The 115,343-nt window shown below is 69.4% G+C and carries 97 protein-coding genes, 2 tRNA genes, 1 pseudogene and 1 riboswitch (2 of these 101 running past the window's edge); of the genes and pseudogenes, 48 read left to right on the forward strand and 52 right to left on the reverse strand.

The annotated features are described in order from the left end of the window. Positions 1-1,053, forward strand: the 3' portion of a protein-coding gene (locus ACF088_RS17000; protein ID WP_392376544.1) for a MerR family transcriptional regulator. Its footprint begins 135 nt before the window's first position; the window shows 1,053 of its 1,188 coding nt (coding positions 136-1,188); the start codon falls outside the window, past its left edge; its stop codon occupies positions 1,051-1,053. Between the two features lie 257 nt (positions 1,054-1,310). Here the strand turns inward: ACF088_RS17000 and ACF088_RS17005 are convergent, their stop codons facing one another. Together ACF088_RS17005 and ACF088_RS17010 are read right to left on the reverse strand one after the other, a co-directional pair. Beyond that, complete coding sequence (locus ACF088_RS17005) at positions 1,311-2,657, reverse strand: carotenoid oxygenase family protein (RefSeq protein ID WP_392376545.1); 1,347 nt, start codon at positions 2,655-2,657, stop codon at positions 1,311-1,313. Continuing rightward, on the reverse strand, positions 2,654-3,244 hold the full coding sequence (locus tag ACF088_RS17010; protein ID WP_392376546.1) for a hypothetical protein: 591 nt from the start codon (positions 3,242-3,244) through the stop codon (positions 2,654-2,656). The genes ACF088_RS17005 and ACF088_RS17010 overlap by 4 nt, the downstream gene beginning before the upstream one ends. A gap of 138 nt (positions 3,245-3,382) precedes the next feature. On the opposite strand from ACF088_RS17010, the gene ACF088_RS17015 reads away from it, so the two are divergent. Beyond that, positions 3,383-3,967, forward strand: coding sequence for a PadR family transcriptional regulator (locus ACF088_RS17015; RefSeq protein WP_392376547.1), 585 nt, complete (start codon positions 3,383-3,385; stop codon positions 3,965-3,967). Positions 3,968-4,139: 172 nt separating this feature from the next. Next, positions 4,140-4,697 carry an RNA 2'-phosphotransferase gene (locus tag ACF088_RS17020; RefSeq protein WP_392376548.1) on the forward strand — a complete coding sequence of 186 codons (558 nt, stop codon included), beginning with the start codon at positions 4,140-4,142 and terminating at the stop codon, positions 4,695-4,697. Positions 4,698-4,779: 82 nt separating this feature from the next. On the opposite strand, the gene ACF088_RS17025 is transcribed toward ACF088_RS17020, so the two are convergent. The 3 genes from ACF088_RS17025 to ACF088_RS17035 form a co-directional block, all read right to left on the reverse strand. Further along, on the reverse strand, positions 4,780-5,343 hold the full coding sequence (locus tag ACF088_RS17025; protein WP_392376549.1) for a hypothetical protein: 564 nt from the start codon (positions 5,341-5,343) through the stop codon (positions 4,780-4,782). 191 nt (positions 5,344-5,534) lie between these two features. Continuing rightward, positions 5,535-6,434 carry a zinc metalloprotease HtpX gene (gene htpX / locus ACF088_RS17030; protein WP_392376550.1) on the reverse strand — a complete coding sequence of 300 codons (900 nt, stop codon included), beginning with the start codon at positions 6,432-6,434 and terminating at the stop codon, positions 5,535-5,537. 325 nt (positions 6,435-6,759) lie between these two features. Continuing rightward, a complete protein-coding gene (locus tag ACF088_RS17035; protein WP_392376551.1) occupies positions 6,760-7,659 on the reverse strand; it encodes an LLM class flavin-dependent oxidoreductase in 900 nt (299 codons plus the stop codon). 161 nt (positions 7,660-7,820) lie between these two features. On the opposite strand from ACF088_RS17035, the gene ACF088_RS17040 reads away from it, so the two are divergent. After that, positions 7,821-8,831 carry an HAD hydrolase family protein gene (locus tag ACF088_RS17040; protein ID WP_392376552.1) on the forward strand — a complete coding sequence of 337 codons (1,011 nt, stop codon included), beginning with the start codon at positions 7,821-7,823 and terminating at the stop codon, positions 8,829-8,831. An 85-nt stretch (positions 8,832-8,916) separates the two neighbouring features. On the opposite strand, the gene ACF088_RS17045 is transcribed toward ACF088_RS17040, so the two are convergent. From ACF088_RS17045 to hisC, 5 genes are all read right to left on the reverse strand, one after another. Further along, positions 8,917-10,596 carry a GAF domain-containing protein gene (locus ACF088_RS17045; RefSeq protein WP_392376640.1) on the reverse strand — a complete coding sequence of 560 codons (1,680 nt, stop codon included), beginning with the start codon at positions 10,594-10,596 and terminating at the stop codon, positions 8,917-8,919. 399 nt (positions 10,597-10,995) lie between these two features. Continuing rightward, complete coding sequence (cydD, locus tag ACF088_RS17050) at positions 10,996-14,790, reverse strand: thiol reductant ABC exporter subunit CydD (RefSeq protein WP_392376553.1); 3,795 nt, start codon at positions 14,788-14,790, stop codon at positions 10,996-10,998. A 38-nt stretch (positions 14,791-14,828) separates the two neighbouring features. Next, complete coding sequence (gene cydB, locus ACF088_RS17055; RefSeq protein WP_392376554.1) at positions 14,829-15,830, reverse strand: cytochrome d ubiquinol oxidase subunit II; 1,002 nt, start codon at positions 15,828-15,830, stop codon at positions 14,829-14,831. Positions 15,831-15,839: 9 nt separating this feature from the next. Then, on the reverse strand, positions 15,840-17,348 hold the full coding sequence (locus ACF088_RS17060) for a cytochrome ubiquinol oxidase subunit I (RefSeq protein WP_392376555.1): 1,509 nt from the start codon (positions 17,346-17,348) through the stop codon (positions 15,840-15,842). 323 nt (positions 17,349-17,671) lie between these two features. Next, the gene (hisC, locus tag ACF088_RS17065) at positions 17,672-18,751 is read right to left on the reverse strand and encodes a histidinol-phosphate transaminase (RefSeq protein ID WP_392376556.1); all 1,080 of its coding nucleotides are present in this window, start codon (positions 18,749-18,751) and stop codon (positions 17,672-17,674) included. A 405-nt stretch (positions 18,752-19,156) separates the two neighbouring features. Here hisC and ACF088_RS17070 point away from each other — a divergent pair, with 405 nt between their 5' ends. The 3 genes from ACF088_RS17070 to ACF088_RS17080 all read left to right on the forward strand — a co-directional run bounded on the left by ACF088_RS17070 (position 19,157) and on the right by ACF088_RS17080 (position 22,762). After that, positions 19,157-20,257: a LacI family DNA-binding transcriptional regulator gene (locus ACF088_RS17070; protein WP_381648167.1), complete on the forward strand. Its 1,101-nt coding sequence runs from the start codon at positions 19,157-19,159 to the stop codon at positions 20,255-20,257. 251 nt (positions 20,258-20,508) lie between these two features. Continuing rightward, on the forward strand, positions 20,509-21,648 hold the full coding sequence (locus ACF088_RS17075; RefSeq protein ID WP_392376641.1) for a metallophosphoesterase: 1,140 nt from the start codon (positions 20,509-20,511) through the stop codon (positions 21,646-21,648). Positions 21,649-21,877: 229 nt separating this feature from the next. After that, positions 21,878-22,762 (forward strand): hypothetical protein, encoded by an 885-nt coding sequence (locus tag ACF088_RS17080; RefSeq protein ID WP_392376557.1) that lies wholly within the window; start codon positions 21,878-21,880, stop codon positions 22,760-22,762. Between the two features lie 131 nt (positions 22,763-22,893). On the opposite strand, the gene thiC is transcribed toward ACF088_RS17080, so the two are convergent. Beyond that, entirely contained in the window at positions 22,894-24,678 is a 1,785-nt protein-coding gene (gene thiC / locus ACF088_RS17085) for a phosphomethylpyrimidine synthase ThiC (RefSeq protein WP_392376558.1), read from the reverse strand. Next, a riboswitch (TPP riboswitch) is annotated at positions 24,672-24,828 on the reverse strand. Its footprint overlaps the gene before it by 7 nt. 67 nt (positions 24,829-24,895) lie before the next feature. Here thiC and ACF088_RS17090 point away from each other — a divergent pair. Beyond that, positions 24,896-26,323 (forward strand): YibE/F family protein, encoded by a 1,428-nt coding sequence (locus ACF088_RS17090; protein WP_392376559.1) that lies wholly within the window; start codon positions 24,896-24,898, stop codon positions 26,321-26,323. A gap of 174 nt (positions 26,324-26,497) precedes the next feature. Here the strand turns inward: ACF088_RS17090 and ACF088_RS17095 are convergent, their stop codons facing one another. From ACF088_RS17095 to ACF088_RS17105, 3 genes are all read right to left on the reverse strand, one after another. Then, positions 26,498-26,920, reverse strand: coding sequence for an SsgA family sporulation/cell division regulator (locus ACF088_RS17095; RefSeq protein ID WP_328385666.1), 423 nt, complete (start codon positions 26,918-26,920; stop codon positions 26,498-26,500). A 765-nt stretch (positions 26,921-27,685) separates the two neighbouring features. Then, complete coding sequence (locus ACF088_RS17100) at positions 27,686-27,910, reverse strand: DUF5326 family protein (protein ID WP_392376560.1); 225 nt, start codon at positions 27,908-27,910, stop codon at positions 27,686-27,688. Between the two features lie 225 nt (positions 27,911-28,135). Continuing rightward, a complete protein-coding gene (locus ACF088_RS17105; RefSeq protein WP_392376561.1) occupies positions 28,136-28,453 on the reverse strand; it encodes a cupin domain-containing protein in 318 nt (105 codons plus the stop codon). Between the two features lie 49 nt (positions 28,454-28,502). On the opposite strand from ACF088_RS17105, the gene ACF088_RS17110 reads away from it, so the two are divergent. The 5 genes from ACF088_RS17110 (at position 28,503) to ACF088_RS17130 (ending at position 32,361) form a co-directional block, all read left to right on the forward strand. Then, positions 28,503-28,880, forward strand: coding sequence for a phage holin family protein (locus ACF088_RS17110; protein ID WP_159481941.1), 378 nt, complete (start codon positions 28,503-28,505; stop codon positions 28,878-28,880). 3 nt (positions 28,881-28,883) lie between these two features. Then, positions 28,884-29,504 (forward strand): low molecular weight protein-tyrosine-phosphatase, encoded by a 621-nt coding sequence (locus tag ACF088_RS17115; RefSeq protein ID WP_392376562.1) that lies wholly within the window; start codon positions 28,884-28,886, stop codon positions 29,502-29,504. Further along, positions 29,501-30,628 carry a cystathionine gamma-lyase gene (locus tag ACF088_RS17120; protein WP_392376563.1) on the forward strand — a complete coding sequence of 376 codons (1,128 nt, stop codon included), beginning with the start codon at positions 29,501-29,503 and terminating at the stop codon, positions 30,626-30,628. The genes ACF088_RS17115 and ACF088_RS17120 overlap by 4 nt, the downstream gene beginning before the upstream one ends. Positions 30,629-30,936: 308 nt before the next feature. Beyond that, complete coding sequence (locus tag ACF088_RS17125) at positions 30,937-31,833, forward strand: LysR family transcriptional regulator (RefSeq protein ID WP_392376564.1); 897 nt, start codon at positions 30,937-30,939, stop codon at positions 31,831-31,833. Between the two features lie 48 nt (positions 31,834-31,881). Further along, positions 31,882-32,361, forward strand: coding sequence for an NUDIX domain-containing protein (locus ACF088_RS17130; RefSeq protein ID WP_086719042.1), 480 nt, complete (start codon positions 31,882-31,884; stop codon positions 32,359-32,361). Between the two features lie 36 nt (positions 32,362-32,397). Here the strand turns inward: ACF088_RS17130 and ACF088_RS17135 are convergent, their stop codons facing one another. From ACF088_RS17135 to ACF088_RS17145, 3 genes are all read right to left on the reverse strand, one after another. Beyond that, positions 32,398-33,339, reverse strand: coding sequence for a pyridoxamine 5'-phosphate oxidase family protein (locus tag ACF088_RS17135; protein ID WP_392376565.1), 942 nt, complete (start codon positions 33,337-33,339; stop codon positions 32,398-32,400). Positions 33,340-33,388: 49 nt separating this feature from the next. Further along, complete coding sequence (locus ACF088_RS17140; protein ID WP_392376566.1) at positions 33,389-34,786, reverse strand: globin domain-containing protein; 1,398 nt, start codon at positions 34,784-34,786, stop codon at positions 33,389-33,391. 1,174 nt (positions 34,787-35,960) lie between these two features. Further along, positions 35,961-36,596: an HAD family hydrolase gene (locus ACF088_RS17145; protein WP_392376567.1), complete on the reverse strand. Its 636-nt coding sequence runs from the start codon at positions 36,594-36,596 to the stop codon at positions 35,961-35,963. A 256-nt stretch (positions 36,597-36,852) separates the two neighbouring features. Between ACF088_RS17145 and ACF088_RS17150 the strand changes: the two genes are divergently transcribed. After that, on the forward strand, positions 36,853-37,419 hold the full coding sequence (locus ACF088_RS17150) for a DUF2269 domain-containing protein (RefSeq protein WP_392376568.1): 567 nt from the start codon (positions 36,853-36,855) through the stop codon (positions 37,417-37,419). Positions 37,420-37,472: 53 nt separating this feature from the next. Here the strand turns inward: ACF088_RS17150 and ACF088_RS17155 are convergent, their stop codons facing one another. Next, on the reverse strand, positions 37,473-37,919 hold the full coding sequence (locus tag ACF088_RS17155) for a heme-binding protein (protein WP_392376569.1): 447 nt from the start codon (positions 37,917-37,919) through the stop codon (positions 37,473-37,475). A 119-nt stretch (positions 37,920-38,038) separates the two neighbouring features. Next, on the reverse strand, positions 38,039-39,259 hold the full coding sequence (locus ACF088_RS17160) for an MFS transporter (protein WP_392376570.1): 1,221 nt from the start codon (positions 39,257-39,259) through the stop codon (positions 38,039-38,041). Between the two features lie 144 nt (positions 39,260-39,403). Between ACF088_RS17160 and ACF088_RS17165 the strand changes: the two genes are divergently transcribed. Both ACF088_RS17165 and ACF088_RS17170 read left to right on the forward strand, forming a co-directional pair. Beyond that, a complete protein-coding gene (locus ACF088_RS17165; RefSeq protein WP_392376571.1) occupies positions 39,404-39,934 on the forward strand; it encodes a MarR family winged helix-turn-helix transcriptional regulator in 531 nt (176 codons plus the stop codon). Between the two features lie 103 nt (positions 39,935-40,037). Further along, the gene (locus ACF088_RS17170) at positions 40,038-40,490 is read left to right on the forward strand and encodes a GNAT family N-acetyltransferase (protein ID WP_392376572.1); all 453 of its coding nucleotides are present in this window, start codon (positions 40,038-40,040) and stop codon (positions 40,488-40,490) included. Positions 40,491-40,523: 33 nt separating this feature from the next. Here the strand turns inward: ACF088_RS17170 and ACF088_RS17175 are convergent, their stop codons facing one another. The 6 genes from ACF088_RS17175 to ACF088_RS17200 all read right to left on the reverse strand — a co-directional run bounded on the left by ACF088_RS17175 (position 40,524) and on the right by ACF088_RS17200 (position 47,655). Further along, positions 40,524-41,270, reverse strand: coding sequence for a TetR/AcrR family transcriptional regulator (locus ACF088_RS17175; protein ID WP_392376573.1), 747 nt, complete (start codon positions 41,268-41,270; stop codon positions 40,524-40,526). A 550-nt stretch (positions 41,271-41,820) separates the two neighbouring features. Next, positions 41,821-42,957, reverse strand: coding sequence for a pyridoxal-phosphate-dependent aminotransferase family protein (locus ACF088_RS17180; RefSeq protein ID WP_392376642.1), 1,137 nt, complete (start codon positions 42,955-42,957; stop codon positions 41,821-41,823). Between the two features lie 101 nt (positions 42,958-43,058). Then, positions 43,059-44,507 carry a serine hydrolase domain-containing protein gene (locus ACF088_RS17185; RefSeq protein ID WP_392376574.1) on the reverse strand — a complete coding sequence of 483 codons (1,449 nt, stop codon included), beginning with the start codon at positions 44,505-44,507 and terminating at the stop codon, positions 43,059-43,061. A 50-nt stretch (positions 44,508-44,557) separates the two neighbouring features. Next, positions 44,558-45,268 (reverse strand): hypothetical protein, encoded by a 711-nt coding sequence (locus tag ACF088_RS17190; protein WP_392376575.1) that lies wholly within the window; start codon positions 45,266-45,268, stop codon positions 44,558-44,560. Between the two features lie 69 nt (positions 45,269-45,337). Then, positions 45,338-46,567 (reverse strand): MerR family transcriptional regulator, encoded by a 1,230-nt coding sequence (locus ACF088_RS17195; RefSeq protein ID WP_392376576.1) that lies wholly within the window; start codon positions 46,565-46,567, stop codon positions 45,338-45,340. Between the two features lie 113 nt (positions 46,568-46,680). Further along, positions 46,681-47,655, reverse strand: a complete 975-nt coding sequence (locus tag ACF088_RS17200; RefSeq protein ID WP_392376577.1) for a GlxA family transcriptional regulator — start codon at positions 47,653-47,655, stop codon at positions 46,681-46,683. 145 nt (positions 47,656-47,800) lie between these two features. On the opposite strand from ACF088_RS17200, the gene ACF088_RS17205 reads away from it, so the two are divergent. Continuing rightward, on the forward strand, positions 47,801-48,766 hold the full coding sequence (locus tag ACF088_RS17205; protein ID WP_392376578.1) for an NADP-dependent oxidoreductase: 966 nt from the start codon (positions 47,801-47,803) through the stop codon (positions 48,764-48,766). A 52-nt stretch (positions 48,767-48,818) separates the two neighbouring features. On the opposite strand, the gene dnaB is transcribed toward ACF088_RS17205, so the two are convergent. Beyond that, the gene (gene dnaB, locus ACF088_RS17210) at positions 48,819-50,276 is read right to left on the reverse strand and encodes a replicative DNA helicase (RefSeq protein ID WP_359004881.1); all 1,458 of its coding nucleotides are present in this window, start codon (positions 50,274-50,276) and stop codon (positions 48,819-48,821) included. Positions 50,277-50,752: 476 nt separating this feature from the next. Here dnaB and ACF088_RS17215 point away from each other — a divergent pair, with 476 nt between their 5' ends. Both ACF088_RS17215 and ACF088_RS17220 read left to right on the forward strand, forming a co-directional pair. Continuing rightward, positions 50,753-52,090, forward strand: a complete 1,338-nt coding sequence (locus tag ACF088_RS17215; protein WP_392376579.1) for an MATE family efflux transporter — start codon at positions 50,753-50,755, stop codon at positions 52,088-52,090. A 41-nt stretch (positions 52,091-52,131) separates the two neighbouring features. Then, the gene (locus ACF088_RS17220; RefSeq protein ID WP_392376580.1) at positions 52,132-53,004 is read left to right on the forward strand and encodes a trypsin-like serine peptidase; all 873 of its coding nucleotides are present in this window, start codon (positions 52,132-52,134) and stop codon (positions 53,002-53,004) included. A gap of 83 nt (positions 53,005-53,087) precedes the next feature. Here ACF088_RS17220 and rplI read toward each other — a convergent pair whose 3' ends face one another. From rplI to rpsF, 4 genes are all read right to left on the reverse strand, one after another. Continuing rightward, positions 53,088-53,534 (reverse strand): 50S ribosomal protein L9, encoded by a 447-nt coding sequence (rplI, locus tag ACF088_RS17225; RefSeq protein ID WP_392376581.1) that lies wholly within the window; start codon positions 53,532-53,534, stop codon positions 53,088-53,090. 18 nt (positions 53,535-53,552) lie between these two features. Further along, positions 53,553-53,789 carry a 30S ribosomal protein S18 gene (gene rpsR, locus ACF088_RS17230; RefSeq protein ID WP_003978893.1) on the reverse strand — a complete coding sequence of 79 codons (237 nt, stop codon included), beginning with the start codon at positions 53,787-53,789 and terminating at the stop codon, positions 53,553-53,555. Between the two features lie 111 nt (positions 53,790-53,900). Continuing rightward, positions 53,901-54,491, reverse strand: coding sequence for a single-stranded DNA-binding protein (locus ACF088_RS17235; protein WP_088798859.1), 591 nt, complete (start codon positions 54,489-54,491; stop codon positions 53,901-53,903). An 82-nt stretch (positions 54,492-54,573) separates the two neighbouring features. Further along, the gene (gene rpsF, locus ACF088_RS17240; protein ID WP_006604399.1) at positions 54,574-54,864 is read right to left on the reverse strand and encodes a 30S ribosomal protein S6; all 291 of its coding nucleotides are present in this window, start codon (positions 54,862-54,864) and stop codon (positions 54,574-54,576) included. 228 nt (positions 54,865-55,092) lie between these two features. On the opposite strand from rpsF, the gene ACF088_RS17245 reads away from it, so the two are divergent. From ACF088_RS17245 to ACF088_RS17255, 3 genes are all read left to right on the forward strand, one after another. Then, positions 55,093-55,410: a hypothetical protein gene (locus ACF088_RS17245; RefSeq protein ID WP_392376582.1), complete on the forward strand. Its 318-nt coding sequence runs from the start codon at positions 55,093-55,095 to the stop codon at positions 55,408-55,410. Positions 55,411-55,532: 122 nt separating this feature from the next. Continuing rightward, a complete protein-coding gene (locus ACF088_RS17250) occupies positions 55,533-56,651 on the forward strand; it encodes a lipid II:glycine glycyltransferase FemX (RefSeq protein WP_392376583.1) in 1,119 nt (372 codons plus the stop codon). Positions 56,652-56,716: 65 nt separating this feature from the next. Next, positions 56,717-57,748, forward strand: coding sequence for an alanine racemase (locus ACF088_RS17255; RefSeq protein WP_129295304.1), 1,032 nt, complete (start codon positions 56,717-56,719; stop codon positions 57,746-57,748). Positions 57,749-57,843: 95 nt separating this feature from the next. On the opposite strand, the gene ACF088_RS17260 is transcribed toward ACF088_RS17255, so the two are convergent. Both ACF088_RS17260 and ACF088_RS17265 read right to left on the reverse strand, forming a co-directional pair. Beyond that, positions 57,844-59,325: a glycosyltransferase family 87 protein gene (locus tag ACF088_RS17260; protein ID WP_392376584.1), complete on the reverse strand. Its 1,482-nt coding sequence runs from the start codon at positions 59,323-59,325 to the stop codon at positions 57,844-57,846. Between the two features lie 121 nt (positions 59,326-59,446). Further along, positions 59,447-62,107, reverse strand: coding sequence for a transglycosylase domain-containing protein (locus ACF088_RS17265; protein WP_392376585.1), 2,661 nt, complete (start codon positions 62,105-62,107; stop codon positions 59,447-59,449). A gap of 361 nt (positions 62,108-62,468) precedes the next feature. Between ACF088_RS17265 and ACF088_RS17270 the strand changes: the two genes are divergently transcribed. The 4 genes from ACF088_RS17270 (at position 62,469) to ACF088_RS17285 (ending at position 66,341) form a co-directional block, all read left to right on the forward strand. Further along, on the forward strand, positions 62,469-63,149 hold the full coding sequence (locus ACF088_RS17270; protein ID WP_392376586.1) for a PadR family transcriptional regulator: 681 nt from the start codon (positions 62,469-62,471) through the stop codon (positions 63,147-63,149). Between the two features lie 46 nt (positions 63,150-63,195). Continuing rightward, positions 63,196-64,278 carry an inositol-3-phosphate synthase gene (locus ACF088_RS17275; protein WP_392376587.1) on the forward strand — a complete coding sequence of 361 codons (1,083 nt, stop codon included), beginning with the start codon at positions 63,196-63,198 and terminating at the stop codon, positions 64,276-64,278. A gap of 78 nt (positions 64,279-64,356) precedes the next feature. Then, complete coding sequence (locus ACF088_RS17280; RefSeq protein WP_392376588.1) at positions 64,357-65,616, forward strand: MFS transporter; 1,260 nt, start codon at positions 64,357-64,359, stop codon at positions 65,614-65,616. Positions 65,617-65,741: 125 nt separating this feature from the next. Further along, positions 65,742-66,341 carry a hypothetical protein gene (locus ACF088_RS17285; RefSeq protein WP_392376589.1) on the forward strand — a complete coding sequence of 200 codons (600 nt, stop codon included), beginning with the start codon at positions 65,742-65,744 and terminating at the stop codon, positions 66,339-66,341. Positions 66,342-66,449: 108 nt separating this feature from the next. Here the strand turns inward: ACF088_RS17285 and ACF088_RS17290 are convergent, their stop codons facing one another. Continuing rightward, positions 66,450-67,925, reverse strand: a complete 1,476-nt coding sequence (locus tag ACF088_RS17290) for a CCA tRNA nucleotidyltransferase (RefSeq protein WP_392376590.1) — start codon at positions 67,923-67,925, stop codon at positions 66,450-66,452. A 272-nt stretch (positions 67,926-68,197) separates the two neighbouring features. Between ACF088_RS17290 and ACF088_RS17295 the strand changes: the two genes are divergently transcribed. The 7 genes from ACF088_RS17295 to trxA all read left to right on the forward strand — a co-directional run bounded on the left by ACF088_RS17295 (position 68,198) and on the right by trxA (position 77,848). Next, positions 68,198-70,453: a DUF6049 family protein gene (locus ACF088_RS17295; protein WP_392376591.1), complete on the forward strand. Its 2,256-nt coding sequence runs from the start codon at positions 68,198-68,200 to the stop codon at positions 70,451-70,453. A 46-nt stretch (positions 70,454-70,499) separates the two neighbouring features. Next, positions 70,500-72,701: a murein biosynthesis integral membrane protein MurJ gene (murJ, locus tag ACF088_RS17300; protein ID WP_392376592.1), complete on the forward strand. Its 2,202-nt coding sequence runs from the start codon at positions 70,500-70,502 to the stop codon at positions 72,699-72,701. Positions 72,702-72,808: 107 nt separating this feature from the next. Continuing rightward, positions 72,809-74,530, forward strand: a complete 1,722-nt coding sequence (locus tag ACF088_RS17305) for a serine/threonine protein kinase (RefSeq protein ID WP_392376593.1) — start codon at positions 72,809-72,811, stop codon at positions 74,528-74,530. Between the two features lie 222 nt (positions 74,531-74,752). Further along, positions 74,753-75,448, forward strand: coding sequence for an RNA polymerase sigma factor SigM (gene sigM / locus ACF088_RS17310; RefSeq protein ID WP_392376594.1), 696 nt, complete (start codon positions 74,753-74,755; stop codon positions 75,446-75,448). Positions 75,449-75,453: 5 nt separating this feature from the next. Beyond that, positions 75,454-76,389, forward strand: a complete 936-nt coding sequence (locus tag ACF088_RS17315) for an anti-sigma factor family protein (RefSeq protein WP_392376595.1) — start codon at positions 75,454-75,456, stop codon at positions 76,387-76,389. A gap of 114 nt (positions 76,390-76,503) precedes the next feature. Further along, entirely contained in the window at positions 76,504-77,475 is a 972-nt protein-coding gene (gene trxB / locus ACF088_RS17320) for a thioredoxin-disulfide reductase (RefSeq protein WP_392376596.1), read from the forward strand. A gap of 46 nt (positions 77,476-77,521) precedes the next feature. Continuing rightward, complete coding sequence (trxA, locus tag ACF088_RS17325; RefSeq protein ID WP_030075727.1) at positions 77,522-77,848, forward strand: thioredoxin; 327 nt, start codon at positions 77,522-77,524, stop codon at positions 77,846-77,848. Positions 77,849-77,931: 83 nt separating this feature from the next. Here trxA and ACF088_RS17330 read toward each other — a convergent pair whose 3' ends face one another. The 9 genes and pseudogenes from ACF088_RS17330 to rpmH form a co-directional block, all read right to left on the reverse strand. After that, a complete protein-coding gene (locus tag ACF088_RS17330) occupies positions 77,932-78,549 on the reverse strand; it encodes a GNAT family N-acetyltransferase (RefSeq protein ID WP_392376597.1) in 618 nt (205 codons plus the stop codon). Positions 78,550-78,857: 308 nt separating this feature from the next. Then, positions 78,858-79,955, reverse strand: coding sequence for a ParB/RepB/Spo0J family partition protein (locus ACF088_RS17335; RefSeq protein ID WP_392376598.1), 1,098 nt, complete (start codon positions 79,953-79,955; stop codon positions 78,858-78,860). After that, complete coding sequence (locus ACF088_RS17340; RefSeq protein WP_392376599.1) at positions 79,952-81,022, reverse strand: AAA family ATPase; 1,071 nt, start codon at positions 81,020-81,022, stop codon at positions 79,952-79,954. Before ACF088_RS17340 ends, ACF088_RS17335 begins: the two co-directional genes overlap by 4 nt. A 305-nt stretch (positions 81,023-81,327) precedes the next feature. Next, the gene (gene rsmG, locus ACF088_RS17345; protein WP_392376600.1) at positions 81,328-82,053 is read right to left on the reverse strand and encodes a 16S rRNA (guanine(527)-N(7))-methyltransferase RsmG; all 726 of its coding nucleotides are present in this window, start codon (positions 82,051-82,053) and stop codon (positions 81,328-81,330) included. 135 nt (positions 82,054-82,188) lie between these two features. Then, entirely contained in the window at positions 82,189-82,695 is a 507-nt protein-coding gene (locus ACF088_RS17350; protein ID WP_392376601.1) for a protein jag, read from the reverse strand. A gap of 14 nt (positions 82,696-82,709) precedes the next feature. After that, on the reverse strand, positions 82,710-83,852 hold the full coding sequence (gene yidC / locus ACF088_RS17355) for a membrane protein insertase YidC (RefSeq protein WP_392376602.1): 1,143 nt from the start codon (positions 83,850-83,852) through the stop codon (positions 82,710-82,712). 3 nt (positions 83,853-83,855) lie between these two features. Next, positions 83,856-84,173, reverse strand: a complete 318-nt coding sequence (yidD, locus tag ACF088_RS17360) for a membrane protein insertion efficiency factor YidD (protein WP_006604423.1) — start codon at positions 84,171-84,173, stop codon at positions 83,856-83,858. A gap of 86 nt (positions 84,174-84,259) precedes the next feature. Continuing rightward, positions 84,260-84,628: pseudogene (gene rnpA, locus ACF088_RS17365) on the reverse strand (ribonuclease P protein component); the annotation flags it as partial. A 25-nt stretch (positions 84,629-84,653) separates the two neighbouring features. After that, positions 84,654-84,791 carry a 50S ribosomal protein L34 gene (rpmH, locus tag ACF088_RS17370; protein ID WP_003949374.1) on the reverse strand — a complete coding sequence of 46 codons (138 nt, stop codon included), beginning with the start codon at positions 84,789-84,791 and terminating at the stop codon, positions 84,654-84,656. A 379-nt stretch (positions 84,792-85,170) separates the two neighbouring features. On the opposite strand from rpmH, the gene dnaA reads away from it, so the two are divergent. The 12 genes from dnaA to ACF088_RS17430 all read left to right on the forward strand — a co-directional run bounded on the left by dnaA (position 85,171) and on the right by ACF088_RS17430 (position 101,045). Continuing rightward, on the forward strand, positions 85,171-87,129 hold the full coding sequence (dnaA, locus tag ACF088_RS17375; protein ID WP_392376603.1) for a chromosomal replication initiator protein DnaA: 1,959 nt from the start codon (positions 85,171-85,173) through the stop codon (positions 87,127-87,129). A gap of 1,137 nt (positions 87,130-88,266) precedes the next feature. Further along, entirely contained in the window at positions 88,267-89,397 is a 1,131-nt protein-coding gene (gene dnaN, locus ACF088_RS17380) for a DNA polymerase III subunit beta (protein ID WP_088798837.1), read from the forward strand. 183 nt (positions 89,398-89,580) lie between these two features. Continuing rightward, positions 89,581-90,459 (forward strand): phosphogluconate dehydrogenase (NAD(+)-dependent, decarboxylating), encoded by an 879-nt coding sequence (gene gnd / locus ACF088_RS17385; RefSeq protein WP_392376604.1) that lies wholly within the window; start codon positions 89,581-89,583, stop codon positions 90,457-90,459. Positions 90,460-90,520: 61 nt separating this feature from the next. Beyond that, a complete protein-coding gene (gene recF, locus ACF088_RS17390) occupies positions 90,521-91,657 on the forward strand; it encodes a DNA replication/repair protein RecF (protein WP_392376605.1) in 1,137 nt (378 codons plus the stop codon). Next, positions 91,654-92,190, forward strand: coding sequence for a DUF721 domain-containing protein (locus ACF088_RS17395; protein ID WP_392376606.1), 537 nt, complete (start codon positions 91,654-91,656; stop codon positions 92,188-92,190). Before recF ends, ACF088_RS17395 begins: the two co-directional genes overlap by 4 nt. 322 nt (positions 92,191-92,512) lie before the next feature. Then, on the forward strand, positions 92,513-94,543 hold the full coding sequence (gene gyrB, locus ACF088_RS17400) for a DNA topoisomerase (ATP-hydrolyzing) subunit B (protein ID WP_392376607.1): 2,031 nt from the start codon (positions 92,513-92,515) through the stop codon (positions 94,541-94,543). A gap of 50 nt (positions 94,544-94,593) precedes the next feature. Further along, entirely contained in the window at positions 94,594-97,218 is a 2,625-nt protein-coding gene (gyrA, locus tag ACF088_RS17405) for a DNA gyrase subunit A (protein ID WP_392376608.1), read from the forward strand. Between the two features lie 15 nt (positions 97,219-97,233). Further along, positions 97,234-97,914: a DUF3566 domain-containing protein gene (locus tag ACF088_RS17410; RefSeq protein ID WP_392376609.1), complete on the forward strand. Its 681-nt coding sequence runs from the start codon at positions 97,234-97,236 to the stop codon at positions 97,912-97,914. Between the two features lie 88 nt (positions 97,915-98,002). Then, positions 98,003-98,076, forward strand: a tRNA-Ile gene (locus ACF088_RS17415). Positions 98,077-98,266: 190 nt separating this feature from the next. Then, positions 98,267-98,401, forward strand: a complete 135-nt coding sequence (locus tag ACF088_RS17420; RefSeq protein ID WP_003958712.1) for a DLW-39 family protein — start codon at positions 98,267-98,269, stop codon at positions 98,399-98,401. 302 nt (positions 98,402-98,703) lie between these two features. Continuing rightward, a complete protein-coding gene (locus ACF088_RS17425) occupies positions 98,704-99,534 on the forward strand; it encodes a hypothetical protein (protein ID WP_392376610.1) in 831 nt (276 codons plus the stop codon). Continuing rightward, the gene (locus tag ACF088_RS17430; RefSeq protein ID WP_392376611.1) at positions 99,528-101,045 is read left to right on the forward strand and encodes a hypothetical protein; all 1,518 of its coding nucleotides are present in this window, start codon (positions 99,528-99,530) and stop codon (positions 101,043-101,045) included. The genes ACF088_RS17425 and ACF088_RS17430 overlap by 7 nt, the downstream gene beginning before the upstream one ends. 58 nt (positions 101,046-101,103) lie before the next feature. Here ACF088_RS17430 and ACF088_RS17435 read toward each other — a convergent pair whose 3' ends face one another. Next, on the reverse strand, positions 101,104-102,693 hold the full coding sequence (locus tag ACF088_RS17435; protein WP_392376612.1) for a serine/threonine-protein kinase: 1,590 nt from the start codon (positions 102,691-102,693) through the stop codon (positions 101,104-101,106). Between the two features lie 47 nt (positions 102,694-102,740). Next, positions 102,741-103,289 carry a helix-turn-helix domain-containing protein gene (locus ACF088_RS17440; protein WP_392376613.1) on the reverse strand — a complete coding sequence of 183 codons (549 nt, stop codon included), beginning with the start codon at positions 103,287-103,289 and terminating at the stop codon, positions 102,741-102,743. A 127-nt stretch (positions 103,290-103,416) separates the two neighbouring features. On the opposite strand from ACF088_RS17440, the gene ACF088_RS17445 reads away from it, so the two are divergent. Then, positions 103,417-103,489, forward strand: a tRNA-Ala gene (locus ACF088_RS17445). A gap of 222 nt (positions 103,490-103,711) precedes the next feature. Here the strand turns inward: ACF088_RS17445 and ACF088_RS17450 are convergent. From ACF088_RS17450 to ACF088_RS17485, 8 genes are all read right to left on the reverse strand, one after another. Continuing rightward, positions 103,712-105,244: an MDR family MFS transporter gene (locus ACF088_RS17450; protein ID WP_392376614.1), complete on the reverse strand. Its 1,533-nt coding sequence runs from the start codon at positions 105,242-105,244 to the stop codon at positions 103,712-103,714. After that, the gene (locus ACF088_RS17455) at positions 105,241-106,548 is read right to left on the reverse strand and encodes an acetyl-CoA carboxylase biotin carboxylase subunit family protein (RefSeq protein WP_392376615.1); all 1,308 of its coding nucleotides are present in this window, start codon (positions 106,546-106,548) and stop codon (positions 105,241-105,243) included. The genes ACF088_RS17450 and ACF088_RS17455 overlap by 4 nt, the downstream gene beginning before the upstream one ends. 41 nt (positions 106,549-106,589) lie before the next feature. Beyond that, on the reverse strand, positions 106,590-107,351 hold the full coding sequence (locus ACF088_RS17460; protein WP_392376616.1) for a PIG-L deacetylase family protein: 762 nt from the start codon (positions 107,349-107,351) through the stop codon (positions 106,590-106,592). Next, positions 107,348-108,457 (reverse strand): aminotransferase class I/II-fold pyridoxal phosphate-dependent enzyme, encoded by a 1,110-nt coding sequence (locus ACF088_RS17465; RefSeq protein WP_392376617.1) that lies wholly within the window; start codon positions 108,455-108,457, stop codon positions 107,348-107,350. The genes ACF088_RS17460 and ACF088_RS17465 overlap by 4 nt, the downstream gene beginning before the upstream one ends. After that, positions 108,454-109,404 (reverse strand): diaminopimelate epimerase, encoded by a 951-nt coding sequence (gene dapF / locus ACF088_RS17470; RefSeq protein WP_392376618.1) that lies wholly within the window; start codon positions 109,402-109,404, stop codon positions 108,454-108,456. Before dapF ends, ACF088_RS17465 begins: the two co-directional genes overlap by 4 nt. A gap of 10 nt (positions 109,405-109,414) precedes the next feature. Further along, entirely contained in the window at positions 109,415-110,485 is a 1,071-nt protein-coding gene (locus tag ACF088_RS17475) for an iron-containing redox enzyme family protein (RefSeq protein ID WP_392376619.1), read from the reverse strand. A gap of 54 nt (positions 110,486-110,539) precedes the next feature. After that, positions 110,540-111,232, reverse strand: a complete 693-nt coding sequence (locus ACF088_RS17480; protein WP_392376620.1) for a 2OG-Fe dioxygenase family protein — start codon at positions 111,230-111,232, stop codon at positions 110,540-110,542. A gap of 136 nt (positions 111,233-111,368) precedes the next feature. Beyond that, complete coding sequence (locus tag ACF088_RS17485; protein ID WP_392376621.1) at positions 111,369-112,079, reverse strand: HAD family hydrolase; 711 nt, start codon at positions 112,077-112,079, stop codon at positions 111,369-111,371. 803 nt (positions 112,080-112,882) lie between these two features. Here ACF088_RS17485 and asnB point away from each other — a divergent pair. Together asnB and ACF088_RS17495 are read left to right on the forward strand one after the other, a co-directional pair. Further along, positions 112,883-115,081, forward strand: coding sequence for an asparagine synthase (glutamine-hydrolyzing) (asnB, locus tag ACF088_RS17490; RefSeq protein WP_392376622.1), 2,199 nt, complete (start codon positions 112,883-112,885; stop codon positions 115,079-115,081). After that, on the forward strand, positions 115,078-115,343 hold the 5' portion of the coding sequence (locus ACF088_RS17495) for a type II CAAX prenyl endopeptidase Rce1 family protein (protein WP_392376623.1). It continues 532 nt past the right edge of the window; 266 of the gene's 798 nt are visible here — the first part of the coding sequence; the start codon lies at positions 115,078-115,080; its stop codon lies beyond the right edge, outside the window. Before asnB ends, ACF088_RS17495 begins: the two co-directional genes overlap by 4 nt.

Here is a 115,343-nt window from a genome sequence, read left to right on the forward strand (position 1 = left end):
GTCTACGGCGACCCCCATCTTGCCCGGCTACGCCAGATCGCCGATCTGCTCGACCGCGGATACTCCCTCGCCAGCATCAAGGAACTCCTCGAGGCCTGGGACGCAGGCCTCGACCTCGGCGGGGTCCTGGGCCTGGTCGCCGAGATCGACGGGCCGTGGACCGACGAGGAGGCGTCCCGCGTCAGCCGCCCGGACCTGGACGCCGCCTTCGGGGGCTCCCCCGACGAGGAGGCGATCGCCGAGGCGGTCGAACTCGGCGTCCTGGAAAGGATCCCCGGCGAGGACGACGCTTTCCTCGTCCCCAGCCCGCAGGAACTCGCCGTCGCCGCCGAACTGCACTCCGCCGGCGTCCCGCTTCTGGCGATCACCGGTCATCTGCGGGAGGTGCGCGGCGAGGTCGAGCACATCGCCTCCCGCTTCCTGGACTTCACCACCGAGCATGTCTTCCAGCCCTTCCTGGATCACCCGCCGACCGAGGCCGAGGCTGCGGAAGCCGCCGCCCTCGTACGCCGGCTGCGCCCTCTGGCCCAGCAGACGATTGACGCCGAACTCGCCCGCGCCATGCGCACCCTGGCCACCCGCTACCTGCGCCATCACCTCAGCGAGGCACTCCCGGCAGAGGCGCTCGGGTCCGACGAGGCGCGGGCCCTGGCGTCGGCAGCGGCAGCCGGCGCCGGGCGGGCGCCCGCCGGGGCGCCGCCCTCCGAAGCGGGCTCCGGAAGCGTGCCCGGGCCCCGGTCCGTGCCCGGACCGCCGCCGTCCGTCCCGACGGCCGCACCCGGGCCGGTCACGGACCCCCGTACCGCGCCCGGCCCCGGCACGGTGCCGGAAACGGTGCTGCTCCCCGCCGAAGCCGTGCAGGCCGTGCGGGCTCTGGTGGGCGCGGAGCACACGGCCGCCTTCATCGCCGCCGCCGCACACCGGGAGGTGCAGGCCCGCACCATGGATGCCCTGGCGTCGGGCGGAAGCGGGACCGTGCCGAGGGACGGCGCGGCCGGCGCCCACCCGGAGCACCGGACCGGCACCGGGCACCGGACCGTCAACGAGCTCTAGTCCGCCCTCCACGCCGATGCCGAGCCCGGCCGCACCGGGCACGCCCCGTGCTCCCCTGAGCACCACCCGAGCACGACCCGACACCCCCCGGAGCTCCGCCCCTGGGGCGCCGGGACAGGCCCTGTCCCGCATGCGGCACGGCCCCCGCCGTGAGCCTCCGCCGCCCTGCCGGCAACTCCAACCGGCTTCGCCCCACCCAGTCTTGAGTTGTCAAGGATCGGATCGTGCGCAGCCCCCTCACCACGCCCTTCAGCACCTCAACTGACCGGATCGGGAAGCCAGTTGCCGTGGAAGCCGTACGGCACCCGCTGCGGGAGATGGACCGTGGCGACCGGGTCGGCCGAGATGTCCTCCGCGTCGAGTACGACGAGATCGCTGGTGTCCGTGGAGGCGTCGTAGACATACGTGATCAGCCAGCCCGGACCTCCCGGACGGCCGTCCGCCGGGGCGAAGACGGCCTCGGCCGGAGTGCGCCCCGGGCCGAAGTCATGCCGAACGACCGCACCGGTCTGCAGGTCGTAGCGGAGCAGGGCACCGGGTATCGGGCCGCTGCCCGGCAGCTCGCCGGTGATGGCATGGCCGAACCGGGCCGGCAGCCCGGCGAGCCGGTCGTCCACCCTGGGGAACTCGCAGAACCGGTCGTCGAGTTGCTCCTCGGCGACCGTGCCCGTGGCGAGGTCGATGGTCCAGCGCCAGAGGTGGGCCGGGGTCATGCCGCCGAATTCGGCATAGCGGGACACATACAGAACGATCCGCTGGTCACCCTCGTCGTGGGCATTCAGCGCGTGGAAGACATAGCAAGGGTCGATGGACAGCCAGCGGACCTCGCCATAGGGGGCGTCACGCCGCAGCACCCCGAGCCGGGCGCCGTACTCCGGATTCCAGTGGAACGGCATGCCGGGGCGACTGCGGTCGAAGACGACCGGGAGGTCCATGAAGATGACATGGCCGGCGGTCAGATGGAAGTCGTGCATCATCGTGTGCCCCGGAACATCGATGGGGCGGCTGATCACCAGCTCCCCTGACACGTCGGCACGGTGGTAGGTGAGATAGGGCGGGGTGGGGCCGCCGTATCCGAAGAAATGCAGCTCGCCGGTGGTGGGGCAGGTTTTGGGATGTGCGGTCATGGCGGTGGTGAGCCGGCCCCCGAAGTCATGGGCGCCGAGAGTCTCCAGCTCATGGCCGGGACGGCAGTCGATCTCATAGGGCAAGGACGACTCGACCAGTGCGAGGGTGCGTCCGGCATGCCGGACGATATGAGTGTTGGCCACGCCCGCCGCCAGATTGCGGCGGCCCTGCGCGTCCACCGTGGGCTCGCCTTCGAAAGTGGCGGTGCGGACCCAGCGGTTGCGGTAGGAGACGGCCCGGCCGCCCTCCAGGCGCAGACCGTGGACCATGCCGTCGCCGAAGAACCAGTGCGCAGTGGCGGCATCCCGCGGGTTGGGGCCGTTCCGCAGGAACCAGCCGCAGAGCTCGGGCGGGATCGTGCCCGTGACCGGAAGGTCGTAGGCGGTCACTTCGTCCTTCACCGGGGCGAAGTTGCCGGCCATGTGGGGTACGGGGGCGTGCGAAGCGGTTGCGGTGGTCGGGGGTGTGGTGGTCATACGGCCAGGCCTCCTTGAGCGTCGGCCCGCACGCCGGAGTTCTCCATGAAGCGGGCGCGGGCCCGCTCCGGGTAGGCGGCGGTGAAGCGGATGGGAAGGACGAATCCGGCGATCTGGATGGCGATCGAGAAGATGACGTTCCAGGCCTGCACGGAGGCGACGGTCTGGGCGATCGCGGTGAGAGTGAAGGACAGCGCCCACGCAGCGGTGAGTACGACGTTGATGCGGCGGAACAGCGGGGTGTGCCAGACCTCGGGCGGGGCCATCCGCCGCGCAATCCCCATCGTGAAGGGCCGCCGCACGGCGATCGACACCCAGGCGATGAGCGCCAGCCAGCCCTGCGACAAGGCACTGCCGTACATCTTGAGCCCGCTGTCGGGGCGGGCGAAGGCCAGCACACTGAGGGCGGCGAAGAACAGGATCGTGCCGTACTCCAGCAGCCGGTGGTCGAGCGAAAGACCCGCGGCACGGTCGGCGATGAGCAGCGCCACGGCTATCAGCAGGCCGGCGAGCGCCCCCCACTGCCAGCCGGCGGAGGCCACCCCCGCAAAGACCAGCCACGGAATGAAGCTCCGCAGGTAGTTCATGATTCCCCCTCTTCCTGCACGGCCGCGCGCCTCAACGCCGGGACGAGTCGCCGCACTTGGCACACATTCCAACTTCGACATGTCGAATGTAGAACCTCCACCTTTGACATGTCAACAGTGGAAGGTAAAGTGCCGGTCATGAGCCTGAGACATGCAGTGCTGGGCCTGCTGGCCGAATCCCCGGCGAGCGGATACGACCTGATGAAGCTGTTCAACGCCTCGCTGTCGAGCGTCTGGCCGGCCACACAGAGTCAGGTGTACGGCGAGCTCGCCAAGCTCACGACCGCCGGACTCGTCGAGGTCGCCGCCCACGGCCCCCGCGGCCGCAAGGAATACGCGATCACCGAGGACGGCCTGGCGGAGCTGCGCCGCTGGCTCACCGACGTCGAACCCAGTGGCCCCCATCGCGATGACGGCCTGCTGCGCGTCTTCTTCCTCGGCATCGTGACGCCCCTTGAGGCACAGACATTTCTCCTGCATCAGGCCGAACGTGCCGCTCGTCTCCGGGCCACGCTCGAGCACATCGAAGAGACCGCCGTGTGGGACGAGGAAATGATTTCGGTCTACGGACGGATTGCGCTGGAGTACGGCCTGCGGATGTCGGCGACCCAGGAGGAATGGGCCCGTTGGGCAGCCGATGAGGTGACCAGCGCAAAGGCGAGAAGGGCCAGCGAACTCGCGAGGAAGCAGCACACGGAAGGCCGGCCGGACGAAGCGGAGTAGCGGGCCGGACTGCGGCTGCGGCTGCCGATGCCGCTGCTCTCGGCCACCCACAGGTCCGCGGGACGACAGCGGCCCGTGGGACGACAGCGGTCACAGCACCCCGGCACGTCCCACCGCCTCCCCGGACCGCAATTCAGGTGCCGTCGCATGCCGCGCGCGGCACCCTGGAGCCATGGACAGCCAGCGCTCCGTGCGCATCTCGAAGTACCTGGCAAAGCATCTGCGCCATGAACCGGAGCGGATCGGCATCACCCTCGACGCCCAGGGCTGGGTGCCCGTGGAAGAACTCATTTCAGCGGCCACACGGCATGGATTCCGCTTCTCCCGGGCGGAGTTGGCGGCGGTGGTAGCCGACAACGACAAGCAGCGCTACGCCATGGAGAACGACCGGATCCGTGCCCGGCAAGGCCACTCGGTGCATGTCGACCTCGATCTGCCGCCTGCCGAACCCCCCGCCCGTCTCTTCCACGGCACGGTGGCCCGCAGTGTGGCCGCCATCCGGGAGGAGGGGCTACGGCCGATGTCGCGGCATGCCGTCCATCTCTCGCCCGACCGCGAGACCGCGACCCGAGTGGGCGCACGGCGCGGCAGGCCCGTGGTCCTGACCGTGGACGCGGAGGCGATGCACCGCGCCGGCCATGTCTTCCGGGTCAGCGCGAACGGCGTCTGGCTCACCAGCCGTGTACCGGCCCCGTTCCTGCGTTTCCCGGGTGAGCCATCGCTCCCGTAGGACCGCGCGGAAAGCGGTGTGCCCAGACGGCCGGGGGGCCCAACCCCCTGCCTCCCACACCCCGGCCCGGCAGGCCGCTCCCTCAGAGGCCCGGCGCCCCCCACACCGGGAACCACCGCGCCAGATCCTGCTCGATGGTCAGGTCGTCCCCGAGCATCGCCCGCACCTCCAGTTCGAGCGGGTTGTCGCGCTTCTCGCCGCCGCCCTCCTTGGGGGAGAAGGGGTAGAACGTGCCGCGCTTGTAGAGGTAGACCAGCGCCAGCGACCGCTGCCGTTCGTCACGGAAGCCGACCAGCGAACACAGCAGCTGTGGGCCGAACCCCGCCTCCTCCAGCGACGTATTGACCGCGTGCAGGTCGTTGACCAGGCCCGCTACGTCCTCGGGCGGATGCCGTGCGAGCAGCCAGGTATAGCCGTACGCGTCCTGTGTGAACTCCACCGAACCGTCCAGCAGGGACCGGGCCTCCTCCTGGATGCGCGCGAACGTCCCGCCCTCGACGCTGGCGAAACACACCGACCCCAGGCCGGTGGGTTCGAATCCGGCCGCGGCCTGAAGGGTGACCGCGGCGGACGGCAGCGCGAAGAGCCGGTCGAGATCGGGCCGCACCGGTTTGCTGCGGCCGAGGATGGCGTCAAGAAATCCCATGCGTGACGTACTCCCTGCTCGATACATCCGGCCCCATTGCGCCGGTCGTCACCTCTGCGCCGGTCATCACATCCGGCCCAGCCGCGCCGGTCGTCACACCCACACCCGACACCCCGGCCATCACATCCGCCCCACCTCGCCGGTCACCGCAACCACGCCGGTCACCGCATCCGCCCCGACCACGCCGTTCATCACGCCCGCCCCAGCTGCGCCGAGATCCTGGCCAGTTGGTCCAGCCGCTGTTCCAGCGTCGGGTGCGACGACAGCAGCCGGCTGAAGCTCTCCTTGTTGAACGCCGGGGCGAAATAGAAGGCGTTGAACGGCTGGGCCTTGCGCAGATCCTCGGTCGGGATCCTTGCGATCTGGCCGGTGACCTTGGTCAGCGCGGCGGCCAGTGCCGAGGGGCGGCCGGTCAGCAGCGCGGCGGCCCGGTCGGCGGACAGCTCACGGTAACGGGACAGCAGCCGGGTCAGGAGGAAGCTGATCGCGTAGACGACCACGCTCACGGCGGTCACGATGAGCACCGCGATGGCCGCGTTCTGATCCCGGTTGTTGCGCCCGATGCCGCTCCACAGGGCGGCCCGGGTGATGATCCCGGCCAGCACGCCGAGGAATGAGGCGATGGTCATCACCGCGACATCGCGGTGCGCGACATGCGAGAGCTCGTGGGCCAGCACCCCCTCCAGTTCCTCCGGCTCCAGCCGCCTGAGCAGGCCGGTGGTGGCACACACCAGGGAGTTTTTCTGGCTACGGCCGGTGGCGAAGGCATTCGGCACATCCGACTCGGCGATCGCCACCCGCGGCTTGGGCATATCGGCCAGCGCACACAGCCGGTCGACGGCGCCGTGCAGCTCGGGCGCCTGCTCCGGCGTGACCTCGCGCGCGCCCATGCTGAACGCCGCGATCCGGTCGCTGAACCAGAACTGCGCGATGAACAGGGCGCCCGCGATCAGCAGCACCACCACCCACGCGCCCTTGAGCAGCACCACCAGCACGCCGACGACCACGACGTACAGCAGCCCGATGAAGAACATCGTGGTGACCATGCGTGTGGTCAGCCCGCGATCCGGGGCGAATCGGGTCTGTGCCATGGCTCCTCCGAAAGCACCGCAGTTCGCGCAATGCGCCGACCGCTCGCGTGCCGTCCGCACACCGCGCGCCGCGGGACGCACACCGCGCCCCGCTGCCCCAATTCTCCCTCTTCGGAGCTATATGCGGGGTAAAGCCCAGGCCAGGGGAGTGCCGGGCGCGTCGGGCCGCGGGGCACCTCGATACCGGGGCGCCGCCGGGCACCTCGATGCCGGGACCGCCGGACACCTTCCGTGCCGGGGCCGCCGGGGTGCCATGCCGGGGCTGCCGGGACGTCCTGCGGCCGCGGAGACGACTCTCCGGAAGACTCCGGAGTCGTCTCCCGCTCTACCGGGTCGCCAGCTGTGCCGGCGCCTCCGCCACGATCCGTTCGAAGACCGCGACGTCGGCCTCGAAGACCGAATCGGCGATCGGCCAGTGGAGGACGAGCTCGTCGATGCCCAGCTCGGCGTGGCGGCCGGCGAAGTCGACAAAGGCGTCCACGGAGTCCAGCGGACGGTCCGGAGTGAAGCCGGTCAGCATGATTTTCTGCAGGTCGGCGAGGTCCCGGCCCTCCTCGGCGCAGGCCTTGCCCAGCCGCTCGAGCTGTCCCCGGATCGCCGCACGCGACTCGTCCGGCGTACCGCCCCCATTGGAGACCTTGGGATCCCCGGTCGTCACCCAGGCCTGGCCGTACTGGGCGGCCAGCTTCAGCCCGCGCGGCCCGGTGGCCGCCACCGCGAACGGCAGCCGCGGCCGCTGCACACAACCGGGGATGTTGCGGACCTCGTGCGCGGAGTAGTGGTCGCCGGCGTAGGAGACGACATCCTGGGTCAGCAGCCGGTCCAGCAGGGCGACGAACTCGGCGAAGCGGTCGGCCCGTTCCCGCGGCTCCCAGGGGACCTGGCCGAGCGCGGTGGCGTCGAAGCCGTTGCCGCCGGCACCGATGCCCAGGGTGATCCGGCCGTCGCTGATGTCGTCGAGCGAGATCAGTTCCTTGGCGAGGGTGACCGGGTGCCGGAAGTTCGGCGAGGTGACGAGGGTGCCCAGCCGCAGACGGGAGGTCGCGGCCGCAGCCGCGGTCAGCGTCGGAAGAGCACCGAACCAGGCCTGGTCGCGAAAGCTCCGCCACGAGAGGTGGTCGTAGGTGTACGCGGCGTGGAAGCCCAGCTCCTCGGCGCGCTGCCATGCCTCCCGTCCGCCTTCGGACCAACGGCGGACGGGGAGTATCACGGTGCTCAGTCGCATACCCCCGAGCGTACGGCCGTCCGCACGGTGCGGACGATTCGCCTCGGTGCCGTGGACGGGCTCCGCCATTGCCCGTCCTGCACGCCATCCGCCCGGACGCCACGGGCTCATGCGCGCAACCCACCGCAGTCCTGTGCACGGCGGTACGGGAAGATGGCCCCGTGACTGATCCCCCCGCCACACCACCACGGGCGCCCGAAACGGCCGTTGCGCCCCGGCTGATCGCCACCGATCTCGACGGCACACTGCTGCACGACGACAAGACGGTCTCCGACCGGACGATCGCCGCGCTGGCCGCCGCGGAGCGGGCCGGCATCGAGGTGTTCTTCGTCACCGGGCGCCCGGCCCGCTGGATGGGCGTGGTCAGCGACCATGTGCACGGTCACGGCCTGGCGATCTGCGCGAACGGCGCGGCCGTCGTCGACCTGCACCGCGGCGGCCGGATCGTCGAGGTCAGCCCCCTGGAGCGCTCCGTCGCGCTCACCGTCGTGGACGCGCTGCGCAGTGCCGCACCCGGCACCTCGTTCGCGGTCGAGCGCACCGGCGGCATCCACTACGAGCCGCAGTACCCGCCGCTCCTCCTGGACCCGGCCGCGGTCGTCGCGCCGGCCGAGAAGCTGCTGGCCGAGGACTTCGTCTCGACGCTGTGTCCGCACGCGGCGGCGCACGACGAGGCCCAGGGGCCGGGCGACGCCCCCTCCGGTGGTGCCTCTTCCAGTGACGCCCCCTACGGTGACGCCGGCGGACCCACCGATCCCAGGGGCCCCGCTTTCCCCGAGCAGCCCGTGATCAAGCTGCTGGCGCACCACCCCGAGCTGGACCCCGACGCGTTCCTCACGCTGGCCCGTACGACCGCCGGCGATCTCGCGTCCTTCACCCGGTCCAGCCCCACCGCCCTCCTGGAGATCAGCGGTCCCGGTGTCAGCAAGGCCGGCACCCTCGCCCACTGCTGTGCGGAGCGCGGCATCTCCCCGGAGGAAGTGGTCGCCTTCGGGGACATGCCGAACGACATAGAGATGCTGACCTGGGCCGGCACCTCGTACGCCATGGCCAACGCGCATCCTGACGTGCTGGCCGCCACGACGGGCCGTACCGCGTCCAACAACGACGACGGCGTCGCAGCCGTCATCGAGCGGATCCTGCACCACGACCTCCCACGGGGCGACCGGTAGCACCGAGGGCGACGGCACCGCCTGGCCTCGCCCGGCCCCGCCCGGCACCGCCTCTACGCCCGCGCCGCCCTGCCCCGCCCTGCCCTCACAGCGGCGCCTCCCACCTCAGCGTCGTCCCCGTACCCTCCTCGCCCAGCCCGGGGCCGTACGAGCTGGAGCCGCCCAGCGACTCCGCGCGCTTGGCGAGGTTCTTGAGGCCGCTGCGGCGGCCGCCGTCCGAGATGCCGACGCCGTCGTCGGCGACGGTCAGGCGGACGCCGTCGGCGCCGTCCGGGAGCCGGATCGTGGCGTCCACGACGACCTCGATCCGGGAGGCCTGGGCGTGCCGGAAGGCGTTCGAGAGCGCCTCACGCAGCGCGGCAATCAGGTTCTTGCCGGTCAGCTCGCCGACCCGGGAGTCGACCGGGCCGATGAAGCCGGCCGACGGCTGGAAGCCGAGTGGTACGGCTGCGGTGCCGATTTCGCGCAGGACCCGGGTCCGCAGCCCGGACGGTGCCTCGGCCGGGCCCTGCTGCAGGGCGAAGATCGCGGTTCTGATCTCCTGGATGGTGACGTCCAGCTCGTCGACGGCCTTGCCGACCCCCTGTGCCACCTCGGGCACGACGGATCTGCGCTGTGCGCTCTCCAGGATCATGCCCGTCGCGAAAAGCCGTTGAATGACGAGATCGTGCAGGTCACGGGCGATCCGGTCGCGGTCCTCGTAGACGGCGAGCCGCTCGCGGTCGCGCTGCGCGTCGGCCAGCACCAGCGCCAGTGCGGCCTGCGCCGCGAACTGGGTGGCCAGCGTCCGCTCGGCGGCGGTGAACGGGCGGGCACCCCTGGCCCGCGGGACCGCAAGGGTGCCGAGCACCCGTCCGCCGCTTTTGAGCGGAAGCATCATGCTGGGGCCGAAGCGGGCCGCGATATCCGTGATCATCCGCGGGTCGGTGGCCGAGTCGTGCACGAACACCGGCTCCCCGGCGAGGAGTTGTTCGACCACCGGGCTGTCGGGCGGAATCTGCGTCCCCATGATCCCGGTGGGGTCGTCCGCCGACACCGCGACGATCTCCAGGCCGCCCTCCTCGTCGGGCAGCAGCACAATGCCGGCCGCCGACTCCGCCAGCTTGCGGGCCTGCTCGGCGACCACCGCGAGCGCATCGTCGACATCGCTGCCGGCTAGGAGTTCGGTGGTCACCGCCACGGAGCCGTCGATCCACCGCTCCCGCTGCCGGGTTGCGGCATGCAGCCGGGCGTTGCCGATCGCGATACCGGCCTCGGTGGCCAGCACCCGCACCATGTGCAGGTCTTCCTCGCTGAAGTCCCTGCCCGCGCGTTTCTCCGTCAGATAGAGGTTGCCGAAGATCTCGCCCTGGACACGGATCGGCACCCCGAGAAACGTCCGCATCGGCGGATGCCCGGCCGGGAAGCCCGCCGAGCGGGAGTCCTTCATGAGGTCGCCGAGGCGCAGTGGCTTGGGATCGTGGATGAGCGCCCCGAGCAGGCCCTTGTGGCCGTCGGGCAGCGCGCCGATCCGTTCGCGCTGCTCCCTGGTCACCCCATACGTCACAAAGTCCGACAGCCCCTCGCGGGCGTCGTCGATGATCCCGATCGCGGCGTAGCGGGCGTCGGCCAGCTCGGCGGCCGTCTCCACGATCCGGTCCAGGGTGAGGTGCAGATCCAGACCCGCGCCGACCGTGCGCATCGCTTCCAGCAGCTGCGGTACCCGGGCGGTCAGCTCGGACGACAGTCCCTGCAGGCTGCGGGTCGCCTCGGTGGCGGCGTCCATGGGGTCGGGGGCCGCACTCGCGCCGTCGCTCCCGGTGTCCCCGGGGCCCGCGGGTGGGGGTTCTGCCGTGGCTGCCATGCCATGAGCCTAATAAGGGCTGTTTTCCGGGGAAAGTTCGGTTATGGGCGACGGCCGGGCGCGGCGGGGGACGGGCCCGGTACGGGGCGGGACGGGGCCCGGCGCGGGCCCTGGACGGTACGCCGTCCCGGGCCACCGGCAGCGCGTCGCCCTCCGCACGAGGTGCGCATCCCTCACGCCCCGGCAGCGCGTCGCCCACCGCACGAGGTGTGCATCCCTCACGCCCCGGCAGCGCGTCGCCCTCCGCACGAGGTGCGCATCCCTCACGCCCCGGCAGCGCGTCGCCCTCCGCACAAGGTGCCGCCCCGGCAGCGCGTCGCCCTACGCCACCGGCTGCGCCTCCCCGTACGCCGTATCCACCGCCCGCTCGCGCTCCAGCATCCGCCGGAACGGGCCGTCGGCCGCGGCCAGCTCCGCGTACGGCCCGCTCTGCGCGACCCGCCCCTGATCCAGGACCAGCACCTCGTCGACCTCCTCCAGGCCGGTGAGCCGGTGGGTGATCAGGACCGTCGTACGGCCCTCGGTCGCGGCCAGCAGATCGGCGGTCAGCGCATCGGCGGTGGTCAGATCGAGGTGCTCGGCGGGCTCGTCCAGAACGAGCACCGGGAAGTCCGCGAGCAGCGCACGCGCCAGGGCCAGGCGCTGCCGCTGACCACCGGACAGCCGGGCGCCGTGCTCCCCGATCATGGTGTCCAGGCCGTCGGGCAGCCCCCGCACCCAGTCCGCGAGCCGCGCCCGCCCGAGCGCCTCCCACAGGTCCTGGTCGGCATCGTCCGAGGTGCCGCGCCGGTCCCGGCGGGCGAGCTTGAGGTTCTCCCGCAGCGAGCTGTCGAAAAGGTGCGCGTCCTGCGCACAGAGCCCCACCAGCCGCCGGACCGCGTCACCGTCCAGCGTCCGGGCATCCGTTCCGCCCAGCAGGTACGTCCCCGATTCCCGGTCCACAAAGCGCAGCAGCACCTGCGCCAGGGTGGTCTTCCCGGAACCGGACGGACCGACGACGGCGAGCCTGCGGCCGGCGGTCAGGGTGAAGCCCACGCCGTCCAGCGCCGGGCGGTCCGCTCCCGGGTGGCGCGCGGTCAGATCCCGTGCGACCAGCGGGAACGGCGCCTCGGGCGCGTCGGCCGGCTCGGTCGGCTCCTGCACCGGGACCGGCGCGTCCAGCACCTCGAAGACCCGCTCGGCGGCGTGCCGGGTGCGCCGGCGGTACTGCACGGCGAGCGGCAGCCCGGTCACCGCCTCGAAGGCGGCGAGCGGGGTGAGCACGACCACGGCCAGCGCCACGCCCGACAACCGGCCCGCATGTACGGCCTGGACGCCGGCCACCGCCGCCGCGGCGACCGTCAGTCCGCACAGCAGCGCCGACAGCCCGGCGCCGGTCCCGGACACGGTGGCCGAACGGGAGGCGATCCGGGTCAGCTCCCGGTCGGCGCCCCGTACCGATTCCGTGCGGGCAGGGAGGGCACCGGCCACCGTCAACTCGGCGGTACCGGTGAGCACATCGACGACGCGGGTCGCGAGCCGCCCGCGCGCGGGCGCCAGCTGACGCTCCGCCCGCCGGGCCAGAGCACCCGAGAGCATCGGCACCCCCACGCCCGCGAAAAGCAGTCCGACGGCGAGAATCGCACCGGCCTCCGGCAACAGCCAGCCGGTGAAACCGACCGCGCCTGCGCCGACCAGCACCGCCGCCCCGACGGGCAGCAGCCAGCGCAGGAAGTAGTCCTGCCCCGCATCGACATCGGCCACCAGCCGCGACAGCAGATCGCCGCGACTGCGCTCCTTGAGTCCGGCCGGCGCCAGCCGCTCCAGCCGCCGGAAGACGGCGACGCGTGCCTCGGCGAGCATCCGGAACACCGCGTCATGGGCGACCAGCCGCTCGGCGTATCTGAAGACCGCACGGCCGATGCCGAACGCCCTGGTCGCGGTCACCGCCACCATCAGATACAGCACCGGCGGCTGCTGCGCCGCCCGCGAGATCAGCCACCCCGAGGTCGCCATCAGCCCCACCGCGCTGCCCAGCGCCAGGCTCCCCAGGAGCAGCGCCAGCGCGAACCGCGCCCGATGGGACCGGGCCGTTTGCCGCAGCCGGGTGAGCGCCGAGTGCCGGGCGGAGCCGGGAAGGGAGTCGGGCCCGGTGTCCTCCTCCGGAGCCGGCGCCCCGGCCGCCGCCTCGGCGAACCCCCGGTCCGCTCCGGCGAAGCCCCGGTCCCCGTCGACGGAGCCCCGGTCCGCCCCGGCGGGACCCCGGTCCCGGTCTGCCGGGTCGACGACCGGCTCCTGGCACGACTGACGGGAAGACGCACTCACGACCGCACCGGCGCGCGGCCCCGCACCCAGTGGATCCCCCGCGCCCTCCGCGCCCAGAGGACCGGCCGTGTCCGCGGGTCCCGCCAACCCCGGCAACCGCACCACCCGGTCCGCCACCGCCAGCAACGCCGGCCGGTGGACGACGAGCAGAACCGTACGGCCGACGGCGAGCCTGCCGATCGCGGCCACCATCGCTTCCTCGGTCGCGCCGTCGAGGTTGGCGGTGGGCTCGTCCAGGAGCAGGATCGGGCGGTCGGCGAGGAAGGCGCGGGCGAGCGCGAGGCGCTGGCGCTGTCCGGCCGAGAGCCCGGCACCGGACTCGCCGAGCCGGGTCGCCATGCCGTCCGGGAGCGCGTCGATGAAATCGAGCGCGCCCGCGTCGCCCAGGGCGTTGCGCACCGCGGCGTCCTCCGCATCCGGCCGCGCCAGCCGTACGTTCTCGGCGATGGAGCCGGCAAACAGCTGCGGGTGCTGCGGCACCCACGCGATTCGCTGCCGCCAGCTCTCGGGGGAGAGCGACGCGATGTCCCGGCCGTCGACGAGGGCCCGGCCCCCGTACGGTTCGGTGAAGCCGAGCAGCACGCTCAGCAAGGTGGACTTGCCGGCGCCGGAGGGGCCGACCAGTGCGACGGTCTCGCCGGGCCGGACCTCGAACGACGTCGCCGGGAGCGAGTCGGCGGTCCGCCCGGGGTGGCGGACCACCAGCTCCTCCACGGCCAGTGCGGTGCCCTCGGGCGCGGGTGCGGTGCCGGCGGTGCGCAGCGGTGTCTCCAGCACCGCGAAGATCTCCTCCGCGGCCGAGAGCCCCTCGGCCGCGGCGTGGTACTGCGCGCCGACCTGCCGCAGCGGCAGATACGCCTCGGGCGCCAGCACCAGCACCATCAGGCCGGTGGAGAGGTCGAGTTCACCGTGCACCAGCCGCATACCGACACCGACCGCGACCAGCGCGACGGAGATGGTGGCGAGGAGTTCGAGCGCGAAGGAGGAGAGAAAGGCGATGCGCAGGGTGCGCATCGTCGCCCGGCGGTATGCGCCGGTGATGGCCCGGATGGAGGCGGCCTGGGCCTTGGCCCGGCCGAAGACCTTGAGGGTCGGCAGGCCCTCGACGACATCGAGGAAGTGGCCCGACAGCCGGGCGAGCAGCCGCCATTGGCGGTCCATCCGCGCCTGGGTGGCCCAGCCGATCAAGATCATGAACAGCGGGATCAACGGGAGGGTGACGACGATGGTGAGCGCCGAGATCCAGTCACCGGTGACGATCCGGGCCAGCACGGCGAGAGGGACGACGACCGCCAGCCCCAACTGCGGCAGATAGCGGGCGAAGTAGTCGTCCAGTGCGTCGATGCCGCGGGTGGCGAGGGTGGTGAGTTCGCCGGTTCGCCTCTCCAGGGTGCCCGTGCCGTCGAGCGTGCCCGCGTCGGCCGCCCCCGGGCCGTACGGAGCCGGGGCCGGGGCGCCGCCGTCCGTGCGCCCGATCACCGCGCCGGGCCCCAGCCGCGCCGCCCGCTCGATGAGCCGCATGCGCAGCTCGGACTTGACCGCCGCGCCGGCGCGATGCGCGGCCAGCTCGGTGAGCCAGGAGACCAGACCGCGCCCGACGGAGATCGCGGCGAGCAACGCCAGCGGTGTGACCAGGGCGCCGGGACCGAGATGGTGCTGGAACGCCCCGACGACGATCTCGGCAATCAGCATCGCCTGGCCGATGACCAGGCCCGCTCCGGCCAGCCCGAGCACCACCACCGCGACCAGGAAGCCGCGGGTGGCCTGGGCGTAGCGGAGCAGACGTGGGTCAACCGGTTTCACGTGAAACATCCGTCCTGCTGGGCCGCCCCGGGAGGGCGGCCGCTCAGCTAGTGGGCATCGGCGATGTGCTGGGTACCGATGCGCTTACGGAACACCCAGTACGTCCACCCTTGGTAGAGCATCACCAGTGGTGTGGCGAAACCGGCGCACCACGTGATGATCTTCAGGGTGTAAGGGCTGGACGAGGCATTGCTGACGGTGAGGCTCCAGCTCTCGTTCAGCGTCGAGGGCATGGCGTTAGGGAAGAGCGTCAGGAACAGCATCGCGACCGCGGCCACGATGGCGAGACCGGAAAAGGCGAACGCCCAGCCCTCGCGCCCGAGCCTGTTGGCCCCGAGCGCCGCGAGCAGCGCGACCACCACCACGATCATGGCAACCAGGCTGGTGGCATCGCCCTTGTCGGCCTGGGTCCAGCCGAGGAAACCGACCACCGGCACCACGGTGAGCAGTCCGAGGAGGGTCGCCAGTCTGCGCGCCCGCTCCCGGATGTCACCCGTCGTCTTGAGCGAGGCGAACACCGCACCGTGGAAGGTGAACAGCATCAGCGTGACCAGCCCGCCCAGGATCGCGTACGGGTTCAGCAGGTCGAGAACGCTCCCCACATATTCCTTGTGAGCGTCGATCTTGACGCCGTGCACGAGGTTGCCGAACACGACGCCCCACAGCACTGCGGGCAGCAGTGAGGCCCAGAAAATCGCGTTTTCCCAGTTCCGCTGCCAGTGCTCCTCGGTCCGCTTGTGGCGGTACTCGAAGGCGACCCCGCGCACGATCAGGCACACCAGGATCAGCAGCAGCGGCAGATAGAAGCCGGAGAAGAGGGTCGCGTACCAGTCGGGGAAGGCGGCGAAGGTCGCACCGGCCGCGCTGATCAGCCAGACCTCGTTGCCGTCCCAGACCGGCCCGATGGTGTTGATCAGTACGCGCTTCTCCCGCCGGTCGCGGGCGAGGAGCTTGGTGTGGATGCCGATCCCGAAGTCGAACCCTTCGAGGAAGAAGTACCCGGTCCAGAGGACGGCGATAAGGACGAACCAGACGTCGTGGAGTTGCACAGTCGCCTCCTAGTACGAGAAGGCCATCGGCCGGTCGGCGTCGGTGCTGTCGCCGCCGATCTTGGTGGGCGGGTTGAGGTCGGAGTCAGTGAGCTCCTGCGGTCCGGCCTTGATGTACTTCACCAGCAGCTTGACCTCGACCACCGCGAGGATCGCGTAGAGCGTGGTGAAGACGATCATCGAGGTGAGCACCTCGCCCTGCGAGACGCCCGGGGACACCGCGTCCGAGGTGCGCAGCACGCCGTAGACGGCCCAGGGCTGGCGGCCCATCTCGGTAAAGATCCAGCCCCACGAGTTCGCGATGAGCGGGAAGCCGAGGGTGACAAAGGCGAGCGACCAGTACCACTTGCTCAGACGGGCACCGAGCAGCTTGTTCTTGGTGAGCGCGAGATGCGGTGGCTCCTCGTCCCCCGTACGCAGCCCCGGAGCCAGCCAGAACTTCTTACGGGTGAGCCAGAGCCCGGCGAGTCCGATGGCGAAGGACGACATACCGAAGCCGATCATCCAGCGGAAGCCCCAGTAGGCGACCGGGATGTTGGGCCGGTAGTCGCCGGGCCCGAACTTCTGCTGCTCGGACTTGTTGACGTCGTTGATGCCGGGAACCGGCGAGCTGAAGTCGTTGTGCGCGAGGAAGGACAGCAGGCCGGGTATCTCGATGGCGACCGTGTTGTGCCCCTTGTCGACATCGCCGTAGGCGAAGACCGAGAACGGCGCAGGCTGTTCCTTGTCCCACAGCGCCTCGGCCGCGGCCATCTTCATCGGCTGCTGCTTGAACATGACCTTGCCGAGCGAGTCACCGCTGACCGCGGTGAGGATGCCCGAGATGACCAGCGTGATCAGCCCGAGCCGCAGCGACGTCCGCATCACCTTGATGTGCTTCTTGCGCATCAGATGGAAGGCGGCGATACCGACCATGAACGCGGCGCCGGTGAGGAAGGCCGCGGTCAGCGTGTGGAAGGCGACGACCAGGGTGGTGTCCTGGGTCAGCACCTTCCAGAAGTCCGTCAGCTCGGCACGGCCGTTCGCGGCGTTGTACTTGTAGCCAACCGGGTGCTGCATCCAGGAGTTCGCCGCGAGGATGAAGTACGCCGACAGGAGCGTGCCGATCGAGACCATCCACATGCAGAAGCAGTGGATCTTCTTGGGCAGCTTGTCCCAGCCGAAGATCCACAGGCCGATGAAGGTCGACTCGAAGAAGAACGCGATGAGCGCCTCGAAGGCCAGCGGAGCGCCGAAGACGTCCCCGACGAACCGCGAGTAGGCGGACCAGTTCATACCGAACTGGAACTCCTGGACGATGCCGGTGACGACACCCATCGCGATGTTGATCAGAAACAGCTTGCCCCAGAACTTGGTGGCCTTGAGGTACTTCTCCTTGCCCGTGCGTACCCATGCGGTCTCGAGTCCGGCCACCAGAGCGGCGAGGGAGATCGTCAAGGGGACGAACAGGAAGTGGTAGACGGTGGTGATGCCGAATTGCCATCGCGCCAGAGTCTCTGGCGCCAACGCCAGTTCCATGCCGTGCTCCTTACGTCGCCGTTGCACTACGGCAATGCCCTGTATGCGCCACATAAAGTGGCCCATACAGGACGCGCTTGTGAACGCGTTCACATTCACAAGCAATTATCTCCTACGGGTCTCAGCCATTTCTGCCGGGGGGTACGTGACTGCGGTCACGCCCGATTCCCGGGCGCCAAAACGCCCTCCACCTGCCACAACCCGGGCCGCGCCCACGGCGGACGGCGCACCCCGGCACCCGTCCGCAGCGGCGAGATAGCGCGGATACGCGCGAGGCCGCAGGTCAGCAGACCCACGGCCTCGACACCCCACCCGACGACGGGTTACAACGCCTTGCGGAACTCCTCCGCGGCCTGCAGGAACAGGTCCATCGCCGGACCCTCGCCGATCGTCACCCGTACGCCCTCGCCGGCGAACGGCCGCACGACCACGCCGGCCCGCTCGCAGGCCGCCGCGAAGTCGGTCGTGCGGTCCCCCAGCCGCAGCCAGACGAAATTCGCCTGCGACTCGGGCACCGTCCAGCCCTGCCCCAGCAGACCGTCCACCACCCGCGCCCGCTCGGTCACCAGCGCATCGACCCGCTCCAGCAGCGCCGCCTCGCTGCGCAGCGACGCCACCGCCGCCTCCTGCGCCAGCTGGCTCACACCGAACGGCACCGCCGTCTTGCGCAGCGCCGCGGCCACCGGCTCATGGGCCACCGCAAAGCCGACCCGCAGTCCCGCCAGGCCGTACGCCTTGGAAAAGGTGCGCAGCACACACACATTGGGGCGGTCGCGGTAGAGCTCGATGCCGTCCGGCACCTGGGGATCGCGCACGAACTCGCAGTACGCCTCGTCCAGCACCACCAGCACATCGCTCGGCACCCGGTCCAGGAAGGACTCCAGCTCCGCACGGCGGACGACGGTGCCGGTGGGGTTGTTGGGGTTGCAGACGAAGATCAACCGGGTCCGGTCGGTGATCGCGGCGAGCATGGCGTCCAGATCGTGCACCTCACCGGAGGTCAGCGGAATCTGCACGGAGGTGGCGCCGGAGACCTGGGTGACGATCGGGTAGGCCTCGAACGACCGCCAGGCATAGATCACTTCATCGCCGGGCCCGGCCGTCGACTGGACCAGCTGCTGGGCCACACCGACCGAACCGGTGCCGGTCGCCAGATGCTCCAGGGGTACCGAGAACCGCTCGGACAGCTCCGCCATCAGGCCCGTGCAGGCCATGTCCGGGTAGCGGTTGAAGGAGCCGGCGGCGGTCACCGCGCTCTCCAGGACGCCCGGCAGCGGCGGATAGGGGTTCTCGTTGGAGGACAGCTTGTACGTGACGGGGCCGCCGGCCGCCGCCGGCCGGCCCGGCTTGTAGGTGGGGATGCCGTCCAGCGCAGCACGCAGCTTCGGGGTCTTCTCGTTCACCGCAGGTCCTCCTCGACCGTCCTGCCTCTTCTCCAATACTGCACACCTTATGAGGATTGACCCGTTCGGCGGCAGCCCCCGGCCCGCCACCGGGCTCGGCCACCTACCTCGGCCCGGCACCGGGGAGCCCCGCGCGGAGCCTCCAGGGGGCGCCGTCCAGTCCGGCGTGCGCCGGTGGCTCACTCCGTGGCGCGCGTCCCCCGTCAAGGTGACTTGAGGCCACTTCGAGACCTGAACCGATCGACAGGCAAAGGCGCCACATCTCCCACATAATGATCACTGATGGGGCCAACTCCCTTTACTTTCATGAGAATTGAGTGCTGACCGCCATGCAGAAACGTACCTCTCCACAGCCGTCGGCCAAGCCCCGCGAATGGCCCTAATGAGCCCTACTATCGGCTCGCCATGACAGCAGCAGGGAAGCATCAGGTGAGCCGGTCGACCGGTCGCCGGCTGGGGCGGGCGGGCATCCGGGACGTGGCCGCCGCAGCCGGGGTGTCGATCACGACTGTCTCCGACGCGCTCAACGGCAAGGGCCGGCTTCCGGACGCCACCCGTAGCCATGTCCGCGAGGTGGCCGACCGGCTGGGCTATCGCCCGTCCGCAGCCGCCCGCACCCTCCGTACCGGCAAGTCAGGGCTCCTCGGCCTGACCGTGACCACGTACGGGGACGAACCTTTCACCTTCACCGAATTCGCGTACTTCGCCGAGATGGCCAGAGCGGCCACCTCGGCGGCCCTGGCCCGCGGCTATGCGCTGGTCATCCTCCCCGCGACCTCCCGGCACGACGTGTGGTCCAACGTCGCCCTGGACGGCACCGTCGTCATCGACCCCGCCGACGGCGACCCCGTCGTCACCGAGCTCGTCCGGCACGGCATCCCCGTCGTCTCCGACGGCCGCCCCGGCGGCGCGCTGCCCGTCACCGGCTGGGTCGACAACGATCACGAGGCGGCCGTCCTCGGCCTGCTCGACCATCTCGCCGACGCCGGCGCCCGTCGCATCGGCCTGCTCACGGGCAACACCACCGACACCTACACCCGCCTGTCGACCACCGCCTATCTGCACTGGTGCGAGCGGGTCGGCCAGGACCCGGTGTACGAGTCCTACCCGGCACATGACCCGTGTGCGGGGGCCGTCGCCGCCGACCGGCTGCTGGCCCGCCCGGACCGCCCGGACGCCGTCTACGGGCTCTTCGACCCCAACGGCACGGACCTGCTGGCCGCCGCCCGGCGCTACGGCCTGAGAGTGCCGGAGGACCTGCTGCTGGTCTGCTGCAGCGAGTCCACCCTCTACGCCGCCACCGAGCCGCCCGTCACCACGCTGTCCCTCAAACCGCGCCGCATCGGCACCGCCGTCGTGCAGATCCTCATCGACGCCATCGAGGGGCTCGACAACGGCCGGCCCGTCGAACAGGTGATACCGACCGATCTGATCGTCCGGGCCTCGTCCCAGCGGCGTCCCCCGAGAACGACCATCAGCCCACCGCGAGGACCCACCGGCGACTGAGCCTGCTCCCACATACGAGCGACGGTGTGATCACTTCTACAAGGAAAAAACAGGGCGATCCCGGGATGAATCCGCCGCGAATGCCGGGCTTCGGCGGATTGACCACCCCCGGGTGCGTCACAACCCGCGATCGGCATTCCTATGATGGGCGCACGACACCGCGGACCGCCGTCGACCAGGCAAAGGTCCGAGAGGTGCACGGCGGCGCGACGGTGGAGGGGTCGATGACTCAGGGGGCCAGTCAGGGACCCATGGTGTGGACCATGGCGGGAGCAACTCCGGCGTCTGTTCCGCCACCCGGAGTGCCCTCCGGCGCGTCCGCCGGGTCCCCCGTGCCGCCTGCCGGCCCGCCGCTCCACCTGCCCGCCGGCACCCCGGCCGCTCCTCCTGCCGCGCCTCCCGCTGCGCCCCCCGTGGCGCCGCCCGCCGCCCCGCCCGCGGAGCTGCCCGAGGAGTACACCCCGACCGCGCGCGACCTCCCGGTCATCGCGCCCGAGCGCACGGACACCCTCATCGACCGCCCCGCCGTCGTCCCGGTGCCCGAACCCGCCCAGGATCCCGACGCGCCCGAGGGCATGGGTCCGCTGTACGTCGTCGGCGATGTGCACGGCTACTACGACGAGCTGCGCGAGGCGCTGGCCACCGAAGGCCTGGTCGACGCCGACGGCAACTGGGCGGCCGGCAATGCCCGGCTCTGGTTCCTCGGCGACTTCACCGACCGCGGCCCGGACGGCATCGGCGTCATCGAACTCGTCATGCAGCTCTCCGCAGAGGCCGCGGCGGCCGGCGGCTACTGCAAGGCCCTGATGGGCAACCACGAACTTCTGCTGCTGGGTGCCAAGCGGTTCGGTGACACCCCCGTACAGTCCGGCGCCGGCACCGCCTCCTTCCAGGCCGCCTGGCTCCTCAACGGCGGCCAGAAGACCGATATGGACCGCTTGGAGGACCACCACCTCCAGTGGATGGCCCGCCTGGACGCCGTGATGGAGGAGGACGGGCATCTGCTCGTGCACTCCGACACCACTGCCTACCTCGAATACGGCGACTCCATCGAGGCCGTCAACGACACCGTCCACGACGTGCTCACCCGCAGCGACGCGGACGAAGTCTGGGATCTGTTCCGCAAGTTCACCAAACGCTTCGCCTTCCGCGACGAGGCCGGCTCGGACGCCGTACGCGAACTCCTCGACGCCTACGGTGGCGATCGCGTCGTACACGGCCACAGCCCGATCCCCTATCTGCTGGGCGAGGTCGGCACCGAGGAAAGCGAGAGCGAGAGCGTGGCGGTCGACGGTCCGCATGTCTACGCAGACGGTCTGGCCATCGCCATGGACGGCGGTATCACCATGGCCGGAAAGCTATTGGTCGTTCAACTTCCGCTGGCCGGCTGAACGTTATCGAGGCAGGCGCGCCGAAGGGCGGACGGCGGACAGGCGGCCCACCGTCGGGGACGGCACGGGCGGAAACCGGTCGTGGCATTACTCAAATTCCGTAAACTCTCTGTCACCCCGCGCCGCAGTCGCTCTACCATCGGACTATCCGTAGCAGGCTCTCCTCCGTTTCCGCCCACTGCCCGGCCAACGCCGGCCGTACGGCCCTACGGAGCATCGGGGGATCCACATGAACAGCGCTCCGCACCTGCTGAACGAGGACCGCGCGGAATTTGCGCGGATCCTTGATGAGGCGCTGCGCACCGCCGAATACCGCCCGGACGACTTCACCGCCGTCGCGGGAAACCACCTCAACAACGAGCAGTTGCGCACGATGGCGCTCAGTGCGACCACCGCCATCGCCGCATGCGCCACGGCCGAATACCAACGCTATGTACAGCTCCGCGCCGAGTGGCGCGCGCCGACGCCCGCGCTGTCCCACGTCGCAGCGGACGACGAGGAGCAGAGCCCGGAGGCCGACGGGAGCCCAGGACCGGCCACCGCCACGGCCCTGGGCGAGGCCGAAACCACCGGCGCCGGGCTCACCGCCATGGTCGCCGTCCTCGCGCCCGTCCTCGCCGGCATCGCCGCGGTTCTCTTCCTCCTCATCGGTTATGTGCTGCGCGCCATCAGCCCCGACAAGTCCTTGGCGCAGCCACTGATCAACGTCGGCTGGATCTTCGCGGCACTGACCGCCGCGGGAACGCTTGTCGCGATGGCCGGACTGCTCGTCACGGCGCTGCGCAACGGCTCGTCGCCCCAGGTCGCCAGAACCGACGAACTGGGCGAGGCACTGGACCACGCCCGTGAGGTGTGGCGCGGTGCCCTCCTGGAGCGCGGTGTGCTGCCATTTCTCCGTGAGGCCCTCGCCGACCCCACCGCCACTCCGGGCGACGACCCGGCCCGCTACGTCCCCCGCCGCACTCCGCCGCCCGAAAGCCGGATCCCCACCCTCGGCTACACCCGCCCCGAGTTCACCAGCCCCGACAGCGGCTCCTCGGGGTCCCGCCCGCGCTACTCCAGCCCGGACTTCACCAGCCCGGATTACGGGGGATCCGACCACCAGCCGGATTAGCGCGGGGCAGCCCGGCGCCGTGAGAGTCGCCGGGAGGCGCCCACGCCGCAGGAAGGGCAAGCGGAAGGCCCCCGCCTTTCGGTGGGGGCCTTCCTGCCGAGGTGCCCGAAGGCGCGACGTCCGAAGGCGGGCTACTCCGCGAGCGGCAGATACACGCGGTTGCCCGCAGCCGCGAACTCCTTCGACTTCTCGGCCATTCCGGCCTCGGGGTCGATCGCCAGATCACCCCCGTGTTCGCGGCGGATGTCCTGGCTGATCTTCATCGAGCAGAACTTCGGGCCGCACATCGAGCAGAAGTGGGCCGTCTTCGCCGGCTCGGCAGGCAGCGTCGCGTCATGGAAGGCGCGGGCCGTGTCCGGGTCGAGGGCCAGGTTGAACTGGTCCTCCCAGCGGAACTCGAAGCGGGCGTCGGAGAGCGCGTCATCCCATCCCTGGGCGCCCGGATGCCCCTTGGCCAGGTCTGCCGCATGAGCCGCGATCTTGTACGTGATGACGCCGGTCTTGACGTCGTCGCGGTCCGGGAGGCCCAGATGCTCCTTGGGCGTGACGTAGCAGAGCATGGCGGTGCCCCACCAAGCGATCATCGCCGCGCCGATACCAGAGGTGATGTGGTCGTAGGCGGGTGCGATATCGGTGGTCAGCGGCCCGAGCGTATAGAACGGGGCCTCCTCGCAGATCTCCTGCTGGAGGTCGATGTTCTCCTTGATCTTGTGCATCGGGACATGTCCCGGGCCCTCGATCATCGTCTGGACGCCGTGCCGCTTGGCGATGGTGTTCAGCTCACCGAGTGTCCGCAGCTCCGCGAACTGGGCCTCGTCATTGGCGTCCGCGATGGATCCGGGGCGCAGGCCGTCTCCGAGCGAGTAGGTGACGTCGTACGAGGCGAGGATCTCGCAGAGCTCCTCGAAGTGCGTATAGAGGAACGACTCCTTGTGATGCGCCAGGCACCAGGCCGCCATGATCGAACCACCGCGGGAGACGATGCCGGTCTTACGGCGGGCCGTCAGGGGGACATAACGGAGCAGCACCCCGGCGTGCACCGTCATGTAGTCGACGCCCTGTTCGGCCTGCTCGATGACGGTGTCCTTGTAGATCTCCCAGGTCAGCTCCTCGGCCTTGCCGTCGACCTTCTCCAGTGCCTGGTAGAGGGGGACGGTGCCGATGGGGACGGGGGAGTTGCGCAGCACCCATTCGCGGGTGGTGTGGATATTGCGGCCGGTGGAGAGGTCCATGACCGTGTCGGCGCCCCAGCGAGTCGCCCAGGTCATCTTCTCCACCTCCTCCTCGATGGAGGAAGTGACCGCCGAATTGCCGATGTTGGCGTTCACCTTCACCAGGAAGTTCTTGCCGATGATCATCGGCTCGATCTCCGGGTGGTTGATGTTCGACGGCAGCACCGCGCGTCCCGCCGCGATCTCGTCGCGGACGAACTCGGGGGTGACGTTCTCGCGGAGGGCGACATACTCCATCTCCGCGGTGATCTCGCCGCGCTGGGCGTAGGCGAGCTGGGTGACCGCGGCGCCGTCACGGCCGCGGCGGGGCTGGCGGGGGCGGCCCGGGAAGACCGCGTCGAGGTTCTTGAGACCGCCGCGCGGCGAGGTGTGCTTGAGGCCGTCGTCCTCGGGCCGCAGGGGGCGGCCCGTGTACTCCTCGGTGTCGCCGCGAGTGATGATCCAGTTCTCCCGCAGCGGCGCCAGACCACGGCGGACGTCGGTATCGATGTGCGGGTCGGTGTACGGCCCTGACGTGTCGTAAAGCGTCACGTCCTTGCCGTTGGTGAGGTGCACCCGCCGGACCGGGACCCGAAGATCCGGGCGCGATCCGGAGACATAGCCCTTGTGCCAGCCGATCTGCGGCTCACTGCTGCCGCCGGCACCGTTTCCGTTTTCGGGCGTGCGTGCATCCTGCAGAGTCATGAGACCCAACTCCCTACGCCGGCATTACCCGGTAACAGGTTCAGCGGTCGACGCAGCGGCTTGCGTCCATGGGCGTTTCACGTGAAACGCCGCTGGGACGAAGGTCAGCGCCCTCTCAGCCCGGTGCTCCGAGCTCCCGCGATTGCAAAGGTGGCACCACGGTAGCGGCCGATGTGGCGGAGTGAACAGGGGGCCCCGGAGTTCTTGCAATGATCGGGTGGTGAGCCCTCACGAGTCCCACCACCATTCCGCCGTGCACTCACACGCGCACGGCCATGGCCCTGCCGCGCCCGTCTCCCGGCATCTGCGCAAGGTCATCGCGGCAGTGTTGATCCCTTTTGCAGCCGCGGTGGCGGTCGGCCTGGTCGTGCTCTGGCCGGGAGGTGCGCCTCCCCATAAGCCGTCCGGCGTCGGCTTCGACCAGCCCACGGAGCAGGCCAGAGTCATCAAGGTGGCGGAGGTGAACTGCGCGGATGTCCATGCCGAGCAGCAGCCCCAGCCACCGTCCCCGACAGGACAACCACCGGCCGGGGGCCGGGCCAAAGGCGAGCCCTGTCAGCAGGCGACGATCAAAGTCACCACGGGAGAGAACGCGGGACGCACCTTCCAGGCGGTAGTGACGCCGGACGCCCTGCGTCACTACACCACCGGCCAGGACGTGGTGGTGGCGTACTCCCCCAAGGCGCCGAAGGATCTGCAGTATTCGGTCAGCGATGTCGACCGGACCCTCCCGATGTGGGTACTGGCCGCCCTCTTCGCGTTCGCGGTGGTAATCGTCGGCCGACTGCGTGGAGTACTGGCGCTGGTGGCACTGGCGGCCAGCTTTGTGGTCCTGACGCTGTTCATCCTCCCGGCGATCCTTCAGGGTTCCAACCCGCTGGTGGTGGCAGTGGTCGGGGGAAGCGCGATCATGCTGATCGCGCTGTACCTGTGCCATGGGCTGACGGCCCGTACGTCGGTGGCCGTACTCGGCACCCTCGCCTCGCTGCTGCTGATCGGGCTGCTCGGATCGGTGTTCATCAACTGGGCGCTGCTGACCGGCAATACGGACGACACGACGGGGCTGGTGCACGGCCTGTACCCCGATATCGAGATCCGCGGTCTGCTGCTCGCCGGGATCATCATCGGGTCTCTGGGGGTGCTCGACGATGTGACGGTGACGCAGACCGCCGCGGTCTGGGAACTCAAGGAGGCGGACCCGTTGGCCGGCTGGCGCAAGCTCTACGGCGCCGCGATGCGGATCGGCCGGGACCACATCGCGTCCGTCGTCAACACCCTTGTGCTGGCCTACGCGGGTGCCGCACTGCCGTTGCTTTTGCTGTTCTCGATCGCACAGAGCAGCGTCGGCACGGTCGCCACGAGCGAAGTGGTCGCGGAGGAGGTCGTCCGCACGCTCGTGGGCAGCATCGGGCTGGTGGCCGCAGTGCCGCTGACGACGTTGCTGGCGGCACTGGTGGTCTCGGCGGACCGGAAGGGGCGGGGCGGGCCGGGAAGTGACGGCGGGCCGGGAGTCGTCCGGCAGTCCGGGGCAGATTTCGGGGCCGAGGTGGATGCCGGGGCCGGAATGGGTGCCGGCATGCCGACAGGCGCCACGGAGAGCCGTCCGGGCCGTCGCGGGGGACGCGGCAGGCGCCGTAAGCGGTGACGGAAGCTCAGGGACACGACTTCCGTCCCCCACGGGCCGTGAGAGGGGCGGGGGCGGACGGGAGGAGTGCGGTGGCAGGCAGGCGGCACGGGCAGGGAGCGGAGGGTACGCGGGCACGCAGGAGGACCGGCGTACCCGGCAGGGCGTCGGCGTGGACGGTGCGACCGGGGCGGGTCAGCCGGCCGGCGCCTCCGTGAGGATCTGGTCCAGCACGGCCTCCAGGGTGTCGCAGACCTCTTCCTTGCCCAGCGGTACAAGCCGGTCCGTACGGTCGAGGAAGGCGACCAACGGTGCCGCGCTGACGCGGAACAGCGCGCGCTCGGCGCCGACTTGAAGGCTGATGAAGACATCACTGAGGTGCGCGGGGGATGCCGGCTCGATACGCACATCACCCTCACCGGACGGCCGGCTCAGCCCGTCCAGCAGCAACTCTCGACCGAACGCCCAGGTCACGGGCGCATCGCCGGGAAGGTCGAAGGTGAGGCGGACGGCGTACGGATCGGCGCTGGCGAAGTCCAGCTCCACCGGAATCCGGAACGCGAGCTCTTCCGAAACGACGAAGCTCATGATCACTTCTGCCTGAACTGTGTCGGTCATCAACCACTGCCCCGCACTTGATCGGAGATGGCCGGGAAACATCCCCGTGGCCCTATTGGCGCCATCGTCTGCCACGCGCAAGCAGATCACAAGGAGTGAGTTTTCAGATACTGACAGAGAAGGCGAGTGTCGTTAGTACCGCCTCCGCCATTTTTCGTAGTCGGTCTGTAACGGACCGCAATCGATGCAGTTCGTCCGCGGGTGGGGAATCCGCCGACGCCGCGACGGCCGCCTCGCCCCGGACAGGGAGGGCCCTGCGCGCCGTGCCCAAGGCATATCCCTGATGCGCGAAAGCCCGATGATTGCCACGCACCGTATCCACAAGGTGCAGTAATTCGTCCATAGATCGCATGGAAAAGGGCGATATCGGCTGGACGGCATGGCGCAAGAGACGCTCTCCGCTTGCTGCTCCGTCAAACCGTCCGAGCAGATATTGCCCGATCGCGTGGCCGGGTGCGGTGGTGCGGAAGAACCCCCACGACTCCACCGGCGGCCGCTACGGCCGTGGGTGACCACCACCGTCCCGACATCACCCTCCCGGTGGACGGCGAAGTAGACGGCGGCGCCGAGTCGGGCCCGTCACGGCCCGGCCTTGAGCCCGTCAGCCCGCCTTCGCAGACCCGGCGGGCTCCTTGCCGGCGTCCGGCTCCGGGCCGGACGCCGGCAAGGACAGCAGACGGATTCGCTGTTCACGATTGCCAATGCCGAACGCCCGATTCCGCTCGCAGCGGGGCACGGGGGCCGGCCGGCGGGCGGCCCTGCCGCTTACCAGTCGCCCTTCGACGAGGACGATGACGAGCCACTGGACCTGCGGACGAGGTAGATGACTCCGGCGATCAGGGCTGCCGCTATGAGGACCTTGAAGAGCACGCCGATCAGGAAGCCGAGCGCGGTGGTGATCAGTCCGCCGAAGACCACGATCAGAACGACGGGCACCACGACCCAGGTGACCCACCACGGAAGTCCTGCGAATATCCCCTTACCAGCCACTGCTCTGCCCTGCTTTCTGTCTCTTGCGCTGTCGCTGTCCGTACCGCGCCATCCGTCGGCTGCGCTGTTGCCTCAGGGGTGATGCCGTCCGCGTGCGGCCTGTCTGTTGCCTCACACCTTCGGTTCCCCTGCACCAACGATGCTAGGACGCGGACCGCGGGCGTGGGGGCTTCGCAGCCCCGGCCCTTCCCTGACCCTTCCCCTACGGGTTCCGGGGCCAGGCCCTTAGCTCTCGGGAGGAGAGAAGACCACCATCACCCGGAGATCCTCGCTGATGTGATGGAACTTGTGGGGCACCCCGGCCGGCACATAGACCACGCTGCCCCGGGCCACCGACTGGGTCTGTGTCCCGACGGTGATCGCCGCCCGGCCGCTGACCACGAGATACACCTCGTCCTGGGCGTGCGGCTGCTGTGGATCGATACTGCCGGCGTCCAGTGCGTACAGCCCGACCGACATGTTGCGTTCCCGGAGGAACTGCAGATACGCGCCGTCGTTCGCAGCCCGTTCCGCTTCCAGCTCATCCAGTCTGAAAGCCTTCATGCCGATCGCACCCCTCTGATGATTCAGACTCGTCTGCGACGATCTCACCATGAAGCATTTTCTGGTCAAGACGATCGCCAACGCCGCGGCGCTTGCCGTGGCCATCTGGCTGCTCAAGGACATCACGCTCACCGGTGAGAACACCGGCCGCAAGATACTCACCCTGGTCCTGGTCGCACTGATCTTCGGGCTGGTCAATTTCCTGGTCAAGCCCGTGGTGAAGCTGCTGTCCTTCCCCCTGTTCATCCTCACGCTCGGCCTGATCACACTGGTCGTGAACGCGCTGATGCTGCTGCTGACCTCCTGGCTCGCCGGCAAGGCCGACCTCGCCTTCCATGTGGACGGCTTCTGGACGGCCCTGCTCGGCGGCGTGATCATCTCCATCGTCGCCTGGGCCATGCACGTGATCCTTCCCGACGAGGACTGACCCTTGACCGCGCCCTTCCGTATCTGCTTCGTCTGCACCGGCAACATCTGCCGGTCGCCGATGGCGGAGGCCGTCTTCCGCGCCCGCCTCGCGGAAGACGGCCTCGACGGCCTGGTCGAGGTCGAAAGCGCCGGGACCGGCGGCTGGCACGAGGGCGAGGGAGCCGACCCGCGCACGGGCGCCGTACTGCGCTCGGGCGGCTACGAACACGTCCACGCCGCACGGCAATTCCACACCTCCTGGTTCGACCACCTCGACCTGATCATTGCCCTCGACTCCGGCCATCTGCGCGAGCTGCGCAGCCTGGCCCCGACCGCGCAGGACGCCGCCAAGATCCACCTGCTGCGCTCGTACGGGGCGGGCACGGCGGCGGACACCGCCCCGGGAACGGCGCCCGGACTCGGCACCGTCGACGACCTCGACGTGCCCGATCCGTACTACGGCGATGTCGCCGGTTTCGAGGAGTGCCTGGAGATGATCGAGGCGGCGAGCGACGGCCTGTTGGTGGCGGTACGGGCCGCGATCACGGCCCGTACCACGGTCACCACCCCCGCACCCGGGGATGACGGCGGCCGGCACCAAGCGCCGGAACCGCACCGGCCGCAGGAAAAGGAGAGCGCATGACCGGCGACGGCACCCGCGCCGTACGCGCCGGGCTTCCGGAGCCCGAGGCCTATGAGCCGACCCTCCCGGGTCCGGTGTTCGCGGCGCACTACCACCTCCCCGGGGACGCCGTCGGCCCGTACACCTACGGCCGCGACGCCAACCCGACCTGGACCCGTCTGGAACAGGCCATCGGCGAGCTCGAATCGCCGGACGAAAGCCCTCATACCGTCGCCTTCGCCTCCGGGATGGCAGCGATCACCGCGGTCCTCTTCTCGCAGCTGCGCACCGGCGACGCCGTGGTGCTCCCCAGCGACGGATACCAGCTGCTGCCGACCGTCCGCACGCGCCTGGAGAGCTACGGCATCGAGGTCCGTACGGCTCCGACCGCACACGACGCACAGCTCGACGCGCTGGACGGCGCCCGTCTGCTGTGGATCGAAACGCCCTCCAACCCCGGCCTCGATGTCTGCGACATCCGGCGGCTGACCGACGAAGCACACCGGCGCGGCGCGCTGGTGGCCGTCGACAACACCCTCGCCACCCCGCTCGGCCAGCGGCCGCTCGACCTCGGTGCGGACTTCTCGGTCGCCAGCGGCACCAAGGCGCTGACCGGCCACGGCGATGTCCTGCTGGGGTACGCCAGCACCCGCGATGCCGCACTGGCCGATTCCGTACGGCTATGGCGCAAGACGGTGGGCGCGATCCCCGGCCCGATGGAGAGCTGGCTCGCGCATCGTTCGCTGGCCACCCTCGCGCTGCGCGTCCGCCAGCAGTCGGAGGGCGCCCTGGCACTGGCCGCGGCGCTGGCCGACCGCCCCGAGGTCACCGGCCTGCGCCACCCGGGCCTCCCGTCCGATCCGTCCCACGAGCTCGCCGCCCGGCAGATGCGACCGGGCCGCTTCGGCTCCGTGGTGTCCTTCGTCCTGCCCGACAAGGCCTACGCAGAGCGGTTCCTGGCCGCGCTGTCCCTGGTGGACGATGCGACGAGCTTCGGGGGCGTACGGTCCAGCGCCGAGCGACGGGCCCGCTGGGGCGGCGATGCCGTGCCGGAGGGCTTTATCCGTTTCTCGGTCGGCATCGAGGAGCCGGAGGATCTGGTCGCGGATGTCATCCGGGCGCTGGGCACGGCCGCACAGAACTGACCGTACGGCCGGAGCGCCCCGAAGCCGCGGAACGAGTCGAACAAGCGGGGCGCGCCCCGGCCCGAGGCACGGAAGCGGCATGAGATGGGCCGGCAGGGCATCCCCCCTCGTCACCCTGCCGGCCTGCGGTTCCACATGGCCCCGAGTCCACGCGTTTCACGTGAAACCGAATGTTCCACGTGAAACGAACCGCTCGAACAAGGCTAGTTGACTGAGCGTCATTGTCCAATCACGCTAGCGACACAGCCCTATCGACAAATTTATAGTTGGCCCGCGACCAGGCTTCCGAGAGGCGCAGGAGGTACGCGATGGATCTGGCTCTGCTGCGCACCTTCGTCACCGTGCACCGAGCCGGCTCGTTCACCCGCGCCGCCGCGTTGCTCGGCCTCTCCCAGCCCGCGGTGACCAGCCAGATCCGGGCCCTGGAACGCCAGTTGGGCCGCCCCCTCTTCCTTCGCTACGCCCGTGGCGTCACCCCCACCACCATCGGCGATGAACTCGCCCACAAAGTGGCACCGCACCTGGACGCGCTCACCGAGATCACAGAGGCCGGCCTGGACCGCGACTCCGTCACCCGCACTCTCCATCTCGCGGGGCCCCCGGAGTTCCTCGCCGAGCGCGCGCTCCCGGCACTTACCCCGCTGATCGCCCAGGGCCTGTCCATACGTACCGCCTTCGGCCCCGCGGAGGAGCTGCTGACCGGCCTGGCAGCCGGCCACCACGACCTGGCCGTCACCACCTCCCGACCGCGCGGCGGGCTGCTCACCGCCACCCCGCTCTGCGACGAGGAGCATGTGCTGATCGCGGCGCCGCACTGGGCGGCCGAGCTGGGAGGAAGCGCCGTGCTGCAGGCCGGGGGAGTCCGCGTGCTGGACCGCGTACCGCTCGTCGAGGTCCACGAAAGCCTGCCGCTGATCGCCCGTTACTGGTCCGCGGTCTTCGACGCCAAGCCCGCCGCCTCCGCCGCCGTGATCGCCGCGGACCTCCGGGCGGTGCTGTCCTGTGTGACGGCCGGTGTGGGGCTCGCTGTGCTGCCCCGCTATCTGTGCGCCGGCGCACTGGACAGCGGCGACGTCGTGGCCCTGCTCGAACCGCCGGTGCCCCCGCTGCGGACGTACTTCCTGACCGTACGGACCGGGACGCTCGGCCTTCCCCACATAGCCCGGGCGCATGAGTGGTTGCTGCGCACCGCTGTCGACTGGTGACCGAGGGGCATGGGTTTCACCGGGCCGTGACTGCGGCATCTGTCCCCTATGAACGTACGGCCAGTCGTCAAACGCACCGCCCGCGCGATTCTGCTCGACGGCGCGGACCTGGTTCTGATCAAGCGCACCAAGCCGGGGCGTGCCCCGTACTGGATCACTCCGGGCGGTGGCGTGGAGCCCGAGGACGCCACCGTCATCGACGCCCTCCACCGCGAACTGGACGAAGAGCTGGGCGCGAAGATCAAGGATGTGGTGCCGGTCTTCGTCGACACCGTCGAGCACTTCAGCGACGGCGGGGTGGACGGCGTGAAGGTCCAGCACTTCTTCGTCTGCCGGCTCGACTCAATGGACGTCTCTCGCCGGCACGGCCCCGAGGTCGAGGAACCCTGCGGGGAGTACGAGATCGTGCGGGTGCCCTTCACCCGTGTCGGCATCGCCTCCGTCGAGGTCGTACCGCTGTCGCTGCGGCACTACCTCGACGGCAACATCGAGGGCGTGTGGGCGATGCACGCCCCGGATCTGGGCTGAGCGGTACCCCCGCGTCACCCCCTGCGGCGGGCTGTCTCAGCCGTCGCGCCGGTCGAACCACCCGCGGAATTCCGGAGCGTCCTCCGCGGGCCGACGGGGCTGGGCACGGGCGAGCACCCGCTCCACCCGGTCGAGGAACTCTGCGTTCAGCTCCTCCACAATGTCGTCCCGGCCCATGTCACGGGGCGCGCCCGGGTACGCCGAACCGACCCGTGAGGCAGCAGGCGTGCCACCCCCGTACACCGGATCGCTTCCGTACACCGGGGCCGCAGCACCCTGGTACACCGCGTCGTGGGTGTCCTCGTGCAGTCCGCCCCGAAGGTGCTCGTTCTTCCGCTCGGCGCGCTGGAAGGGCGGCCGCTGATCCGCCTCCGCCGCCGCACCGAAGAAGTCGCCGCCCTTGCGCTTGGCGTCGTCCGTGCCCCAGGCTCGCGCTCCGCGCTGCTGCGCCGGGACCTTCTGCAGATGCGGAATGTGCTTGGCGCAGTGGATGTACGCCTCTTCGACCTCGACGGTGACCCATAGCTGAGCACGTCGGCCGGGGACCGGGTCGACCGGCAGACCCGGGTGGCGCACCCGCATTTCCTCGTCCATGACGACGCGTGCCCGGCCGTTGATGTGCAGTCCGATGCGGTCACGGGTGAAGTCGACCATCAAGATGCCCAGGCGCGGGTTCTCCGAGATGTTGCCGATGGACGCCATGACACCGTTGCCACGGTATTCCGGATATGCCAGCGTCCGGGCGTCGAGCACCTGGACGAACCCCGGCGGCCCGGCCCGGAAGGTGGCATCGCATTCGCCGTGCCGGTCGGCCGTGGACAGGAAGAACATCTCCTGCCTGGCCACGAACTCCTGCATACGGACGTTGAGATGGTCCAGGACCTGGTCCCCGTAGAAACGGTCGGCCCGCTGGGTCGTACCGAGCCGCTGCTGCACCAGGTGCTCGCCGTCGCTCCCGGGGCGCTCTTGCCGTGGCATGCCCCATCCCTCCCCTGTCGGACCGTATTCGACCTGTGCTGCCAAGACCTCAATCTCCTGCCGCGACCAGCTCTTCCACGGAGTCGTGCCGTATGCGCTCGGTCGGGATGCCGACCCCCACCAAAGCGTCCACACCGCTGCGGATCAACCCCGGCGGCCCGGAAAGATAGGCGTCGTATTCCCGGAATGGCCCGTATTGCCGGACCGCGTCAGGCAGTTGGCCCCGCTCGCTGCTCGTTCCGCCGCGCGCCGCGGGCCCGGTGGCGACGACCGGGCGCACGGAGAGCCACGGGTGGGTCTGTTCCAGGTGCAGCATGGTGTCGAGGTCGTAGAGGTCGTGGTCGCTGCGGGCGCCGTAGAAGACCTCGACGGGGCGCCGGACACCGTGTTCCGCGACGTCCTCGACCAGCGCCTTGATGGGGGCGATGCCGGTGCCGCCGCCGACGCACAGCAGACCGCTGCGCTTGCTGTGGTCGACGGTCATCGAGCCGCCGGGAGCGCCGAGCCGGATGACATCGCCGGGGCGGGCGCGGTGGACCATGGCGTTGGAGACCCAACCGGCCGGCACCGCCTTGACGTGGAAGGAGAGCAGGCCGTCGGAACGCGGTGCGGATGCGAAGGAGTAGTGCCGCCACACTCGTGGCCACCAGGGGGTTTCCACGCTCGCGTACTGCCCCGCAAGGAACGGGTAGGGCTGGTCCGGGCGGACCAGGACCACCGCGATATCGGGCGTCCGCAGCTCGTGCGAGACGACCTCGGCCTGCCACCAGGCGGGCGCCACGGCCTCGTCCGCGGCCGCCGCATCGATCATGATCTGCGAGATCGCGGTGTAGGCCCGTACCCACGCGGCCTGGGTCTTGGGCCCCCAACTGGACGTCGCATAGCGCGCGAGCGCGTTGAGCAGGCATTCGCCGACGGCCGGGTAGTGGTCGGGCTGGGTGCCGTACTTGCGGTGACCGCGACCGAGGTTCGCCAGGTAGGCGGTGAGCACATCGGCGTCGTCGACATGCTGGGCGGCGGTGAGCAGCGCCTTGAAGAGCCGGTCGCGCTGGGTGTCCATCGACGCGGGAAACAGCGCCCGCAGATCGGGGTACTGGACGAAGAGCAGCGCGTAGAAGTACGAGGTGACCTTGTCGGCCACGGGCTCGATCTCCGCCATGGTGCGACGGATGAGAATCGCGTCGGGGGAGGCGGGCGTTGCGGACGAGGCCGAAGCCTGCAGGGCGTCGAGAGAGGGCTCCGGGGCGGGGGCCGCGGGACGCGTCTTGGGGGTGAAGGCAGAGGGAGCGGCGGCGGGGGCCTGGTACTGGGCGGCCGGTGCCGCGGCGGGCGCGCCGCCGGTGGGGGCACTTCCCGCGGGCGCTCCCGTGGCGCGCGCCGATTCGTGGACGGGTTCGGGTTCCCGGCCCCGGGCGGAATCACGCTCCCAGACCGACTGACGGTCCATGGGCGGCTCACCACGCCAGGCGGGTTCGGCCTCGCGGCGTGGTGGGGCGGTAGCCGGCGCGGTGTTTCCTGGAGCTGCGGTGTTCCCTGAAGCTGCGGTGTTCCCTGAAGCTGTGGTGTTCCCTGAAGCTGTGGTGTTCCCAGGAGCTGTGGTGTTCCCAGGAGCTGTGGTGTTCCCAGGAGCTGTGGTGTTCCCAGGAGCTGTGGTGTTCCCAGGAGCTGTGGTCGACTGCTCGGGATAGGCGGCCGCGAAAGGCTGCTCGGGATAGCCGGCCGCGAAAGGCTGCTCGGGATAGCCGGCCGCGAAAGGCTGCTCGGGATAGCCGGCCGCGAAAGGCTGCTCGGCATAGCCGGCCGCTGCGGACGGCCGGCCCGCTTCGTGCCGCGGCGGAGGTGCCTGTGACGGCTCCGTCTCCTGCTCGCGCGCGGCGGCAGTGCCTACCGGCCGGATCGGATTGACCGGCCGACTGGGTATCTGTTCCCGGTCGTCCCGTTGCTCTCTCTCGTTCCGCTCATGGTGGTCTCTGCGGTCGCCGTGGTCGTGGTGTTCACTCCGGTCGCCCGGTTCTGCCGGAACGTCCTGGTTCTGCTGCCGGTCCTGGCTGTTTTGCCGTTCCTGCTGTTCTCCGGAGGACTTCTTCGCCGGTGGAGTGAACCAACCCCAATCGCCACTGCTCCCGCCGGAAGAGCCACTATCGGCCGACGTGGTGGTCGGAGCGTCCATGGTCTGCCTCGCCTCGAACGTCTTTCGGTTGTCTTCGCACTTCCGTGGAACGGAAGTGCGCGGAATTCCCCCGCCCTGCCCCGGAATTCTTCATCGACTCAAGCGACTCCGGCAACACCCTCCAAAGCGGACAAATCTCACTCCCTTACGACAATGCGGAGCAGATGCCGCGTCAGCAGCATGCCATCCCTGCTCACCACATCGGACAAATAGTCGGAAGTCCGGGTGCCGAGGACTGCTTCGCCGCTAGGCTGACGGGCTTTGAGCTCGCCCTTCGCGCACCGCCGGAATCCCTGCCTCCGCCAAGCCGGACTCGACCATACCGGCAGTAGTTGAAACCACAAGCCCCGATCTTGGAACACTCCACACGGTTCTTCCGATAGCAGTGATCCTCCCCACAGATGGCATTTTCCGCGCACACAGCGGGCGAATCCGTCGGAGGAGCTCGGAATTACCGGTCAGTACGCACCAGTGCGTATGCCTCGCGCAGATCACCGCCCGCGTACGTATATGAGGCCAGACCACTGACATGGTGATCCGCATTCACGGCCACGGACTGCGGAACTGCTGCGAACAGTTCGGTGTCCGACATGGAGTCGCCGTACGCCACGCAGTCGGCTCGGGTCAGCCCGTACTGCACACAGAGTTCATCCGCGATCCGTACCTTCGCCGCCGACGAGAGGATGCCGACCGGCTCCACCGCCTCGCGGATCGGCAACGCTGGCCAGCGGGAACCGTGTGCCGCGTCGGCGCCCCAGGCCAGCAGCCGTTCGACGAAGAAACCCGGCGAGAGAGAAATCACCGCGCACCGTTCGCCGCGCGCCCGGATATCCGCCCATACTTCCCGGATTCCGGTCAGCCAGGGTGAGCCGTCAAAGGCCGCGGCCACCGTGCGTTCGGTCAGCTCGGCGGCCCAGAGGTCACATGCCCGCTGTGCGAACTGCGGGGGAGTCAGTTCACCTGCGGCAAATCCGCGTTCCAGCTCAGCGATCTCCCGGTCCAGCCCGAGCTGCCGGGAGATCTCAACGGCGGCCGCGGACCCATGGAGCAGAGTCCCGTCCATGTCGAACAGATGCAGCTTGCCCATGCCCTGGAGCCTAGGAGGCACGAGGGCGGCAGGCGAGAGCGGGAGCGGGAGCAGCGGGAGCGGGGAGACAGGAGCACGGAGAGATGCGGCCGGGTCCGTACGGCCGGCGGGGCCGGGGCCGAACCGGCCCGTACGATCGCTCCCCCGAGGCGAGCCGGGTCCGGCACCGCACGTCGGGACGTACTCAAGGCCGCGTACGTGCGGATACTCCCGGCGGCAGATGTACCGCCGGGCACTCGGCGCCACCGTGGAAACCATGCAGCAGCTCAGCCGACCCGCCCGCCGGGCCCTCCTCGTCCTGCACGTCGCCGTCTCCGTCAGCTGGCTCGGACTCACCCTCGGACTGCTCGCGCTCAGCGTCACCGGCTACACGACCGGCTCCCCCGACATGGCCGGCGTCGCCTACCGGGCCATGAAGATCTTCGGTGACTGGCTGGTCCTCCCCGTCGCCCTGGTTTCGCTGGTCAGCGGGCTGGTGCTGTCGCTGCGCACCGCCTGGGGGCTGGCCAGGCACCGCTGGGTCTACGTCAAGTTCTGGCTGACACTCATCACCGTGCTGCTGTCGGTGTTCTCACTCCGGCCCGGTATCAACGACCTGGCCGCCGAGGCCACCGCGGGCACCCCGCACCCGGACATCAACCTCGTCGTCGCGCCTGCGGTCGCCATGGCCACCTACCTGTTCATCACCGCGATCTCCGTCCTCAAGCCCTGGGGGCTCACCAAACGCGGCAGCCGACTGCGCGAGGCACAGTCGGCCGAGGCCCGCGCCGGCCGGGCACGAAGGAGCGGCATCGAGGGCGCGGGTGTCCGTCGGGGCCTTTGACGACAGGCCCACGGAGATCGGGAAGACACCCCCCGGCCGCGGGAGGAGCGTCGTCAGGCGAGGTCGGCCTCCGCTATCGCCTCGGTGGCGATCCGGTGGTCCTGTTCGGGGGCACCGCCGCCGAAGCCGAGCGCGCCGATCAGCCGGCCGTCCCGGTGGAGCGGCACACCGCCGGCGAGGAAAAGCAGCGGCCGGTCCAACGCCGTGGGCAGGGTGTGGAAGAGCCCGTCGGGCCGTACAAGCTCGACCAGGTCGGCGGTCGGGGTGTCCAACTGCAGTGCCGTGTACGCCTTGCGGGTGCTGGTCTCTCCTGAGATCAGCACGGCCGCGTCGTCCCGCCGGAAGCCGAGCAGATGACCGCCCGCATCCAGAACGCTGACGCTGCCCCGCACCCCGATGCCCTCGGCAGCACGAACCGCGGCGTCGATGAGGCCCTCGGCATCGCGCGTGGTGAGCGGACGGACGGTGGGGGTGGGCGTAACAGAGGTGGTGGTACTCATGAGGACTCTTCCTTGGGTGCGTGGCCGTGCTGAGGGGGCGTGGGGCGCTGGTGGGTGCTCGTTGGTCCGGTGATGCTCATGCGCCGGTGATTCGGGAGGGTGCGGTACGGCGGGATTTCTCAGCCGTGCGCCGCCGCTACGGGCTCGTCGGCGGTCGCGTTGGCTCCGCCGGCGGCCACCACGCGGCCACGGCCGCTCTGACGCCGCTCCAGCGCGGTGGCGAATATCGCCACCCCCAGCGCCGCGACGGTCATCAGCGCACCGACCCAGTTGGGCGCGGTGTAGCCGAGGCCGGCCGAGATGACGATCCCGCCGAGCCACGCGGCCAGCGCGTTGCCGAAGTTGAAGGCCGCGATATTGCCGGCCGAGGCGAGGGCGGGTGCCGAAGCCGCCTGATCCATCACCCGCTTCTGCAGCGGCGGAACGGTGGCGAAGCCGAAGATGCCGATCAGCGCGATGGTGACAATGGCGGCGGTCTTGTGGTGCGCAGTGAAGTTGAACGCGGCCAGCGACAGTGCCAGACCGGTCATCGACACGAACAGCATCGGCATCATGGCGCGGTCGGTGAAGCGACCGGAGACCAGGTTCCCGCCGACCATGCCGAGCCCGAAGACGGCCGTCAGCCAGATCACGGAGGACGGCGCGAAGCCGGTGACCTCGGTCATCATCGAGGCGAGGTAGGTCACGGCCGCGAAGACGCCGCCGAAGCCCAGGATCGTCATCAGCATCGCGAGACCGACCTGCGGGTTGCGGAACACCGCGAGTTCGCTGCCCAGAGGAGAGGCCGCCTTCGCCCGCTGCGCCGGGACCAGCTTGGCGATGCCCAGCAGGCCGAGCACACCGAGCGCGGTAATGGCGTAGAAGGTGGTGCGCCAGTCGAACTGCTGGCTGAGCATGGTGCCGGCCGGTACGCCCACGACGTTGGCGATGGTCAGGCCGCTGAACATCAGCGAGATGGCGGTGGCGCGCTTCTCGGGAGCGACGAGGTCGGCGGCGACGAGCGCACCGATGCCGAAGAACGCGCCGTGCGTGAACGCGGCCACGATCCGCCCGGCGAGCATGATCCCGAAGTTGGGTGCAGTGGCCGTGAGCAGGTTGCCCACGATGAACAGGCCCATCAGCAGCATCAGCATCTGCTTGCGGGTGAAGCGCGTGCCGACGGCGGTCATCAGGGGCGCTCCGATGACCACGCCGAGGGCGTAGACCGTGGTCGCGTACCCGGCGAGGGGGATGGGGACACCAAAGCCTGCCGCCATGTCGGGCAGCAGGCCCATGACCGCGAACTCGGTCGTTCCGATCCCAAAGGCACCGATGGCGAGAGCCAGGAGTGCGAGAGGCATGACGGATCCCTTCAGATGATTGCGTCCGTCCCTTACGAGCGTAGACAATAATTGCATACGCGGTTAATTGCAAGCGCCGTATATTTCACAGGTGTCCTATCCTGGGTGGTGCGCCCATGAGGTGCGCCCCTGAGGAGGTCGTCAATGACGCAGCAGACGCGCGAGAAGCAGGAGACGCAGGAGACGGTGAAAGCACCGCGGTCGGCGGCATCGGCCGACCCCGGCTGCCCGCCTGCGCCAACCCCTGGGCCGGCGCAGGGCTGGTGCGCGCTCTCCGCGCTCCACAGCCGCATCGAGTCCCACATCGAACGCGCCCTGCAGACGCACGACCTCAGCGTCCGTGAGTTCTCGGTCCTCAATGTGCTCAGTGAGCAGCACGACGGCCCCGGCGGCCATCTACGGATGCACCAGGTCGCGGACTCCGTCGTCCTCAGCCAGAGCGCCACGACCCGCCTGGTCACGCGGCTCGAGGAACGGGGGCTGCTCTCGCGCTACCTGTGCCCCGACGACCGGCGCGGCATCTACACCAATGTGACGCCCGACGGCCTCGCACTCCTGGTGGAGGCCCGGCCCACCCACGACGGCGCACTGCGCGAAGCCCTCCAGGACGCCGCACAACGCCCCGAGTTGGCCCCGCTGGTCGCCGCCGTCGAGACGCTCGCACCGCCGGGGTGACGCCGACAGTCCGGGGAGGGGGCCGACAGGGTTGACGGCTGAACGGGACACGGCTGGCTTCCTGCCGCCCCCCCCCCCGATCGCACGACATAAGGTCACATCCATGAGCGATATCGAGATACGCCGCGCGACCGAGGCCGACCTGCCCGCCATCATCGCGATGCTCGCCGACGACCCATTGGGCGCCGCCCGCGAATCGCCGGACGACCTGGCCCCCTACCGCGCCGCGTTCGAGGCACTGACCGCCGACCCGCGGCAGCACCAGATCGTCGCGGTCCGCGAGGGGCGAACGGTCGGCACGCTTCAGCTCACGGCCATCCCTGGCCTGTCCCGGCGCGGCGCCACCCGCGCGATCATCGAGGGAGTACGGGTCCACAGCGACGAGCGCGGCAGCGGGCTCGGCACCCAGCTCATCGAGTGGGCGGTCGCGGAATGCCGCACGCTCGGCTGTCAGATGGTGCAGCTCACCTCGGACGCGACCCGCATCGACGCCCACCGCTTCTATGAGCGCCTCGGCTTCGAGGCCTCCCACCTGGGCTTCAAGCTCCAGCTCTGAGAAGCGCAGCTGTCGATGCGCGGCCTCGCCTGATCACGTCTGCTCTGCGCGTCCCCGCGTCCGGTGTGCCTTCTGCCGGCAGGCACCACCGCAGTAGCGCGCGGGCCGACCCGTGCGTGCCGCCGCGATCGCCGCACCGCACACCCCACACCGCGCTTCGTTACGTTTCATGGACCCCACCGGGAGTTTCGTTACGGCGTGCGGCGGCCGCAGTGCATCGCACATCAACACCGTCATCCGACCCTCCTCTCCCGACTCCACGCCGGTTGCCATCCGGGCCCGCTCCATGGAAAGACAGCCCACCAGTAGGGCCCTGAGATCCACTATGCCGACGTCCCGACGTACGGCGCCTGCCTCTTGGGCTCTCCCGAGCAGGACCTCCACCGCATCGTCGAAGTCCTGACCGACCCCCGGCGACGGCTCGAAACGGCCCGCGCCGGCCGCTTCCAGTGCGTCACACAACGCCTTGTTCCGTGAGGCCAGCCGCACCACGGAGGAAAGGAAGCGAAAGAACACCGCGCCAGGGTCCGGCGCCTCGGCCAAATCCCTTGCAGTGTCGGTGAAAAGCTCGATCCGCTCCACGATCGTCGCCCTGAACAGGGCTTCCTTGGAAGGGAAATGGCGGTAGACGGTTCCCGCGCCGACGCCCGCACGGCGCGCGATCTCCCCGAGCGGTACCCCCAACCCCCGTTCCTCGAAAGCGAATCGAGCAGCCTGGAGCACCAGCGCCCTGTTGCGCCGCGCATCCGCACGGGGGCGCGTGACACCACCCTCGATCACCGCCGGACCTCCTGAGAAACGTCGACACCCGGTGCGCGCATTCCGTCCTGTCAAACGGGTCGCTCATTCCGATTCTATGGGAGGGTTCCAGCATGATCGTTCAGAGCCTCAGCGGCGCGGCGGCCGGAGAAGTGGACCCACAGCCGACGTCCGCACGGACAACCGGGCCGCTGTCAGGACGGACCCCGCTGGGCTGAGAAGCCCGCGAGCACCGACGCCTACGGCGCCTTGTGCGTCCAGCCTGCCTCCGGAGCCCCAGACGCGCCACCGGGCTACTCCTGACAGGCGACCGACGAGATAACCGCCGGCCGCGATGTCGCCGACGCCGCCTCCGTGGAGAACGACACCTCGCCTCTTCCTCTGCCGACAGCACCCAACTCCCCAACAATGAAGGGGGATTAGGGGGCATTGAGCCATCGAGGAGCGCACCCGCGGGCCTGGGTGTTTCACGTGAAACAGCGCCGCTTTCAGACGCACGTGTGGGGTCGTGTTTCACGTGAAACACGACCCCACCACGACCACTCGCCCTACAGCTGGGCGCAGGCTCGCCTCAGCGTGCAGCCACCGCGTCCCACGCGGCGCCCGCCGCCTGCGTCGCACCCTCGGCATCCACGGACGCACCCAGCGCACGGAGTCCGCCCGCCAGTGCCGCCAGCGAAGCCATGACCACCGCCCGGTCAGCGGCGCGGCCATAGTGGTTCACCCGGATCATCTCCTTGGCCAGCGCACCCGCCGCTGCCTGCACCGGTACCGCTGCATCCACCGCGAGTGCGGCGCTCACGATCTCGCGGGCGTCCACCCCCTCAGGCGCACGGAGGGTCGTGGCGGCCGGCGCCGCTTCCTCATCGCGCCCGACATAGGGAGCGAGAGCGCCCAGCGCCCGCACACCGGTCCTGGTCGCCGCGGCCGCCGCCCGGTGCCGGGTGATGACGGCATCCAGCCCCTCGGCGTGCAGACGGTCCGTGGCTTGCTCCAGCGCGAGCATCTCCAATTGCGCCGGGGCATGCGGCAGTGCCGTGCGTCCGCCGTCGATCCAGCGCTCCTTCCAGTCCAGCAACGAAAGGTACGAGCGCCGCGGAGCCTGCTCGTTGGCGGCGATCCGCTCCCACGCACGGACACTGACCGAGACCGCCGACACCCCCGCAGGCCCTGCCATCGCCTTCTGCCCGCCGATCACACACAGGTCCACGCCCCATTCGTCGGTGAGCAGCGGCTCGGCGCCCACCGACGCGACCGCGTCCAGCATCAGCAGCGCGCCGTGCTCCCGCACCACCGCGCCGATCTCCGCGACAGGGTTGGTATTGCCGGTGGCTGCCTCCGCGTGCACCAGGCTCACGAAGTCGATCTCGGGGTGCTCCTGCAACGCATCTGCCACCTGCCTCGGGGCGACCGCACCCGTGAACGGCGCGGTGACGGTGACCACCTCGGCTCCGCAGGAGCGCAGCCAGCCGCCGAACGTCTCGCCATACGGTCCGGTGATGATGTTGAGCGCGGTGCTGCCGGGCCGCACTGCCGAGCGGATACAGGCCTCCAGGGGCAGCAGTGCCTCACCCTGCATCGCCACCACATCGCAGCGGGTGTGCATCAGGGCGGCGACCTTGTCCTCGATCCGAGCGAAGTGAGCCGCGGTAAGCGGCGGCAGGTCGAGCAGATCCGGGGCGGCGGGGTTCGCGGTCGGGTCAGACACGGCAGTCACAGGGCCTTCCAGCGGTAGCGAGCCGACTCGGCGCGGCTCCTGACATCTGGTTCGACTGTACGTCCGCTTCGCGGCCCCCCGCCGTACAGGCCTCACACCCTCCAGCCCTGCGGATCCACCCCACCGGGCACCGGTTCCGACGGCTCGTACGGCCCGCGGGTGAACACGAAGGTTCCGAGATCCAGATGGCTCACCGAGCCGTCCCGCTCCCGCACCACGCGGAGCGTCTCACCCGCGTAATAACCGTCCAGCCCCGTCCATGTGCCGTCCTCCTCGGCCCGGAACCGTGAGAGCCGTCCTGCCCCGGACAGTGGCGTGAGCTCCAGCCCGCCCCCGGCCCGCAGCCGCAGTACGTGCGGATTCGCGCCCCAGTACCAGGGCCCGGTCAGCGCCAGCAGTTCCGGGTCCAGCGGCCCGGGCAGCGGACGCCAGGGCTCGGGGATCCGGGGCTCCAGCTCGCTCACGATCCCGGTGAGATCGGCGGCAAGGGCCGCGACCGCCGGCCCCGAGGTGCAGTTGGCGAGCACGACCCCGGCAATGTCCTCCTCAGGATCGGTCCACAACGCCGCCAGAAACCCGGGCATCGAACCGACGTGCCCGGCCAGCAGCCGTCCTTCGCGCCGTACGAGCTGAAGACCCAGGCCGTACCCCGCGTCCCACGCGTTCCTCTCCGGCGGCGCGGCCGGCTGCCGCATCTCGGCCAGGCTCGCCGCACCGAGCACCCGCTCGTCGCCCCGCAGCAGAAACGCCGACCACCGGCACAGGTCCTCGACCGTGGACCACAACTGCCCCGCGGGGGCCATCAAACCGGTGTCCTCCGCAGGCTCCGGCAGCACGGCGTCGGCCCACGGGTGGACCGCCCAGCCACTCGCGTGCGGACGCTCCGGCCGCAGCGTCGTACGCCCCATGTTCAGCGGCTCCAGCACCTCGTGCCGCAGCACCTCGCTCCACGGGGTTCCGCCTCGCAGCCGTTCGACCAGCGCGCCGAGCAGTGCATAGCCGGGGTTGGAGTAATGGTGACGCCGTCCGGCGGGGAGCCGCCGCGGCCGCTCACCGAAGAGGTCGGCCGGCTCGGGCCGCAGGGCACCCGCGGTCCGTTCCCACCACGGCCCTCGTGCCTCGGCCGTCAGTCCCGAACTGTGCGCGAGCAGTTGAGCGATCGTCGCATCCGGCACCGGAGTCCCGTCCAGATGCCTGCCGACCGGGTCCTCCAGGCGCAGCACCCCCTCGTCCCGCAGCCTCAGCACCAGCACGGCGACGAAGGTCTTGGTGAGCGAACCGATCCGGTACTGCACCTCGCCGTGCGGTACCTCCCCCTCCACCGAGCCCCGGCCCGCCGTCCACACCACCCGCCCCCCGCGGACGACCGCACCCGTCAGGGAAGGCGCCCGTCCCTCGGTCTGCCCGACCGCCAGTCGGCGCAGCAAGGCCCGCCGCGTCCCGGGCAGCAGCTCCACGAACTCTTCAGGCGCAGCGGCCGCCCCCGGCCCGTGACCGGCCCGCCCGGGCTCGTGGGACTCCGTGAACTGTCCGGTGGTCATGGCGCTCCTCAACAGTGGATCCGGTTCGGCCGGGCCCTATCCTCGCCGCATCACCGCAGCGCTGCCGCCCCGGTCAGCGCGCCCAGTTCGGCCTGCTCCTCCTCGGGCAGCCACCGCGCGGCATGCACCATGTGCAGCGCGGCCCGGAGCCGTACGCGGTCCTCGTCCGTCCCGAGGTATCCGAGGTACGCCGGGAGCGCCAGCCCCAGCGCCTTGAGATCGGCCCGCGCGCACCACCGCGACAACAATGCCCGCACCCGCCCGTCGACCTCCTCATCGAGGTTCCGCCGCGCCGAATCCCCACCGGCGTCGCCCTCCCCCTCACAGACCTCCCCGGCACAACCGGGCGCTGTGGCACGCAAGCCCTCCGCAATCGCGAACCGGTTCCAGTCGCCGTACTGCCCCTCGGGGGCGTCACCCACCCGCTCGGCGGCCCGCGCGAAATACGTGTGGGCAAGGGCGGATCGGCCGAGCCGCCGACAGGCGTGCCCCATGTTCACGTACAGCGACGGATAGAACCCGTCCACCCGCCCGTCCCCCACCCGGTCGGCGCGGTCGAGACACTCCTGGTTCCAACGGAGCGTCTCCTCCGGCGAGTTCTGGTGCCGGGCGAGATAGTGCGCCGCGATGCACGCCTCGTAGTCGTCAGCAGCGATGTCCCAGGCCTGCTGGAAGAGGTCGAGCGCTCGCTCGGACCGCCCCTCCGCCTCGGCCCGCATCCCCTCCACACACAGCCGCACCACAGGCAGTTCCGGATCCACCGGCCCGCTCCCCTCATCAGTCCTCGGCCGCCATTGCCCGGTCTCATCGCCCGGTCTTATCGCTCGGTCTTATCGCTCGGATTCGGTGCGAGCGGCGCCGGCGCGATCAGCAGCCGCGCACATGCGCACCGGCATCACCCATGTCGTGAAACTTCCCTGGTCGGCGGAGCGGACCACGACGGGCCGGTCCGCCGAAGTGATCTCCAGCAACACATCCGGCCCCACTCCGGCCTCCAGCGCGGGCACAAGCACGGCCGGATCGAAGGCGATCCGCAGTCTCGGCCCCGTACGCACCGTCCGCATCCGCACGGGCTCGCGGCCCCCGCCCGCCACCTCCAGCACCTGCCCCGGCTCGTACCGCATCGCGTCCCCGGCGGTGTCCGGATCCGCCGCGCCGGCGCCATCCGGCTCCCCGTGCACCGCCCCGACCGACAACGACACCGCCCCGGCCCGCCCGGCCACCGCGTCCCGCAGCCCCACCCGGTCGACGATCAGCCGGCACCGCACCGCCTCCAGGCCCGCCATCAGCAGACGGTAGTCCGGAAACCCGCCCGGATCCCCGCCACGGGCCGGCCCCTCGCCCGGGCCCTCCGGTACTTCCCGGCAGTCCGCCCCGCTCCACAGCCGGACTCCCGCCGTATCCCCCGGGCACTCCACCTCGATCGTCATCTGCCGTACGGCCCACTCCGCCAGGTCCCGCGCCTGGGCCGCACCGATCAGCACCCGCCGCGGCCCGCCCTCGAACGCAGTCGGCCGCAGCACCCGCGCTGCCAGCCGATAACGGTCCGTCGCCACCCATCGCACCTCGCCCTCGGCGAGTTCGAGCAGCACACACCCCAGCACCGGAAATTGCTCCCGTACCTCCCCGGTCGCCACCGCGGGCGCCACCTGCCGTACCGCACTGGCGAGTTCGGCCCCGCCCACCCACGCCCGCGTACGGCTCCCGGGGTTCTCCCTCGTGCCGGCTGCCTCCTGCAGGAAGCCCTCCACCACGGCCCGGGCCTCGTCCGCCGTCCGCCGCGTCCGCTCCAGGTGCGTCCGCAGGACATCCCGCGCCGCCTCCGCGGGCCCGTCCAGCACGACCGCGACATCCATCAGCGGCAGACCCGCCGCACGCAACTGCCGCAGCTTCACCGCGCGCGCCGCCTGCCCCGCCCCGTAGCGGCGATACCCCGTCACGGTGTCCACCCGTGCCGGCCGCAGCACCCCGCAGTCGTCGTAGAACCGCAGGGCGCTCGGCGCGAGCCCCACCCGACGTGCAAAGGCACCGATGGTCAGCAGTTCTTCGGTGTCGTCCATGAGCGCCATGGTGGAGCTTCAACCAACATGAAGGTCAATGGGCACGGCCGCGCCCCCGACCGGCTCCGCTCCCGGACCGGCCCCGCCGACGGACCGCCCCGCCCGGCGCTTCCTCAGGCGGTCAGCGCCGCAGCGCTCCGGAACGTCCGCCGATACGCCTGCGGAGACACCCCCACCGCGCCGTGCAGATGCTGACGCAGGGAGGTGCCGGTGCCGAAGCCCGCGTGATGGGCGACCAGGTCGATGGACCAGTCCGTGGTTTCCAGCAGATGCCGGGCGCGTTCGACGCGCTGAACGGCGAGCCACTGACCTGGGCTCATACCGACCTCGTCACGGAAGCGCCGGGTGAGGGTGCGCACGCTGACCCGGGCGTGCGAGGCGAGGGCGCTCAGGGTGAGCGGCTCGCCGAGACGCTCCAGGGCCCATGCGCGGGTGGCCGCGGTGCCGCCCTTCGAGAGACCGGGGACGGGCAGCCGGATGAACTGGGCCTGACCACCGTCCCGCCAGGGCGGCACCACACACAAACGGGCCACTTCGTTGGCGACGGCGCTGCCGTGGTCACGGCGGACGAGGTGCACACACAGGTCCACACCGGCGGCAGCTCCGGCAGAAGTGAGGACATCGCCGTCATCGACAAAGAGCACATTGGGATCGACACGGACCGTCGTGAAGAGGCGTTGCAGCTGTGCGGCCTCCTGCCAGTGCGTGGTGGCCGGCCGGTGATCGAGCAACCCGGCGGCGGCCAGCACGAACGCACCGGTGCAGATCGCCACCATCCGGGTGCCGGGCCGTACATGGCCCAGCACCTTGCGCAGTTCATCGGGCAGCCGGCCGTCCTCGACGATCGAGCCCAGCGCGTGGGACGGCGGGATGACGACGGTGTCCACGCTCGCGAGTACGGAGGCGTCCTCGACAACCGCGATGTCGTAATCGGCCTGGGCGCGCACCGGACGCCCGTCCGGACTGCAGGTGACCACGGAGTAGAAGGGCTCACCGGCGGCGCTCTGCGCGGCGCCGAAGATCCGCGCGGGGATCCCGAGCTCGAAGGGGACGACACCGTCCAGGGCCAGCACACCAACACGATGCATGACCCGATTCTTTCAAACGTTGGCCATCCGGACACCGCCGGGTCCCCGCCCTCCGCGCAAAGCTGGCAGCACGCCCGGGAAACCGCGCCCGACCAGCGGCGCGCATGCCCGGTCACCGCCGTAGGCACCGTGAAAAGGAGACCCCATGTCCGAGACCCGGACCCCGCAGATGCGGGCCGTCAGCCAGGACACCGCCGGTGGCCCCGACGTCCTCAAGATGATCACCACCGACCGTCCGGCGCCCGGACCGACGGAGATCCTGGTGCGGGTGCACGCCGCGGGCGTCAATCCGACCGACTGGAAGAGCCGCACCCAGGGCGAGTTCCTCACCGGCGCCAAGGCCCCCTTCACCCTGGGCTTCGATGTCTCCGGCGTGGTCGAGGCGGTCGGGCTCGGTGTGACCGTGTTCGCGCCGGGCGACAAGGTCTTCGGCATGCCCCGCTTCCCGCACCCCGCCGGGGCCTACGCGGAGTACGTCACCGCCCCGGCGCGCCACTTCGCCCACCTCCCGGCGAGCCTGGATCACGTCCAGGGCGCCGCCCTACCGCTGGCATCGCTGACTGCCTGGCAGGCCCTGGTCGACACCGCGAACGTCCAGCCCGGCGCGCGGGTGCTGATCCACGCCGCGGCGGGCGGGGTGGGACATCTGGCCGTGCAGATCGCCAAGTCCCGCGGCGCGTATGTCATCGGCACCGCCCGGCAGGCCAAGCACGACTTCCTGCGCGGCCTCGGCGCCGATGAACTCGTCGACTACACCCAGCAGGACTTCGCGGAGACGGTGCACGATGTCGACATCGTCCTGGACACCATCGCCGGCGACTACGGCGCCCGCTCCCTGCGCACCCTGCGCCCCGGCGGCACGCTGGTGTCGATCCTGCCGCTGGACGACTCCTTCCCGGCCGCGCAGGCGCGCGAGGCACGAGTGCGCGCAGGGTTCATGGTGGTGGAGCCCGACCAGGCCGGCCTGCGCGCCGTCGCCGAGCTGGTGAACAGCGGAAAGTTGCAGGTCACCGTCGACACCGTCGTGCCCCTCGAAGAGGCCGCAAAGGCGCACGCCCTCGGCGAGACCGGCCGCACCACCGGAAAGATCGTCCTGTCCGTCGCGCCCTGACGGCGCTCATCCGTTGCCGTCCGTCATGCGCTGTCCGCCGCGGACGCTCCCCTCACGTCTGCGCCATGTCCACGAAGCGTGAGTAGTGGCCCTGGAACGCGACCGTGATCGTCGCCGTGGGGCCGTTACGGTGCTTGGCCACGATCAGGTCGGCCTCGCCGGCCCGCGGGGACTCCTTCTCATAGGCGTCCTCGCGGTGCAGCAGGATGACCATGTCGGCGTCCTGCTCGATCGAACCGGATTCACGCAGGTCGGAGACCATCGGCTTCTTGTCCGTGCGCTGCTCGGGGCCACGGTTCAGCTGGGAGAGCGCGATCACCGGGAGCTCCAGCTCCTTCGCCAGCAGCTTGAGGTTTCGGGACATGTCCGAGACCTCCTGCTGGCGGCTCTCGGCACGCTTCGAGCCGCCGGACTGCATCAGCTGGAGGTAGTCGATGACCACCAGCTTCAATTCGTTGCGCTGCTTGAGCCGGCGGCACTTGGCGCGGATCTCCATCATCGACAGGTTCGGCGAATCGTCGATGTACAGCGGCGCGGCGGAGACATCCGGCATCCGGCGCGCCAGCCGCGTCCAGTCCTCGTCCGTCATGCTGCCGGAGCGCATGTGGTGCAGCGCGACCCGTGCCTCGGCGGACAGCAGGCGCATCGCGATCTCGTTGCGTCCCATTTCCAGCGAGAAGATCACGCTCGGCAGGTTGCTCTTGATCGAGCAGGCCCGCGCGAAGTCCAGCGCCAGGGTCGACTTACCCATGGCGGGACGGGCCGCGATCACGATCATCTGGCCGGGATGCAGGCCGTTCGTCAGCGAATCCAGGTCGGTGAAGCCCGTCGGCACGCCCGTCATCTGGCCCTGGCGCGAGCCGATCGCCTCGATCTCGTCGAGGGCACCCTCCATGATGTCGCCGAGCGGAAGATAGTCCTCACTGGTCCGCTGCTCGGTGACGGCGTAGATCTCCGCCTGGGCGCTGTTGACGATCTCGTCGACGTCGCCGTCCGCGGCGTATCCCATCTGCGTGATACGGGTGCCGGCCTCGACCAGCCTGCGCAGCACCGCACGCTCATGGACGATCTCGGCGTAATACTCCGCGTTCGCCGCGGTCGGTACGGACTGGACGAGGGTGTGCAGATACGAGGCACCACCGACCCGCGCGATCTCGCCGCGCTTGGTCAGCTCCGCCGCGATGGTGATCGGGTCGGCGGGCTCCCCCTTGGCGTACAGATCAAGAATCGCCTGGAAGACCAGCTCATGGGCGGGGCGGTAGAAGTCCTCGCCCTTGAGGACCTCGACGACGTCCGCGATCGCGTCCTTGGACAGCAGCATGCCGCCGAGCACGGACTGCTCGGCATCCAGGTCCTGTGGGGGGACGCGCTCGAAACCGCCTGCCCAGGAGCCGCCGTCGTCGTCGCGTTCCTGGCGGTCGCCGCGGCCGCGTCCCTTGCCCTCGCCCCGCCGGGAGCGGGCGGCCGGCAGCAGGTCGCTGGGACCGGAGTCCGCCCAGGGGTCTTCCATGGGCTCGGGAATGCTCACCCCGGCACCTCCTCCCGTCCGCGGCGCGGACCTTGCTGTGCTGTTCTTTCTTACGGCACAGCTCTGACAATCGAGACGCCCGACTCCGGTTACGGCGCGTCGAGTTCGGACGATTTCTCAGGCCGGAACAGGCGGCGGGTGCCGGACCACGGTAGGCCCGCGGGCACCGTCCGCCAATCTGGTTATCCACAGGCCATGTGGATGACTGGCCTACAGCTGTGGAGAAGTCCCCGGATCCTGTGCACGGCACGGGGGAAACTTCTGTGGACAAGCACACAATCACCCCACCCTCACCCTCCTGACCTGCAGTTTCCTCATCCATAGGCTGTGGGGAAGAAAAACTTCTCCGCGCGGCTCAAGATCACGACAAACGGCACAGGGAAGGCAACTCCACAGAGCGGAAAGTAAGGGATGCAAGGGGTTTGCATCTCTTACCTGTGGACGATTACCTTGGGCGCATGACCCAGGCTCCCGCGACACCGCGGCGCACCGACCGCCGCCATGACCGCGAGATCATCGCCCTCGCCCTGCCCGCGTTCGGCGCACTGGTCGCGGAACCTCTGTTCGTCATGGTCGACAGCGCCGTCATCGGCCACCTCGGCACTCCCCAGCTCGCCGGCCTCGGCGTCGCCGCCGCCCTGCTCACCACCGCCGTCTCCGTCTTCGTCTTCCTCGCCTACGCCACCACCGCGGCGGTCGCCCGCCGGGTCGGCGCCGGGGACCTCCCCGCCGCCATCCGCCAGGGCATGGACGGTATCTGGCTCGCCCTGCTGCTCGGCGCCGCCGTCATCGTGGCCGTCCTGCCCACGGCCCCCTGGCTCGTCGAGGCCTTCGGAGCATCCGCCACCGCCGCCCCGTACGCGACGGCGTACCTGCGCATCAGCGCCCTCGGCATCCCCGCGATGCTCGTCGTGCTGGCCGCCACCGGCGTGCTCCGCGGGCTCCAGGACACCCGGACCCCGCTCTATGTCGCCATCGGCGGCTTCTCCGCCAATGCCGCCCTCAACATCTGCCTGGTCTACGGCGCCGGGCTCGGCATCGCGGGCTCCGCCTGGGGCACGGTCATCGCCCAGTGCGGTATGGCCGCCGTCTACCTCACCGTGGTGATCCGCGGTGCACGACGGCATGGTGCCTCGCTGCGCCCCGATGCCGTGGGCATCCGCGCCTCGGCTCAGGCAGGTGTCCCGCTGCTGGTCCGTACGCTCTCGCTGCGCGCTGTGCTGATGATCGCCACCGCCGTTGCCGCCCGGCTCGGCGACGCCGAGGTCGCCGCGCACCAGATCGTGCTCACGCTGTGGTCCCTGCTGGCCTTCGCGCTGGACGCCATCGCCATCGCCGGGCAGGCCATCATAGGCCGCTACCTCGGTGCGGAGGACCGCGACGGTGCCAGGGCCGCCTGCCGCCGGATGGTCCAGTGGGGTATCGCCGCCGGCCTGGTCCTCGGCGTGCTGGTCGCGCTCGCCCGTCCGTTGTTCATCCCCCTGTTCACCTCGGACCCCGCCGTGCAGGGCCCGCTGCTGAGCACGCTCCTGGTCGTGGCCGTGACACAGCCGGTCTCCGGCATCGTCTTCATCCTCGACGGCGTTCTGATGGGCGCGGGGGACGGCCCGTATCTCGCCTGGGCCATGGTGGTGACGCTGGCGCTGTTCGCTCCGGCCGCGCTGGCTGTACCCGCCCTGGGCGGCGGACTGGTGGCGCTGTGGTGGGCAATGGCCCTGATGATGACGGTCCGCATGCTGACTCTGTGGGTGCGTACCCGCTCGGGCCGGTGGATTGTGACAGGGGCCTCGCGCTGAACCATCTCCCGCAACACGCAGCGCATGTCAATAATGACCGTGTGCGCTCGCTTGCCAGTAAGTCCGTGCTGCCCCTGACGTCCGTCGTCATGGTGGCTGCTGTCGTGGTGGGCTATGCCTCGGAGGGGGAGGGCGAGAGGAGCAGCAGTCGTGTCAGCGGTCACAGCAGCTTCGGCAAATCCGGCGAGGCCGGCCAAGATCCCCAGGACCAGGATCCCGCCGCTACGGCCCCGGCCGAAGACGGCAGTGCATACACTCCCCGCCGCACCGAGCAGAACGCCCGGGTCGGCGTGGTCTTCGAGAAGGACGACTCCGGAGACCACTTCTGTACGGCGAGCGTGGTGCAGAGCCCGAGCCGGAACATGCTCATCACCGCGGCGCACTGTGCCTTTGATGCGGATGCCGGGACGACGGTGGACGATCTCGTCTTTGCCCCCGACTACCGCGACCGCGACGAGCCCACCGGCCTGTGGAAGGTCAAAAAGGTGATCGTCGACGACCGCTGGGCCAAGTCGCAGGACGAAGATCTCGATGTCGCCTTCCTCGTGCTCGACAAGAACAACGGCAAGCAGATCCAGGACGTCCTGGGCGGCAACACCCTCGGCATAGACCGTGGCTTCGACAACGAAGTCAAGATCACCGGCTATCCGACCAGCCGGGACACCCCGATCTCCTGCCAGAACCGCACCACGAAGTACAGCGACACCCAGATGCGCATCCAGTGCACCGACTTCGAAGGCGGGACGAGCGGCAGCCCCTGGCTGGCCGACTACGACCCCAAGAGCCACACCGGCACGGTCATCGGAGTTCTCGGCGGCCATGAAGGCGGCGGTGACGAAGACGATGTCTCCTACGCCGCGTACTTCGACGACGACGTCGCCGAGCTCTACAAGCGTGCCCAGGACGAGGACTGACAGTCGGCCGCCGGCGCCCTGGACACGGCGAAGGGCCGCACCCCGATGGTGACGGGATGCGGCCCTTCGGCGTGGTGCGGCAATTACGCGGCGACGACCTCGACGCCGAGCTTCGCCACGACCTCGGCGTGCAGACGCACGGAGATCTGGTGCGCGCCCAGGGTCTTGATCGGCGAGCCGAACTCGACACGACGCTTGTCGACGTCCGGACCACCGGCGGCCTTGATCGCCGAGGCGACATCGGCCGGGGTGACGGAGCCGAACAGGCGACCCGCGTCGCCGGCGCGAACGGCCAGCTTCACGTTGACGCCCTCGAGCTGACCCTTGACCTCGTTGGCCTGCTCGATCGTGGCGATCTCGCGGATCTTGCGACCGCGGCGGATCTGCTCGACGTCCTTCTCGCCACCCTTGGTCCAGCGGATCGCGAAACCACGCGGGACCAGGTAGTTACGGGCGTACCCGTCCTTGACGTCAACGACGTCGCCGGCGGTGCCGAGGCCGGAGACCTCGTGGGTGAGGATGATCTTCATGATTCGGTCACCCTTCCCTTATCGCGCGGTGGACGTGTAGGGCAGCAGCGCCATCTCACGGCTGTTCTTCACGGCCGTGGCGACGTCACGCTGGTGCTGAGTGCAGTTGCCGGTGACCCGGCGGGCACGGATCTTGCCACGGTCGGAGATGAACTTCCGCAGCAGGTTCGTGTCCTTGTAGTCGACGTAGGAGATCTTCTCCTTGCAGAACACGCAAACCTTCTTCTTAGGCTTGCGAGCAGGCGGCTTCGCCATTATCTCTCTCCAATGAGTTCAAGAAGTTTGTGCTGACGCCCTCAAGGCCCCTGGCCGCCTCACGGCGCTGTTTCACGTGAAACAGCGCGGAGCCGAGCCAGCTGTACGGACCTAGAAGGGCGGCTCGTCCGAGTAGCCACCGCCGGAGCTACCGCCCCAGCCACCGCCGCCACCCTGCTGGCCACCGCCGGCCGGACCGTTGGTCGCCCACGGGTCGTCGGCGGGAGCCCCGCCGCCGCCCTGCTGGCCGCCGCCGGGGCCGCCGCCCCAGCCGCCGCCACCCTGGCCACCGCCCTGCTGACCGCCGCCGAAGCCGCCGCCGCCCTGGCCACCGCGACCACTGGTCTTGGTGATCTTGGCCGTGGCGTTCTTCAGGCTCGCGCCGACTTCCTCGACGTCGAGCTCGTAGACCGTGCGCTTCACGCCTTCGCGGTCCTCGTACGACCGCTGCTTGAGGCGGCCCTGGACGACCACGCGGGTACCCCGCGTCAGGGACTCGGCGACGTTCTCCGCCGCCTGACGCCACACCGAGCAGGTCAGGAACAGGCTCTCGCCGTCCTTCCACTCATTGGTCTGACGGTCGAAAGTGCGGGGAGTGGACGCGACACGGAACTTCGCGACCGCCGCACCGGACGGGGTGAAGCGCAGCTCGGGGTCGTCGACAAGATTGCCGACAACCGTGATGACGGTCTCGCCTGCCATTAGGGGAACCTCTCGGCGGGTGTGCTGCTGGCTGCTGGTGTTGCTGCTACTCGGACCCGGTTACCGCTGGACGCTTGCGCGCTCAGTGGGTCTCGGGACGAAGGACCTTGGTCCGGAGGACCGACTCATTCAGGTTCATCTGACGGTCGAGCTCCTTGACGACCGCAGGCTCGGCCTGCAGGTCGATGACCGAGTAGATGCCCTCGGGCTTCTTCTTGATCTCGTAAGAGAGACGACGACGGCCCCAGGTGTCGACCTTCTCGACCTTTCCGTTGCCCTCACGGACGACGGAAAGGAAGTTCTCGATCAGCGGGGAGACAGCGCGCTCCTCGAGATCGGGGTCGAGGATGACCATCACCTCGTAGTGACGCATGTAGAACCCACCTCCTTTGGACTCAGCGGCCACGGTCGTTCCGTGGCAGGAGGGTCGTATGCGTTCCGCACCGAGCCCGTCCGGTCATCCGGACAGACATAGGCGCAGACCGTACAGAGTACCTGCCTGAAGCCTTCCGGTTGAAATCCGCCCGCCCCACCCCCCAATCTGGAACACAACGGGTGTGAGCGGCGTTACAGTGCGCCGCCCTGTCATCGGAGGTGCCGCATGGCACAGGCAGCACGGACCCAGCGCAGTCTGCTCTCGCTTCTCAACAGCGACGGCAAGGCCCATCCCGTCGAGAACACCATCGCCATTGTGACCGTGGTCCTCGGCGCGATCGCCATCTTCACCACGCTCTCTCCCAGCCTGCACCTGGTCAGCTCCTGGGTCGGCCTGATCGGAATCGGCACCGGCCTGTGGGGACAGTTCATCTCGTCGACGACAGGTGAACGCTTCCTGTTGATCATCGGCCTCGGGGCGGCGGCCGTCGGCTTCTACCTCGGTCTGGCTCACGGCGGCCTCTTCGGCGGCCTGATCGGCTAACCGATACGGCATACGGGGCTCCGTCCCGTATGGCCCAGACGGGGCGCTCCGCGGTCACAGTAGGCTTCGGCGCGAGAGCCGGAGCCCCACCAAGGGGACACACCTGCCGAGGAGCGCCCCGCATGAGCCTGACCCTGAGGACCATCAGCCGAGAGCAGCATCTGGCATATATCCAGAGTCTGCCCGCGGCCAGCCACATGCAGGTTCCTGCCTGGGCGGACGTCAAGGCCGAATGGCTTTCGGAGAGTCTGGGCTGGTTCGACGCAAGCGGCGCGCTGGTCGGCGCGGGCATGGTGCTCTACCGCCAGCTGCCCAAGATCAAGCGCTACCTCGCCTATCTCCCCGAGGGCCCGGTCATCAACTGGTTCTCACCGAACCTTGAGGACTGGCTGCAGCCGATGCTCAGCCACCTCAAGCAGAAGGGCGCCTTCTCCGTGAAGATGGGCCCCCCGGTGATCATCCGCCGCTGGGACTCCGTCGCGATCAAGTCCGGCATCCAGAACCCGGACGTCAAGCGGCTGCGGGACGTCGAAGCCACCCACATCGAGCCCCGCGCCTTCGAGGTGGCCGACCGGCTGCGGCGCATGGGCTGGCAGCAGGGTGAGGACGGCGGCGCCGGCTTCGGCGACGTTCAGCCGCGCTATGTCTTCCAGGTGCCGCTGGCCAACCGTTCGCTGGAGGAGGTCCACAAGGGCTTCAACCAGCTGTGGCGCCGCAACATCAAGAAGGCCGAAAAGGCCGGTGTCGAGGTTGTCCAGGGCAGCTACGAGGAACTGGCCGAATGGCAGCGGCTTTACGAGATCACCGCGGAGCGTGACCACTTCCATCCGCGGCCGCTGGGCTACTTCCAGCGCATGTGGACGGCCCTCAACTCCGAGGATCCCAACCGCATGCGGCTCTACTTCGCCCGCCACGAGGGCGAGAACGTCGCGGCGGCCACGATGCTGATCGTCGGGGGCCACGTCTGGTACTCCTACGGCGCCTCCGCCAACCACAAGCGCGAGGTCCGGCCCTCGAACGCGATGCAGTGGAAGATGCTGCAGGACTCCTACGCGCTGGGCGCTTCGGTCTACGACCTCCGCGGCATCAGCGACTCGCTGGACGAGAACGACCATCTCTTCGGCCTGATCCAGTTCAAGGTCGGCACGGGTGGGCAGGCAGCGGAGTACCTCGGCGAGTGGGACTTCCCGCTCAACAAGCTGCTGCACAAGGCGCTCGACATGTATATGTCGCGCCGCTGACCGCTTCACCGCACCGTCCGTACTCCTGACACACCCCAGCCACGAGAAAGGTTCCGGGCCCGGCCATGGCGCTCACCCTCTACGTCGACACCGCGCGCTGGCGGGCGCATCAGCAGAGCGTTCTCCAGCAGTTCCCCGGGCTGGTCCCGGTCTGCAAAGGCAATGGTTACGGCTTCGGCCATGAGCGCCTCGCCGACGAGGCGACCCGCCTGGGCGCCGACATCCTCGCGGTCGGCACGACCTACGAAGCGGCCCGTATCAAGGACTTCTTCAGCGGCGACCTACTCGTCCTGACGCCGTTCCGCCACGGTGAGGAGCCGGTGCCGCTGCCCGACCGGGCGATCCGCTCGGTCTCCTCGGTCGAGGGCGTGGGCGGCCTGGTCGGCGCCCGGGTCGTCATCGAGGTCATGAGCAGCATGAAGCGCCATGGCGTCAAGCCGGAGGATCTGCCGAAGCTTGCTGCGGCCATCGAGGACATCCGGCTCGAGGGCTTCGCGTTGCACCTCCCGCTGGACCGTGCCGACGGGTCCGACGCGGTCGAGGAGGTCATCGGCTGGATGGACCGGCTCCGCAATGCCCGCCTCCCGCTGCACACCATGTTCGTCAGCCACCTCAAGGCCGATGAACTCGCCCGTCTCCAGCAGCAGTTCCCCCAGACGCGGTTCCGTGCACGGATCGGTACGCGGCTGTGGCTCGGCGACCACGAGGCCACCGAGTACCGCGGCTCGGTGCTCGATGTCACCCAGGTCGCCAAGGGCGAGCGCTTTGGCTACCGCCAGCAGAAGGCAGCCTCCGACGGCTACCTGGTGGTGGTGGCCGGCGGCACCTCGCACGGCGTCGGCCTGGAGTCACCCAAGGCACTGCACGGCGTGATGCCGCGTGCCAAGGGCGTGGCCCGGGCCGGCCTGGCCACCGTCAACCGCAATCTCGCGCCGTATGTGTGGGCCGGGAAGCAGCGCTGGTTCGCGGAGCCGCCCCACATGCAGGTGTCGATCCTGTTCGTGCCGGGCGACGCACCGCAGCCGCAGGTCGGCGAGGAACTGGTGGCCCATCTGCGGCACACCACCACGCAGTTCGACCGCCTTGTGGACCGCTGAGCCGGTAGCCCCCCGCTCGGAACACACCAAGGGCCCGGTGCCGCAGACCGTCTCTGCGGCACCGGGCCCGGTGCATGGACGGTCCCGGTGCCGCCTTACTCCCGTACGGCGCCCCAGCGCACCTGCGGTGCCCCCTCGAACTGCACCGCGTGCCGGGGACGGTGATAGGCGCGGCCGAGCACGAACACATCGGGGCTGCGGTCCAGGACGCCGCCCGACGGGTCGTCGTCCCCGTCCCTGCGGACCACATCGCGCTCCGGCAGCAGAATGTCCCGGACGACCACGGCGCACAGATAGAGGGTGCCCACGAGGTGCAGCACGATGGCCAGCTGGTAGCCCTCAAGCGGCAGGCCTTGGTGCTTGTCACCGTTGCCTGTGTAGGCGAGGTACGTCCAGATCCCCAGGAAGTACATGACCTCGCAGGCCTGCCAGATCAGGAAGTCCCGCCAGCGCGGCCGGGCCAGTACGGCGAGCGGGGTCAGCCACAGGACGTACTGCGGTGAGTAGACCTTGTTGGTGAGGATGAACAGCGCGACGACGAGGAACGCCAGCTGTGCGAAGCGTGGCCGGCGCGGCGCATACAGGGCCAGCAGGCCGATGGCGCCACAGCCCAGGATCATCAGCAGCGTGGCATAGGTATTGGCGTTCTCCAGCGGGTTACCGGTTCGCTGTGAGATCAGGAGCCAGACCGAACCGAAGTCGATGGGCCGCTCCTGGCTGAACGTGTAGAACTTTGCCCATCCTTCCCGGATGTGGAATCCCGCGCCATCGTGCGTGATCATCACCGGCAGGTTCACCACCAGCCAGGATGCGACGGCGCCGGCCGCCGCCCGCCCGTACGCGCGCCAGGCTCCCGCACGCCAGCACAGCACCAGCAGCGGGCCGAGCAACAGCACCGGATACAGCTTCGCCGCGGTGGCCAGCCCGATGAGGACACCGGCCGCAAGCGGGCGGCTGCGTGACCACAGCAGCATCCCTGCGGCAGTCAGGGCGATCGCCAGCAGATCCCAGTTGATGGTCGCGGTGAGGGCGGCGGCCGGTGCCAGGGCGACGAGGAGGCCGTCCCAGGGGCGTCGCCGGTGGGTGCGGGTCACGCACACCGCGACGACAGCGGCGCAGATCATCAGCATGCCGGCATTGACCAGCCAGTAGATCTGTTCGCGGTACTGGATACTCCCGCCGTGCGGTGTCATCCAGGAGGCGATCTCCATGAAGGCACCGGTGAGCACGGGGTACTCGAGATACTCCATATCGCCGGGCAACCGGTCGAAATACGGGATCAGCCCATCGGCGAAGCCCCGCCCCGCATAGAGATGGGGGATATCGGAGTAGCAGGCGTGGACGTACTGGCTCGTCGCGCCGAAGAACCAGCCACCGTTGTAGCAGGGCAACTTCTGCACCATGCCCAGCGCGAACATGCCGATGGCGACGAGCGCGATGACACGTACCGGCGTCAGCCGGCTGATCCCGAGCAGTGCGCGCCGGCCGATCGGTCCGCCGATCAGCTCGCTGCCGGCCGCCGCCACCTCATCCCGCCTCGTCGGCCGTACCGGCTCGTCCCGTCGCACGCTCGTCATGGCCCCATCCTGCCGTACACCCCTGTGCAGAACACGGCGAAGCCCCCGCCCGGCTTGAGCCGGGCGGGGGCTTTATGGCTCCGCGTTTCACGTGAAACGGCGTTTCACGTGAAACGGCCGGTCAGCCGCTAGGGCCGCCGAAGAGGCCTCCACCACCGTTCGCGTCCGTCGGGTCAGGCGTGGGACTCGTGCCTCCGGTGTCACCGCCCGGTCCACCCGGTCCACCCGGTCCTCCGCCGTTGGCCCCGCCGTTACCGGCTCCGCCGCTGTTCTTGCAGTTGATGTCCCAGGGGGAGCAGGTGTCTGTCGGGCTCGGGCTGGGAGAGTCCGACGGCGAAGCGGAGTCACTGGGAGTCCCCGACGGAGTCTGCGAGGGCGTGTCCGACGGCGTGGGCGTCGGCGTCGGCGACGGCATGCCGGCCTCGTCCACCCGGCGCCCGATGGGCGTAGCAGCCGGGAACGGCTCCGATGTGGCGCCATTCATCGCCTGCAACATGTACTCGGTCCATACCTCGGTGGGCAGTGCACCACCGTGGATCGAGTCAAAACCGCCGACGCCGTTCATGGACAGCTGACGCGGATTCTTTGCATCCTCACGGAACATGGTGACGGCCGTCGAAAGCTGCTTGGTGTAGCCGACGAACCAGGCCGACTTGTTCTCGTCGGTGGTGCCGGTCTTGCCCGCCGCCGGCATGTTCAGCCGCTTGGCCAGCTTTCCCGTGCCGTTCTGGATGACGTTCTCCAGCACCTTGGTCACGTTGTTGGCGATGTTGGAATCCATCGCCGTCTCCTGATTGGGCTTGTCGAAGCCCGGCAGGTCTTCACCCTCGAACGTCACCTTGGTCACCGAATACGGCTCCACCTTCTCTCCCGACTGGGCGAAGGTCGCATAGGCATCGGCCATACGAATCGCACTCGGAGTGGAGGTGCCCAGCGCAAAGGACGGGTTCAGGTTCTTGTCGAAGCTGGCCGGTGCGATGCCCGCGGCACGCGCCATTTCCCGGACCTTTTTCATCCCGACGTCCATGCCGAGCTGCACGAAGGGCGTGTTGACGGACTGTTCCATCGCCTTGGTCAAGGGGATGTAGCCCCAGGGGTGGTTGCTCTCGTTCTCCTGATAGAAGGGCGAGTTGTCCCGCTTTGTAACAAAGCTGCCGTCGGCGTTCTTCACCTTCAGGTGGTCGTCGCCGTTGTAGCGACTGTCCGGTGAGATCGGTCCGCCGCTCTTGGCCGTTCCGTACTTCATCCCCGCGGCGAGCACGAACGGCTTCCAGGTCGAGCCGACCGGCACGCCGAAGGTGTCGGCGTTGTTGCTGAAGTGCCCCTTGTCGTAACCCTCACCGCCGTACAGAGCGACGATCTTGCCGTCTCCCGGTACCACGGAGGCGCCACCGAACTGGACGTATTTGTCCTTGGCGCGCTTTTCCGGGTTGATGTACCGCTTGTTGACCTTCTTGACCGCGCCCTCCAGCGCATTGGTCTTCTTCGCGTCGAAGGTCGTCCGGATCGTGTAGCCGCCCTTGTCGAACTGCGCCTCGCTCAGACCCGCGTGCTTCAGCACGTACTTCTTCGCGGTGTCCATCATGTAGCCGATCTGGCCGCTCTTGCTGGCCACCGGCTTCGGCAGGTGTGGCGTGGGGAAATGATTCCGGTACTTGTCCCGCTGCGTCTTCGACAGGAAGTGGTTCTCGACCTCGCGGTCGAGGATCCAGGACCACCGAGCCTTGGCACGGGCGGTGTTCGCCGCCCGCGTGGCCCCCGGGCTGGTGCCGCCCGCGGGGTCATACAGGTCCGCACCCTTGAGCACGGTGGCCAGGAAGGCGCTCTGGTTCGCATCCAGCTTGGCGGCGTCCACTCCGTAGTACGCCTGAGCCGCTGCCTGGATCCCGTACGCCCCGCGACCGTAGTAGCTGGTGTTCAGATATCCCTGAAGGATCTCGTTCTTGTTCTTCGACCAGCCGACCTTGATCGCGATGAACAGTTCCTTGAACTTGCGGTCAAGGGTCTGCTGCTGGCTCAGCATCGCGTTCTTCACATACTGCTGGGTGATGGTCGAGCCGCCCTGGGTCTCGCCGCCCTTGGCCATGTTGAACACCGCACGTGCGATGCCCATCGGGTCCACACCCGAGTCCGTCCGGAACGAGGCGTTCTCCGCGGCGATCGCCGCGTTCTGCATCGACCGCGGAATCTCGTTGATCGTGACGTTCTGCCGGTTTGTCTCACCGTCGCGCGCCATGACCTTGCCATTGGCCCAGAGGTAGACATTGTTCTGCGACTTGGCGGCCAGGCTCTCGTCAGGAACGTGCACCAGGGCCAGCGCGACGCCGGAGGCACCCACGATCAGCCCTATGAAACCGACGCACAGGGTGGCGACCTGTTTCCAGGAGGGCACAAAGCGCCGCCACCCGACACGGTTGGCACGCGGGTAGTCGATCAGACGCTTCTTGGCAGGCTTCCCGCCGCCGCGTCCGCGGCCTCCCTCGGGGCCATCGCCCCCGCCACCGCGCCGGCCCCCGCCACCACGGCCGCCGGCGCCGCCACCGGCAGCCGTCGCGGAGGCATCGGTCGCCCGCCGGCGGCCGCCGCGCTGGGCAGCTCTGCGGGCCTCGGCGCGCCCTCCTTGCCGCGGCTCATGACCGGTCGGCTCGGAGTGGGGGGCAGGATCGGCAGCGGAGCCACGCGGAGAGGCGGTACGACGCCCCGGTGGCTGCTGTGCGGCGCGTCGGGCCGCGGCACGTCCGCCACCCTGCGGCTGTGGCGGTTTGCGACGGTGCTCGCTCATGGAACGAATACTCCTCGGGCAGGCGCGCTATCTCGTCGCCTGAAGGCGGCAGTTGTCTTCAGGTCCCCCCGATGCACAGCTCGCTCCTGAGGCGCGAGCCGCACTACACCGAGGATGGGGACGCCAGATATAGGCCCACGGTTCCCGGCAGTCTGCATGCCGCACAGACTACGCACGGCCAAAACCTGCCCAGTGTTGAAATTCACTCCAAATCAGTCAGGTTGATGAGAACGATTCGGTGATGTGATGCCGTTCACCGTCCCCCCACTTGTTCAGCCCGGGGCACCGCTCTATCGTCTGGATGTATCGAGTCGATACATCAGCACGGCATAAAGAACGCACAGGACCAAGGAGGCGGAGGATGAGCAGACGTTCCGGCATCCTCGAGTTCGCCGTCCTCGGCCTGCTCCGCGAATCCCCGATGCACGGCTATGAGCTGCGAAAACGGCTCAACACCTCACTCGGGGTCTTCCGCGCGTTCAGCTACGGCACCCTCTACCCCTGCCTCAAGGCGCTGGTCGCGAGCGGCTGGCTCATCGAGGAAACAGAGGGCGCTACGGAGGGTGTACCCGCCGCGGCGCTGACAGGGCGCCGAGCCAAGATCGTCTACCGATTGACCGCAGCGGGCAAAGAACACTTCGAGGAGTTGCTCGCCCACTCCGGACCCGATGCATGGGAGGACGAGCACTTCGGCGTCCGCTTTGCCTTCTTCGGCCAGACGTCTCGGGACGTAAGGATGCGCGTGCTGGAAGGCCGCCGTAGCCGGCTGGAGGAGCGCCTCGAGAGGATGCGTACCTCCTTGGCCAGGTCCCGCGAGCGGCTGGACGACTACACCCTCGAGCTGCAGCGGCACGGCATGGAGTCCGTGGAGCGCGAAGTCCGTTGGTTGAACGAGCTCATCGAGAGTGAGCGCGCGGGGCGTGACCAGCGCGCACCAGGTCCCACAGCACAGGACCAGAAGAACCAGTCAGGCGACACGGGCGGCCTGCCCCGGCACCGGAGTGGTTCCCGGCCGGATCCGTCCGATGACACCACCACATGAGGCTCTGCTGTGCAGGTCCTCATCGAGAACACAGGGAGCAACCGGAATGGGTTCGGTTCGCGTAGCCATCGTCGGCGTGGGCAACTGCGCCGCCTCGCTGGTACAGGGCGTCGAGTACTACAAGGACGCCGACCCGAAGAGCCGCGTGCCCGGCCTCATGCACGTGCAGTTCGGCGACTACCACGTGCGTGACATCGAGTTCGTGGCGGCCTTTGACGTCGACGCCAAGAAGGTCGGGCTCGACCTCGCGGATGCCATCGGCGCCAGCGAGAACAACACCATCAAGATCTGCGACGTGCCCAACGCGGGCGTGACGGTCCAGCGTGGCCACACCTACGACGGCCTGGGCAAGTACTACCGCCAGACCATCGAGGAGTCCACCGAGGCCCCGGCCGATATCGTCCAGATCCTCAAGGACAAGCAGGTCGACGTCCTGGTCTGCTACCTACCGGTCGGTTCCGAGGACGCCGCGAAGTACTACGCCCAGTGCGCCATCGACGCCAAGGTCGGGTTCGTCAACGCACTCCCGGTCTTCATCGCCGGCACCAAGGAGTGGGCGGACAAGTTCACCGAGGCCGGTGTCCCGATCGTCGGTGACGACATCAAGTCGCAGGTCGGCGCCACGATCACGCACCGCGTGATGGCCAAGCTCTTCGAGGACCGGGGCGTCGTCCTGGACCGCACGATGCAGCTGAACGTCGGCGGCAACATGGACTTCAAGAACATGCTCGAGCGCGAGCGCCTGGAGTCCAAGAAGATCTCCAAGACCCAGGCCGTCACCTCCCAGATCCGGGACCGTGAACTGGGCGAGGACAACGTCCACATCGGCCCCTCGGACTACGTGGCCTGGCTGGACGACCGCAAGTGGGCCTATGTCCGCCTCGAGGGCCGCGCCTTCGGTGATGTCCCGCTGAACCTGGAGTACAAGCTCGAGGTCTGGGACTCCCCGAACTCCGCGGGTGTCATCATCGACGCCCTGCGCGCCGCGAAGATCGCCAAGGACCGGGGCGTCGGCGGCCCGATCCTCTCCGCGTCCTCGTACTTCATGAAGTCCCCGCCGGTGCAGTACTTCGACGACGAGGCACGGGAGAACGTCGAGAAGTTCATCAACGGCGAAGTCGAGCGCTGAGACGCCCGACGCACCCTGCCTGCGCGGGCCCCCGGGTATTCCACCCGGGGGCCTGCGGGCTGTGTGAGGCTGTGCCTCATGCACGCTGTGCGCGACCTCCGCGTATTACTCCGGCTACGCGACTTCCGTTCGCTCCTTGCCGCACGGCTCCTTTCCCAGGCGGCCGACGGAGTGTTCCAGGTCGCGCTCGCCTCCTTTGTCGTCTTCTCACCCGAGAAGCAGACCTCCCCCGCGGCCATCGCCTCCGCCATGGCGATCCTGCTGCTTCCGTACTCCCTCCTCGGGCCGTTCACCGGCGTACTGCTCGACCGCTGGCGGCGTCGTCAGGTCCTGCTGTACGGCAATCTGCTGCGCACGGTGCTGGCGATGGCGACGGCGGCGCTGATCGCGTCGCAGGCGCCCGACTGGCTCTTCTACGCCTCGGCCCTGTTCGTGACCGCCGTCAACCGCTTCGTCCTGGCGGGGCTCTCGGCCGCGCTCCCGCGTGTGGTCGACGGTGAAGAGCAGCTGGTCATGGCCAACTCCCTGGCCCCCACGGCCGGAACGCTCGCCGCCACCGCCGGCGGCGGCCTCGCGTTCGCCATCCGGCTGGCGGGCTCGGACGTTGACGCGTATGTCGTGCTACTCGCCGCCTCCCTCTACTTCTGTTCAGCCCTCACCGCCCTGCGTATGGCACCGCAGTTGCTCGGCCCCGATGCAGCCCGCCTCCAACCTCACCTGCGCGACGCCCTGTTGAGCACCATGCAGGGACTTGCGGACGGGCTGCGCCATCTCACCGAGCGGCGCGCTCCGGCACGGGCGCTGACCGCGATGGCCTTGATCCGCTTCTGTTACGGAGCCCTGACGGTCACGGTGCTGATGCTGTGCCGGTACTCCTGGTCCAGCACCGAGGCGGAGGGCTTGGCCCTGCTCGGGATCACCGTCGGAGTGTCAGGGGCGGGCTTCTTCGCGGCCGCTGTCATCACGCCCTGGGCCGTCTCGCGGCTCACCGCGTTCGGCTGGATCGCCTGCTGTGCCGCCATGGGCGCCGTACTGGTGCCGTCTCTCGGGCTGTTCTTCATGCCGGGTCCGATGCTGGCCGCCGCGTTCATGCTCGGCCTCGGCACCCAAGGGACCAAGATCGCCACCGACACCATCGTCCAGTCGACGGTCGACGACGGCTTCCGCGGCCGGATCTTCGCCATCTACGACGTTCTCTTCAATGCCGCCTTCGTCGGCGCCGCCGCGGTCGCTGCCCTCATGCTGCCTCCGGACGGACGCTCCACCCCGCTGCTCGGTGTGGTGACCGTCCTCTACGCGGTGGTCACCGTGGCGTTGGTCCGCGTGGTGCGTAGCTGAGCCCCTCACCCCTCACCCCTCGCTCCTCATCCCGAGGTGATCAAGGCTCTGCGGCGAGACGGCCGGACCGGATACCTTACGGACGTCCTACACCAGCCTGTACACATCAATATCGGGGGAGATCCATGACGACGCCGCCTCAGGGGCAACAGCCATACGGGCAGGCACCGTACGGACAGGTGCCGTACGAGCAGCCATACGGGCAACAGCCCTACGGACAGACCCCGTACCCACAGGCACCGCCGGCACCCCAGGCCCCCTACGGCCAACCCCAGGGCGGATACGCCTACCCCCAGCAGCCGCAGGCTCCGTACGGACAGCCTCAGCCTGGTTACCCCGCGCCGCCCCAGCAACTCTTCATGCAAGGCGGAGCCCCCGTACCGCCGCCGCAGCCCGCCAAGCGCCATTCCCCCAAGTCGATCCTGAGGGTTATCGGAGCTGTCCTCGGCCTGATCTTCCTCGTAGTCGTCTGGATCAGCAGCATGGACGACGCGAGCAGCGCCGAGGTCGGCGACTGCGTGAAGAAGTCCAGCAGTTCGCTCGACGATGGCCTTGAGGTGGTGGATTGCGGCACCTCGGATGCCCAGTACAAGGTGGCCGCGGTGCACGATGACACCTCGGACCCATCCGTGTGCCCCGCAAATCAGTCCGCGTACACCAAGAGCGTGCACCGACGCAGGGGGTCCGACACTCACATGGTGCTCTGCCTGACCTCGGCGAAGTAGCGCGGGGCAAGCCTGGGATGCGTCGTGGGGCGGTGTTTCACGTGAAACACCGCCCCACGTTTCACGTGAAACGTGGGGGTTCACCGACCCCCGGTTTCACGTGAAACATCAGCCCTGGGTGGCCCACCACTCCTTCAGAGCGGCGATCGCTACATCCCTCTCCATCGGCCCGCGCTCCAGTCGGAGCTCCAGCATCTGCTTGTAGGCCTTGCCGACTTCGGGCCCGGGGCGGATGTCCAGGATCTGCATGATGTCGTTACCGTCCAGGTCCGGGCGGATCGCCTCCAGCTCCTCCTGCTCCTGCAGCCGCGCAATGCGCTCCTCAAGCCCGTCGTAGGCGCGCGACAGGGCACTGGCCTTGCGCTTGTTGCGAGTAGTGCAGTCCGAGCGTGTCAGCTTGTGGAGCCGCTCCAGCTGCGGGCCGGCGTCCCGTACATACCGCCGGACGGCGGAGTCCGTCCATTCACCCGTCCCGTAACCATGGAACCGCAGATGCAGCTCCACCAGGTGCGAGACGTCCTTGACCATGTCGTTGGAGTACTTCAGGGCGGTCATCCGCTTCTTGGTCATCTTCGCGCCCACCACCTCGTGGTGGTGGAAGGAGACCCGACCGTCCTTCTCGAAGCGCCGCGTCCTGGGCTTGCCGATGTCGTGCAGAAGCGCCGCCAGCCGCAGCACAAGATCGGGGCCGTTCTCCTCGAGGTCGATCGCCTGCTCCAGGACGGTCAGCGAGTGCTCGTAGACGTCCTTGTGGCGGTGATGCTCGTCACTTTCCAGCCGCAGAGCGGGCAGCTCCGGCAGAACCTGGTCGGCCAGTCCCGCATCGACGAGCAGCCGCAAGCCCTCGCGCGGGTGTGCCGACAGGATCAGCTTGTTCAGCTCGTCCCGTACGCGCTCCGCGGAGACGATCTCGATGCGGTCCGACATCGCCTTCATCGCGGCGACGACCTCCGGGGCCACCTCGAAGTCCAGCTGAGCGGCGAAGCGGGCCGCGCGCATCATCCGCAGCGGGTCATCGGAGAAGGACTCCTCCGGCGTCCCCGGCGTGCGCAGCACGCGCGCGGCCAGGTCCTCCAGGCCGTCATGCGGGTCGACGAACTCCTTCTGCGGCAGCAGCACCGCCATGGCGTTCACCGTGAAGTCCCGACGCACCAGGTCTTGCTCGATGGAGTCGCCGTACGACACCTCGGGCTTGCGGGAGGTGCGGTCGTACGCCTCGGAGCGGTAGGTCGTGACCTCGATGTCGAACGATTCCTTCTTGCAGCCGACCGTCCCGAAGGCGATGCCCACCTCCCAGACCGCGTCCGCCCATGGCCGGACGATCTTCAGAACGTCCTCGGGTCGGGCGTCGGTGGTGAAGTCGAGGTCATTGCCGAGCCGGCCCAGCAGCGCGTCCCGGACGGAGCCGCCGACCAGGGCAAGTGTGAACCCGGCCTCCTGGAAGCGACGGGCCAGGTCATCCGCGACGGGGGACACCCTCAGCAGCTCGCTCACGGCGCGGCGCTGCACATGGTTCAGCGCGTTCGTCGACAGCGGGGTCCGCTCGGCGGTCGGGGCGGGGAGGTCATTGTTGGCGTTCGGCACAACAAAACAGGGTACGTGGCCGCGCAGTGCAAAGCGTCACGTAATAAAGGGGACAGGCCGGGCCCGATCAAGGGAACAGGCTGGGCACGCGGCCTCTGCGCCGAGATCATGTGGAGCAGTCCCTGGCACGCCGTCGCTGCGCGTCTCGTTACCATTCGTGGACGCACATTCCGAACGACCACTGACGACGACGAGGGACGGGCGAGCGCGTGGCCGAGGCGGCAGGGTTCCAGCGGACTGAACGGCCGCGTGGTCGATGGCTGCGAAGGACCGTGACACTGCTCACTGGAGTGCTCCTTCTCGTGGGGCTGCTCCAGGTTCCGCACGCTTCCTCCGCCCAGGCGGCCCCGACCGGCTCCCGCACGGTCGACGTCACCATCGACTCGATGTCCCCGTCCGCTCCCTCCAAGAGCGACACGGTCACCGTCTCCGGCACGCTCACCAATGACGGCAGCAGCACGATCACGGATGCGCATGTCGGAATGCACCGCGGATCCGCGCTCGGCGGCCGTAGCTCCATCGAGAATGCGTCCCGTCGTACCGGCTATCTGCCGGGCATGGACGGCGAGGAGATCAAGGGCCACACCGAGAAGATCGGCAAGCTGGAACCCGGCGTCAGCCGCCCCTTCAGCCTCAGCGTGCCGGCCAAGGACCTCAACCTCGGCGCTAACGGCGTGTACCAGCTCGGTATCTCTCTGTCAGGGCGTTCTCCGTCCGCGCCCTCCGGGCAGGTCCTCGGCTTCGACCGGACCTTCCTTCCCTGGCAGCCGGCCGGAGACGGGAAGAAGACGCAGCTCACCTACATGTGGCCGCTGATCTCCCCCACGCATCTCACCGCCGAGACCGACGCCGATGCCCAGCAGACACCGGTCTTCCGCAACGACGACCTCGCTGCCGAGCTCGCGCCCGGAGGCCGGCTGCAGCAGATGGTCGCCCTCGGCAAAAACCTCCCGGTGACCTTCGTCATCGATCCCGACCTCCTCGCGACCGTCGACGCCATGACCAAGTCGTACCGGGTGAACGGCCCGGACGGCCCCATGGGCAAGAACCAGGCAGTCGCCAAGCAGTGGCTGCACGACCTCGAAGAAGCAGTCAAGTCGCATGAGGTCGTCGCGCTGCCCTTTGCCGATCCCGATCTGGCCTCGCTCGCTCACCACGGCAAGAGCGTGCCCAGCGCGCTCAGCCACCTCGGCCCGGCCACCGACCTTGCCGACAAGACCGTGGACACGATCCTCGGCGTCAAGCCGCGCACGGACTTCGCCTGGCCCGTCGACGGCGCGATCGACTCGTCCATCGTGGATGTCGCAACCTCGGCCGGTGCACACAACGTGATCACTCGCAGCGACAGCCTGCGGGACGCCGACAGGCTGTCCTACACGCCGACGGCGGCCCGCCCCATCGGCGGCGGCAACACCGCCGTCGTCGCGGATGCGCAGCTCTCACGGGCCTTCGAGGGCGATATGTCGAAGGCCGGAAACTCCGCCCACGCGGTCCAGGATTTTCTCGCACAGACCCAGATGATCAGCCTTGAGGACCCGGGCCGGCAGCGCAGCGTCGTCGTCGCGCCGCAGCGCATGCCGTCGGTCAGCCAGGCCCACGCCATGGCCACCGCACTGCGGAGCCTGGACGAGTCCGGCAGCTGGACCCAGTCGCTGAACCTCGGCGGCGCGGCCAAGGCCAAGCCCGACCGCGCGGCCACCCGTCATGTGCCGAGCGGCGCCGCCTACCCGCCCTCGCTGCGCAGGCAGGAACTCCCGGTCAACGCCTTCCGGCAGATCCAGGGCACCCAGTCCGCCCTGGACGACTTCCAGGTGATCCTGGCCCAGCCGGAGCGCGTCGTGACCCCGTTCGGCAACGCCATGATGCGGGAGATGTCGACGCAGTGGCGGGGCGACGCCACCGGCGCCACAACGTACCGGCACTCCGTCCGCAGCTACCTCGACGGTCTGACCAAGAAGGTCCACCTGATCCAGAAGTCGGGGGCGACGCTCTCCGGGCGCAGCGCCACGATTCCGGTGACGGTGCAGAACAACCTGGTCCAGGGCGTCAAGGACATGACGCTGAAGCTGACCTCGTCCCAGCCCAACCGTCTGGACGCGGGGAAGTCGCAGCAGATCACGGTGGACGGCGGGCACAGCCAGTCGTTCAAGTTCGACACCACGGCGAACGCCAATGGCCGGGCATGGGTCACCGCCCAGCTCTACACAGCGGACGGAAAGCCCTACGGTGACCCCATGATGTTCCAGGTGAACGTCACGGAGATCACCGCAACGGTGATGCTCGTCATCGCGGGCGGCGTGCTGCTGCTCGTCCTCGCCGGTGTGCGGATCTACCTCCAGCGCAAGCAGGCGGCCGCCCGGCGGGCCGAGGACGGGTCCGACGGCGACGGACCCGATGACGACACAGGCACGGACGGCGACAACGGCGGCACCGATGGCGACGAGCCGGAGCAGCCGAGTGACCCCACGCCGGACACCGGATCGGAAAGCTCCGACCCGTCCGGCTCAGGTGAGAAAGTGGACCGTTGATAGATGGCGGGGCCGGATGGCCGGCGACGGATGAGGTGGGGCAGCGATGAATGCGCCGTACGACGGTGACCGGGGCCGGGGCGCCAACGGCGACCCCACGGGGCCGGTCCCTCCGCCGCCTGCGGACCAGGACCCGTACGCCCAGGACCCCTATGTCCAGGACGCCTACCGCAACGACCCGCACCGCGCCCAGGACCCGACGGCTCAGGACCCGGTGACCGAGGCACTCTACGACCGCGCCGCGCACCCCCCGCCGCCGCCCGGGCAGCCCCCGCAGCCGCTTTACCAGCAGCCTGCTGCCGGCGGCCACACGCCCGACCCGCAGTTGTGGGCCTCGCCCCCGCCCCCCGAGCCGCAGGGCCCGACGCGGAATCTCCCGTACGGCGATGCCGCGGCGACGACACAGTTCGTGGGCGTGGACGACCTGATCACCCAGGCCGCCGACGAGCGTCCGGAGCCCGACGCCTTCGCCCATCTCTTCCAGGACCAGCAGTCCTACGAGCCGCAGCACCTCGCTCCTGCGACGGCCGGCCCCGCGGTGCCCGGGCCGGAGGCCGTGCCGCAGCAGACCGCACCGGAGCCGGCCCCCGTGGCGGCGGCCGGCAAGCCCTCCGGCGGCCGCGCCTCCGGCCTGCTCAAGTCCAGCGCGGTGATGGCCGCCGGCACGATGGTGTCGCGTCTCACGGGCTTCATCCGCTCGGCGCTGATCGTCGCGGCCCTCGGTGGTGCGGTGCTCGGTGACTCCTGGCAGGTCGCGTACCAGCTCCCGACGATGATCTTCATCCTGACCATCGGCGGCGGTCTCAACTCCGTCTTCGTCCCGCAGCTGGTGCGCGCGATGAAGGAGGACGAGGACGGCGGCGAGGCCTACGCAAACCGGCTGCTGACGCTGGTCGTCGTGGTACTCGGCGTGCTCACGGTCCTGGCGGTCGTGGCGGCGCCACTGCTGGTGAAACTGGTCTCCTTCGACATCTCCCGTGACCCCGCGGCCAACGAAGTCGCCGTCGCGTTCACCCGCTACTGCGTACCCACGATCTTCTTCATGGGTCTGCACGTCGTGATGGGACAGATCCTCAACGCCCGCGGCCGCTTCGGCGCGATGATGTGGACCCCCGTCCTCAACAACATCGTCATGATCGCCACCTTCGGCCTGTTCATCTGGGTCTACGGCACGGCGAAGACCTCGCACATCGGCGTTGCCACCATCCCCGACGAGGGCATCCGGCTCCTGGGAATCGGCACCCTCCTCGGGCTCGTCGTCCAGGCCCTGGCGATGATCCCTTACCTGCGCGACGCCGAATTCAAGCTCCGGCTGCGCTTCGACTGGCGCGGCCACGGCCTGGGCAAGGCCGCCAAGCTCGCCAAATGGACCGTGCTGTTCGTGCTCGCCAACCAGGCGGGCGTCCTCGTCGTCACCCAGCTCTCCACCTGGGCCGGCAACACCGCCAACGACCAGGGGCATCCGGGCACCGGCTTCATCTCGTACGCCAGCGCACAGCTGATCTGGAACATGCCGCAGGCGATCATCACCGTCTCCGTCATGGCGGCGCTGCTGCCGCGGCTGGCACGGTCCGCGCACGACGGTGACACCGGAGCCGTCCGGGACGACATGTCGCAGGGCCTGCGCACCTCCGCCGTGGCGATCGTCCCGATCTCGTTCGGCTTCCTCTCCCTCGGCATCCCGCTGTGCACGCTGGTCTACGGCTCGTCCGGCGCCGGCATCCCGATGGGCTACATGCTGATGGCCTTCGGTGTGGGCCTGATCCCGTTCTCGGTGCAGTACGTCGTCCTGCGCGCCTTCTACGCGTACGAGGACACCCGCACGCCCTTCTACAACACGGTGATCGTCGCGGCCGTCAACGCCGCGGCCTCCGGTCTGTGCTTCCTGGTCCTGCCCGCCCGCTGGGCCGTGGTCGGCATGGCGGCCTCCTACGGCCTGGCATACATCATCGGCGTGGGCGTGGCCTGGCGCCGTCTGAGCAAGCGCATGGACGGCGATCTCGACACGGCTCATGTCGTGCGGACCTACGCACGGCTGGCGGGCGCCAGCATCCCGGCCACGATCATCTCGGGAGCCGCGGTGTACGGGATCATGCAGGCACTCGGCAGCGGGTTCCTCGGGTCGCTGGCCGCTCTGGTCGCCGGTGCTGCCGCACTTCTGGCCGTGTTCTACGTGGCTGCACGCAAAATGCGCATCGAGGAACTGAACGCCCTGGTCGGCATGGTCCGGTCGAAGCTTGGGCGTTGATTGAGCACAACCATCGACTGCCACCGTGTGTCGTGCATAGTGGCGGACTGTGGGCACAATTGTCTTGGCTCATTGAGCCTGCAACGGATGGGGAGGCAGGAACGACGGTGGCGGAACGGAGCACGGCTGCCGTCGACGTGGCTGACACGAGCGGTGAGGAACCGCTGACCGCCAAGGCGGGTAAGGCCACGGACGACGGTGCTAAGGCCGAGAAGGTATCCGGCAGGGAAAAAGACGCCGAGGGCACCGATGAGGAGCGTGCCGCGGCGATCGAAGCCCAGCCACCGGAACTACACAGCGGCCACAAGCTTGCCAGACGCTACCGCCTCGAGGAGTGCGTCACCCGTCTGGACGGATTCAGCAGCTGGCGTGCGGTCGACGAAAAGCTGCGCCGCGCCGTCGGCGTGCACATCCTGCCGGCTGACCATCCCCGGGCCCGGCCGGTGCTGTCCGCCGCCCGTTCCTCGGCGCTGCTGGGTGACCCCCGGTTCGTCCAGGTCCTGGACGCCGTCGAGGAGAACGACCTCGTCTACGTGGTCCATGAGTGGCTGCCGGACGCCACCGAGCTCACCACGGTGCTCGCCAACGGGCCGCTGGAGCCACACGACGCCTACCAGCTCGTCAGCCAGGTCTCCCAGGCCATGGCCGCCGCGCACCGCGAGGGCCTGTCCCATCTGCGGATCACCCCCGGCTCGGTGCTGCGCACGGAGTCCGGGCAGTACCGCATCCGTGGGCTGGCCGTCATGGCGGCGCTGCGCGGCATCACCTGCGAGCACCCGCAGCGCACGGACACCGAGGCGATCGGGGCGCTGCTCTACTCCGCACTGACCCAGCGCTGGCCGTACGAGAACGACGCCCACGGCCTCACCGGCCTGCCCAAGGGAGTCGGACTGATCGCACCCGACCAGGTGCGCGCCGGTGTGCACCGCGGGCTGTCCGAGCTCGCCATGCGCGCTTTGATCAACGATGGAGCCACGGCTTCCCGCCAGGAGCAGCCGTGCACCACCCCGGAGGAGCTCGCCAAGGCCGTGGCGGCCATGCCGCGTATCCGGCCTCCGGAGACCTCCTTCGCCACGCCTCCGCCGTATCAGCGCACGGGATACCAGCAGGGCAACTACCGGCAGCCGTCGGCTCGCCCCACGCAGGCGACCCGTGCTGCCCAGCCTGTCGCCACTCCGCCGCCCCCGCTGCAGAGCCGCACCGGCCGGGCGCTGAAGTGGTCCGTCTCGGCGCTGCTCATCGCGGCGCTGGGGCTGGGCAGCTGGCAGCTGGCGGACACTCTGTTGAAGCGCGAGAACGACCGGGACGATCCGGCCAACTCGCAGCCGAGCAGTGGCGCGGCCAAGAAGCCCAAGGGCAAGCCGATCAAGATCGTGGAGGCCGGGGAGTACTACCCCGACGGTCAGCCTCAGCACGCAAATCAGGCGCGGGACACGATCGACGGAAATCCCAGCACCTACTGGGGCAGCAAGGGCTATCACGAGGGCCCTGACCTGAATCCGGCCTTCAAGAAGGGCGTCGGTCTCGTCTACGACCTCGGCTCGAAACAGCAGATAAGCGGCGCATCGATCGGCCTTCACTACACCGGCAATCACACGACCGTGACGCTCTATGCCGCCGATTCGCTCTCCTCTTCGCAGCCGCTCAGCTCCATGCGCCAGCTGGGAACGGACAAGACATCGGGCTCGTCCGCCAAGGTCAAGCCGGCTCAGCCGGCAAAGGCGCGCTACGTCGTGGTGTGGATCACCGCGATGCCGTATGCGCCGGGTGACGGGTACAGCAGCGCCGGGTACCGGCAAGGTGTGACAGAGGTGTCCTTCACCAGCTGAGCAGAGTGAAGGAAGGCACAGTCCTGGACACTGTGTGGGGCTCCGGTCCGGTATTCCGGCCGGAGCCCCACACTCTTGGGGGCTGCTCTGTACGGACCGTCCACGTGAGAACGGCGCAAATGGGCCACCCGCCTGCACACCGCCGCCTATCGACAGCATTTACATTCATGACCTGGCGGGCTTCAATTGGACCGAGATCAGGCAGCTACGGCCGGGGGGCCCGTGTCCACCGACAGCGACAAGGCTTCGATACCAAGCGACGCCGATCTCCTTGCCCTGCACGTGAAGGGCGACCCCGACGCCTTCGGGGAGATAGTCCGCCGCCATCGCGACCGGCTCTGGGCGGTGGCACTGCGCACCCTCGGTGATCGCGAAGAGGCCGCCGATGCCGTGCAGGATGCCCTGGTCTCCGCCTATCGCGCGGCCCACACCTTCCGCGGGCAGTCCGCCGTGACGACCTGGCTGCACCGCATCACGGTCAATGCCTGTCTGGACCGGGCCCGTAAGGCAGCCTCGCGGCGCACCTCGCCCATTGCCGAGACCGAGCGGCTGGAGCAGCTTCTCGAGCCCGAGGAATCCGCCGAGGCACCCGCCGAGCGCCAGGACCTGCACCGTGAGCTGCTCAGTGCCCTGCGCACTCTCCCCGCGGAACAGCGTGCTGCGCTCGTCCTCGTCGATATGCAGGGCTACCCCGTCGCGGAAGCTGCGGCAATCCTCGACATCCCCACCGGCACGGTGAAAAGCCGCTGCGCCCGAGGCCGCGCACGGCTCCTCCCTTTGGTCACCCATCTGCGCGCCGACCACGTGGATAGCAAACCCACGAGCGGGGGAAGGAACCGGGCGCAGGGGACATCCGTCCCACCGACGGCAGGACCGAACGACACAGGTGCCGTGAAGGGCGGAGGTGGGCGAGCGTGACGTCGATGACCGGCACGGATGAGCACCCCACAGGTGAGCACCCGGAAGTCTCCGAGCTCTCCGACCTCACGGACGGGCTGCTATCCCCCTCTCGCAGCGCAGATGTGCGCCATCATCTCGCCGGCTGCCCGTTGTGTGATGACGTCTATGCGTCTTTGGAAGAGATCCGGGCACTGCTCGGCACCCTCCCGGGCCCGATCCGCATGCCGGCCGACGTGGCCGGCCGCATCGATGCCGCCCTCGCCGCCGAAGCACTGCTGGACGCCACCACTCCCGCCGCCGGGGCTCATGTTTCACGTGAAACAGCCACCGCCCCCGTCACGGTTTCACGTGAAACCGACGACGAGCCTCCCCACCGTGTCGGGCCGTCCACCCGGTCGGCCGGACGGTCGCGGGGGTCCTCCGGGCCGGGCCGGCAGTCGCCCGGCGGCCGTTCGTCCCGTTCGCGGCGCTGGCCCCGGATTCTGCTCGGCACCGCAGCCGCCGCGGCGGTCTTCAGTTTCGGCGGCCTGCTCATCCAGAACGCGGCTGTCGACGGCCCCCAGGCAGGCCCCCACGGCCGGGCCACCGCCACCCCCGAGAAGACCACAGAGGCAGCGGGCCTGACCGCCGCCAGTCTTGGTTCGCATGTACACGACCTGCTGGCGTCAAAGGGCTCACACAAGTCCCCGGACATCGGCACCCGCACCTCTCCCGAGTCGACGCTGCGCGGCGGCGCCGACACCGTTCCGTCGTGTGTCCGCCTGGGCACCGGGCGGACGGAGGCACCGCTTGCGTCCAGCCACACGCGGTACCAGGGCAAGGACGCCTACCTCGTGGTACTGCCGGATCCGGCCGATGCACAGCGCGTCTCAGCCTTTGTCGTCAGTTCCTCCTGCGTCTCCGCCACGCCACCGGCTCCCGGAAAAATCCTGCTGTCTCACTCGTACCAGCGAGACTGAGCGACGAGCAGTGCGCTGTGACACTCCGGGAATGCTCGCCCCGTAGGATCCGTTGGGTGGGGTGAGAGTTCCGAGAGCCCCAGCAAGCAGTCGGCAGAGACAAGGAAGACACCCGTGAGCGACGTCCGCAACGTGATCATCATTGGCTCCGGGCCCGCGGGCTACACCGCAGCGCTCTACACCGCCCGCGCGTCCCTGAAGCCGCTGGTCTTCGAAGGTGCCGTCACCGCCGGAGGCGCGCTGATGAACACCACTGACGTGGAGAACTTCCCCGGTTTCCGCGACGGCATCATGGGGCCGGACCTGATGGACAACATGCGCGCCCAGGCGGAGCGCTTCGGCGCCGAGCTGGTGCCGGACGACATCGTGTCGGTCGACCTCTCCGAGGAGATCAAGACCGTCACGGACACCGCCGGCAACGTGCACCGGGCGAAGACCGTAATCGTCAGCACCGGCTCCCAGCACCGCAAGCTCGGCCTTCCCCGTGAGGACGAGCTGTCCGGTCGTGGCGTTTCCTGGTGCGCCACCTGCGACGGGTTCTTCTTCAAGGACCAGGACATCGCCGTCATCGGTGGAGGCGACACCGCGATGGAGGAGGCCACCTTCCTCTCCCGCTTCGCCAAGTCGGTCACGGTCGTCCACCGTCGCGACACCCTGCGGGCCAGCAAGGCGATGCAGGATCGTGCCTTCGCGGACCCGAAGATCAAGTTTGTGTGGGACAGCGACGTCGCCGAGATCCACGGTGAGAGCAAGCTCTCGGGTCTGACTCTGCGCAACCGTAAGACCGGCGAGACCTCCGAGCTCCCTGTCACCGGCCTCTTTATCGCGATCGGCCACGACCCGCGTACCGAGCTGTTCAAGGGGCAGCTGAAGCTCGACGACGAGGGCTACCTCAAGGTCGATGCGCCCAGCACGCGGACCAACCTGACGGGCGTCTTCGGCGCCGGCGATGTCGTCGACCACACCTACCGCCAGGCGATCACCGCAGCCGGTACGGGCTGCTCCGCCGCCCTCGACGCCGAGCGGTTCCTCGCTGCGCTGTCGGACAGCGAGGCGGCCGAGCCGGACAAGACCGCTTCGGTCTGATCCGCGCACCCAGCTTTCCCACCACCCACCCAGTAAGGAGATTGCCATGGCCGGCGCCACGGTGACCGTCACGGACGACAACTTCGAAGAGGTCGTTCTCAAGAGCGACAAGCCTGTCCTTGTGGACTTCTGGGCCACCTGGTGCGGCCCGTGCCGCCAGGTCGCCCCGTCCCTGGAGGCAATTGCCGCCGAGCACGACGAGATCGTCATCGCCAAGCTGAACACCGACGAGAACCCGGCAACCACCGCCAAGTACGGCGTCATGTCGATCCCGACCATGAACGTCTACCAGGGCGGCGAGGTCGTGAAGACCATCGTCGGTGCCAAGCCGAAGGCTGCGATCGAGCGCGACCTGTCGGACTACCTCGCCTGAGTCACGCCACTCCGTTTCACGGGAAACGGGCCTGCCCCACCAAAGGGCGGGCCCGTTCTCTGTTTCACGGGAAACCGCACGCCTTACAACGGCCGCAGGGCCGGTTCCTTCTGCACAGCTCCCAGCAGGCGGTCGAGAGCCAGCTCGACATCTTCCTTCCACGAGATCGTGGTCCGCAGCTCAAGGCGCAGCCGGGGAAAGCGGGGATGGGGCCGTACGGTCTTGAAGCCGACCGCGAGGAGATGATTGGCGGGCAGCACGCACGCCGGCTCGCTCCAGCGGGCATCGCCAAACGCCTCGATGGCTTTGAAGCCGCGCTGGATGAGGTCCTTGGCGACCGTCTGGACCATCACCCGCCCCAGCCCCTGACCTTGGTACCCAGGGATCAGCCAAGCCGTCAGCAACTGCACCGCATCCGGTGAGACCGGGCTGGTGGGGAAGGCCGTGGAGCGCGGCACATACGCCGGCGGGGCGTACATCACGAACCCGACGGGCACCTCGTCGACATAGACCACCCGCCCGCAGGACCCCCACTCCAGCAGTACTGCCGAGATCCAGGCTTCCTTCTCGAGCTCGGGGCGTCCCGCTTTTACCGCGGCCTCGCCGCTGACGGGGTCGAGCTCCCAGAAGACACAGGAGCGGCAGCGCTTGGGGAGGTCCGGAAGGTTGTCCAACGTGAGCGGTACGAGCCGACGGCCCATGGAACCAGGTCCTCGCTTCCCTCGCCTGCCCCACCACGAAGCGCCGTCAGCGCCGCCTGCTCTCTGAGCAGACCACCAACGAACCCTCCGACAGCTGCGAGGCCGAACCCCGCTGCCAACAGTCCGGTGCGGCTCACCGATTGCATGGCCCTCTCCTCGGTGTGAGGTCTCTCCACATGGATGCGTGCCATACCCGAACGCATCGTATCCACCCTTTACGGGCACGGGTACCGCAAGAGAGCAAAGGGCGGGCCGTGTTCCGGTATGAACTCCGGAACACGGCCCGCCCAGGGGCCGAGAGCATCAACTCACTCTTCTTCGTCGTTCTCCTCGGCCAGCGACTGGCCCAGGACACGCCCCTCACCAGGGGCAAGCGTGCCGAGGATGCGCTCCAGATCGTCCATCGAGGCGAACTCGACAACGATCTTTCCCTTCTTCTGGCCCAGGTCGACCTTCACCCGGGTCTCAAAGCGGTCAGACAGCCGGGAGGCCAGCCCCGTGAGCGCGGGGGACACCCGGGTGCCCGCACGGGGTCCCTTGGCCTTGCTCGCGCTCTGAGGGGTCGACCCCATCAGCGTCACGATCTCCTCGACGGAACGGACCGACAGTCCCTCCGCCACGATGCGGCGCGCGAGGTGGTCCTGCTCTTCCGAGTCCTCCACGGAGAGCAGAGCGCGGGCATGCCCTGCGGAGAGCACGCCTGCGGCGAGCCTCTTCTGCACAGACGGCGAGAGCTTCAGCAGCCGCAGCGTGTTGGAGACCTGCGGGCGCGAACGCCCGATGCGGTCGGCCAGCTCGTCATGCGTGCACTTGAAGTCCTTCAGGAGCTGGTCATAGGCGGCTGCCTCTTCCAGCGGGTTGAGCTGTGCCCGGTGGAGGTTCTCCAGAAGCGCATCGAGCAGCAGCTTCTCATCGTCCGTGGCCCGCACGATCGCGGGAATCTTTTCCAGGCCGGCCTCACGGCACGCCCGCCAGCGGCGCTCACCCATGATGAGCTCATACCGCCCCGGTCCCGTCTGACGGACCACCACCGGCTGGAGCAGGCCCACCTCCTTGATCGAGGTGACCAGTTCGGCAAGGGCGTCCTCGTCGAAAACCTCACGCGGCTGGCGCGGGTTCGGCTTGATCGCATCCAGTGGCACCTCGGCGAAGTGCGCGCCTGCCACTTCCGAGACGCCCGCCGACGATGCCTCCGACCCTGCCGGTGTTTCCGTTTCACGTGAAACACCGTGTGTCGGCAGCGACGTCACCTTGGCGGCCGCCACTCCTCGCTCCGGGGCCAATACCGGTGCGGACGACGGTGACGCCGCTCCCTGCCCCGTAGACCCGGCATGGTCCGTACTCTGCGGTGCCGCGGGGATCAGCGCACCGAGCCCACGGCCCAGGCCTCTACGTCGTTCGCTCACTGAGTCCCCTCCGAGATGCTGTGCTGTGCTTCATAGTTGACGCTGAGGCCCTGGCCCCCGGTCTGCGGGACCCCACGCAGCGCGATCTCCCGGGCTGCTTCGAGGTAGGAAAGCGAGCCACTGGATCCCGGGTCATAGGTGAGCACCGTCTGCCCGTAGCTGGGTGCCTCGGAGATGCGCACCGAGCGGGGAATGCTCGTACGGAGCACCTCGTGGCCGAAGTGACTGCGCACCTCGTCGGCGACCTGAGAGGCCAACCGGGTGCGGCCGTCGTACATGGTGAGCAGGATCGTCGAGACATGGAGCTTGGGGTTGAGATGCCCCCGCACCAGATCAACGTTCCGGAGCAGCTGGCCCAGGCCCTCCAGCGCGTAATACTCGCACTGAATCGGGATCAGTACCTCGGCGCCGGCCACCAGAGCGTTGACCGTCAGCAGACCGAGCGAGGGCGGGCAGTCGATGAAGATGTAGTCCAGCGGCTGTTCATACGCCTTGATGGCCCGGTCGAGCCGGCTCTCACGGGCCACCAGCGAGACCAGCTCGATCTCCGCACCGGCCAGATCGATCGTGGCGGGCGCACAGAACAAGCCCTCCACATCCCCGACCGGCTGCACGACGTCGGAGAGTGGCTTGCTCTCCACCAGTACGTCGTAAATGGAGGGCACTTCGGAGTGGTGGTCGATGCCCAGCGCCGTTGACGCATTGCCCTGGGGGTCGAGGTCGATCACCAGAACCCGTGCACCGTGCAGGGCCAAGGAGGCCGCCAGGTTCACCGTGGTCGTGGTCTTGCCGACCCCGCCCTTCTGGTTGGCAACCACCATGACCCGCGTCTGTTCAGGCCGGGGCAGCCCCTCACCCGCGCGGCCGAGTGCCTCCACCGCCAGCTGAGCTGCACGACCGATCGGGGTGTCGTCCATCGGGGGCGGCGTTTCACGTGAAACGTCGTCCCCGAACGACTCGCTACGGGGACCGGGGACCGGATCGGTCATCGGTCCCGCGATGTTGGCGTCGGACCGCAAGGATTCACTCTCCTCGACATCAGGCTCGCAATGTTCAGAGCCTGCCATGCTTTCGGTGTCGCGAACCAGTGAGGTCCGTTCTCCTGTGGACGAATCCACTTCTGTGGATACTTCGCTGACCCTTGCGGGTCTACGGTCGCGGGGCACGGCGGCCGCACGACCACGGTCGATGATCCCTTGCAGTAGAGAACGACGTTTCACGTGAAACACGATGCCAGCGTCGCGCCTGAATCAGCCGCGACACTCCGTCTTGTGTCGCTTTGATGGCATTTAAGACTTTTGCCGTTTTCTCTCCTCACGGAACGGCACACCCTGGCATCCCTGCCGGTCTGTAGTGCTCCGGCACCAGGGCGTCAGCGCCGGCGCCCCCTCGACGCACGGCCCACCCGAGCCGCCTTGGCCCGCTTGGCCGCAAAGCGCACACCGCCGGGGCTCTCGCCCACCTCGACCCGCACGACGGTCGACGGCGGATCCACGATGCCCTCACCCACGTGCACCACCGAGGTCTCCACGACGCCCAGCTTGCTCAGCGCCGCCCGAGCCCCCTTGAGCTCCTCCTCCGCGGCATCGCCCTTGAGCGCCAGCATCTCGCCGTAGGGGCGCAGCAGCGGAACTCCCCAGCCGGCCAGCCGGTCGAGCGGGGCGACGGCACGCGCCGTCACCACATGCACCTGGGGCAGCTTCCCCATCACCTCTTCGGCCCGCCCGCGCACGACCGTGACATGGTCCAGCCCGAGCAGCTCGACGACTTCCTGAAGGAAGTTCGTACGCCGCAGCAGTGGCTCCAGCAGCGTGATCTTCAGGTCCGGGCGCACCAGAGCCAGCGGAATACCGGGCAGCCCGGCCCCCGAGCCCACATCGCAGACCGAGACGCCCTCGGGCACCACCTCGGAGAGCACCGCGCAGTTCAACAGATGCCGCTCCCACAGCCGCGGCACCTCACGCGGGCCGATGAGCCCACGCTTCACCCCGGCGTCGGCGAGCAGTTCGCCGTACCGCACGGCCTCCGGAAAGCGCTCGCCGAAAACCTCCTGCGCCGCCTGCGGCGCAGGAGGGAGCTCCGCTGCTTCCTCCGTCACGGGAACCGCCCTTCCTTTGGACTGCTTTTCCTGCCGGGAACCCGGGTTACGCCCCCGGGATAACACAGAACGCTGACAACGATTGGCCCCGCCTGCGAGCAGACGGGGCCAAAGAAAAACGGGAGCGCTGAGCGGTCAGGCCGGGAGGACAACCACTCGGCGCTCCGGCTCCTCGCCCTCGGACTCACTCCGCAGCCCGGCCGCGGCCACCGCGTCGTGGACGACCTTGCGCTCGAACGGCGTCATGGGGTCGAGCTTCAGCGGCTCGCCGGTGCCCTTGACCTCTTCGGCCGCCTTCGCACCGATCTCCGCGAGCTCTTCGCGCTTACGCGCCCGGAAGCCGGCGATGTCCAGCATCAGACGGCTGCGGTCACCGGTTTCACGGTGCACGGCCAGCCGGGTCAGCTCCTGCAGGGCCTCCAGCACCTCGCCGTCGCGGCCCACCAGCTTCTGCAGGTCACGGCTGGTCGAGTCACTGATGATCGACACAGCGGCACGGTCGGCCTCGACATCCATGTCGATGTCACCGTCGAGGTCGGCGATGTCCAGCAGACCCTCGAGGTAGTCGGCCGCGATCTCGCCTTCCTGCTCCAGACGGGACAGGGTGTCGGTGCCCTTGGTGGCAGGGGTCGTGTCCGTCACGAAAGGACTCCTTCTTACTTCTTGGACGGGTGCTTGGGGCGCTGCTGGCCCTTGCGCTGACCGGACTTGGTGGTGCGGGACCCGGAGGCACCGCCCTTCTCCTTGCCCTCCTGCGCGTCCTTCTTCTCCAGCGACTGCTTCTTCGCAGCACCCTGTCCGGCGCCCGTGTCACCCGAAGAGGATCCGGCCCGCGTACGGTTCTGCGCACCGCCGGCCGGTGCCGCGCCGCCGGTCTGCCGCTGGGACTTCGACTGACGCTTGGGCTGCTGGCGGTTGTGGCGCGCCTCCTCGGCGGCCTGCTTCGCCTCGACCACGGCCGGGTCCTCGACGATCTTGCCGGCGGCGCGCAGCCGCTCCTGGCGCTCCGCAAAGGCCTTGCTGCCCGGGGTCGGGTTACGACGGATGACGAACATCTGCTGGCCCATGGTCCACACGTTGGTGGTCAGCCAGTAGACGAGAACACCGACGGGGAAGTTGATACCGAAGACGGCGAACATGAGGGGGAAGACGTACATCAGCATCTTCTGCTGCTGCATGAACGGCGTCTTCACCGTGAGGTCGACGTTCTTGGTCATCAGCTGGCGCTGCGTGTAGAACTGCGACGCCGACATCAGGATGATCATGATGATCGTGACCACGCGGACGTCGACCACGGAAGCACCGAGGCTCTGGATCTTCTCCGCGCTGTCCATGAACTTCGCCGCCAGCGGCGCACCGAAGATGTGCGCCTTCTGCGCGCTCTCCAGCAGCGGCTGGTCGATGACGCCGACCGTCTTGTTCTGCGCGATGTGGCTCAGAACCTGGTACAGCGAGATGAAGAACGGCGACTGGGCCAGAATCGGGAGACAGCTCGAGAGCGGGTTGGTACCCGTCTCCTTGTAGAGCTTCATCATCTCTTCGGACTGGCGCTGCTTGTCGTTCTTGTAGCGCTCCTGGATCGCCTTCATCTTCGGCTGAAGCGCCTGCATGTTCCGCGTCGACTTGATCTGCTTCACAAAGAGCGGGATCAGGCAGATACGGATCAGCACCACCAGCGAGACGATGGACAGACCCCACGCCGCGCCACTGTCCTTGTCAAAGATGAGGCTGTAGAACGAGTGGAACTGGACGATGATCCAGGAAACAGCGATATAGAGGGGACCGAGGATCGTGTCCACGAATCAGGCTCCTTGGGCGTTGGGCTGAGTCTCGGGCTGGGCGACAGGCTCAGGGACGGTGGGCCCGCCCAGGCGGCTCCTCAGCCGCTGATGCCAAACCGGACGCTTCCGGGGAGGGACGTGGTCGACGCCACCGAGCGACCACGGATTGCATCGCAGGATGCGCCAAGCTGTCAGCGCAGTCCCTTTCACCGCGCCGTGCCGGTCGATGGCCGTGTAGCCATAGTGCGAGCACGACGGGTAGTACTTGCAGACCGGTCCCAGCAAGGGGCTGATGGTCCACTGGTAGATCTTGATCAAAAGCAGCAGCGGGTACTTCACTGTGCGCTCCCTCCCGGGTCCCGTCCGGGGTTCCGGGGGCCCGCGGCGGAGCCGCCGTCGGTCACGGCCCCCGGGGGATGGCAGCCTCTCGGCACCCCTCCCAGCAGCCGCTCAAGGGCGGCGTCCAGGTCGCGGGCCAGCTGGTCGTGTTCCGCATCACCCGCGCAGGGCAGGGCCCGTACGACAACCAGGCTACCGGCGGGCAGCCGGTCCAGCCGGTCGCGCATCAGATGCCTGAGCCGGCGCTTGACCTTGGTGCGCACGACAGCGTTGCCCACTGCCTTGCTCACGACGAAACCCGCACGTGCCGGGGGAACACTTTCCCCCGACCCGTGCGGGTCCGTTGCACCGCTGCGGAAATGAACGACAAGGAGCGGGCGCCCGGCCCTGCGTCCCCGGCGTACCGCGGTCGCAAAGTCCTCGCGCCGCCTCAGCCGATTCTCGGTAGGCAGCACGTCATGGACCTAGGTTTCAGGCTGCTCAGGCCGACAGGCGGGCGCGACCCTTGCCACGGCGGGACGCGAGAATCGCGCGGCCGGCGCGGGTCCGCATGCGCAGACGGAAGCCGTGGGTCTTCGCGCGGCGGCGGTTGTTCGGCTGGAAGGTGCGCTTGCTCACTCGGGGGCTCCAGGAATGCTTGTTGTCTCAAGGAGAGACAGATGTGGGGCGTCGACTGGCTGTCACCGTGCGCCCACGAGTAGCTCGCAACGCCTTAGTGCACCGCTACACGATCACTCGAGCGTGATCTTTGCCCATCGGAGGCAGGCGGCAGCAGCCATCGACAACTCGACCTGGTCACGGTACGCGCGGCTACGCCATCCGGTCAAACCGGCTCCTCGGCGGCGCCGACCGGCCTCTTGTCAGGACACACTATGCACAGCCTGTGGACAACAACTTGAATCCCCAGGCCCGCCCTGACTACCGTGGCTGAACCCCGATTCCTTCCCGCCCGTCCTGAGAATCACACATTCGTGGGACTGCTGAGAGAGCGTGCCCCGTGGCTGATGTACCTGCCGATCTTGCCGCAGTGTGGCCGCGCGTGCTCGACCATCTCCTTCGCGCGGAGGCCGACGGCCTCAAGCCCAAGGACCAGGACTGGCTCAAGCGCACCCAGCCGCTGGCGCTGGTCGCCGACACCGCGCTGCTCGCCGTCCCCAATGAGTTCGCCAAGGGTGTGCTGGAAGGCCGGCTGGCGCCGCTGATCGGGGAGGCTCTCAGCCATGAGTGCGGCCGCCCGATCCGGATCGCGATCACCGTCGACGACTCCTCCGAGGAGCCCCCGGCACAGTCCGCACCGCCCGCGCCCCAGCATCAGTCGCCTCAGCACCAATCCCCCCAGCACCAGCCGTCGCCCCAGCAGCACGCCCCGCACCATCAGCAGTCGCATCAGGCACAGCAGCAACACGATGCCTACGACGGCTACGAAGCGCGGCACGACAACCGCCACGAAGGCCGTCACGACGGACGCCATGACAACCGGCATGACAGTCGGCAGGGCTACGGCCGCCAGGGCGAGGACCTGCCCGGCGTACGCCCCGCCTATCCGGACTACCAGCAGCCCCGGCACGAGCCCGGCGGCTGGCCGCAGCACTCCTCCGGTATGGCCGGCGGCCCCGGACCGCGCGATGACTACGGCTGGCAGCAGCAGCACCTCGGCGGGTTCCCCGAGCGCGACCCCTACGCCTCCCCGTCGTCCCATGTATCGCCGCATCAGCAGCGGCAGAACGACTACCGCGGGCAGGCGCAGCACTCCGACGGCCGCTCCCCTTACGACCAGCCGCGCCGCGACCTCTCCGAGCACCAGCCCGGCGGGCACAACGGCCGCTCGGGCGCTCCCGGATCCGGCGCCGTGCTGCCCGCGCCCAGCGGTGCGCCCAGCCCGCTCGCCGCGCAGCCCGCACCGGCGACCGGCCCCGGTGAGCCGACCGCGCGGCTGAACCCGAAGTACCTCTTCGACACCTTCGTCATCGGCGCCTCGAACCGCTTTGCGCACGCCGCCGCGGTCGCCGTCGCCGAGGCGCCGGCCAAGGCGTACAACCCGCTGTTCATCTACGGGGAGTCCGGTCTCGGCAAGACCCATCTGCTGCATGCGATCGGGCACTACGCGCGGAGCCTGTACCCCGGCACCCGGGTGCGGTACGTGAGCTCGGAGGAGTTCACCAACGAGTTCATCAACTCCATCCGCGACGGCAAGGCGGACGCGTTCCGCAAGCGCTACCGCGACATGGACATCCTGCTGGTCGACGACATCCAGTTTCTGGCGAGCAAGGAGTCGACGCAGGAGGAGTTCTTCCACACCTTCAATACGCTGCACAACGCGAACAAGCAGATCGTGCTCTCCAGTGACCGGCCGCCCAAGCAGCTGGTCACCCTGGAGGACCGGCTGCGCAACCGCTTCGAGTGGGGCCTGATCACCGATGTCCAGCCGCCCGAGCTGGAGACCCGGATCGCGATTTTGCGCAAGAAGGCGGTCCAGGAGCAGCTGAACGCTCCGCCGGAGGTGCTGGAGTTCATCGCGTCCCGGATCTCGCGCAACATCCGTGAGCTGGAGGGTGCGCTGATCCGGGTCACGGCGTTCGCCTCGCTCAACCGGCAGCCGGTGGACCTGGGGCTGACCGAGATCGTGCTCAAGGACCTGATCCCCGGTGGCGAGGATGCCGCGCCGGAGATCACCGCGACCGCGATCATGGCCTCGACCGCCGACTACTTCGGGCTGACCATCGACGACCTGTGCGGCTCGTCACGCAGCCGGGTGCTGGTGACCGCCCGCCAGATCGCCATGTATCTGTGCCGCGAGCTGACCGATCTCTCCCTGCCGAAGATCGGCGCGCAGTTCGGCGGCCGGGACCATACGACCGTGATGCACGCCGACCGCAAGATCCGCGCGCTGATGGCCGAGCGACGCTCGATCTACAACCAGGTCACCGAGCTGACCAACCGCATCAAGAACGGCTGAGGCCGGCCACCGCTGATCCACCGCTGCTCCACCGGCCACCGCAGGACGTCCAAGGGCGCTCCGGATCCGTTCCGGCAGCGCCCTTCGTTGTACGGGGGCCGGCCGTTCGGCGAAGCGCCCATGTCTCCCCACAGGCCAAGCGCCCGTGTCTCTCCCCCCCCCGCAGGCCACAGACGAAGCGCCCGCGTCTCTCTTCCCCCACCTGACCGTTGCCCGTGCCCTGTGCGCCCTTGAGCGAGGCTTCCGAGTGCTCCTGAACGCGTCACGCGTCGCTCCGAGGCCGCTCCGAGGCCGCTCCGAGGCCGCTCCGAGACGCTCCCGGGCCCCTGTGGCGCCCCCTCCGAGCCGCCCCGCCGCCGTCCCAAACCCGTGGAGCGCGCCTGCTGTGTTCGATTCCGCTGCCGGTCACGGCTTCTCTCCACAGATTGGGCAAGAATCTTCCGTCCACATCCTGGGGAGAGGAAAGTTATCCCTGTGGGATCCACAGGCCGGTGTTCTGACGGGGCATCGGAGGAGGTCAGCCGCGTGTGGATTTGTGGCCAACCTTCGTCCACAGGGTGTGGACAGTGGATTCGTCCACAGGGGAGGCCGCGTCTTGTCCACCGCCCGCCCACAGGCAAGCCGCTGTTGTCCCCAACGATCACCGGCTTCTCCACACCGCTGTCCACTGTTCGGCAACACAACACCCGCCCTCACCGGGCCGAGTGAAAGCGGTCACACCAAGGTGATGGATTGGGCTGTGGGGAACGGGGGTAAAGCTGGGGATGGCGCTGGGGAGAAGTACCCGTCCCCTGTGCATCGGGTGTGCAGAACTTCCGGCGGTCCACAGAACCACCGGCTTTTCCACCACCGCCACCCACAGGGGCAGTGGACAAAAAATCCGCGTTGACCTGCGCAAAAGCAGTTGTCCACGGTTTCCACAGCCCCTACTACTACGACCACGGATATCTACCGGGGAACTCGTTCGGAAACGGGGCCTGTGCACAAGTTGGCCGCCGGGCGTCCGGCACCGGTCGAACCGACTTGACCCCGAGCCGCACCGACTGTCGGTGGCGTGCGTCAGACTGGTCTCCGGCAACCCAGCCGACGACGAAGGCCAGCAGGGCGAGAGCCAGCAACAGCAGGAGGCGGTTTCCGGTGAAGATCCGGGTGGAGCGCGATGTACTCGCGGAGGCAGTGGCCTGGGCGGCCAAGAGCCTCCCGGCCCGTCCGCCGGTGCCCGTCCTCGCGGGCCTGCTGCTGAAGGCGGAGGAGGGCGCGCTGAGCCTCTCCGGCTTCGACTACGAGGTCTCCGCGCGGGTCTCGGTGGAAGCGGAGGTGGAAGAGGAGGGCACGGTCCTCGTCTCCGGCCGGCTGCTCGCCGACATCTGCCGTGCGCTCCCCAACCGCCCGGTGGAGATTTCCACCGACGGTGTACGAGTGACCGTCGTCTGCGGCTCCTCTCGCTTCACCCTCCACACTCTTCCTGTGGAGGAGTACCCCTCCCTGCCGACGATGCCCACCGCCACCGGCACCGTCCCCGGTGAGGTCTTCGCCGCGGCCGCCGCCCAGGTCGCCATCGCCGCCGGCCGTGACGACACCCTTCCGGTGCTCACCGGCGTACGGATCGAGATCGAGGGCGACACCGTCACCCTGGCCTCCACCGACCGTTACCGCTTCGCGGTGCGTGAGTTCCTGTGGAAGCCGGAGAGCCCCGACGCCTCCGCGGTCGCGCTGGTCCCCGCCAAGACGCTGCTGGACACCGCCAAGTCCCTGAGCAGCGGTGACACCGTGACGCTCGCGCTGTCCGGCTCCGGCCAGGGCGAGGGCCTGATCGGTTTCGAGGGCGCCGGGCGGCGGACGACGACGCGTCTGCTGGAAGGCGACCTGCCGAAGTACCGCACTCTCTTCCCGACCGAGTTCAATTCGGTCGCCGTGATCGAGACCGCCCCGTTCGTCGAGGCCGTCAAGCGTGTGGCGCTGGTGGCCGAGCGGAACACCCCGGTCCGGCTGAGCTTCGAGCAGGGCGTGCTGATCCTGGAGGCCGGCTCCAGCGACGATGCACAGGCTGTGGAGCGGGTGGACGCCGACCTGGAGGGCGACGACATCTCCATCGCCTTCAACCCGGGCTTCCTCCTGGAGGGCCTGTCGGCCATCGACTCCCCGGTGGCGCAGCTGTCCTTCACGACCTCGACCAAGCCCGCGCTGCTGAGCGGCCGGCCGGCCAAGGACGCCGAGGCGGACGACGCGTACAAGTACCTGATCATGCCGGTGCGGCTCTCGGGCTGACGGCCGGACGGCAGCGGGGGCGGCTGTCCGGCGGACACCGGACAGCGCCCTGGCCACGCACCTTGCGGCGACCGGCTGAAGGGCCCCTGATGAGCGGCTGAGCCCACAGGTGTGCGCGGACCTGCGGGCGTAGGCTCGGACCCGGGTACGAACAGCAACGACTACGTGCAAAGAGGGTCTCTGATGGAGCTCGGTCTCGTCGGTCTCGGCAAGATGGGCGGCAATATGCGCGAGCGCATTCGCCGCGCCGGCCACACCGTCATCGGATACGACCGCAACCCCGACGTGGCGGATGTCAACAGCCTTCAGGGGCTGGTGGACAAGCTCAAGGGTCCGCGGGTGGTCTGGGTCATGGTGCCGGCCGGTGCCGCCACCCAGTCCACGATCGACGAGCTGGCCGAGCTGCTCTCACCGGGCGACATCGTCGTGGACGGCGGCAACTCCCGCTGGACCGACGACGAGAAGCACGCCGAGGAGCTGAAGGCCAAGGGCATCGGCTTCGTCGACTGCGGTGTCTCCGGCGGCGTCTGGGGCCTGGAGAACGGCTATGCGCTGATGTACGGCGGCGACAAGGACGATGTCGCCAAGGTGCAGCCGGTCTTCGACGCCCTCAAGCCCGAGGGCGAGTTCGGCTCGGTGCACGCCGGCAAGGTCGGCGCCGGCCACTTCGCGAAGATGGTCCACAACGGCATCGAGTACGCGATGATGCAGGCCTTCGCCGAGGGCTGGGAGCTGCTGGAGAAGGTCGACTCCGTCACGGACGTGCGCGAGATCTTCCGCTCGTGGCAGGAGGGGACGGTCATCCGCTCCTGGCTGCTCGACCTGGCCGTCAACGCCCTCGACGACGACGAGCACCTCGAGAAGCTGCGCGGTTTCGCCGCCGACTCCGGTGAGGGCCGCTGGACGGTCGAGGCCGCGATCGACAATGCCGTGCCGCTGCCCGCGATCACGGCCTCGCTCTTCGCGCGCTTCGCGTCCCGTCAGGACGACTCCCCGCAGATGAAGATGATCGCCGCGCTGCGCAACCAGTTCGGTGGCCACGCGGTCGAGAACAAGAAGTAGCAAGAAGCAGCAACCACCGCAGCAACCGGTCACCACAGCCGGGGGAGGTCGGCGCCCAGCCGTGCACATCACGCATCTGTCCCTCGCCGACTTCCGCTCGTACGCCCGGGTCGAGGTTCCGCTCGACCCGGGCGTCACGGCTTTCGTGGGCCCCAACGGCCAGGGCAAGACCAATCTGGTCGAAGCGGTCGGCTATCTCGCCACGCTCGGCAGCCACCGGGTCTCCTCGGACGCCCCGCTGGTGCGGATGGGCGCCGAGCGGGCGGTCATCCGGGCCGCGGTCGTCCAGGGCGAGCGGCAGCAGATGGTCGAGCTGGAGCTCAATCCGGGCAAGGCCAACCGTGCCAGGATCAACAGGTCGTCCCAGGTCAAGCCGCGGGATGTGCTGGGAATCGTCCGGACGGTGCTGTTCGCGCCGGAGGACCTGGCGCTGGTCAAGGGCGATCCGGGCGAGCGGCGGCGGTTCCTGGACGAGCTGATCACCGCGCGCTCGCCGCGGATGGCCGGGGTGCGCTCGGACTACGACCGTGTCCTCAAGCAGCGCAACACCCTGTTGAAAACCGCGGCGTTGGCGCGCAGGCACGGCGGGCGGCAGATGGATCTGTCGACGCTGGACGTGTGGGACCAGCATCTGGCCCGCGCGGGCGCCGAGCTGCTGGCGCAGCGGCTCGATCTGATCGCCGCGCTGCAGCCGCTCGCGGACAAGGCCTACGAGCAGCTGGCGCCGGGCGGCGGACCGCTGGCCCTGGAGTACCGCGGCTCGGCGGGAGAGGCGATGGCCACCGCCTCGACCCGCGACGAGCTGTGCGGCGTGCTGCTGGCGGCGCTCGGCGAGGCCCGTAAGGGAGAGATCGAGCGCGGGGTGACGCTGGTCGGCCCGCACCGCGACGATCTGGGGCTCAAGCTGGGGCAGCTCCCGGCGAAGGGGTACGCCAGTCATGGCGAGTCCTGGTCGTATGCGCTGGCGCTGCGGCTGGCCTCGTACGACCTGCTGCGGGCCGAGGGCAATGAGCCGGTGCTCGTGCTCGACGACGTCTTCGCCGAGCTGGATGCGCGGCGCCGCGAGCGGCTGGCGGAGCTGGTGGCCCCGGGCGAGCAGGTGCTGGTGACGGCCGCGGTGGACGACGATGTGCCGGGCGTTCTGGCCGGGGCGCGCTATGCGGTGTCCGGCGGCGCCGCGGAGAAGGTGACCCCGTGAGCGAGGAGCAGCCCGACCTGCCCAAGCCTTCCGCCGAGCTCTCCGGTGTGGATCTGGCCCGGCAGGCGCTGGTCGCCGCCAAGGAGCAGGCGCGTGCACGGGGCGCGGCCGCGCAGCAGAAGAAGCAGGCCAGGCGCGGCGGGCTGCGCTCGGGGGCGCGGGCCGACGGCCGCGATCCGCTGCCGCTCGGTGCGGCGATCAACCGGCTGATCACGGAGCGCGGCTGGGAGACCCCGGCCGCGGTCGGCGGGGTGATGGGGCGCTGGCCGCAGCTGGTCGGGCCCGAGGTGGCGCAGCACTGCGAGCCGCAGAAGTACGACGAGGACGCCCGGGTCCTGACCGTCCAGTGCGATTCGACGGCCTGGGCGACGCAGCTGCGGCTGCTGGCCCCGACGCTGGTGGCCCGCCTCAACGAGGACCTGGGCCACGGCACCGTAAAGGTGATCAAGGTGCTGGGTCCCGGGGGCCCCGCGCGCCGGTACGGATCGCTGCGGGCACCGGGAAGCAAGGGCCCCGGCGACACCTACGGCTGAGCCCTTCGACCCCTCTCTACGGGGGTGGGGGATGAGACTCCGCTCACGGTAGCCGCCGGTTGACAGTCCGAAGCGCTGAGTGCCCGTGTGAGCGTCCTGGGGCCCCTTCTCGGATATGGGGAGTCGGCGGACGCCAGTTCAGGGCGGCACATGACGACTCAGGTGCCTGCAAACCCCCATGAGTGTCAGCGCTACCGGTAGACTGATGGCAATCCCGCCCACTTGCGGAACATGTCGAATGACGCAGCCGCTCCCGCCTGTCTTCCCAGGGGTGATTCCCACAGGCGCGGAAGGGCTCGTGCTGTGCCAGAAAGGGCGCTTCGTGGCCGACTCCGGCGACCTCAACGAGAACAACACGGCTTCTACTGAAGAGGGGGTTCCTGCCGGCGCCATGGGCGACTCCGCGGTGGAGAAGTCGTACGACGCCAGTGCGATCACCGTCCTCGAAGGCCTGGACGCGGTCCGCAAGCGCCCTGGCATGTACATCGGCTCGACAGGTGAGCGCGGTCTGCACCACCTCGTGCAGGAGGTCGTCGACAACTCCGTCGACGAGGCGCTGGCGGGGCACGCCGACACCATCGAGGTCACGATCCTGGCCGACGGCGGCGTCCGCGTCGTCGACAACGGCCGCGGTATCCCGGTCGGCATCGTGCCGTCGGAGAACAAGCCGGCCGTCGAGGTCGTGATGACGGTGCTGCACGCCGGCGGTAAGTTCGGCGGCGGCGGCTACGCGGTCTCCGGTGGTCTGCACGGCGTGGGTGTCTCCGTCGTGAACGCGCTGTCGCAGCGGGTGGCGGTCGAGGTCCGCACGGAGGGCTACCGCTGGACGCAGGAGTACAAGCTCGGTGTGCCGACCGCGCCGCTGGCCAAGCACGAGGCGACCGACGACTCCGGCACGGCGGTGACGTTCTGGGCCGACGGCGACATCTTCGAGACCACCACGTACAGCTTCGAGACGCTGTCGCGGCGCTTCCAGGAGATGGCGTTCCTCAACAAGGGTCTGACGATCGCGCTGACCGACGAGCGCCCGGACCATGTGGACGAGGAGGGCAAGCCGCTCTCGGTGCGGTACCACTACGAGGGCGGCATCGTCGACTTCGTGACGTACCTCAACTCGCGCAAGGGCGAGCTGGTGCACCCGACGGTGATCTCGGTGGACGCCGAGGACAAGGAGCGCCAGCTCTCGGTCGAGCTGGCGATGCAGTGGAACACCCAGTACAGCGAGGGTGTCTACAGCTTCGCGAACATCATCCACACCCACGAGGGCGGCACCCACGAAGAGGGCTTCCGCGCCGCGCTGACCGGCCTGATCAACCGCTATGCGCGCGACAAGAAGCTGCTGCGCGAGAAGGACGACAACCTCTCCGGTGAGGACGTCCGCGAGGGACTGACGGCGATCATCTCGGTCAAGCTCGCCGAGCCGCAGTTCGAGGGCCAGACCAAGACCAAGCTGGGCAACACCGAGGTGAAGACCTTCGTCCAGAAGGTGGTCCACGAGCACCTCAACGACTGGCTGGACCGCAATCCCAACGAGGCCGCGGACATCATCCGCAAGGGCATCCAGGCCGCGACCGCGCGGGTGGCCGCCCGTAAGGCGCGCGATCTGACCCGCCGCAAGGGCCTGCTGGAGACGGCGTCGCTGCCGGGCAAGCTGAGCGACTGCCAGTCCAACGACCCCGAGAAGTGCGAGATCTTCATCGTCGAGGGTGACTCCGCCGGTGGCTCGGCCAAGTCCGGCCGTAACCCGGAGTACCAGGCGATCCTGCCGATCCGAGGCAAGATCCTCAACGTCGAGAAGGCCAGGGTCGACAAGATCCTGCAGAACAACGAGGTCCAGGCGCTGATCTCGGCGTTCGGCACGGGCGTGCACGAGGACTTCGATATCGACAAGCTCCGCTATCACAAGATCATCCTGATGGCGGACGCCGACGTCGACGGTCAGCACATCAACACCCTGCTGCTCACCTTCCTCTTCCGCTTTATGCGGCCGCTGGTCGAGGCGGGGCACGTCTACCTCTCCCGCCCGCCGCTGTACAAGATCAAGTGGGGCCGGGACGACTTCGAGTACGCCTACTCCGACACGGAGCGGGACGCGCTGATCGAGATCGGCAAGCAGAACGGCAAGCGGATCCGCGAGGACTCGATCCAGCGGTTCAAGGGTCTCGGCGAGATGAACGCCGAGGAGCTGCGCATCACGACCATGGACACCGATCACCGGGTCCTCGGTCAGGTCTCGCTGGACGACGCGGCCCGCGCGGACGACCTGTTCTCCGTGCTGATGGGCGAGGACGTCGAGGCGCGCCGCTCGTTCATCCAGCGCAATGCCAAGGACGTCCGCTTCCTCGACATCTGAGCCCTGTCGGCCCGAACAACAGCCGCAGCTCGAAAGGATTTTGAACCACCATGGCCGACGAGAACCCCCCTGTGACCCCGGACGGCGTGACCGCCGAGGGCGCGCCCGCCGCCATCGAAGGCGTCGGGATGCGCGTCGAGCCCGTCGGGCTCGAAACGGAGATGCAGCGCTCCTACCTCGACTACGCGATGTCCGTCATCGTCTCGCGTGCGCTGCCCGATGTGCGGGACGGCCTCAAGCCGGTGCACCGCCGCGTGCTGTATGCGATGTACGACGGCGGCTACCGCCCCGAGAAGGGCTTCTACAAGTGCGCCCGCGTCGTGGGCGACGTCATGGGTACGTACCACCCGCACGGCGACTCCTCGATCTATGACGCCCTGGTGCGTCTGGCGCAGCCGTGGTCGATGCGGATGCCGCTGGTGGACTCCAACGGCAACTTCGGCTCTCCGGGCAACGACCCGGCCGCGGCCATGCGGTACACCGAGTGCAAGATGAAGCAGCTCTCCATGGAGATGCTGCGGGACATCGACGAGGAGACCGTCGATTTCCAGGACAACTACGACGGCCGCAACCAGGAGCCGACGGTCCTGCCGGCGCGCTTCCCCAACCTGCTGATCAACGGCTCGGCCGGTATCGCGGTCGGTATGGCGACGAACATCCCGCCGCACAACCTGCGCGAGGTCGCGGCCGGCGCCCAGTGGGCGCTGGAGCACCCCGAGGCCTCCAGCGAGGAGCTGCTGGACGCGCTGATCGAGCGCATCAAGGGCCCCGACTTCCCCACCGGCGCACTGGTCGTGGGCCGCAAGGGCATCGAGGAGGCGTACCGCACCGGCCGCGGTTCCATCACGATGCGTGCCGTGGTCGCCGTCGAGGAGATCCAGAACCGCCAGTGCCTGGTGGTCACCGAGCTGCCGTACCAGACCAACCCGGACAACCTCGCGCAGAAGATCGCCGACCTGGTCAAGGACGGCAAGATCGGCGGCATCGCGGACGTCCGCGACGAGACCTCCTCGCGTACCGGCCAGCGCCTGGTCATCGTGCTCAAGCGGGACGCGGTCGCCAAGGTCGTCCTCAACAACCTCTACAAGCACACCGATCTGCAGACCAACTTCGGCGCGAACATGCTGGCGCTGGTCGACGGGGTGCCGCGCACGCTCTCGCTGGACGCGTTCATCCGCAACTGGGTGACGCACCAGGTCGAGGTCATCGTCCGGCGGACGAAGTTCCGGCTGCGCAAGGCCGAGGAGCGGGCCCACATCCTGCGCGGTCTGCTCAAGGCGCTGGACGCGATCGACGAGGTCATCGCGCTGATCCGGCGCAGTGAGACGGTCGAGGTGGCGCGCGAGGGCCTGATGGGCCTGCTGACCATCGACGAGATCCAGGCGAACGCGATCCTGGAGATGCAGCTGCGCCGGCTGGCCGCCCTGGAGCGCCAGAAGATCACCGCCGAGCACGACGAGCTGCAGCGCAAGATCAACGAGTACAACGCGATCCTGGCCTCCCCGGAGCGGCAGCGCCAGATCATCAGCGAGGAACTCGCCGCGATCGTCGACAAGTTCGGCGACGACCGGCGCTCCAAGCTGGTGCCCTTCGAGGGCGACATGTCCATCGAGGACCTGATCGCCGAGGAGGACATCGTCGTCACGATCACCCGTGGCGGCTATGTGAAGCGGACGAAGACCGACGACTACCGCTCGCAGAAGCGCGGCGGCAAGGGCGTGCGGGGCACGAAGCTCAAGGAAGACGACATCGTCGACCACTTCTTCGTCTCCACCACCCACCACTGGCTGCTGTTCTTCACGAACAAGGGCCGCGTCTACCGCGCCAAGGCCTACGAGCTCCCCGACGCGGGACGGGACGCGCGGGGTCAGCATGTGGCCAATCTCCTCGCCTTCCAGCCGGACGAGCAGATCGCGCAGATCCTGGCGATCCGCGACTACGAGGCCGCGCCGTATCTGGTGCTCGCCACCAAGGCCGGCCTGGTGAAGAAGACGCCGCTCAAGGACTACGACTCGCCGCGCTCCGGCGGTGTCATCGCGATCAACCTGCGCGAGCAGGAGGACGGCACGGACGACGAGCTGATCGGCGCCGAGCTGGTCTCGGAGAGCGACGACCTGCTGCTGATCAGCAAGAAGGCCCAGTCGATCCGGTTCACGGCGACGGACGAGGCGCTGCGCCCGATGGGCCGGGCCACCTCCGGTGTGAAGGGCATGAGCTTCCGCGCGGACGACGAGCTGCTCTCGATGAACGTGGTCCGCGCCGGTACGTTCGTCTTCACCGCCACGGACGGCGGGTACGCCAAGCGCACCGCGGTCGACGAGTACCGCGTCCAGGGCCGCGGCGGCCTGGGGATCAAGGCCGCCAAGATCGTGGAGGACCGGGGGTCGCTGGTCGGAGCGCTGGTCGTCGAGGAAACCGACGAGATCCTCGCGGTGACGCTCGGCGGTGGCGTGATCCGTACGCGGGTCAACGGGGTCCGCGAGACCGGCCGTGACACCATGGGCGTCCAACTGATCAACCTGGGCAAGCGTGATGCCGTCGTCGGCATCGCATGGAATGCCGAGGCCGGTCGTGAAGCCGAAGAGGTCGACGGGGGCGAGGTGCCCGACGAGGCCGACGTGGCCGAGGGGACCGTTCCCACGGAGGCCGAGGGCGAGCAGCCCGCGGCGGAGTAGCACGAGGAGTAGGTCGTGAGTGGAGCCACGAGCGCTGCGGCGGGTGGATCGGGAGCGAAGAAGGACTCCCCGTCCGGATCCGCAACCGTGACGGAGAACAGCGCCCGTGGCTCTGCCGTTTCCGACACCGGGCCCTCAGACGAGGGCTCGCACCAGGGGGGACCCGTGACCGATACCCGTCAGCCGCAACCGCAGCCCCAGGGGGAGGCCCCCGAGGGCGGCTCCCAGCAGCCGTACCAGCCGCCTCAGGCGTACCCCACCGGCGGTGGGCAGGGCGGCGGGCAGGCGGTGCGCCGGCCGCGTACGGGCGCCGGCACGGTCCCGCGCACCCGCAAGGCGCGGCTGCGGGTGGCGCGCGCCGATCCGTGGTCGGTCATGAAGGTCAGCTTTCTGCTCTCCATCGCGCTGGGCATCTGCACGGTCGTGGCCGCCGCCGTGCTGTGGATGGTCATGAACGCGATGGGCGTGTTCTCCACGGTCGGCGGGACGATCAGCGAGGCCACCGGCTCCAGTGACGGCGCCGGTTTCGATCTGCAGTCGTTCCTGTCGCTGCCGCGGGTGCTGCTGTTCACGTCGATCATCGCGGTGATCGACGTGGTGCTGGCGACCGCGCTGGCCACGCTCGGCGCGTTCCTCTACAACCTGTCGGCGGGCTTCGTCGGCGGGGTGGAGCTCACCCTCGCCGAGGATGAGTGATCCCCTCGTGGGAGGGCGTTCGGGAGGCTCCCGGAACCGATTTTGGGAACGCCTCTGAAGTGCGCTAATCTTTCGGTGCAGCGAACGCGCGGCTATAGCTCAGACGGTTAGAGCGCTTCCCTGATAAGGAAGAGGCCCCAGGTTCAAGTCCTGGTAGCCGCACCGCACCAATCGGCCCGGCCGGGGAACTCCCCGGCCGGGCCGATTCGTTGTACGGAGGCGGAAGTTGGCTCGCGGCGGCGGCCTCGGACGAGGCGTTGCCGACCGCGGGCTAGGTAACCAATCGGTATCGGCCGGTGTGTATCATCGGCCGACATAGGTCCCCTACGTCAACGAAAGACGAGGTCGCGCGGTGAAGAAGCTTCTCCTGGTCGCACTGGCCGCCATCGGCGGGCTCCTCGTGTACCGCCAGATCCAGGCGGATCGCGCCGAGCAGGATCTGTGGACGGAGGCGACCGACTCCGTGCCCGCAGGTTCGGGTGTCTGAGACCCCCACAGCACAGCACAGCACAGCACAGCACGTTCGTACGGACCCCGATTGCCCCTGGGCGGTCGGGGTTTCGTGCGTCCTGGGGCGGGTGGGGCAGGTGGGGGCTGCGGTGGGCGTGGTGGCTGTCGAGCGGGTGGCTGGATGTCGTTGCCGGACCGTGACGGCCACCCTCTGGCGTTTGCTATAGCACACGATTGGCTTGCAGGAGCAAAGTCCGTGGTGGGGGTGCAGGGTCCAAGGGGGAGCAGGGCATGGCGCGACGGCCGCGCAGAACGGCACGACGGCCGCGCAGAGGGGCGGTGGCGTTGCTCGGGGGGCTGTTGCCGGCCCTGACTGCCGGGCGGATTCAGGCCACTGCGGCGACTGTGGTCGCACCGGCCGGGGCCTCACCGGCCGGGGCGCCACCGGCCCGGGCGTCGGTCGCCGAGGGCAGCGGGATGGTGAGGGTGCTCGCCCGCCGACTCCAGTGGGTCGGCCAACTCTCCGTGGGCGGCTACCGCTTCAAGGAGAAGCAGGTGCGCGGTACGGCAACACCGCTGACCTCGGGTGTCGGTCGCATCCCTACACAGGGCGGGACCGGTAGCTGCGACAAGGCCGGGCGGTACCGGCTGGTCGTCGAGCGCAGGGCCGCCAAGGGGCCGGACGCCGGATGGCCGATGGAGCTGATGTTTCACGTGGAACATCAGCTGAAGCAGGGCGTCACGCCGGCACGGTCCGAGCCGGAGTACGGCGCGGACGGCACGGACGCCGCCCTGCCCGACGGCGCCCCCGTGCACTGCAACGGGGACTTCTCTCCCGCGGTGACAGGGGGCGCCAAGACCTTCGAGATTGCGCCGCATCCGCGGATCGGTGTGCTGGTGAGGATCGCGGTGCCGGGCAAGGAGAAGAGCGGCCCGCAGGCCGGGGCGCCCGCGGGCCGGACCGAGGTCTCCCCGGGCGATTCCCCGGCCTCGGCGGACGGCACACGGGACGGCGGTGGAGGATGGCCCACAGGGCGTGTGGTGGCCGTCGCCATCGGCAGCGTGTGCGTGCTGCTGCCGGCCGGTCTCGCGGCGGCCTACGGACGGACCCGCAGGAAGCCGCGGGCCGGCGCCGGGAATTCCGATCCGATGAGGGGTGGCTCGTGGTGACGGGGCGCACGACGAACAGGGGCATAGCCGTACTGGCGGCGCTCGCCGTGGTGGTGATCCTGCCGGGGGCGGTGGGTGTGGCCTCGGCCGACTCCGTCCCCGGCTACCGGACGGGAGACGGCGCCACGCCGGCCAAGGGCAGCACCGGTACCGCGGATGCCCCGCAGCTGAAGCCCGGACTGCACACCGACTCCATCCAGCGCGGTGAGCAGAAGTACTACGCCGTAACCCTGGACGACAGGACCAGCGCGTACTTCTCGGCCGTGGCGGCGCCGCCGCCCGGGACCAAGGTCGAGGACTACGGCGACAAGCTGACCGTCAATGTCCAGGACAGCGCCGGCACGACCTGCGACACGGGCGCCCATCCGTCCTTCCACGGCGGCGGCATGGCCTACCCGATCGCCGACTACGCCACCCGCCGTATCGGCGCCGACCGCATGGAGTGCCAGAAGGCCGGCCCGTACTACCTGGTGATCACCCGTCAGGGTTCGGCGACCTCCGGCGCCGACACCTGGCCGCTCGAACTGGACTACCTCGACGAGCCGCCGCTCAAGGGCGCCACCCCCGCCCGGCCGGGCCAGGGAAGCTGGAGCACCGTCACGCCCGCACCGCGCACGGACACCACCAAGCGCAGCGCCAAGGGAGGCACCGGCTTCAACGACGCGGGCTCGGTCGACTCCGGTGTGTGGAAGGACCGGATCACGCCGGGCGAGACCCGCTTCTACCGCGTACCGGTGGACTGGGGACAGCGGCTCAACCTGAGCGCGGAGCTGCCGAATGTGCCCTCCGGCACCTCCGGTTTCCTCGCCCGGATGCTCGGGCTGGGTGTCTACAACCCGGCGCGCGGTGTGGTCGACGACCTCTCCTTCGTCTCGTACACCGGGAAGCCGGCCGCTGCGAAGGAGTTCACCGCGCCGGTGGCGTACGGCAACCGCTTCCAGCCGGCCGGCTCGGTCAACGCGATGCGGTTCGCCGGCTGGTACTACCTCGAGGTCAGCCTGCACCCCGATGCCGCGCGGTTCTTCCCCAAGGGCGCGGAACTCACCCTCCGGGTGGATGTCCGCGGTGTCGCCAAGGCCGGGCCCGGCTACGCCGAGCCGACCGACACCTTCTCCGTCACGTCCGAGGACCGGGAGACGGCGGAAAAGGGCCAGACCGCACAGCAGGCGGCGAAGAGCGGCACCCTGATGACGGTGGCCTACGCCGGGATCGGCACGGGGGTGGTGCTGCTGGTGGGACTGGGCGCGTGGACGCTGGTGGCGCGGCGGTCCCGGACCGGTGCACCGGCCACAGCGATCGGTTCGGGCGGCCCGGGCGGCCCGGGCGGCCCGGGCGAGCAGCCTTCGCTGCCGGGACAGCCGTCACAGCCGGGACAGCCGGGGCAGCCGGGGCAGCCGGGACAGCCGTCACAGCCGGGACAGCCGGGGCAGCCGGGGCAGCCAGGACAGTCGACGCAATCGACCCAACAGGCGCGACGGAATACGCAGTTCGGGCCCCCGCAGGGCTGGTAGCGGGCGTTTCAGGGGGCCGGTGGGCCCCGGGCGCCGGCCCCCGGACCGCGGCGTGGCCTCAGGCGGCCACCAGCGCCCAGACGCCGACCGCGATGCACAGCAGCGCCACGACCAGCACCGGGATCGCGACCTTCGGGGGCGGTCCCGGTTTCCGGTACGGGACGGGAGGCGCCGAGACCGGGCCGGCGACGGGGGTACCGGCCGGGGGCCGCCCGGGGACCGGGTACGGGCCTGCCGTATAGGGGCGGGTCGCGGAGTGTTCCTGGTGGACGGCGGCCGTGGGCTGGTACACGGGCGCGTGAGGCGGGGGAGGCATCGGGGGCAGGCCGCCGGAGACCGCGTCGTGGCCGGCCGGGGCGCCGTGGCCGGTGGGGGCAGTGGTGTGGCCGGTACCAGGACCGCCGTGCCCCGTGGGCGCAGTGCCCTGGCCGGTGGACGCAATGCTCTGACCGGTGGACGTAGTGCCCTGGCCCGTGTGCCCCTCACCGAGGCCCGTGTGCCCCTCACCATGACCCGTGGACGACTCACCGAGGCCCGTGTGCCCCTCACCATGACCCGTGGACGACTCGCCGAGGCCCGTGTGCCCCTCACCATGACCCGTGGGCGCGCCGCCCGGCACCGGCACCGGCAGCGGAGCAGGCGTCGGCGGGGTGCTCGGTTCCGGCGGGGCGATATGGAAGCTTCCGGTGTCCGACATGGACACCTGCCCGGTGGCCGTGGTGCCTGCGGTGGCACCGGCCGTCGCGGGCCCGTCGCCATCCCTGCTCCGCAGTGGCCCGTCCGCCCCGAAGCCGGCCGGGAGCGGTCCTATGTGGTCGAAGACTTCGACGATCTCTTCCTCGATCGTCGCGTCGGGCAGCAGTTCCACCGTCGAGATGATCGCCTTACGCGCCCCCGTGGCCGTCCTGAACCGGGATTCCGGGTCGGGGTGCACCAAGGACGCCAGCACCTGCCACAGCGGCTCCGGCACCCCCTCGGGCGCGTTCGGGATGCCGTGCCGTCCGAAGTGCTGGACCAGGGCGTCGGCGTCCGGCTTGGTGCCGGTGATCAGATAGAGCGCGACCAGGCCGACCGCGAACAGGTCCGCGGGGAAGTCCGGTTCGGCGCCCAGCAGTTGCTCCGGTGCGAAGTATCCGGGCGTCCCGACCACGAGGTTGGTCTCGGTCAGCCGCGGCTCACCCTTGCGCATCGCGATGCCGAAGTCCGACAGCCGCAGATGCGGCCGGCCGGTGCCGGTGGCCTCCAGCAGGATGTTCGCCGGCTTGATGTCGCGGTGCACCACACCCTCCGCGTGCACCGCGGTCAGCCCGGCCAGCAACTGGTCCAGGAGCAGGCATACGAACCGCGGCGGCAGCGGGCCGTAATCCCCGATCAGATGTGCCAGCGACCCGCCGTTCACCAGATCCATGGTGAACAGCACCTTGTCGTCGTCCGCGGCCCAGCTCGCCGGGGCCAGCACATGCGGATGGTCGATCCGCAGTGCCTGTTCGCGGACGAAGCGCAGCAGGGTGTGCGCGTCGCTTTGCTGCAACACCTTGGCGGCAACATAGCGGCGGCGCCGGGCGTCCCAGGCGCGCCAGACCGCGCCCACCCCGCCCCGTCCGATCGGGTCGATCAGCTCATACCGACCGGCGAAGACCTCACCCATTGCGCCCCGTCCGCTTCTGAACTCGCAACGTCCCCAGTGGCTGGTGGCTAACTCTGGTGCGCCTCGTAGTGGGCGACCGCGTCTGCGGTACGACCGGCACCGTAGACCCGGAGGAACTCTGCCAGTTCGGGGTGAGCGGGGGCGAGGGTGTTCGCCGCATCGATGATGTCCCCGGCGTCGGAGACCGACCGCAGCAGCGACTGGATCTCCCGCACCACGCGCCGGACCGTGGTCGCCCCCGTCGACGACGTCTGCTGTGCGGTGTTGTTGAGCACCGAACCCCCCGCCGTCTTCTTGATCTCTTCCATGCGGTCGGTGGCCTCGGCGGCGCTGACGCTGCCGTCGGCGACCTGGCCGGACAGGTCCTGCAGCGCCTGCACCCGCTGCACCACGGCCGGGTTGCCTATCTTCGCGCGCTGCCCGCTCATCAGCTGGGACAGCATCGGTGCCGACAGGCCGAGCACTGCGGCGAGCCGGGCCTGGTTGAGGCCGAGATCGTCGATGAGACGACGGAACAGCGCCCCCAGCGGCTCCCCGTACCAACTGCGCTGAAGTTCCCGGGCCCGCGCGGTGGCTTCCTGCTGTGCTGTGTCCATACCGTCTCCCCTGTCTCCCCGGTCGCTTCGCTGCCGCGAATCTCGCGAAGCATCCTACGGAGAGCAACGGTGTGCGGCGATACCCGGTCGGGAAAGCGGTCGGACACCAGGTACCCTGGTGCGCGAAGGGGCCTTAGCTCAGTTGGTAGAGCGCTGTCTTTGCATGGCAGATGTCAGGGGTTCGACTCCCCTAGGCTCCACCGTTTACACCCTCTCTGACCTGCGGAAACGCGGTCGGAGAGGGTGTTTTTCGTGCTACTGCGGCAGCACGGTGGGACCGGCGGACGGCTCCGGAGCCCCGGTTTTTCGGGGGCTGGCCCGCGGCATTGCTCCCCTGCCGGTCCCGGGGGGCCGGGGGTGGCCGCGAGTGCGGCGGCCGGGATCCGGTGGGCCGGGGGCCGTGGATCCGGTGCCCTCGCCCCTCAATCGAGCACGGGGAAGCGGCGCGGGGCCAGGAGGAGCGCGAGCACGGCGAGGGCCGCGGCTGCTGCGGCGCCGATGTAGACCCAGTCGACCGCGGTGGCGAGGGCATCGCGCAGCGGTCCTGCGGCAGCGCCGGAGGTGGCAGCGGAGGAGAGCGAATCGAGGGTGCTGCCCCCGGCGGACGGGAGAGCGGAAGAGGTCTCCCGCAGACGGGAGTTGAGGATCGCATTGGCCAGGGCGCCGAAGAGGGCGGCACCGATGCTGGAGCCGAGTTGGCGGCAGAAGAGAAGAGAGGCCGTTGCCGTACCGCGTTCCGACACGGGCACCGTCGACTGGACGCCGACGAGCAGGGGGAGCTGGGTGATGCCGAGGCAGGCGCCGAGGGCCAGCGAGATGAGGGCGGGGTACCAGGGGCTGTGGGTGCCGGAGAGGGCGGGGAAGGCCAAAAGGACGGGGCAGGCGACGGCCATGCCGGTCATCGCGGACTGGCGGAAGCCGATGCGCCGGTAGACGTGCTGGCTGAGGGCCGCCGAGATGGGCCAGGCCACCGACATGACGGCCAGGACGAAGCCCGCCCGCAGGGGATCGAGGCCGAGCACGGACTGGGCGTAGGTGGGGAGGAAGACGGTCGGCGCGATGGTCATCACGCCGAGCGCCGCCATGGCCAGATTGGCGGCGGCGATGGTGCGGCGGCGCCATACCCAGCCCGGGAGGATGGGATCCGCCGCGCGCCGCTCCACCACGACCGTGGTGGCCAGCAGGGCGGCGCCGGTGCCGAAGAGGGCGAGGGACGGCGCGGAGAGCCAGGGCCAGGCGTGTCCGCCCTGGACGATGGCGGTCAGCAGGGCGCAGCCGGTGAGGAAGAGGGCCAGTGCGCCGGCCCAGTCGGCACGCAGGCGCCCGGCGGCGCGCTGTCGGGGCGGCTCGCTCAGGCGCCGGGCCAGCAGGACGAGCGAGACCAGCCCGAGCGGGACGTTGAGCAGGAAGATGAGGCGCCAGTCGGCCCAGGCGGTGATCAGGCCGCCGACGGCGGGACCGAGAACGGCGGAGCTTGCCCACACGGAGGAGATGGCGGCCTGGATCCGCGGGCGTTCCTCCAGGGGGTACAGGTCCGCGGCGAGGGTCTGGACGGTGCTCTGGATCGCGCCTCCGCCGAAGCCCTGGACGATCCGGAAGACGATCAGCGCGGTCATGTTCCAGGAGGCTGCGCACAGCGCGGAGCCCGCCAGGAAGAGGGTGATGCCGAACAGGAGGACCGGCTTGCGCCCCAGTGTGTCGCTGAGCTTGCCGTAGACCGGCAGGGACACCGTGCCGGCGAGCAGATAGCCGGAGAAGAGCCAGGAGAAGTGCGAGAACCCGCCGAGGTCGGCGACGATCTGCGGAACGGCCGTGGCCACCACCGTGCTGTCCAGGGCCGTCAGCGCCATCGCCGTCATCAGGGCGAGGGCGATGGCACGGCGGCCGGGCGGTGCGGCCGGGCCGCCCGCCGTCCGCCGCGGGTTCGCGGTGTGGGGTTCGCCGGGTCTGCTCACCGTGCGCTCCCCGGGTGCTCCGGGCTGCCGGGGCGGTAGCCGCCGGTCATCAGCGGGACGCCGAGCAGCGGTTCCAGTCGGCTCAGCAGGCGCTCGGAGGTCCGCTCGACGGCCGTCGGGTCGGTCTCCTGGACGATGAACCGGGCCAGCGCCTGGCCCCGGGCCACGTCGCTGCCGGGGCCGGTGCGGTACTCGCCGAAGCCGATGACCTCCTTGACACCGGGGTGCTCGGCCAGCGGCGCCAGGGTCGCGTCGGGGCCGAGCCGGCCGGCCTCGCGGGGAAGGACGACGCGGACCGCGGTGCAACCGGCCCGGAAGGACGGCGCGGGGACGTCGTCGGACCCGGCGAGGATGTCCAGCAGCGCGGCGTAGACCTCCTGCCCGGTGGCGTGGCGGTAGGCGGCAGGCAGGCCGCCGCCCATGACCCGGGGGTTGAACTCGACCAGGACGGGCCCCCGTTGGGTGACCATGATCTCCAGGTGGAAGACGCCGATGTCGGCACCGATCGCCCGGCAGACCCGGCGGGCGTACTCCCAGCACGCGGTGGCCTGCTGCGCTTCCAGGCCGGCGGGGAGGAAGGAGCCCAGGGCGGTGACCCCGTCGCCCGCCCAGCGGTAGCGGCCGCTGATGCACAGCGGGAAGAACCGGCCGTCCCGGGCGCCGATCTCCACCGACACCAGCTCCCCCACCAGGAACTCCTCGATGAGGACGCCGCGCCGGAACTGGCCGCGCCAGTGCTCGGGAACCGCATCGAGGCCGCGCTGCAGCCGCTGCCAGGCCGACCCGGCCTCCGCCGCGTCGCGGACGACACAGGCGAGCAGCCCGGCCGCCCCGGACGGTGGCTTGAACACCACGGGGTAGCCGATCCGCTCCGCCGCCGCCAGCGCCCCCGCCTCGTCGGTGGCGGTCGCGAAGTGTGCCGAGGCCAGGCCCGCGGCCTGCAGCGCGGCCCGGGTGCGGTCCTTGCGCCGGGCGGTGAGCACCGCCTGTGGTGAGGTGCCCCGCAGCCCCAGTGCGCGGCAGGCCGCGGCCACCGCCTCGGCGGACATCTCGTGCTGCGTGGTGACGAAGTCGATGGGGTGTGCGGCGTGGCACTCGGCCAGTGCCGCGGTCACCACGTCGTGGTCGGTGGTGACCAGCCCGTCGACGAGGTGGTCCACGGACGAGACCAGGGCCAGGTTGGCCTCGGTGAGCGGGTACTGGGTGTGTGCGGACTGCAGATAGGTGACCCGGTGTCCCGCGCTCTTGGCCAGTCTGATGGCCTGCAGGGCAGGGGGGTTGGAGTCGACGAAGGCCAGGTGCATGCCATTCCCGGTGGGGCTGAGGGGGCGGAGGGCGCGGGCGGTCAGCGGTAGTGGGTGACGCCGTCCTTGACGCGGTAGGCGTCGCGCTCGAAGAGCTGGAACGCGACCGCGTCGCGGTCGCCGTACAGGGCGCCGGCCCTGGCCATGTTGCGCCGCAGGAACCCCCGGGCGTAGCTCTCCGGGTCCTCGTCGGTGAGCGCTTCCAGGTAGGCGCGGTGCTGGAGCACCGCCTCGACGGCGCGGTCCTCGGCGCCCGCGACCTCCACGGCGTGCGTGGGGTACGGGGAGCCGGCGACGCCCATCCACCGCACGCCTTCCCAGGGGTCGAGGCCGTCCTCGGTGAAGACGTAGCGGTTGCCGGCGTCGACGACGGCGTCCAGCGCGGCCCGGCCGACGACCCGGTGGTCCGAGGTGTTCCAGGAGACGCCGCGCCAGTGCTCGTGGTGGTTGACCGTGAGCACCATGTCCGGCCGGTGGCGGCGGATGGCGGTGGCGAACTCCCGGCGCAGCGCCAGGGAGTCGGTGATCAGCCCGTCCGGGTGGTCCAGGAAGTCCACCGAGGTCACCCCGGCGACCGCCGAGCTCGCGCGCTGCTCCCGTTCCCGCAGCGGCCTGGCCTTCTCCGGGTCGCAGCCGTCGATGCCCGCCTCGCCGCGGCTGGCCAGGACGTAGGCGATCTCCTTGCCGCTGTCGGTCCAGGTGATCACCGCCGGGCCCATGGCGTACTCGATGTCGTCGGGGTGTGCCACCAGCGCCAGTCCGCGCGACCAGTCGGTGGGCATCTCCTCGAGCTGTGCCGTCATTGTTGCTCCCTGCTCTCGGCGTGGGTGCCGCTCCCGGCGGCGGTGGGGTGGCCGGCCAGTACGGCGTCGATGCGCCGCAGGCCCTCGGCCAGGACGTCCGGCTCCCGGGCGAAGGTGAGGCGGAGGCCGTGCTCGGTGCCGAACACCTCGGCCGGCATCAGCAGCACGCGCTCCCGGCGCAGGACCTCGCGGCAGAACTCCAGCGAGGACGGCAGGCCGGGGGTGTGCAGCCAGGCGTACGGGGTGCCCTCCGGCTGCCACATCCGCAGTGTGCCGCGGTGCCGGGCGGCCCACCGCTCCAGCATCTGCAGACCATCGGTGATCAGCTGCCGGTAGCGCCGCACGTGCTCCTCGCGGCGCTCCAGGATCCCGGTGGCCAGCTGTTCCAGGACCACCGAGTTGGTGACGGTGGTGAAGTGCTTGTACTGCATGGCCGCGTCCACGACCTCGGGCGGGCCGCACATCCAGCCGACGCGCAGGCCCGGGACCCCGTAGACCTTGGAGACGCTGGAGACGGAGACGGCGTTTTCGTACGCCCCGACCCAGGAGTCGGTGCCGAGGTCGGCGACGTACTCCTCGTCGAGGATCAGCTGGCCGCCGTGCCCTCGCAGCGCCTCGGCCAGTTCCTTGATGCCGTCGGCGGTGACCTTCCGGCCGGTCGGATTGCAGGGCGAGTTGAGCACCACGGCCCTGGTGCGGGGGCCGATCCTGCGCAGTGCCGCGGCGATGTCCGGGCGGCCGTCGGCGGTGGTGCCGACGGCGTCCACCCGGCATCCGGCCCGGGACAGCACCGGCTCCGCCTGCTGCCAGCCGGGGGTGAAGACCACGGCGTGGTCGCCTGCGGTCAGCAGGGTGCGGTAGAGGAGGTAGAGGGCTTCTTGCCCGCCGTGGGTGATGCCGATGTGGGACGGATCGCGGCCGTAGAGGCCGGCCACGAGGTGGCGCAGCGGGGCGGTCCCCCGGTTGTTGCCGTAGTCGAGGAGGCAGTCGGCGGGCAGTGCGTGGTCGGACAGGCGGCTGCCGCCCACATAGCTGTCGCCGAGGTCGATGTCGTAGTGGCCGTGGGCCTCGTCGAAGTACCACTGGCGCATGGTGATCGTGGTCATGAGGCCAGCCGCCTGCGGAATGCCGGGGCCCACCGGCCGGCCACGACGGGCCGGACCGGGCCGGTCAGGGTGACCTCGCCGTCGGAGATGCCGACGGCGAGGTGGCCGCCGGGCATCTCGACGGTGACCTCGGGGCCGGTCAGCCCGAGGGCGTGCGCGGCGACGGCCGCCGCGCAGGCGCTGCTGCCCGAGGCGAGCGTGTAGCCGGCGCCCCGCTCGTAGGCCTCGATGCGGATGCGGTCGGCGGCGCGTACCTCCATGAGCTGGACGTTGATCCGTCCGGGGAAGCGTGCGTGGCCGGCGAGGGCGGGGCCCAGGCGCCGGGCCAGCTCCTCGGTGACCTCGGTGCCGTCCAGCGGGAGGACGCAGTGCGGGTTGCCCAGGAAGACGCAGGTGGCCGTCCACTCGCGGTCCGCCGCGGCGAGGGTTTCGCGCAGCATCTCCCGGCGCGGACCGGTGGCACCGATCAGCTCGCTGTCCAGGGACGCCCGCCCCATGGAGACGCGTACGGGCGCCCCGTCGCCGGTGTGGCCGGAGCCGGGGGAGGCGGCGTCGGGTGCCTCCGGGCCGGGGGCCGGGTCCACCAGCTGCACGGTGACCGGCCCGGCCAGGGTGCGGACGGTGAACTCCGGTTCCCCGGTCCAGCCGTGGTCGTGCAGGTAACGGCCGAAGATGCGCAGGCCGTTGCCGCTCTTCTCGCACTCGGTGCCGTCGGAGTTGAAGGTGCGCAGCCCGAATCCGTGCTCCTCGGGGAGCGGACCGTAGAGAATTCCGTCGGCGCCGGGACCGTAGTGGCGGTCGCAGATCAGCCGGATGTTCTCCGGTGTCGGCGCCACCTGGCCGGCGGCCGGAGCGATCACCAAGTAGTCGTTGCCCAGGGCCTCGTACTTCACGAAGTCATGGCCGTCCGCCACGACGTGGCGAGGGAGTGGCAGGGGGTCCGGCACGTCCGCCCCCTCAGGCTTCCGCGCCGACCGCGACGGGGGACCGGTCCCGCATGCGCCGCAGCAGTTCGTCGAGGTAGTCCTGTGAGGTGTTGAGCCTGATCATGGCTCCCAGGGCGATGTCCCGGCCGATCAGGGAATCGCCGTCCACCAGCGGCGCCACGACGTTCTTGAACCAGCCGGAGGCGTGCCCGGCGTCGATGCCGATGTGCAGGTCGTGGTAGGTGATGCCGACTTCGTGCAGGCCCAGTCTGCGCCAGGTGTCGACCACGCAGCGGAAGCGGCGGGGCGCCAGGTACTCCGTCACGCCGAAGTAGCCCACGGCCTTGTAGTAGTGCCGGCGGGCGAGCCCGAGGCAGGCGGAGAGGTTTCCGCAGATCCCGGCCTCCAGCATGAAGCTGTCCCGGATGAAGGCCGGGTCGGCGCCGATGGAATCGAGAGCCTGGGAGAAGAGGCTGGTGTGGACCAGCTCGGCGTCGCCGTTGCCCATCTCGTCCCAGTAGTTGGCGGCTATCTCCATCTTCTCGCCACCGGTCCGGCCCATCTGCATCGAGGCCAGGATGTCGTCGAAGCGCGGGTCGAGGCTGGTCTCCTGGGCGAGCAGCAGCCGCAGGTCCTCGCGGGTGCCCTGCTGTTCGATGTGCTCGTGGTAGAGCGGGTGCCGGCCGGCCGGGTGTTCGTTGACGAGGTTCTTCAGCCAGCGGACGTACTCCGTGCCGGACCGGGGGTAGCCGGTGACGGTCTCCTCGTCGATACGGGCGGTCTCCTCGCCCAGCATGGCCGCTTCCAGGATCGCGGCCACGTCGCGCAGGAGGGGCGCGCGTTCGTGGTCGACCTCGGCGATGACCACGCCGGAGAAGTCCCGGTCGTAGATCAGGGCGAGGAGTTCGTGCATCTCGGCGAGCGCGGTGCGGTCCTTCCCGGCACCGGCGCGCTCGGTGAGCTCCTTGCAGGCGGCGGCCAGTGCGCCGCGGAAGGCGTAGTTCTCGGTCAGCAGGGTCAGTTCGCCGGCGGTACAGGACTCCAGGGCGCGCACCGCGGACAGCGGACCCTCGGCGAGCCGGGTTTTCCAGTCTTCAGGCATGCGGAATCAGCACAATCTTCTCGGTGTGGGTGGTGGGGGAGGCGGTGGCCGGGCTCAGCCGGCGGCCTCGGACAGGGCGGAGGAGTCGTGCTCGTCGCCGTACCACTTGTGCTGCCAGCGCGAGAAGGCGACGATCACGATGTCCCGGTGTCCGGGCCGGTCGCCGGCCGCCACGACGTCGGTCACGTCGTGGGCGATGGCCTTGTCGTCGAGGAGTACGGCCTGGCCCGCCTGGAGCGTCCCGCTCCAGAAGGGCTCGTCGGCGCCGGGCTTCCACAGCCGGGTCTCGCCGCCGCCCACGTTCTCCCGGCGCAGTACGGCGATCATCACGAACTCGTGGCCGTCGTGGTGCACGCCCTCGGGCGTCAGCGGCCCGGGGCGGCCGGCCTCGGCCCGTGTGCGGTTCTGGTGCACATTGATCTGCCAGTCCTCGGCGCGGTCGAGGCCGATACCGGAGATTCCCCGGGAGATCAGCTCGGTGAAGTCGGCCTGGAGGGGCTCATAGGTCCGGCGAATGCCGCCGGCGGCCTTGTTGAACTTCTTGTACGCCGTGTAGTCCCGGTGCGGCAGCACCTCGAAGTTCCAGGCGTCGCCCTCGGCGGGGGACAGCCGGTACTGCGAGAACCGTTTGAAGCGTGTGCCGTTGCCCATGTAGTCGTCGACCGGAAGGTCGTCGTAGCTGTCCAGGAGTTCCCCTGGTACGGCGGGCAGGTCGAAGACGGTGAATCCCTGGGTGCCGATCGGCATGGAGTGCTCCTTTGTGAGGAGAAGGGAGTTCTTGTGGGTGGGCGTTGCCCGGTGTGGGTGGGCGAGCGCTGCCCGGTGGGTTCGTCCGGGCAGCGCTGCCCGGCGGGTACGGGGTCGGACGGGGTGTGACGGGCGGTCAGCCGGCGGCGTGGGCGCCCGTCGGTCGCAGTGCACGGGCCCACGCCTGGAGTTCGGGGTCGGCCAGGGAGTCCAGCAGCCAGTCGTGGTCCAGCTCCTGGCCGGCCAGCGAGGGCACGGTGATCAGATGGAGCCCCGCGGCGCGGGCCGCGCGGATGCCCGTGTTGGAGTCCTCGAAGGCGACACAGGAGGCGGGATCGGCGCCCAGCGCCCGGCAGGCGACGAGGTACAGGTCGGGCGCGGGCTTGGGAGCCGCCACCTCGTCGGCCGCGAACGACAGCGGCAGCAGATCGGCCAGGCCGGAGCTGCCCAGCGCGGTTTCCAGCAGCGCGCGGGGGCTGTTGCTGGCGACGGCGACGGGCAGCCGCTCGGCACAGGCCCGGACCAGGTCCGCGGCCCCGGGCAGCGCGGCCACTCCGTCGGCCAGCTCCCGGCGCACGCCCTCCAGCAGCTCGGCGGAGAGCAGCTCACCTTCGCCGGGACGCCCGAAGTAATCGGCCATCACCTCGCCGACGCCCTCCACGGTCTTGCCGATGACAAGCTTCTTTTCGGCCAGGCCGAATTCGTGCCCGTGCGCCCGGAAGAGTGCACTCTCCGCGCGTGACCAGCAGGTTTCGGTGTCCAAAAGGAGTCCGTCGCAGTCGAATACGATCGCTTCGAGCTCGGTGGGCAGTGGAAAAACGGCCGAATGAGCCTGGGTGCTGGCCAAAATTCCTCCATGTGGTGCCGGCCTGGGTGGCGCTATACCAGTTTTCGGGCATGGGACAGCCGGTGATGGCCGAAATCAAGCCACCACGCGCGGCATGGGAAAAGCGGAATCACTGCTTCCCATGGAAAAGCGGAATAACGGCCTCCCATTGGATCCCCCCGTGCAGTGGTCCCCGGCGTCGGGCAGCGCGAACAGAGGCCGTTCGAGCGGCCGTTGGGGACACTCACCGCCCTGTCCGCGGGCATGAAGCCGCAATGGACTCCGGGCGGTTGTTGTCGCTAACTCAAGCCAGAGTATCCGGTTTTGGGAAAAGAACACCGTGTGGCGTGCGTCACAATGGCCGGTGATTGACATATCCAAGCAAGATCCGCTGTTCTGTTTAAGGCAACGTTCGAAGCGGGGAATCCAGCCGGTTTTCAAAACTGATGTTGTCCGTGTGGGCTTGAGTCCGTAAGGGCAAAAGGCGTGGTGTTTTCGGGCACCGCGTTGGTCCACAAGGGCAATTCGGGATCACTAGATCCCGGGGGGATATCCGCATGATCCCGTAGGGGGGTGAATCGCCATGCGTAAGTACACCAAGCCGGAGGCCAAGAAGGTCAACCAGGGCACCGTTCTGGGCTCCGTGGTCTGACCCACGGCGGTCTGAACCACAAAGGCGCCACACCTCAAGGTTGTGCCTTGAGGTGTGGCCCCTTCCTGGTGCCGACCGTGATTCTCCTTCACTTCAGTGGGAGTTGCGCCGCTTTATGCGGTGTTTCCGCCTCGCGGCGGAGGAACCAGCACATGAAACGAGCGAGGTAACGATGTGTGGTCTGAGCGGAATCGCTCGCGTGGACGGAAGAGCGCTGTCCGGCGCTGCGGACTCCCAGCTCCAGCGAATGGTTCAGGCCATAGCGCACCGTGGCCCCGACGGTGAGGCCTACTACCGTTCCGGCCCGGTCGGATTCGGCTTCGTACGGCTGTCGTTGGTGGATGTCGCCGGCGGCGACCAGCCGCTGCGGACCGAGGACGACGACCTGGTTCTGATCGCCAACGGCGAGATCTACAACCACGAGGAGCTGGCCGCCACGCTCCCGAGCGGCACGCGGCTGCGGACCCGCTCCGACTGCGAGGTGCTGCTCCACCTCTACCGCCGTGACGGGCTGCGCTTCCTGGACAAGGTGCGCGGGATGTTCTCCCTCGCGCTCTACGACCGCACCCGGGGCCGGCTGCTGCTGGCCCGTGACCGGTTCGGCATCAAGCCCGTCTTCTACCACCAGAACGCCGAGCGGGTCGTCTTCGGCTCGGAGGTCAAGGCGCTCTTCGAGGACCCCGCCTGCCCCCGTGAGCTGGACTGGGAGCGCGCGCTGCGCGACCAGGCCATGACGCGTGCCCCGGCGTTCGACGAGAGCCCGGCCCACTCGTGGTTCAAGGACATCGAGCTCGCCCCGGCCGGCTGTGTGGTCTCCTTCGACCTGCGCTCCGGCGAGCGCTCGACCCACCGTTACTGGTCGTTCCCCGAGTTCGACTCCGCCGGTACCGCGTCCGAGGACGAGCTGGTGCGCCGCTACGGCGAGCTGCTGTCCTCCGCGGTGGCCGACTGCGAGATGGCCGATGTCGAGATCGGTCTCTTCCTCAGCGGGGGCATCGACTCCGCTGCGGTGGCCGCACTGGCCTCCGGCAAGCCCCAGACCTTCACCGCGCTGAACGGCAGCACCCTCGCCAACGGCGACTCCGAGTGGGGGCACCGCACCGCCCGGAACCTCGGACTGACGAACCACCAGATTCTGTTCCGCACCGACTCGGTACCCGGTGTGGAGGAGTGGAAGCGGTTCGTGTGGCTGATGCAGACGCCGCTGGCCGGGCCCGAGGCGTTCTACAAGCACGAGATGTACCGCTACGTCCGTGACCGGACGCCGCACATCAAGGCCATGCTGCTGGGCGGCGGAGCCGATGAATTCAACGGCGGCTACTCCAAGGGCATCGCGGGCGGCGGCGAATGGCCCGATTTCCTGGACAACCTGGACCGTATGGCGGTCCGCCGGGACCAGTACCGCAGCCCCGAACTGGGTGCCTGGTGGGACGTCCCCGGCCTGCCGCTGGTCAAGTCCTCGGTGCTGCGCGAGGCCGCCGGGCGCCCGGCCCACGAGCCGTACGAGGCGCTGTTCCGCTGGAAGTACCGCGATGTGCAGCAGTACAACTGCTGGCACGAGGACCGGTCGGCGGCCGGCAACGGCATCGAGGCCCGTGTGCCGTTCCTGGACCACCGCCTCATCGAGCTGGTGGCCGCGGTCCCCGAGGCGCTGCGCCCCCGCCTGATCTGGGACAAGCAGATTCTGCGGCGTTCCCTGGTCGGCACCCTGCCCGACGAGATGGTGCACCGCCCCAAGGGCCCCTTCTTCTACGGGGAAGGCGTCCGGCACACCTACCGCGCCTTCGGCGCCATGCTCGCCCAGGACGGCGGTCGGCTGCTGGAGGAGGCGCTCAGCGGACCCGGCGCCCGGGAGTTCCTGGACGCGGACAACCTGCGGGCCACGCTGCGGCAGCTGCAGGCCAACCCCTCGTCCGGACACGTGGAATTCCTGCTGTCGGCGGTCAACCTCGGCCTGCTGGAGCAGATGGCCGCCTCGCTGCCCGCCCCGCACGCCCAGGTGGCCAAGGCGCCCGTGCCGCAGTCGGTACCGGTGGGCGACTGGGACACCGAAGCGGAGAAGATCGAGGCCGAGGTCGTCCGGCCGGCGCCCGTCGACCCGCGGACCCGCGCGGCGGTCGCGGACAATGTGCTGCTGCTCAAGGACCCCGCCGACCCGTCGGTGTGGTACGTGATCATCGACGGCGAGATCGAGTACGTCCTGGACGAGGACGAACTGCCCGAGTGGCCCGCCGTGCTGCGGGCGCTGGACGGTGAGCGCACGATCGGCGAGGTGCTCGACGGGCTCGGGCACAGCCTGGAGACCGTGCACGAACAGCTCGCCGACGCCATCGACCTGGGGATCGTGGTGACCGCGGAGGCGGCGCCATGACCACGGCTGCCGGCCGGGCGGTGCGCGACGAGAGTCCACAACGTCGCTCCGTCTCCACCTTCGCACCGGTCGGCTGGCGGCCCGAGCCCCGGCAACTGATGGCCGCCGCCACGGTGGCGGCCTTTGCCGTTGGGCTGTGGACCGTGGGCTCGGTCGCGCTGCGGGTGGTGGCCGCCTTGCTGGTGGCCGAAGCCGTGCTGATGGGCCTGCCGTGGCGGGTGCCGAGGGGCGGGCGCAGCGGCGCGAGCATCTGGGCGGAGAC

It is taken from the genome of Streptomyces sp. NPDC015125, assembly GCF_043080045.1.
Lineage (GTDB): Bacteria > Actinomycetota > Actinomycetes > Streptomycetales > Streptomycetaceae > Streptomyces.

What these genes read in the sequence shown, in the direction of transcription:
- ACF088_RS17005 (WP_392376545.1), bottom strand. Translation starts at nt 2,657, where the DNA reads ATGACCACCACACCCCCGACCACCGCAACCGCTTCGCACGCCCCCGTA.
- ACF088_RS17010 (WP_392376546.1), bottom strand. Translation starts at nt 3,244, where the DNA reads ATGAACTACCTGCGGAGCTTCATTCCGTGGCTGGTCTTTGCGGGGGTG.
- ACF088_RS17015 (WP_392376547.1), top strand. Translation starts at nt 3,383, where the DNA reads ATGAGCCTGAGACATGCAGTGCTGGGCCTGCTGGCCGAATCCCCGGCG.
- ACF088_RS17020 (WP_392376548.1), top strand. Translation starts at nt 4,140, where the DNA reads ATGGACAGCCAGCGCTCCGTGCGCATCTCGAAGTACCTGGCAAAGCAT.
- ACF088_RS17025 (WP_392376549.1), bottom strand. Translation starts at nt 5,343, where the DNA reads ATGGGATTTCTTGACGCCATCCTCGGCCGCAGCAAACCGGTGCGGCCC.
- htpX (WP_392376550.1), bottom strand. Translation starts at nt 6,434, where the DNA reads ATGGCACAGACCCGATTCGCCCCGGATCGCGGGCTGACCACACGCATG.
- ACF088_RS17035 (WP_392376551.1), bottom strand. Translation starts at nt 7,659, where the DNA reads ATGCGACTGAGCACCGTGATACTCCCCGTCCGCCGTTGGTCCGAAGGC.
- ACF088_RS17045 (WP_392376640.1), bottom strand. Translation starts at nt 10,596, where the DNA reads ATGGACGCCGCCACCGAGGCGACCCGCAGCCTGCAGGGACTGTCGTCC.
- cydD (WP_392376553.1), bottom strand. Translation starts at nt 14,790, where the DNA reads ATGTTTCACGTGAAACCGGTTGACCCACGTCTGCTCCGCTACGCCCAG.
- ACF088_RS17060 (WP_392376555.1), bottom strand. Translation starts at nt 17,348, where the DNA reads ATGGAACTGGCGTTGGCGCCAGAGACTCTGGCGCGATGGCAATTCGGC.
- ACF088_RS17070 (WP_381648167.1), top strand. Translation starts at nt 19,157, where the DNA reads ATGACAGCAGCAGGGAAGCATCAGGTGAGCCGGTCGACCGGTCGCCGG.
- ACF088_RS17075 (WP_392376641.1), top strand. Translation starts at nt 20,509, where the DNA reads ATGGTGTGGACCATGGCGGGAGCAACTCCGGCGTCTGTTCCGCCACCC.
- ACF088_RS17080 (WP_392376557.1), top strand. Translation starts at nt 21,878, where the DNA reads ATGAACAGCGCTCCGCACCTGCTGAACGAGGACCGCGCGGAATTTGCG.
- thiC (WP_392376558.1), bottom strand. Translation starts at nt 24,678, where the DNA reads ATGACTCTGCAGGATGCACGCACGCCCGAAAACGGAAACGGTGCCGGC.
- ACF088_RS17095 (WP_328385666.1), bottom strand. Translation starts at nt 26,920, where the DNA reads ATGACCGACACAGTTCAGGCAGAAGTGATCATGAGCTTCGTCGTTTCG.
- ACF088_RS17105 (WP_392376561.1), bottom strand. Translation starts at nt 28,453, where the DNA reads ATGAAGGCTTTCAGACTGGATGAGCTGGAAGCGGAACGGGCTGCGAAC.
- ACF088_RS17110 (WP_159481941.1), top strand. Translation starts at nt 28,503, where the DNA reads ATGAAGCATTTTCTGGTCAAGACGATCGCCAACGCCGCGGCGCTTGCC.
- ACF088_RS17120 (WP_392376563.1), top strand. Translation starts at nt 29,501, where the DNA reads ATGACCGGCGACGGCACCCGCGCCGTACGCGCCGGGCTTCCGGAGCCC.
- ACF088_RS17125 (WP_392376564.1), top strand. Translation starts at nt 30,937, where the DNA reads ATGGATCTGGCTCTGCTGCGCACCTTCGTCACCGTGCACCGAGCCGGC.
- ACF088_RS17130 (WP_086719042.1), top strand. Translation starts at nt 31,882, where the DNA reads ATGAACGTACGGCCAGTCGTCAAACGCACCGCCCGCGCGATTCTGCTC.
- ACF088_RS17135 (WP_392376565.1), bottom strand. Translation starts at nt 33,339, where the DNA reads ATGCCACGGCAAGAGCGCCCCGGGAGCGACGGCGAGCACCTGGTGCAG.
- ACF088_RS17140 (WP_392376566.1), bottom strand. Translation starts at nt 34,786, where the DNA reads ATGGACCGTCAGTCGGTCTGGGAGCGTGATTCCGCCCGGGGCCGGGAA.
- ACF088_RS17145 (WP_392376567.1), bottom strand. Translation starts at nt 36,596, where the DNA reads ATGGGCAAGCTGCATCTGTTCGACATGGACGGGACTCTGCTCCATGGG.
- ACF088_RS17150 (WP_392376568.1), top strand. Translation starts at nt 36,853, where the DNA reads ATGCAGCAGCTCAGCCGACCCGCCCGCCGGGCCCTCCTCGTCCTGCAC.
- ACF088_RS17155 (WP_392376569.1), bottom strand. Translation starts at nt 37,919, where the DNA reads ATGAGTACCACCACCTCTGTTACGCCCACCCCCACCGTCCGTCCGCTC.
- ACF088_RS17160 (WP_392376570.1), bottom strand. Translation starts at nt 39,259, where the DNA reads ATGCCTCTCGCACTCCTGGCTCTCGCCATCGGTGCCTTTGGGATCGGA.
- ACF088_RS17165 (WP_392376571.1), top strand. Translation starts at nt 39,404, where the DNA reads ATGACGCAGCAGACGCGCGAGAAGCAGGAGACGCAGGAGACGGTGAAA.
- ACF088_RS17170 (WP_392376572.1), top strand. Translation starts at nt 40,038, where the DNA reads ATGAGCGATATCGAGATACGCCGCGCGACCGAGGCCGACCTGCCCGCC.
- ACF088_RS17185 (WP_392376574.1), bottom strand. Translation starts at nt 44,507, where the DNA reads ATGACCACCGGACAGTTCACGGAGTCCCACGAGCCCGGGCGGGCCGGT.
- ACF088_RS17195 (WP_392376576.1), bottom strand. Translation starts at nt 46,567, where the DNA reads ATGGACGACACCGAAGAACTGCTGACCATCGGTGCCTTTGCACGTCGG.
- ACF088_RS17200 (WP_392376577.1), bottom strand. Translation starts at nt 47,655, where the DNA reads ATGCATCGTGTTGGTGTGCTGGCCCTGGACGGTGTCGTCCCCTTCGAG.
- ACF088_RS17205 (WP_392376578.1), top strand. Translation starts at nt 47,801, where the DNA reads ATGTCCGAGACCCGGACCCCGCAGATGCGGGCCGTCAGCCAGGACACC.
- dnaB (WP_359004881.1), bottom strand. Translation starts at nt 50,276, where the DNA reads ATGGAAGACCCCTGGGCGGACTCCGGTCCCAGCGACCTGCTGCCGGCC.
- ACF088_RS17215 (WP_392376579.1), top strand. Translation starts at nt 50,753, where the DNA reads ATGACCCAGGCTCCCGCGACACCGCGGCGCACCGACCGCCGCCATGAC.
- rplI (WP_392376581.1), bottom strand. Translation starts at nt 53,534, where the DNA reads ATGAAGATCATCCTCACCCACGAGGTCTCCGGCCTCGGCACCGCCGGC.
- rpsR (WP_003978893.1), bottom strand. Translation starts at nt 53,789, where the DNA reads ATGGCGAAGCCGCCTGCTCGCAAGCCTAAGAAGAAGGTTTGCGTGTTC.
- ACF088_RS17235 (WP_088798859.1), bottom strand. Translation starts at nt 54,491, where the DNA reads ATGGCAGGCGAGACCGTCATCACGGTTGTCGGCAATCTTGTCGACGAC.
- rpsF (WP_006604399.1), bottom strand. Translation starts at nt 54,864, where the DNA reads ATGCGTCACTACGAGGTGATGGTCATCCTCGACCCCGATCTCGAGGAG.
- ACF088_RS17245 (WP_392376582.1), top strand. Translation starts at nt 55,093, where the DNA reads ATGGCACAGGCAGCACGGACCCAGCGCAGTCTGCTCTCGCTTCTCAAC.
- ACF088_RS17250 (WP_392376583.1), top strand. Translation starts at nt 55,533, where the DNA reads ATGAGCCTGACCCTGAGGACCATCAGCCGAGAGCAGCATCTGGCATAT.
- ACF088_RS17255 (WP_129295304.1), top strand. Translation starts at nt 56,717, where the DNA reads ATGGCGCTCACCCTCTACGTCGACACCGCGCGCTGGCGGGCGCATCAG.
- ACF088_RS17260 (WP_392376584.1), bottom strand. Translation starts at nt 59,325, where the DNA reads ATGACGAGCGTGCGACGGGACGAGCCGGTACGGCCGACGAGGCGGGAT.
- ACF088_RS17265 (WP_392376585.1), bottom strand. Translation starts at nt 62,107, where the DNA reads ATGAGCGAGCACCGTCGCAAACCGCCACAGCCGCAGGGTGGCGGACGT.
- ACF088_RS17270 (WP_392376586.1), top strand. Translation starts at nt 62,469, where the DNA reads ATGAGCAGACGTTCCGGCATCCTCGAGTTCGCCGTCCTCGGCCTGCTC.
- ACF088_RS17275 (WP_392376587.1), top strand. Translation starts at nt 63,196, where the DNA reads ATGGGTTCGGTTCGCGTAGCCATCGTCGGCGTGGGCAACTGCGCCGCC.
- ACF088_RS17280 (WP_392376588.1), top strand. Translation starts at nt 64,357, where the DNA reads ATGCACGCTGTGCGCGACCTCCGCGTATTACTCCGGCTACGCGACTTC.
- ACF088_RS17285 (WP_392376589.1), top strand. Translation starts at nt 65,742, where the DNA reads ATGACGACGCCGCCTCAGGGGCAACAGCCATACGGGCAGGCACCGTAC.
- murJ (WP_392376592.1), top strand. Translation starts at nt 70,500, where the DNA reads ATGAATGCGCCGTACGACGGTGACCGGGGCCGGGGCGCCAACGGCGAC.
- ACF088_RS17315 (WP_392376595.1), top strand. Translation starts at nt 75,454, where the DNA reads ATGACCGGCACGGATGAGCACCCCACAGGTGAGCACCCGGAAGTCTCC.
- trxA (WP_030075727.1), top strand. Translation starts at nt 77,522, where the DNA reads ATGGCCGGCGCCACGGTGACCGTCACGGACGACAACTTCGAAGAGGTC.
- ACF088_RS17330 (WP_392376597.1), bottom strand. Translation starts at nt 78,549, where the DNA reads ATGGGCCGTCGGCTCGTACCGCTCACGTTGGACAACCTTCCGGACCTC.
- ACF088_RS17340 (WP_392376599.1), bottom strand. Translation starts at nt 81,022, where the DNA reads ATGGCAGGCTCTGAACATTGCGAGCCTGATGTCGAGGAGAGTGAATCC.
- gnd (WP_392376604.1), top strand. Translation starts at nt 89,581, where the DNA reads ATGGAGCTCGGTCTCGTCGGTCTCGGCAAGATGGGCGGCAATATGCGC.
- gyrA (WP_392376608.1), top strand. Translation starts at nt 94,594, where the DNA reads ATGGCCGACGAGAACCCCCCTGTGACCCCGGACGGCGTGACCGCCGAG.
- ACF088_RS17435 (WP_392376612.1), bottom strand. Translation starts at nt 102,693, where the DNA reads ATGGGTGAGGTCTTCGCCGGTCGGTATGAGCTGATCGACCCGATCGGA.
- ACF088_RS17440 (WP_392376613.1), bottom strand. Translation starts at nt 103,289, where the DNA reads ATGGACACAGCACAGCAGGAAGCCACCGCGCGGGCCCGGGAACTTCAG.
- ACF088_RS17455 (WP_392376615.1), bottom strand. Translation starts at nt 106,548, where the DNA reads ATGCACCTGGCCTTCGTCGACTCCAACCCCCCTGCCCTGCAGGCCATC.
- ACF088_RS17460 (WP_392376616.1), bottom strand. Translation starts at nt 107,351, where the DNA reads ATGACGGCACAGCTCGAGGAGATGCCCACCGACTGGTCGCGCGGACTG.
- ACF088_RS17465 (WP_392376617.1), bottom strand. Translation starts at nt 108,457, where the DNA reads ATGACCACGATCACCATGCGCCAGTGGTACTTCGACGAGGCCCACGGC.
- ACF088_RS17475 (WP_392376619.1), bottom strand. Translation starts at nt 110,485, where the DNA reads ATGCCTGAAGACTGGAAAACCCGGCTCGCCGAGGGTCCGCTGTCCGCG.
- ACF088_RS17480 (WP_392376620.1), bottom strand. Translation starts at nt 111,232, where the DNA reads ATGCCGATCGGCACCCAGGGATTCACCGTCTTCGACCTGCCCGCCGTA.
- asnB (WP_392376622.1), top strand. Translation starts at nt 112,883, where the DNA reads ATGTGTGGTCTGAGCGGAATCGCTCGCGTGGACGGAAGAGCGCTGTCC.